This is a genomic window from Ahrensia marina (assembly GCF_042140245.1).
In the GTDB taxonomy this organism is placed as follows: Bacteria; Pseudomonadota; Alphaproteobacteria; order Rhizobiales; family MH13; genus MH13.
Genome location: NZ_CP159483.1, coordinates 57,672 through 169,260, shown reverse-complemented (window position 1 = coordinate 169,260; position 111,589 = coordinate 57,672). Strand labels below are relative to the sequence as shown.

The window sequence follows — 111,589 nt, the reverse complement described above, 5'->3', positions numbered from 1 at the left end:
GACATCAGCGCTGGCAAGGTCTTCTGGCAGTGCAGGTGGTGTGGCCGAGAGTTCTTTCTGGGCTTGGGCGTAACGAGATACATCCATGAAGCCGCGCACCGCATCGCCTGGGGTGCGAAAACGCGCGACATGGGCTTCATCCAGTGCTTTGAGGGCCCCGCCCTCGCGCTCCAGCCAAGAGACGAACACCGGTTTGGGCCGTGACTTGTCTTTTGTTTTGCGCTCCAGCAGCTCCGCCAGCTTGGCAGCGGCCTCATCGCCATCAGATACCTGGCTTGGGCTGTAGGCAATGAGCACGCCATCGTTCGTCGGATCATCGATCAGCGCTTCGATTACCGTGCCTTGATCTTCCATCGGCAGCGTTGCTTCAAGGTCGAGCGGCATGTCGCCTTGCCAGCGTAGCGGTGCATACGGCTTGATGGCAGCCAAGGCATCGTCGCTGAGATCGGCTAAAGATCCACCAAGGTCGAGTAGGCGATCAGCCGCCAAAATGCCAACGCCGCGATCATTGGTAACAATAGCCAGGCGCTTACCAGCTTCAGAGACGCGTTTCAGCCGTGCCAGAGCGCCAGCAGCATCAAAAAGCCCATCCAGATCGTTCACGCGCAAAAGTCCAGCGCGACGGATCACCGCGTCGTAAACAGCATCTTCTGTGGCAAGGATCCCTGAATGGGTGGAGATACGATCTGCGGTGACGCTGTGGCGCCCGGACTTCAAGATCACGACGGGTTTCACCTTGGCGGCAGCGCGTGCAGCTGAGAAAAAACGCCGCGGATTGCCCACTGTCTCAACGCAGACCAGGATGGCCCTGGTGCGCACATCATAGGCCAGATGATCAAGCAGATCGTCCAGATCGACATCGGACGCATCGCCGATGGACACGGCTTTGGAGAAGCCCACCTTGACCGCGTTGCCCCAATCAAGGACCGCATTCATAATCGCGCCGGACTGCGCGATGAGGCCCAGTGACCCTGCTTGTGGTGGCGAGGAGGCAAGGCTGGCATTGAGATTGCCCGCTGCAGCATAGACACCTTGGGAATCCGGTCCGAGTATCCGCATGGATGATCCACGCGCGGCCGCGCGCATGGCTCTTCGCAGAGCACCGCGATCACCTCCCTGACAGTTGGAGACGACGATCACACCGCGTACGCCTGAAAGCTTGGCCTCTGCAACCAGGCCGGGTACCGTGTCTGGCGGTGTTGCGATAACAGCCAAATCTGGCACGCTTGAAAGGTCGCCCAAAGAGGCAACGCAAGGCTGGCCAGCGATGTCGCTATGGCTGGGGTTGATAAAAGAAAGCGTCCGCTTGCCTGGATCCAGAAGCATGTTGTCCACGAACGCACGCCCAACGCTGCCAGGTTTGGGACTGGCGCCAATCAGGGCGATATGTTGCGGCGCAAAAAACGCATCAAGATTTTGAATCGACATCTGATTTTCCCAATTGGAGAATCAGGCGTTTCCCCTGGATCCATCCTAAATGCTGCACTGCGGCAATTCCATGACCTTGGCTACGATTGGGGTTTGACCGTATATCTACTGAAGAGTGTCAGCAGGCTGATCATCCATACGACCACGGGTCAAACTGTCGACATAGGCACGCAGTTTGACAAGCAGCGGATCGTCGCGGGTCCAGGTCGTCCCATAGGTTAAATTGAACGGGTAATCGATCGTGTCAGGGTTTTCGCCAGTTGCGTGCTGAAACATCGTTTCAAGCTTGTCGAGCCCCTTCATCAAGGCAGCTTCGCGACTTTCCGCGCCATCATAGCTTGCCGCTAGGGATTGAATCGCTGCGCTCGACTGTGCTGGCAGCGTAGCAACCAAGCTTTTGACCGCTTCACGCTCTGCAGTCCGCCGAACACCAGGGTCACCACTTTGATGAATGGCTGGCACATCGCCGGTCACCGCTTCGCCCAAGTCATGAACAATGGCCAACTTTAAGAGCGTCGCAATGTCATACCCTTCAAGATAGGGCTCCAAAGCGATGACCATGAGGGCCAGCCGCCAGCTGTGTTCAGCTGTGCTTTCCTGCTTTCCGGCATTGGTGAAACCGCTGCGAAGCGTGTCCTTCAAATCGCCTGAGCGACGCAAGAACTCAAAAATCCCTGCAATGGTGTCGTTATCAAGGTCCTGTGTCATCGATCCATTCCTGCGCTCGCATGCCAACCAGGGGCATAGCCTGCTGTTAACGCTGCGATCATTGGTGCTGGCGTCAGAAGGTGAGCGTGTGTTTCTGGTGATGTGTTCAATGGGGAACCATACCCATCGAATGTCCAAGGCAACAGACCTTGTGGGGCGACAGCAAGTGTTTCGCTGTGCAATTGCACCATGCTTCCAACGGGCAAGTCACCAATGTTTGCCAGTCGAGGCGTTGGGTCAAGGCGTGCCTTATGTAGCAAGCTGTCGATGGCCGCTGCTTTGGGCAGGTCAGTCCAACCCATTGTCGCCGCTAAACTCTTGAAAAGTGCAGTTTGAAAACGTTTTGCATCGCCACGGCGACATTCAAAGCAAGGACGGTGACCAGCTGACAGAGCTGTAACCTCATCAAGAAAGAAGAGCTCAGTGTAGCTGTTCCCCCAAACCTCACGCTGACGATTCTTGAAGCAGAGAGTGCAGCAGATCCACGCACGGCTTGCCCAGCTTCGCCTGCCAACGATTGCTTTGGTTTCAGGATCGTGGAAGCGGCCACCCCGATTGCCCATCATGTCGCCACGCGCCGACACAGTGTGCAGAGAGCCTTTGGGATGGACTCGGTTTTGTAAGGGCATGTCGTTGCTCCAATACCCAGTGTGGTGTCTCAAGGCAGGTGGACCCACTTGGGTTCAGCAATTTGTCATCGATAGGCCGGGTTCATGCGTAGGAGAGAACAAACGCAACCATCAATGTGAGGCCAATGTCATGCCAAAACAGCCTATCGAGCGCCAACTGTCACGCCGAAACCTGCTTGCATTGGGCGCTGGAGTGCTTGCTGCACCAGCATTTTTGTCTTTCGCCCAACCTGTAAACGCGATGACATCCATCAGCTTTTCTGACTGGCAGCCATGGACGTTTCGCGGCATTCCACCAACCTCTTTCGGTCTGTCTGGAACAAGCTTGAACATCAATGCCCAGCAATCATCGTCGGTTGTCTATGGCGTGGTGCCCAGATCAGGCCGAGGCGCTTCTTCGGCAAGTTGGCAATGGCAGGTGAGCCAGACCGTTGGCCCGACCAATTTGGCGGCACGTGGCGGCGATGATCGCGCAATCGCGCTCTACTTTGTATTTGTCGATGCGGACACAGCAGCACGTTTTGGCGACTCCACACCGTCCATGTCACGTCTTTTGGGCATGCGCGGTGGTCGGACACTGATTTATGTGTGGGGCGGCAATGCAGCGCGTGGAGCGGTGCTGGACAGCCCCTATCTACGTGGGCGCGGAAAAACGGTGGTGCTGCGCAGTGCAGGCACAGGCGGATGGACCAGTGAAAGGGTCGACTTGGCTGCTGATCATCAGCGCGCTTTCGGGCAAGCCAAACAGACACTTATTGCTGTTGGGGTATCATCGGATTCAGATGACACAGGCGCTGTCAACGCGGCGGGCTTGCGCAACCTCTCATTGAGTTAGCAATCGACAAGCTTCTCTTGCTTGGTTAGCTTGGCCCAGCACGTCGTGCGTCGGGGCAATAAACGAGAACCAAGGGGAGCATCATGCGCAAACTGTTTGAAGAGTTGGCATCCAACGAACCAAAGCCAAAACCAACGGGCGGAGGTCCACTTTCAGATGGGCCAAAGAAGCCAGATCCGGTGCCGACCGGTGGTGAAGGCAAGAAATAGCCGTTCCATACCTACAAAAAACCCGCCAGCTTTTCAGTTGGCGGGTTTTTGTTTTGAAGTGAAAGCGCTATCCAGCTTCAAACCCTTCAGGCAGATAAAGGTTTTCACCGTTGAGTTGATCGGTGCCGGTTCGTCCGCAAAGCGCCATGGTGGTATCGAACTCTTTGTGGATGATTTCTAGGGCGGTGGTCACGCCTTGCTGGCCCATGGCGCCGAGACCGTAGAGAAACGCCCGGCCAATATAGGTACCCTGTGCGCCCAGCGCGACAGCCTTCAGCACATCTTGGCCAGAGCGAATGCCGCCATCCATATGGACTTCAATGTCACCTTGCACGGCATCAACAATCACCGGCAGCATGCGTATGGACGAAAACGCCCCATCCAACTGACGTCCGCCATGGTTAGAGACAACGAGCGCGTCAGCGCCAGTTTTCACGGCCAGCTTGGCATCCTCCGGATCGAGAATGCCCTTCAAAATCAATGGGCCATCCCATTGGTTTTTCACCCATTCCACGTCATCCCAGGTGAGTGATTGGTCAAACTGGCTGGCAGTCCAGGCGGATAGCGAGGACATGTCCTCAACGCCGCTAACATGACCAACAATGTTGCGAAACTCTCGCCGTTTGGTGCCCAGCATGCCCATACACCAGCGTGGCTTGGTCGCCATATTGATCATGTTGGCCAGGGTGAGCTTTGGCGGTGCGGATAGGCCGTTGCGAATATCTTTATGCCGTTGGCCGAGTACCTGAAGATCGAGTGTGAGTACCAGCGCGGCGCAGCCAGCATCCTTCGCACGCTTGATGAGACGGGACATGAAATCACGGTCGCGCATCATGTAAAGCTGGAACCAGAACGGCTTGCTGGTGTTCTCTGCCACATCTTCGATGGAACAAATCGACATGGTGGAAAGCGTGAAAGGCACGCCAAATGCTTCGCATGCCTTGGCCGCCAGGATCTCGCCATCCGCATGTTGCATGCCGGTCAGTCCCGTGGGAGCGCAGGCAACCGGCATCGCTACGTCTTGACCAACCATTGTGCTGGCCGTCGAGCGTCCTTCCATGTTGACCGCCACTTTTTGGCGCAAGCGGATCAGCTCGAAGTCGTCTTCATTGTCGTCATAGGTTTGCTCGGTCCAAGACCCGGAGTCGGCATAGTCATAGAACATGCGCGGGACACGCCGTTCTGCAAGAATTTGCAGGTCGTGGATTGTGGTGATGGTCATAAGATCCCCCGATCAGAGCAAATGGGCTGGTCGCATCTAGCCAGCATTGGCGAGCCGTATGGTGCGTCGTAGTTTCGATGTTTCTTCGCGTGCATCAGCAGCGCTGAGATGTTGGCTGGCTTGGCTAACATGGTCGATATGCGCCTGTGAGGCACGGCGCGCGGCGTCAGCATCACCGGACAGGATCGCGTTGATAAGAGCCAGATGCTGGTCGAGCAGCGTCTTGCGCTCGCCGGATTGCTCGTAGAGCCGTTGGCGATTGTCGAACACATCATCAGCAAGCAGCGTGTAGCAGGCGCGCAGCACGTGCAGAAACACCAGATTATGAGCGGACTCCACAATCAACGTGTGCAGTTCCACGTCCAGTTTGGCTTCGCGGTCAGAGTCGTCACTGGCATGGGCTTCACGCATCGCTTCACCCAGCGTTTTGAGCATATCGCGATCTGATTGCGTTGCCCGTTCAGCTGCCATCGCCGCCATATCAGCCTCAACCAAACGGCGGAACTCCAGATAGTCGGCCATACCAAGAGGAGAGGCGCGCAGCAGTTTGGCGATCGGAGCAGAGAAGACATCACCGATCAAATCCGCGATGAACGTGCCCTCGCCATGGCGTGCAACAATCAGGCCTTCGGTCTCCAGATGGGATAGAGCATCGCGCAAAATAGGGCGTGAAACGTCCAGATCCTGTGCCAATTGCCGTTCAGCAGGAAGGCGGTCGCCAGGGCGCAGAACACCATCAAGAATGAGGCTGCGAAAGCGCTCGACCACCGCTTCGGCGGTTCGTTTGTGGACGATTGGCTGAAAGACCATGCCGTGCGCAAACCCTGTGTTGGTGGCTAACTTTTGCACACCCTTAGGGTAATCAGCGCGTACTGGTCAAATCAATTGGCCATCAGGCGTGTGTGTCACATGCTATTGCGATTCAAGAAACGCGATCAAATTGGCCACCTGCTCAGGCCGCAAGCGCTGCGCTGGCATGGCGCTGCGCTCACCAATGAAACGGGCCGGGTCGGCAATGTAATCGGCAACCAGTTGGCTGTTCCAGGCTTGGCCATTACGTGCCGCCAACGCGTCAGAATAGTTGTAACCGGAAACACTGGCAACAGGGCGGCCCAGTAAGCCATTGAGGTGCGGCCCCACTGCGTTGCTCGCACCTGGACCAACTTGATGGCAGGCCGAACAGCGATTGAAAACGTTCGCTCCAGCTTGGGCATCCTGCGCCTGGGCGCCAGGCACGCCCGTGCTTAACCACAGCAAGGCGGCAAAACAAGCGGCTGCGTAAGGCAGGACAGAAAGGGAGCGGCGCATGCGGACCTCTGCTCGCTCAGAACGAAACTCGGTCCTATGTTGGGCGTCAGCTATGGTTCGTCAACACGATCGACCAACAAACAGCGGTCATGGTGTATGCTTTTGTAGCAAGTGTGGACACTAGAGCGCAGTTGAGCGCGCTACTCGGCCGCAGCGCGGAGGTCCTGCTCAACGGGGTTGAGAACAGAATCCAACCCTTTGTCCCAATAGGGCGATTGGCCGTAAAGGCTTGCCATATAGTCGATGAACACACGAACTTTCGCAGGCAGGAAGCGGCGTGTTGGATAAACCGAGAACAGGCCCACACCACGTGATGCACGGTAACGCGGCAAGACAATCTGCAACTCACCTGACGAAAGTTCCGGGCCAACATCCCAGGTTGAGCGAAGGCTGATCCCGATACCTGCCAACACCGCCTCGCGAATGACCTCGCTTGAGTTGGTCATGATGGCAGACTGAGGTTTGATAGCCGTTCCTTCGCCAGAATTGTCTTCAAGTTTCCAGACATCTTGTGCCTGAGTAGCCAGCAATGTGTGCCGGTTTAGCTCATCGATAGACTGCGGAAGCCCATGTTTTTCAATGTATTTTGGCGAGGCGCAAAGAACACGATGAATAGGAGCTAGCTTGCGTGCCACCAGTGTTGAGTCGTTAAGCTCAGCGATCCTTAGGGCAACATCGAAGCCTTCACCGACCAAGTCCACAAAATCGTCCGACAAAACCAGTTGCAACGTCAGCTCTGGGTTTGCTGCCATGAAGGATGCCAGGTGTGGCGCGACGTGCATGCGACCGAAGCTGGTGGGGGCCGAAATTTTCAACACCCCCGATGCCATCGCTGAGCGACGGGTCACAAAACTTTCAGCTTCTTCTACGCTGGCGAGAATTGCGACCACGCGCTCATAGAAGCCCTTTCCGGCTTCGGTCAGCGCAATTTGTCGTGTGGTGCGTTGAAGCAAGCGGGTGCCGAGGCGATCTTCAAGGCGGCGTAAGCGCTTGGAGACCACTGCAGGGGACAGCGACATATCGCGCGCCGCAGCCGACATGCTACCGGCGGCCACCACGCGGGCGAAAATCTCCAGATCGAGGAAGTTGCTCATCTGCGTATGCCCATCCTACCTAAGTCGAGCCGCGAAGCGTGCCATCATTGCCACTCCAGAAGCTCTTTTGCGCCACAAAGACCATACTTGGCGGCGTTAATCGACCTGTCATTTGCATGCCCGGGTTGCCTTGGCAGTGTAGGCGTTGTGGCCGCACCAACATGCAATCTTTATTATATAAGTAGTTTCTACAATATTTTGCAAACATCGTCGAGAGGTAAAAAAACTTGACCACTCGGCCTCACTTGAGGCATGAAGCCTGGCAAAACAAAAAAACACTCAATCCATACCATTACGTGTTGAGAACCCTTTCGGATGCTAAGGTTCTCAAAAAATCTGGCCAGGAAACGTGGCCAAGCGGTGTTCGGACAAACAAAGCCGCGATGAGGAGGGGGCCATGGGGTTCATCGAAATGCCGCAACCAGATGCGGCTATCGTCGACAAGCGAGAGCAAATTGTTGCTGGGCTGCGCTCTATTGTGCCGGGCGAAGGTGTGATCACCGATCCCAAGCAACTGGTGCCTTACGAAACCGACGCTTTCACCGCTTACCGTCGCGTGCCGCTGGCTGTCGTTCTGCCTGAGACGACTGAACAAGTTTCTGCACTTATGCGCTTTTGCGGTGCTCATGGCGTGCCGGTCATTCCCCGCGGTGCTGGGACATCGCTGGCCGGCGGCGCGATCCCTCAGGAAGATGCTGTGGTGATCGGTCTGTCCAAGATGCGGTCCGTTGTTTCGATCAACTACGCCAATCGCACAGCCGTTGTGCAGGTGGGCATCACCAATCTTGCCGTGTCTGACGCGGTCACCAAGGATGGCTTCTTCTACGCGCCAGATCCATCCTCTCAGCTCGCCTGCACGATTGGCGGCAACATTGCGATGAACTCTGGCGGCGCCCACTGCCTAAAATATGGTGTGACGACCAACAATTTGCTCGGCCTGAAACTGGTCCTTATGGACGGTACTGTTGTCGAACTGGGCGGCGAGAGCTTCGATGGCCCGGGATACGATCTGGTTGGCCTGCTTTGCGGCTCTGAGGGCCAGCTTGGCATCATCACCGAAGCAACAGTGCGTTTGCTGCCCAAAGCCGAGGGTGCCCGTCCCGTTCTCTTCGGCTTTGAAACCGCGCTTGAAGCGGGTGCCTGCGTAGCGGACATCATTGCGCAGGGCATTGTGCCTGTGGCGATGGAGTTCATGGACAAACCTGCCATCGACATCTGCGAAGGCTTTGCCAAGGCTGGGTACCCGATGGATGTCGATGCGTTGCTCATCATCGAGGTCGAGGGTTCTGAAGCCGAGATGGATGCGATGCTGGCGCGTATCGTCAAGATCGCCCGCGAGCACAAAGTCAAGCGCATCAAAGAGAGCGAGTCTGCCATGGAAGCGGCTGCCATTTGGAAGGGTCGCAAGTCAGCCTTTGGCGCAACAGGTCGTATCGCCGACTATATCTGCATGGATGGCACCATCCCAACAGGGCAATTGCCGCGTGTGCTCGAAGGTATCGATAAGATCGTCAAAAGCTACGGCCTTCGCGTCGCCAATGTTTTTCATGCTGGCGACGGCAATTTGCACCCGCTCATTCTCTACAATGTCAACGATCCCGAAGAGCGCGACAAAGCTGAGCTTGCCGGCAATGATGTGCTGCGCTTGTGCGTAGAAGTTGGCGGCTGCCTGACCGGCGAGCACGGCGTTGGTATCGAGAAACGCGACCTCATGACCGACCAATTCAATGAAGCTGACCTACATCAGCAGATGCGCGTGCGCGCGGTGTTTGATCGTGACTGGCTGATGAACCCCGCCAAGGTTTTCCCGCTGGAAGGCCGTTTGGAATCGAGTGAGGCTGCCTGATGTCACTTGCAACCGAACAGGCCGTCGTTGACTTCGTTGCCGATGCCGTCAAGGCGGGCCGACCGCTGACCATTGAAGGTGGCGGAACGCGCAGCCCGGTGACCCGTCCGGTGCAGAGCGAAGACACTGTCAACCTGTCCGGCCTTACGGGCATCACGCTCTACGAACCGGCAGAAATGGTAATTGGTGCATGGGCAGGCACGCCTTTGGCTGAGATCGAAGCGGCACTGGCCGAGAAAAACCAGATCTTGTCCTTTGAGCCAGCGGACTATCGCACCGCGCTTGGCACAACGGGCGAGCCGACCATCGGCGGCGTAGTCGCAGGCAACATTTCCGGCCCCCGCCGCATCTTGGCCGGGGCGGCGCGCGACAATCTGATTGGCGTGCGCTTCGTCAATGGCCGTGGCGAGATCATCAAGAACGGTGGCCGGGTAATGAAGAACGTTACGGGCCTCGATTTGGTAAAGTTGCAAGCTGGTGCTTGGGGCACACTCGGCGTGCTGACCGAAGTGATCTTCAAGGTTACACCCCGTCCACCTGAAGGCCGAACACTTGTCGTCGAAGGACTGCCTAATCGTGATGGCATTGATCTGCTGGGTCGTGCCATGGGCACACCGTTTGAAGTGAATGGCGCAGCGCACCTGCCGGGCGTGGATGGCAAACCGGCCCGTACGCTGATGCGGCTGGAAGGCTTCCCTGATCAGCTCGACTATCGCATCCCTGAGCTGATGAAGGCGCTTGGGGTGTCAGGGTCGACGCTGACCGGCGACGATCATGCAGCGCTCTGGAAAGCGGTTCGCGATATCGCAGCTTTCCCAGCCAACAGTAACAGCGCTCTCTGGCGCATTTCCTGCCCGGCAATGTCTGGTCCCGATATCGCTGCTGCCATCACAGCTCATCGTCCAGCTGATGTGATCTACGATTGGTCTGGCGGGCTTGTATGGCTGCAAACTGGCATTGACCAGGACGCCGGTGCCGATGTCATCCGCACGGCCTGCGAGCCGCATTCAGGCGCCCACGCGACCTTGTTTCGTGCGCCACCCGCCATCAAGGCCAACGTTCCGGTGTTCAACCCGTTGGAGCCAGCGCACATGGCGCTCACCCGTTCGATCAAGGCGAGCCTTGATCCGCAGGGCCTGTTCAACCCAGGCGCCATGTACGCGGGGGTTTAGGGAAAACGATGCAAACCAACTTCACTGCTGAGCAGCTCGCCGATCCGCACGTCGCGCATTCTGAGAAGATTTTACGCACTTGCGTGCATTGCGGCTTTTGCACCGCCACGTGCCCGACCTATTCAATTCTCGGCGATGAATTGGATTCCCCTCGCGGTCGCATCTATCTGATGAAAAACATGCTGGAGAACGACCAGCCGGCGGACGAGAAAACCGTCAAACATATCGACCGTTGTCTCTCCTGCCTGTCCTGCATGACCACGTGCCCCTCTGGCGTGCACTATATGCATCTGGTCGATCATGCCCGCGCGCACATCGAAAACACCTACAAACGCCCCTGGCATGATCGTTTGATCCGCCACGTACTGGCCTTTGTGCTGCCACACCCCAATCGCTTCCGCGTTTCCTTGCTTGCCGCGCTTTTTGCCAAGCCCTTTGCGCCGATCATGACCAAGATGGGCGGCCCGTTTGCGCGTCTTGGCGCAATGCTTTCTTTGGCGCCTGGCAAAGTTCCGCCGCGCGGCCCTGAGCCCGGAACAAGTTTTGCCCCAGAGGTTGCACCCGCTGGGCGTGTGGCCATCTTGTCGGGCTGCGCCCAACCCGTGCTGAATCCTGGGATCAACCAGGCAACCATTGATCTGCTAACCCGCAAAAACATCGAGGTCGTTTTGCCATCTGGTGAGGGCTGCTGCGGTGCCTTGGTCCATCACATGGGCAAGGAGGAAAAGTCGCTGGCCGATGCTCGGCGCAATGTCGATGTCTGGATGCGCGAAGTTGAAGACCGGGGGCTGGATGCGATTATCATCACGGCGTCAGGCTGCGGCACCACGATCAAAGACTATGGCCATATGCTGCGCCTGGATGATGCATACGCTGAAAAAGCGGCAAAGATATCGGCCTTGGCTTGTGACATCACCGAATATCTAGAGCGCATTGATCTTGGTGCACCAACCCAAGTATCCGGTCTGACGCTGGCCTACCATTCGGCTTGTTCCATGCAGCACGGCCAGAAAATCACGACCACACCGAAGACGCTGCTCAAGGCGGCGGGGTTCACCGTCAAAGACGTCCCTCAGGGTCATCTCTGCTGCGGCTCTGCGGGCGTTTACAATATCATGCAGCCGCAGATCGCCCGGCAGTTGCGCGACAACAAGGTCGCCAACATTGAAAGCACCAACCCGGAGTTAATTGCCACCGGCAATATCGGTTGCATGACGCAGATTGGAACGGGCACAGACCTTCCAATTATCCACACGGTGCAACTGCTCAACTGGGCCTATGGCGGGCGAATGCCGGACGAACTGATCGAGCTGATGCGCGGCAGAGAGGTGAGTGATCACTTGCCTGAGCCGAGCTGGATGCAAGCCGCAGAGTAGTTTTTAGGAGGATGGATGCCCATCCGACTGTGGAGCATCATCGCAGATTGCGTACCAATCAGGCTTCTCTGAAACAAATTCGTGAAATTTGTTTTTGATGCCGATCGGCGTGTCCAACGCGTTCGCTGCGATTGGAAAACTGTCTTCTTCAGAGAGAATTTCGCCAAGTGATGTGCCGCACAGTCGGCAAAAGCTTCGCTCATATTTGTAGGGAGGGCCTGGCTGGTAAAGTGTCACATGCTGCTTGCCTTCAAGCCACCGCAAGCTTTCTTTCGTCACAAAAACAATAGCGCTTGAACCAACTTTACGGCAGCGGGTACAATGACACGTGCCCATCAAGGATGGCTCAGATAGCAGCTCGAACTTCACGGCTCCGCAACAACAGCTTCCTTGGATCATGCAATTTTTCCCTCTACCCGACTACGAGTTAATGAGAACAATAAGGGAACAAAAATGATGGTGCAATGTCTGAGTGGGAGACTCAGCTCAAGATTTTCAGCGCAAGGCCGAGGCAGGTTCAAACGGCACGCTGGCCAGCACCAAACATCCGCCTAACTCAGGCCCGAAGGGTGCTTGCGCATAGGTCAGCCAAGCGCCTTGCCCTTTCAGGCGTTCTGCAAACCCATCCCGTGTGCTGTGCGCCACAATGATGGTCTCCGGTAAACTGGAACGCACAAACGTGCCATCGGCGGCGACCACCGCTTCCATAATTGTGCGTTCAGAAGCCGTAGGCGGGAAAACAGCAATTAGCAGACCGTCTTCGCTGGCGTCGCCTTGGCTGGCCCACAGCACCATTGCCATTGCCGCAAAGGCAACGAGGACAAAACAGCCGATAAGGGTGCTGTTGGAAGGCATGACCTAGAGCGTTCTTTCGGTGGGCAGACGGTTACGAACCGGAGACGACTTCACAATCGCCGTGTTGGTTTCGGCCCGATCATGAAAGGGTTGCAGAATTCCATCAAGATCTTTCATCGCGCGAAAAGCCAGGCGGCAGACGAAGCAATCATCGCCCGTGACCGCGTCGCAGGATGTGAAACGTGGTTCATCACAAATCATCTTCTCAACGATGTGAAGGCTGCCAGGCCGAGGTTTGATGCGCACAATGGCGGCCAGTTCATACCCCAGCTCTGCAACGTCGATATCGACCGTGAAGTTGCGGATGATGCCAGTGTTTTCCATCCGCCGAATACGGTCTGTAACACTTGGGCCAGACATGCCAACGCGTGCCGCCAAGGTGGAAATGGATAGCCGACCATTCCGTTCCAGTTCGCCCAGTATCTTGCGATCAGTCTCGTCGATCTCTTTTAATATTTTAGCCATAGCACAAAATAGACCACCAAAGTTCAGGAGATCGACAAGCTTTGCCTTTGTATGTGGCGGTTCACAAGGGCATTGTTTTGATAGTGTGACGCTTTCCTTCGACCAACAAGGCCAGCGACGATGACACTTCAGAGACTTTCAGCCTTCAGCGATGGCAGCCTGGGTGGCAACCCAGCTGGCGTTGTGATCGCCGACCAACTACCAAGCCGCCAGCAGATGCAGAGCATTGCAGCCGATGTTGGTTACTCTGAAACTGTGTTTGCCGCACGCGAAGCTGACCGCATTTGGACAGTTCGTTATTTTTCGCCGGAATCTGAGGTGCCCTTTTGTGGCCATGCGACCATCGCTTTGGGTGCAGCACTGGCCGAGCGTTTCGGTGCCGGCACTCACACGCTCAATCTCAGTGAGGCCTCGATCACCGTTGAAGGCTCGGGGGACGATGGGCTGATGAGCGCTGCGCTTCAGTCTCCACCCACATGGAACAAGCCGGTCGATAAACCGGTACGGACAGAAGTGCTCGCTCTGTTCGGTTTTGCTGCCCACGATTTGGACGAGCGCTACCCCGTCGCGCGCATCCACGCTGGTGCCGATCATTTGCTTCTACCGCTGAAGGATCGCGCGACACTTGCTGCGATGACGTATGATTTGGACGCGGGCCGCACTTTCATGAACACCCATCAGTTTGTCACTGTGATGCTGGTCTGGGCGCAGGATGATCGCCTGTTCCACGTCCGCAACGCGTTTGCGTCAGGCGGTGTCTTGGAAGATCCTGCGACAGGCGCCGCCGCCGCGGCCTTCGCCGGTTACCTGCGAGACAACGGCCTTCTAGCTGCTGGCGATGTTGATGTGGTGCAGGGCGAAGATATGGGCTCGCGTTCACGTCTCAAAGCACAGTTCTCTCAGGAACCTGGCAGCTCCGTTCGGGTTTCAGGAACGGTCCGACCGATCACGTGAGATAGACTATAACGGTAACTCGGTCGTGTCTTTGATGTCTTCCATCACGAAACTGGCCGAGACATCGGAAATTGGAACGCGCTCGATGAGCCGCTGATAGAAGGCATCATAGGCGCGCACATTGGCGATCCGAACGCGCAGAATGTAATCCAAGTCGCCGGAAAGGCGATGTGCGCCGACAATCTCTGGAAGTTCCTGCACGGCTTTGTTGAAGGATTTGAGCCAGTCTGCATCGTGCCGGTTGGTGCGCACCAAAACAAACGTCATGAGATCCAGCCCAACGCTTTGCGGATCAACAAGTGCAACGCGCCCAGTAAGCACACCTGCGTCTTCCATGTTCTTGATCCGCCGCCAGCACGCATTGCGCGACAGATGCACCGCGTCGGCCAGCGAATCCATGCTCATCGATGCATCACGTTGCAACAATCGCAGGATACGGCGATCCATTTCGTCGAACTGGTAGCTCATAAAAGGGATGGTATCCCAAAATTGCGAGAAATCCAATTATCATTGGGATGATTGCCCAGCGTGCCTGTGTAACCTTTGGTGCTTCACATTAGCGAAGGCTCATCATGACGGATCATATCGATACACAGCCGCGTAGAAGCTTCTGGCGCGGGTTCGTTGACCATCCCGCCAGCGTCAACGAGACCTACTTTGAACACATGCGTTTTGCGGCCACTTTCGCGCTCACCCTTTTTGGGGCCGGCCTGGCTGCGCTGATCCATGCGATTATCCCGCCGCTGTTTGAGACCACCGCAAGCCGCCTCATCAAGAAAATGCACGCACGCATGGAAGCACGTCACTAAATCTATGTGCCGTCTTGCCGCCTATCTTGGACCAGCCATCGCGCTGGAGCAGATTGTCGTTGCGCCCACGCACTCGCTGCTGGAGCAAAGCCAGCATGCCAGCGAGGCCAAGCTGGCGGTCAACGGTGATGGTTTCGGTTTTGCGTGGTATGACCAGGCTCAGGAGCCAGGGCTTTATCGCGACGTTCTGCCGGCTTGGTCAGATGGCAATCTTCCCAGCCTCTGTAGGATGATCCGCTCTCGGCTTTTTCTTGCCCATGTCCGTGCCTCAACCGCGGGCGAGACATCACGGGTCAACTGCCATCCGTTTTCTCATCAGAGTTGGTCGTTCATGCACAACGGCCAGGTGCCTGACATCCAACGCATTCGCCGTCGTCTGGAAGCGATGCTGCCCGATGACCTCTATGCGCTGCGTCGTGGGACAACAAACTCAGAACTGATCTTCTTGTTGCTACTAACGTCCGGCCTTTCTGAAGACCCAGCCTCTGCGGTCAACAAGGTTCTGGATATCCTTATCGATCAAAGCCGCTACGGAGCAGGCAAGGATGCCGTGCGGTTGACCTGTGTTTTCAGCGATGGGCAGGCGATCTATGCGTTCCGGCACGCCAGCGATGATCGCGAGCCAACCCTTTATCTCCAGGCAGGCGAGGGCGGCGCATGGACACTCGCGTCCGAACCGCTGGATGGTGACGTGGCGCGCTGGGACTGCATAGAACCCGATGTTTTGGTTCGCCTTGAACCGGGCAGGTGCAGCGAAGTGAAGCTGAGCACTTGGTCATCGGTGGCGAGCCCTGGATCGCGGCAAGAGGCTGTTGCATAACGCCAGCATGGCAGAACCCGAAAAGACCTCACCCCTTCGCCCTGTGGATGATGAAGCCCGCGCCTTGGCACGAGCGCTCATGGAACGCGCCCCTTTTGCTGCCCTTTCCCATATAGAACCGGAGACCGGCCATCCGCTGGCAACGCGAACAGGCTTTGGGTTGGACAGTGATGGCGTGCCGCTGCTGTTGATGTCGGAGCTGTCAGCCCACTTCGCGGCCCTTACTGCTGATGGACGGTGCTCGCTATTGATTGGCGAGCCAGGCCAGATCAACAAGCCGGGTGGCGATCCACTTACCCATCCGCGCCTAACGCTCGTGGGGACAGCAGTTCTTGTCCTCCAATCCGGTCGCGATGCCGCGCGCACGGCGTACTTGGCCCGCAATCCCAAAGCCAAGCTCTATGTCGATTTTGGTGATTTTCACTTTTGGCGCATCACGCCTGAACGTGCTTTTCTCAATGGCGGGTTTAGCAAGGCCTACAATCTCAGCGCGTCTGACCTGACATAAAAAAGGCGGCCGGAAGGCCGCCTTTTCGATCCGTATTGCAACTATGTCTCGGATCTAGAGGACCACAACCCGTGCACCGATACGAACCCGTTCGTAAAGGTCGGTGACATCCTCGTTGCGCATGCGGATGCAACCCGACGACATAGCCTGCCCAATGGTCCAAGGCTGATTGGTCCCGTGGATGCGATAGAGTGTGTCGCGCCCGCCTTCGTAGAGATAGAGCGCACGGGCACCTAGCGGGTTGTCGATCCCACCTGGCATGCCATGGCGCCATTCTTCAAGCTCAGGCTGGCGCTCAATCATTGAGGCAGGCGGTGTCCAGCGTGGCCACTCGGCGCGTCGCTGAACCGTGGCTGTACCCGACCAACCAAACCCGGCCCGACCAACACCCACGCCGTAGCGCCGCGCTTGGCCATTGTCTTCGACCAGGTAGAGAAAGCGGTTATGCGGATCGACGATAATTGTGCCCACCGGATGATGGGTGTCGTAGCTCACCACCTGCGGCAGAAAGATCGGGTTGAGCTGATGGCTGGGCTCGACACTGGCTTGCTGAATGGCCTGGCGTTGGCCGGGGCGCGTCTGAAGCGTTGGCTGCGTGACGATGCGCCCGCTTAGGGACCGTTGATAGCGCTGTTGGCGAGCATGATGTTGCTGGCGTGCGTAGTTGGGTTGCAACTGAAGCAGCCAAGGTGACGAGCGTTCGTCGTGCAGCATCACGTAAGGCGATGCCCCATGATGGCTGACCGATTGCGCGTGAGCATCGTTCATCGTGACCCCAACCAACATGGTCAAGGCACCCAGGCCGAGCAAAGCCTTGCTTGTCCAAATCCCATAATCCATCGCAGACCGTCCTTACACCTGACAAAGAAGACGATTGCCGCGCACTGCGCCGCAAACTCTCTTCCAAAAGGCCAGAGAGCGCCGAGGGAATGGTGAATCAAAAAGAGAAAAACACCTTCAGATGCCCACAGAACTGGTATTGCTTTGTTCATGGTGAACGGCGCGCAAAAGGGCGTGGTAAACCGTGCGTTAGGCTGCAAGGTTAATCAGCCGTTGCCCACCACACGAACATTAGATGGATTGGGTGCAATGGAGCACCGGTAGCGCAAACGCCAGAAAGGGCGTTTCACCGAGGTTGGCCGACCTGCCTAACGCAGCCAGCTGTGCACGTCGGCCAGTACGGAGCGCAGCACCTGGTTCACATCATCCCTGCTCATGCCGGGCTGAATGCGCGGGTGATAAAGCATGTTCAACACATAGCGATCATGGAGCATGAAGCGTGTGTGTCGAGACTGATCGTTGAAGACGCTGGCAGTGAGGGTGGGATCATCATTCAGCGGGCCGAGACCCTGCAGTACCTCTTCCACTAGGCAACGATTGAACAGGAAATCGCCTTCGTCTGAAACAATCACGGCCTGCGCGCGGCTGATACCGCCGGTGCCGGTGAGCACCCGCACCATGCATCGTCCGCGCACTTGGGCGCGCGGCGAGTTGTAGATGTCATTGCGGATGACATCGGCATACTGCGCTCGGTCGACCACATACACAGTGAAGTTCGCTCGCCGCGGGTCATTTACAACCTGCAGATCCAATCCGCGCACGGCCTGGTTCACGGCGCTGACAAACCGCTCGACATCACGTCGTCTGTCAGCGCGTGCGCGATGATCGATATAGAGGCGAACGGGCTCAACAAACTTTTTGACAACACTCGCGCCACGACTGCTTGCTGCATATTCAAGACCAAACACTGTGCGAAAAAAACCATCAGCCAGTGCAGCGTCAGAAAAGCGGCTTTGTGCGAATGATGCTTGCGTGCCCATCAGCAGCGTCACACTCATCAGCATGGCGAACGCAGCAGCCCGAACTGACAGCAGCTGATTGGAAGAACGGAACAGCATAAGGCGCGATGAGCGTTTGGTTTGCGACACCCTTTCATGGCGCGTGCACGCGTTTTGGGCAAGCCTTGGCGGAGGTCTTGGTCTCCGTGCTGCCCCTAAGTGTATCACCGCATCTTCGCCAACCTCTTTTTAACGATCGCTCGTCTAGGTTGCGTGTCGGAGAGGCCGCGTAAAGGGTTGGGTACATGGCGCAAGCACAGCGCAAAGCATTTCGTATTGAAGCATCAATGAATGGGCAAACCGTCGGGACAGCGTCCGGTGGACAAGCCCTCTCGACTGGCCAAGACGCGTCGCCGTCCCTTGCCGGAGGGGATGCAGCGACAATCCTGCATGCGATTGCAGAGTTGAAGTCGATGATCGAGCCATCCGAGGAGCTGGATCAGGCGAAGATCGACAGTTTTCATAAAGAAATGGCCGAGGTGAAGCGCCTTGAGGCCGAAATGTCTGCAATCAGAGCTGCGATCCAACAGACCAAAACTGAGATTGCCACGCTGCACCAATCCGGTTTCCAGGGCAAAGAACTTGGCAAGGTGACCGATGAACTGGATGCCGTTGTCCAGGGGACGGAACAGGCGACCGAAGCAATCCTTGGCGCTGCTGAAACGATCGAAGATCGCGTTGGCAATCTCTCAGCCAAGCTGTCGGGCGATGACCAGGGTATGGCCAATGATGCGGCTGAGTCGGTGATGACAATCTTCGAGGCCTGCAACTTCCAGGATATTACCGGTCAACGCATTACTAAGGTTGTCAGGACCATGCGTTTCATTGAAGAGCGCATCGACTCCATGATGGAGATTTGGGGTGGCATGGAAAGCTTCGAAGAAGTTGCCACGCTGGATGTTGGTCCAAAAGGCGATGCTGCTCTGCTCAATGGCCCAGCCATGGAAGAAGATACCAACGTTGCCAGCCAAGACGATATCGACGCCCTGTTCGACTGATCTTTGATGGTCATGGCCGGATAAGTTCTGGCCATGACGTGATTGTTTCAGGTGTTCATTAAAGTCGAACAATGCGTCCTTTGCCGTTGCTCTATTGCAAAGGGTGATGAAGCCTTATCTTCCTTCTCAACGCGTCGGATGATCCTCATCTGCGGCGCACTGTTTTGAGGAGTTTGAACCATGAGCTTCCGCCCCGTTCTGCAAGAATCCAAAGCCGTTCCAACCATGGAAGGCGCTGGCGTGCATCTGCACCGCGCCTTTGGTTTTGGAGACACCGAGCTGTCCGACCCGTTTCTGCTGTTCGATGATTTCCGCAACGACATCCCGGAGCACTACGCCAAGGGTTTTCCGTGGCATCCGCATCGCGGCATCGAAACCATCACCTATGTGCTCGAAGGCGAGGTGGAACATGGCGACAGTCTGGGCAATCGCGGCACGCTGGGGGCAGGCTCGGTACAATGGATGACGGCCGGCTCCGGGATCATGCATCAGGAGATGCCACGCGGTAACGCCAAGGGTCAGATGCACGGGTTTCAGCTTTGGGCCAACTTGCCTTCCAGCTTGAAGATGACCACGCCGCGCTATCAAGACATCGCTGGCTCGGATGTTGAAGAGATCATCGATGATGATGGTACGCGCGTCAAAATCGTGATTGGCAATTTCTGGGGCAAGAAAGGCCCGGTCGATGGCATCGCCGCCGATCCGCTGTTCCTGGACATCTCCATGCCGCCCAACACGAAGAAGAGCTTTCCGGTGGAAACCTATGCGCGCACCTTCGCCTACATCTTTGGTGGGTCGGGCACGTTTCGTGATGCCTCCAACCCCATGGGTGTGAAGGTGGAAAAGGAATTTGCTGGCGAAGAGCTGAACATCCGCGATCTTTCAGGTGATCGCACGCTGGTGCATTTCGATTCAGGCAATGAGGTCGTTGCACGGTCGGGCCCTGAGGGCGTGCGCTTCCTGCTGGTGTCCGGCCAACCGCTCAAAGAACCGGTGGCGTGGCACGGCCCGATTGTCATGAACACCCGCGAAGAGCTGATGCAGGCCGTGCAGGACTTGCAAACGGGCAACTTCATCAAAGAGCAACCAGCGGCTTAGCGGTGACTGTTCTTTCGACACAGAACAGACAGCTCCGGGCTTGACCCCGAGCGTAACAGACAGTGATCATCGAAGCCCCGGACCAGCGCCGGGGCTTCATCTTTTTCTGAACGGCTCCCCATGATCCCTCAACGCTTCGCTCCCATCCTGTTCGGCTTCATTCTCTCCGGCCTCATGTCGCTGCTGGTTTCCGGCATTGCCACCTGGCGCGCGCTCGGCTTACCGCCAGAATTTGTTGCCGTTTGGATGGCAGCCTGGATCAACGCATGGATTGTCGCGTTTCCCGCTGTTTTGGTGGTGGCGCCTGTTACTCGGCGATTGGTGGCCAAGCTGGTGAAGGCACCCTGACAGATAAGGTGCTCTGACAGGAGTAGGTCAGGAGCGCGTCCTCAAACGGGTGGTGCGGCGATGAAAACTGAGAGACAACCAAGCCATGACCGATCAGACTGACGTCCCCCACCGCTGCTTCTGGGTTTCCGATGACCCGCTCTACGTCTCCTATCATGATGAGGAGTGGGGCAAGCATGTCACCAATGATCATCGCCTTTTTGAGAAAATCTGCCTTGAAGGGTTTCAGTCCGGCTTGTCCTGGCTGACCATCCTGAAAAAGCGCGAGAACTTTCGCGCCGCCTTTGATGGGTTCGACTTTGCCAAAATCGCTACCTACGGCGAGGCAGATGTGGAACGCCTTCTCGGTGATGCTGGCATTGTGCGCCACCAAGGCAAAATTCGCTCCACCATCAACAATGCTGGGCGAGCCTTGGAACTTGTTGAGGAGGCCGGATCATTGGCCGCGTTCTTCTGGCGTTACATCCCGCCATCTGATGAACGGCCGAAACGCAACACGTCGGAAGCTCTGCGCACCCTTGGCAAAACGCCAACATCCACGCAGCTTTCCAAAGACCTGAAAAAGCGCGGCTGGAGCTTTGTCGGTCCCACCACCTGCTATGCCTTCATGCAGGCTATGGGGCTGGTGAACGACCATGAGGAAGACTGCTTTCGCTATGCTGAGCAGGAAGCTGAGCGCGCGGCGTTCACTGTACCAAGGTGAACGGTCGTCTGCGCAAAGCGATTTTGCAGGCAGTCGCGGCTCTTGGCGCAAACAAAACCATTTGTCCCTCAGAAGTGGCGCGTGCTGCCTCGTCCGGCGGTGAAGCGTGGCGTGAGCTGATGCCAAAGGTTCGGGCAGAGGCACATCGCCTCCAAGCGGACGGTCTGATCGACGTCACGCAAAAGGGTAAGCCCGTCGATCCGTTAAGTGCCAAGGGGCCGATAAGGCTGGGTCTGCCACGCAAATCGTGAGGGCCGTTACCGTCGCACTGGGCGAGGGCATGGCAAACACGGCCAATGCTTGCATCGCACACCACACGCGTCTATCCCACGCGGGTTCCCCTTCATGGCAAGCCGCAGAATGTCTGACCCTCAAAACCAAAAGAAAAAGAAGCCGAAAAAACCTCAAAAGGTGAGAGCTCGTTTGCCTCGTGGTTTCGTCGACCGCGACGCTGGCGATATCCGCGCGCTTGATGAGATGATGGGCAGAATCCGTGAGGTGTATAAGCGCTACGGTTTCGACCCCGTCGAAACCCCTTTGTTTGAGTACACCGACACGCTTGGCAAGTTTCTGCCGGATACCGACCGACCCAATGAGGGCGTCTTTTCGGTGCAGGATGATGACGAACAATGGATGAGCCTGCGCTACGATCTTACCGCGCCGCTCGCCCGGTACGTCGCCGAAAACTATGACGCTCTGCCCAAGCCCTATCGCAGCTACCGGGCGGGCTATGTGTTCCGCAATGAGAAGCCAGGGCCGGGCCGTTTCCGCCAGTTCATGCAGTTCGATGCCGATAGTGTCGGCGCGCCAGGCGTCCAGGCGGACGCTGAAATGTGCATGATGATGGCTGACACGATGGAGGCTCTGGGTATCCCTCGCAGCCAATACGTTATCCGGGTCAACAATCGCAAAGTGCTCGATGGCGTTATGGAGTTGGTCGGCGTTAATGAAGAAGGTCAAAGACTTGCCGTCCTACGCGCCATCGATAAGCTGGATCGGGTGGGCGTCGAAGGCGTGGAACAGCTTTTGGGTCAGGGCCGCAAAGACGACAGCGGTGACTTCACCACGGGTGCTGGTCTTGTGAGCGAAGCGCGTGAGCGGCTGACGGGCTTGGTCAAGGAATACCGTTTGGCTGAGTTGGCCGACAGCTTGATCGACCGTGTCGGCATCAACCGTGAGCGCTCCGAAGAGATTATCGATGGGCTCAAGGAATACCTGCCCGTTGTTCTCTACAAGCAACTTGAGGCCGATGATCCGGATGTAAAGCGTCTGTCTGCGTCAGTTTCCTTGCCGCCCGAACAGGTGATCGAGCTCTTGCGGGCGCTTGGCTTGAAAGGCCCTGATCAACAGCCTTTCACCTACAACCGAGAAACCGACGAGCTTGAGCTAACAAACGAAGGGCGGGTCGATAAGCTCATTGGGTTGGTCGGCGACTCCAAGATTGGTCAAGAAGGCTTGGACGAGTTGCGCCAACTGGCCGCCATTCTGAGTGCCTGCGGCTATGAAGACCGTGTGCAGATTGCCGAATCAACAGTCCGTGGCCTCGAGTACTACACCGGCATGGTTTACGAAGCCGAGCTGCTCTTCCCCGTGACCAATGAGAAGGGCGAAGAGGTTGTCTTCGGCTCTGTGGGTGGCGGTGGGCGCTATGATGGTCTGGTTTCCCGCTTTCGCGGCGAGCCGGTGCCGGCGACAGGCTTTTCCATCGGCGTCTCGCGCTTGATGGCGGCGCTGAAAAACCTCGGCAAAATCTCCACCGAGACACCCCAAGGCCCGGTTGTGGTCTGTGTGATGGACCGCGATATTGATGCCCTGTCCGGCTACCAGAAGATGGTCCAAGAGCTGCGCCAGGCGGGGGTTCGTGCCGAGATGTTTCAGGGCAATCCCAAACAGTTCGGCAAACAGCTGCAATATGCTGACAGGCGCAACAGCCCGCTTTGCATTATTCAGGGCTCCAACGAACGCGAGCAGGGCATTGTGCAGATCAAAGACATGATCGAAGGCAAGCGCGAGGCGGCGGCGTTTGAGTCCAACGCCGACTACAAAGCCGCCCGTCCCGGCCAATATGAGGTGCCTGCTGATAGCCTTGTGGACGAGGTGAAAAAGCGCCTCGCTGAGCAAAAAGCAGACGCGTCATGAGTCGCCGTCAGATCATCGAACTTTTGGAAACCTCCGGCTACATGCCGGTGGAAACGCCAATCCTCCAGCCCGCCGATATCTTTCTCGATCTGGTGGGTGAGGATATCCGCACGCGCCTGTTTACCACCGAAGATCAGGCGGGTACCGAGCTTTGCCTGCGGCCCGAACTCACCATCCCCATCTGCCGCCATCACATGGAAACCGGCGAAGCCGAGCGACCAGCCAACTACGGTTATCTTGGCCCGGCGTTTCGCTTCCGGCCAGGTGAAAGTGGCGAGTTCAGTCAGGCAGGCATTGAAAGCATTGGGCGCGACGACACGCTTGCCGCCGACGCCGAAGTGATGGCGCTATCGGCTTCACTTGCCTCAGCCGGTGGACTCACCGATCCATCCATCACGCTGGGCGACTCCGCCATTTTCACGGCCTTTGTTGAGGGGCTGGGTTTCGCTCCGCGCGCGATCCGTCGCTTGCGTCGTGCGCTTGGCTCTCGCACTAGGGTCGAAGCTGCGCTGGCTGATGTCACAGCCACCGCTGACGATGACCAACCGGCTATGATGGCAGCTTTGGCGAGCGGCGATCCCGGTGAGACACGTGCTCTGGTCGAAGAGCTGATGAACTTGGCACGCATCCAACCCGTGGGTGGGCGCACATCCGCTGAAATCGCCGAACGGTTCATCGAAAAAGCAGCTCGCCAGTCTGCCGCGCCTATCAGCGAAGCAGCGATGACATGCCTGGAAGCGTTGATCCACTTGGAAGTACCTGCGCGCGAAGCAGCCAGCTTGCTCACCCGGCTGGCAAGTGTCGCATCGCTGCAGCTCGAGCCGATCATCGATCAATTCACTGCACGCCTTGATGCCTTCGAAGAGCGGAGCTTGCCTGTTTCCAGCATGACGTTCTGTGGCTGGTCTGGTGGCCGCCTCGACTACTACACAGGCTTCACATTCGAAATGCGTGGGTCAGAGGATCGCACCACGCCACCCGCTGTCTCCGGCGGGCGCTTTGATGGTTTGATGGAACGCTTGGGATCATCCAAAACCGTGCCCGCTGTTGGCGCAGCGCTCTGGCTTGATCGACTTCCCGAGGGAGGTGAAGCGTAGTGGTTGATACGTTGATCTTAGGGATACCGTCCAAAGGACGCCTGCAAGAGGCCACGATGACCTACTTCGAGCGGGCCGGACTTAAAATCGCCAAGAAGGGTGGCGCGCGTGACTACCGCGGCGTGATCAAAGGCTTGGACGACGTTGAGGTGGCGTTCCTGTCTGCCTCCGAGATCGCGGGAGAGCTGGCCGCTGGCACCGTGCACCTCGGTGTCACGGGGATGGATTTGGTTCACGAAAAAATCGCTGATCCCGACGCGACAACCGTTTCCGTTGCACCGCTCAACTTCGGGTTTGCCGATGTTGTGGTGGCTGTTCCCGACAGTTGGATTGATGTGCAAACAATGCACGATCTGGACGATGTGGCCGCCGGTTTCCGCGCCCGCCACGGTCGCCGCATGCGCCTGGCGACCAAATATGTGCGGCTGACGCGCAACTTCTTCCGCGCCCATGGCGTGGCTGATTATCGGATCGTAGAAAGCCTTGGCGCCACCGAAGGCGCTCCTGCATCAGGAGCCGCTGATCTTATCGTCGATATCACCACCACCGGCTCAACGCTCAGTGCAAACCATTTGCGTATCCTCTCTGACGGCGTGATCTTGAAGAGCGAGGCGACGCTTGTTGCCTCACGCCAGGCTGAGTGGGCGGGTAATGCTGCAGGCGCGCTGAAAGCCATGCTTTCACGCATCGCAGCGCAGGACCGTGCCGCTAGCATTTTTGAGGTGCGCACAGCCATCGGTGAGCAAACCAAAACGTTCCGCGAAGTGTCTGATCTTTTCGGGTGTACAGCCCCATTCGGCGCTGTGGCCGGTCAAGGCTCGCTGGTGCTGCATGTCGAGAAAGCCCGTATTTGGGAATTGACCGATTGGCTGCGCGCGCGCGGCGCAACGTCGATTACCATCGGCGAGTTGACCTACGTGCTCGATGGGTCTGCTGAAGCGTTTTCACCCGTCTTCGACGCGCTTGATATCAGCTAAAAAAATGGCCGTCCCCGGGGAGAGGACGGCCGAATGCCAAACCAGCGTATCGGGGAACGCATTGGCGAGGAGAAAGTGCGCTAGGGTGCCGACACCAGCTCGGGGGAACGCGTGTGACCCACACTCTCAAGGAAAAGTACGTAGGTTGATTGAAAGTGGATCAGCCAAAGCTGGAAAACATTTGCCGTTTTGCGTTTACCAATGATTGGAGCCGGGCGCGCCTTTGATGGGCCCGGTGATCCATGGCGTAACCCACCCACCGTAGAAGTTGCCCGGTTGTGGTGTGGCCTTGATCCCATCCACCAGACAACGGTCCATCGGGTGGCAGTAAAACGCCAAATGATCTTTGATCGCGGCAAACCGCTCTACAGGGGTGGGGTAGGTCCAGGCACTGGCGGCCAGTTTCTTGTCACCGCCGGTGACATCAAAGTAGCGCGCTGGGCCTTTCCATTCGCATACCGACCGTCTGGAGTTGGGCGTGAGCACATCCTCAGCAACATCCTCCGGCGGAATGTAGTAGGTCGGTGGATGGAAGGTTTCGAGCACGCGATACGCATTGCGAGTTGATGCGATGTCTTTGCCGCCCAGCGTGATCAAAATGGGATAGGGGACAGATTCTAGAAGAGGTGGGCGTGGATAGTCGCCGACATCCTCAATTGCGTGACGTGTTGTGGTTCCCTGAACGGGCAAGGTCTGTTTGGTCATACCCCAAATGTGGGGCGTCAAAACTGCTTAGCAAGTTGGGCGCAGCACCAGAATGCGTGCATCATGATCGGGATGGGTCACCCGATGGGGCTGAAGCGAGCAACGTTCAACACTGCGCTCCAGACCAGGTCGCTCGCTGGCCTGCGTCTCAATCTCCGTCCCACGGGCCTCTGCACCACCGACCAAGGCTACAACCAGCCCAGAGAGGACAAAGGCACCAGTAAGGGCAATGAGTGTGAGGCGGGACATCAGCTGAGGCCTTGTTTGGATCGGTCGGTTTAGTTCGTGGCTGGCGCGGTCATCGCAGCAAGAACATCTGCGCCAGTGACGACACTGTTTGTGCTTGCTTGCGCGCCCTGATCGAATGTTGCGACCAGAACGAAAGCAGCCAGAACAGTCATGCTGAAGACGGTGGTGAGGAACATGCGGGTCATCGGGTCGCTCCAGGGTTTATGGTTGCTCATTGGTTAACGTGATCCTGGTGTAGTACGTGCTGTCGTTGGCCACTGTGTTGACCATCACAGGAATGACGATGGGCAATCTTCGCCCCAGACACTGGACGAAAACCCCGCAATAGGCTTTCTTGTCGCCTTCCTAACTGGCCGTTCGGTCCAGAACGCGGCGCAGATGCGGTCATGCTGTGCACCTTCAGCGGCAAGAAGGTGATCTGAGGAGACAAACAACAATGCATGGGGCGAACATCTTCACCGAGAGCTTGGCTCTGGCTGGGCTGGACCCGGACTTGGCCACAGGGTTGTCCGACCTTGCGCGCGAGATGACGCTCTCAACCAATGAAGTTTTGTTCGTTGCCGGCGATCCCGGCGACTCCATGTACGCCATCTTAGAAGGCAGCTTGAAGGTGGCGGTGATTTCCGCTGAAGGTTCAGAGCAGTTGCTGGCCATTTTGGGCCCTGGCCACGTGGTGGGCGAAATGGCTTTGTTGGACGGAGAAGCGCGATCCGCCACCGTCCAGGCGATCAAGAAGTCAAAGGTAGCCAGGATAGACAAAGCCGATTTCGATCGTTTTTCCGACGCCAACCCCGCCGTGTATCGCCACATGCTCTCTTTGGTTTCGCAGCGTCTACGCCAAGCCAATGATGTTCTGGCCGCACGCTCTTTCTTGCCTTTGCCAGGCCGCGTTGCGGTCGCGCTGCTTCAGTTGGGAGAAACCTTCGGCAAAGAACTGCCCGATGATCGGCTGCTGGTCCACTACAAGGTGAGCCAAGCCGATCTGGCAGGTATGGTCGGTGCAGCGCGCGAGAATGTGTCCCGAATCCTCAACACCTGGAAGCGTGACGGGCTGATTTCGCGGATTTCAGGCTATTACTGCATCGAAAAGCCCAGTGAGCTTGAGCGCCTCAAGGCAATGTAAAGCCCGCTTGAGCGTAATCAGTTGAACGGGATGCGGATCTTGCCGGAGCCAGAATAGCTGGTGAAGGTACCTGAACCCAAACCGCCAACATCGCCATCAAAGCTGACAGACCAGCCATTGAGCAGCGTGGTGGTGACGCCAAGCGCGACACGAGCTGACAACAGGCCATCAAAATCTGGCAGGGTTGTATCGGTCTGGACCTCTGTTGAAAGGTCGTACTCACCGTGAAGGGAGGCATAGAAAGACCAAGAGCCGGTAGCATCGTCAGAAAACGCGTAACGCAGTCTTGGCCCAATCGAGAGGCGGCCTGAATCCACCACATTCGCCGCCACGCCGGTGCCATCGGACAGGTCATAGGCGTCCTGTCGTTCGTGGGCATAAAAAACCTTGGCATTCGGCTCAAAGAAAAAGCCGTCGGCAATCTCATACTGGCCAGTGGCGTTCACCGATATCATGGTTCGGGTCGCATCGGTCGAGCCAGTGGCCGTTCCAGACCGATTGTCATAATCAAGCCAGGCATGGGTCAGGAAACCGTCCAGAACAATGCTCTCAGCAAGCCGAACACCAACATACGCTCCCAGTGAAAGGCCGGCACCATCGAAGGCCCCATCATTGGTCTGAAAGGTGAAATCACCATTCTCATAGCCACCCAACAAACCAATCAGCACATCATCAGTTAGGAGATAATCGAAGCCGACAACGCCGTTCCAGGTGTCGCCGGAAAAGGCATCGCCGTCATAGTGGGTGAAGGTGCCACGTGCCCAAACGTTAAACCGTGGCGCGTCATTCAGACCCTGCGCCGTGGCAGGTTGAGGTGAGGACATGAAACCAAGCGCATGGGCAGCATCCTCCTCAGCACGGTCTGGGCTGGCAGACACCATCTCAATGGCACCCAAGGCACTGTCGGTTTCATACATCGCCAGACGTTGGGCCCGCCTGTCGCGTGCCGCGTGACCAATGCCGTGCAGGCTGACATAGGCCGAAAGCGACGAGCCGTTGCTGGCAAAGCTCGCCTGTGTGCCGTCACCGCCTGAAAAACGCTCAGCAATGGCATTGCCGACGCCTGTTGAAATGTTGTTGCCGGCCTGCTGAAACAGGATATTGGCCCCGGTGGTTTGTTGTGAACTTTGCTGTTCAGTGGCGGCGGCAATTTCTACTATGAAGGCACGTATCGTGTTGCCGCTTACCACGATACGGAACTGATAGCGCAGCCCATCAAAGCTGAAGACAAACGTACCATTGGCGTTGGCAGCAGGTATCTGCGTCCCAGACACATAAGGCGCGCCGTTAAACGTGGCATCGTGAACATTCGCGCCAAGGGAAAAGCTGGTCCCGGCGGTGAAGCCTTCGTCGCCACTGGTCAGCAAATTGTTGACCAAGAGGATTCCGTTGGGTGTTGAGATAGTGGCCGTTAGATCATAAACGGTACCGGCCTCAACCCCTCCGCAGGTGTTGGCGTCAAAATTGAGAAAAACAATGGCCGCTTGAAAATTGTCCGGGGTTCCATCATTTTCCTGATCTTGGTCATCAGGAAAATCAGGCGCGCCAGTGCAGACGAGCCCCTCCGGCGATGTCTGCGCCATGACCGGACCGCCGGTTGCTAAAACCATCGATAGTGACGCGAGCCACACTGCCATGATCGCGGTGCCAACGGTTCTGCGCACGGTCTTCTGCCCCACCAATGAATTTCCTTGCCCAACCCTATCGATGCGGATTGGTAGCACCCAACAACGAATCACAAAAACTCTTAGCAACAAAGGTTAACAGAAAGATCAAAAGTATAGAGGGGAAGATCTGCATGCGAGCAGGAGAGGTTTGCTCGTTGCCTTCGAACTGTTCGTGGGCTTCCCCAACGTCATGAATTTGTCGCGCGCGCTTGTTAGCGCCTTCTCCCACCACTCATATTGGGAGATAGACCATGACCCTACCGCTTTCGCGCGCCGCCGCGCTGGGCGCTGCTTTGGCCGCGACAACCATGCTGGCTGGCCCGGCTGCTGCTGACAGTGCCTTCAACCGCATCGCAACCTTCCCGGTGCTTGAAAATCTTCCAGCTGAGCGCGACGCAGACGGTGAAACGGTGGCCGAAATCATTGCCGCTTCTGACGATGGCATGACGTTGATCTACACCGACAGCGAACAAGAAGCGTTGGGTTTCATTGATATCACCTCGCCAGCCTCGCCCGTCGCAGCCGGTTTTGTCGTGCTGCCCGGCGAACCGACATCTGTGTCGGTATCGGGGAACATTGCGTTGGTCGCGGTGAATGAATCCCAAGACTATGTGAATGTTGCCGGTGACCTGATTGCTGTCGATATCGCGACGCAAGAGATCGTCGCCACATGCGCCTTGGGCGGCCAGCCTGACTCCATCGCAACGGGCGAGGGTTTTGTGGCCATCGCTATCGAGAACGAGCGTGATGAAGATCTCAATGACGGTGTTATCCCACAACTTCCTGCTGGCAATTTGACACTGGTTGATCTTGATGAAGGCGTTCCGGTCTGTGACACCCTTTCAACCGTTGATCTCACTGGGCTTGCCGATGTTGCGCCCTCTGACCCTGAGCCAGAGTTTGTCGCCATCAATGGCACCTCAGTGGTTATCACCATCCAAGAAAACAACCATCTGGTGGTGGTCGACCAGGCAACAGGCGAGGTAACGGCGAGCTTCTCAGCCGGTGCTGTCGATCTAACCATGATCGACACCGAAGAGGAGGGTGTCATCCGCCCTGTTGAAAGTGTTGCAGGTCTCGTTCGTGAACCCGACGCAGTGAAGTGGCTCGACGATGCGCATTTCGTCACCGCCAATGAAGGTGACTATGAAGGCGGATCGCGAGGCTTCACCATCTTCAACGTCGACGGAAGCATCATTTACGACAGCGGCTCTGATCTTGAGCACCTTGCCATGCGTCTCGGTCACTATCCTGAAGAGCGTTCAGGCAACAAGGGAGCCGAACCTGAGGGTATCGAAGTAGCAACCTTTGGCGACACGCCGATGGTCTTTGTTGGTATGGAGCGTGCCGGTCTTATAGCCGTCTACGATGCCACTGATCCGGCAGCGCCAGTCTATCAGCAAGCCATTCCGGCCGGCATTGGGCCGGAAGGTTTGCTGGCTATTCCAAGCCGCGATCTTTTCGTTGTCGCCAATGAGGCTGATCTGGTGGAAGATAATGGTGCCCGCTCGTCAGTGATGATCTACCGTTTGGATGATGGCGATGCTGCCTACCCGACCATTCAGTCTGCCGATGATAGGGGCGCGCCAATACCGTTTGCTGCGCTGTCCGGTTTGGCAGCTCACCCTAGTGATGCGTCAACCCTGTTCGCCGTCTCTGACTCCTTCCTGACAGAAGCAGCGATTTATCGGATCGATGCGTCCGAGATGCCTGGCACGATCACCGAGCGCTTGGTTGTCTCGATGGACGGCACCCCCGTTGAGAACCTTGACTTGGAGGGCGTTGCGGTGGCCGCCGACGGCGGATTCTGGCTGGCGTCTGAAGGTCATCGAGATCGCGATCGTCCGAACCAGATCATCAAAACCGATGCGACTGGCAGCGTTGAGGAGATGATCGCTCTGCCAGAGGCATTGATCGGTGGCTGGGAGCGTTTCGGCCTAGAAGGTGTCACCGTTGATGGTGATATGGTTTGGGTGGCCCAACAGCGCTCTTGGGGCGATGACGATGTCGGTCAGGTGAAGCTGATGGGCTACAACACGGCGACGGGTGACTGGTCCGCTGTTTCGTATCAGCTGGATGATCCCGAGCGCGGTTGGGTTGGCTTGTCGGAGATCACAGCTGTCGGGGATGGTCGCTTTTTGATTGTGGAACGTGACAATCAGATTGGTGCCAATGCCACCGTCAAACGCCTGTACGTCATCGATATGAACGGCGTTGAACCGACTATGACCGCTGCAGATGCGCCACTGGTCGAGAAAGTCCTGGTGCGCGATCTGATGGCCGATTTGGAAAACGCCAACGGCTATATTCTTGATAAAGTCGAAGGCTTCACCATCGCCGCTGACGGAACAGCCTACATCATCACTGACAATGATGGTGTCGATGACCACTCAGGCGAAACACAGTTCATCAACCTTGGGCAGCTCTCTTTTTAGAGCTAAGGGGCGAACCAACGAAAAAGGGCGGCCACTGGCCGCCCTTTCTGTATCCAGTCTGGGTTTCTCAGATCAGAAACGATAGCGCAGACCAACCAGACCCTGGGTTGAGTTGAGGTCGGTTGAACTGGTAACCGAACCGCCTGCGGCCGTTGACGTCAAATCAACATCCATGATGCTCTGATAGCGCACCATGCCTTCAAGCGTGAGATTGCTGGTGAGGTCATACCCAACACCACCGGCAAGCTGCCAGGCAAATTTGGTGTCGTCATCATCCATTACGACTGTGCCACCAGCACCATGGTCATTAAAGTTGACCTGCGCCATGCCGAGGCCAACGCCGGCGAAGGGCCGGAAAGCGCCTAGATTGGCGTCAACATAGGCGTTCACCATGCCCGTGAAGGCGGTAGTGTCACCAGTTGGCGACGCCAGCGAGGCTCCGAGCTGAGAATGACCTTCAACCTCGAAACTGGAGTAGCCCAGCTCGGCTTCAATGCGACCGCCAAAGCCTGGGAAAAACTCCATCTCGTAGCCAGCAAAAGCAGATCCGGTCAGATTCCAGTCTTCATAGGTGTTGGTAATTATCCCAGCACCAGGAGCTGTTGAGTTGAAGCTGGTGTCATCCACCCAGGCCGTACCACCGCGAACACCCACATAGGGGCCGAAGCGCGAAAAGCTGGTCTGCACACGCTCTTCCACGTAGGGAGCTGGGGCAGGTGTGTAGGTTTGTGGAATGTCTGCAGCGCGGGCTTGGCCAGCCAACAGGCCGCCAAGCGCGCCAACCGTCACGGTCAGCGCCAGAGCTACCGGGCGCCTGGTGCTCTGATTGAAAGATTGAAGATACGTCATACTAGGGTTCTCCCCACGCAAAGTGTTCAAGGGGCACACAGGTCCCGTCCGGGCCGTGAGCTGGGGAGGAAATGACGCTCAATTGCGCCCGATGTTCGCGCGCTCCGTGGCAGGTTGGTGGTGTTTGCGCGGCGAAAGAGTGACGGAAAAAAGGCAAGGTGCTCAACAGGTCGCAACCTATTGATTTTATTATACTAAGGCGCGGAGATCGCTTAAGGTTTTGGTAACCCTATGTGATGTCTTGGGCTGCATCAGAAGCTGTAGCGCGCGCCCAACAGTATTTGTGTTGAAGCCAGATCAAGGGTCGAAACTGGACCGGTTGAAGACACCAATTCCAGGTCTGTAACTTCTTGATAGCGCACCATTGCTTCAAGGGTCAGTTCGTTCGTGACATCAAAACCAACGCCCGCCATCACCTGCCAAGCCAGGCCGTTCTCGGTATCATCCATGACGCCGAGACTGCCGGTAACGCCGTGGTTGTCAATGCCAACCCGTGCAACGCCGATACCGCCGCCAATAAACGGTCGAAAGGCGCCAAGGTTGTAGTCGATGTAGAGATTGGCCATGGCCGTAAAGGCATCCGTTGAGCCAAAGGAATTGGCCGCCGTGATGTGTGTTCCGGCCACGGTGTGCGTATCAACATCCAGCTGGCTGTATCCAACTTCGGCTTCCACACGTGCGCCCGCACCAAAATAGAGGTCTGGCAGTTCAAAGCCTAAGAATAGCGATCCTGTAAGACCTGTTTCGTACTCGTTTTCGACCGTGCTTGGACCAGTGATGGTAAACTGGGTGTCGTCGGCCAAAACAGCGCCAGCGCGTCCACCAGCGTAAAATCCAGCTTCGCGGAACGCATCGTCAAAGCGCTCAATTACAGGCGCGTCTGGAAAATCCGAAAAGTCATCGGCAGAAATCGCTGCCGTTGCCCCAAAACCAGAAAAAACGGTGAGGGCCAGCAAGCCCCAGAAAAACCGACGCACCATGCGCTCGCACTCCACTGAAAGACAGGCGCGGACGAGGGCGCCTGACACGCAAACAATGGCGATCATGGTGAACGGTTAAGGTTAACAAGCGGTTGTTCCGAAGCGAAAGCGCAGGAACAGAGCAAACAGGAATGGCGGTTGTCACGAGCCACCTGCGAGTGACAGAGCCAAGAGCAATAGGCGGCTGCCTGGCGGTCGTTCGGAGCGCAGCGAGGAACGGAGCCAAGGGGATGCGCGGCTGTCACTCGGAAGGGCAAGGAACAGAGCCAAGAGCAATGAGCCGTTGTCTAGCGGTCGTGTCGCAGAGCACCAAGCGGTAGCGACTGAATGGCAGTCACGTGTCAGCAGAAGCGCTGGCTCGATGGACTCAGGTGCGCCGTTGCTGCTTTTTCCAAGGAGCATGAAAGGACATCTGCGATGACAGCCAAACAACGCGTGACAATCGATTATGTGGAGTTCACCTCACCGAATCTGGAGAAGAGCCAGGCGTTTTTCTCGCAGACTTTCGGGTGGGAGTATGTGGACTATGGACCTGATTACAAAGACATCCAGGGTGCCGGTCTAGGCGGGGGTATCGAGCGTGGCGATCTTCGTGCGCCGCTTATTGTTCTCAAAGCTGATGATTTGGACGCGATGCTGGAAGAAGTGCGCACGGCAGGCGCTGAGATCACCAAAGAGATTTTTGATTTTCCTGGTGGTCGTCGCTTCCAGTTCAAAGAGCCGGGCGGCACTGAAATGGCCGTTTGGAAAGAGGCGTAGACATCAAGGCTGCCCATTCCTGAGCTTAGTCGTGGACCGGCCCTAAGGCTGGGAGCGGACGTCATGCGCAAAGAACAAAAGGCGGGCATCGCTGCCCGCCTTCGTTGTTTCGTATCGAAAGGCTGATGCCTTCAGGCGTTTGCCTGAATTACATCATGCCGCCAGTCAGGCCCGCTTGACGGGCCTGACCACTCCAAATGATGGGCGCTTATTCGTAATCCTGGCTAACGCCAGTCTTACATCATGCCGCCCATGCCGCCCATGTCAGGCATTGCAGGTGCGCCGCCGCCATCTTTCTTTGGCAGCTCGGCGATCATCGCTTCAGTGGTGATCAGAAGGCCAGCAACCGAACCGGCGTCTTCCAGAGCGGTGCGAACCACTTTCACTGGGTCAACAATGCCCATTTCGACCATGTCGCCATACTCACCGGTCTGAGCGTTGAAGCCGTGAGCGGCTTTGTTCTCAGCGATGATGTTGCCAACAACCACAGAAGCTTCTTCACCGGCATTGTCAGCGATCTGGCGAGCCGGAGCCTGAAGAGCGCGACGCACAATGTTGATGCCTGCTTCCTGGTCAGCATTCTCGCCTTTGGAGTCGATGAAGCGAGACGCACGCAGCAAGGCGGTACCGCCACCAGGGACGATGCCTTCTTCCACAGCCGCACGGGTCGCGTTGAGGGCGTCATCGACGCGGTCTTTTTTCTCTTTCACTTCCACTTCGGTGGAACCGCCAACGCGGATCACAGCAACACCACCGGCCAGCTTCGCAAGACGCTCTTGGAGCTTCTCACGGTCGTAGTCGGATGTGGTTTCTTCGATCTGGGCTTTGATCTGGTTGACGCGAGCAGAGATTTCATCTTTGCCGCCAACACCATCAACGATGGTTGTTTCTTCCTTGGTGATGGCCACGCGCTTAGCAGTGCCCAGCATATCGAGGGAAACATTTTCCAGCTTGATGCCGAGGTCTTCAGAAATGACCTGACCACCGGTGAGGATGGCAATGTCTTCAAGCATCGCCTTACGACGATCGCCGAAGCCAGGTGCTTTCACAGCAGCAATCTTCAGGCCGCCACGCAGCTTGTTGACCACGAGGGTGGCAAGCGCTTCGCCTTCAACATCTTCAGCGATGATGAGCAGCGGACGAGACGACTGAACAACAGCTTCAAGAACCGGCAGCATAGCTTGCAGGTTGGAAAGCTTTTTCTCGTGAAGAAGGATGTACGGATCATCCAGATCAGCGGTCATTTTGTCTGGGTTGGTCACGAAGTATGGTGACAGGTAGCCACGATCGAACTGCATGCCTTCCACAACTTCCAGCTCGGTTTCAGCCGTTTTGGCTTCTTCAACCGTGATAACGCCTTCGTTGCCAACTTTCTGCATAGCTTGAGCGATCATGTCGCCAATTTCTTTTTCGCCGTTTGCAGAAATGGTGCCGACCTGAGCAACTTCCTCAGAGGTGTTGATCTTGGTGGCTTTGTTGACGAGGTCTTTAACGACTTCGGTCACGGCCATATCAATGCCGCGCTTCAGATCCATTGGGTTCATGCCAGCAGCAACAGCTTTGTGGCCTTCCTGAACGATGGACTGGGCCAGAACCGTTGCAGTCGTGGTGCCGTCACCAGCGATATCGTTGGTTTTGGAGGCAACTTCACGCAGCATCTGCGCGCCCATATTTTCGAACTTATCTTCCAGTTCGATTTCTTTAGCGACAGACACACCATCTTTGGTGATGCGCGGTGCGCCAAATGATTTGTCCAGAACAACGTTGCGGCCTTTCGGGCCGAGGGTCACCTTCACCGCATCGGCGAGGGTGTTCACACCGGTCAGCATACGCTCGCGTGCTGAACGGCCGAAGGATACTTCTTTAGCAGCCATGTTGAGATTCCTTGGTTTGCTTTGCGTTTTCAGGCGGTTGTTCCATCAGGAACAGAGCGAGAAACGCCAAAATAAAGAGAAAGAACGAAGCAGGGTGGCCGATTAGGCGATCACACCCATGATGTCGCTTTCCTTCATGATCAGCAGGTCTTCACCGTCGATCTTCACTTCGGTGCCGGACCATTTGCCGAACAGAACGCGGTCGCCAGCTTTGACGTCCAAAGCCTGAACTTTGCCAGCATCATCGCGTGCGCCAGGGCCTACAGAGACGATTTCGCCTTCCTGTGGTTTCTCTTTTGCGGTGTCGGGAATGATGATCCCTCCGGCAGTTTTCTCATCGGAATCGATGCGACGCACCACCACACGGTCATGCAAGGGACGGAATGCCATATGTCCTCATCCTTGGGTTAGCGCGGCCTTCTTGGGCCGCAGCGGTCTTGGTTGATCTAGCGGCGCTCCAAGAAGAGCACCTAAAACGCAAGTTAGCACTCTCCATGGGTGAGTGCTAACGCGCCGTGGAGATAAGGATGGCGTGGTGAGGTGTCAAGGATGGGCAAGCCGGATTGGACTCATTTTGTTTACCAAAGCCGGGATCAGCCGACCACGTGGTTAACAAGGGATTGCCGTTCAGCGGTTGTTCAAACAGCATCCACCACGGTGCCGGTGTCTTTCTCTTTGCGCATAACGATCCAGGTGCCGATCACAATCAATGCACTGCCCAAGACAAGGCGGATCCCTGGTACTTCTGCAAAAAACACAAACCCATAGAAGGCCGCCCATAAGAGGCTGGTGTATTCCATCGGACCGAGCTTGGCCGCGGGCGCATGTTTAAAGCCATACGTCATGAAGAGATGACCGATGGTGCCCAAGAACCCGATACCCAGAGCAAGCCACAACCAGTCGGACGTGAGCGGAACAAAGGGGCGGCCATCCATGGCAAAGCCAGCTATGGTCAGAGCCAAGAGTGGCAAGGCCAAAAGCGCTGAAAAGCCGCTTTGGAGCATGATCATCGTTGGCACAGGGTCACTGGCTGCATGCAAACGCGTCAAAACCAAAGCAGCAGCATAGGCAAAGGAGGCCACCGCCGCCGCTATGTAGCCGCTTAGCGCACCTGAAAATCCGTTGGCGAAAGCTGAAGAGGATATCACCCCAACGCCTGCCAAGCCGATCAGGATAGCAATCCAGGTTTTGCCATCCACCGGTTCCTTCAAGATCAGCCAGCCAAGCAATGCCAGATAGAGCGGTGCTGTGAAGGCGATCGCTGTCGCCTCGGCCAGCGGAATGACCGATAGCGCGTAGAAAAAGCAGGCCGCCACCAATGTCACCAGCATGGAGCGCTGAAAACTGCGCACCAAACTGCGCCACGTTGGTAGATCAACACGACCAGATACCAGAAGCCCCAGGAAGAGAACCGCTGCAACCAGCAGCCCAGCGCTGTAGCGCATCACCAAGATCTGTGGCGTCCCAAAAGTGCCTGCCATCAGTTTGATGCCCGCATCCATGAGAGTAAGGATCGCAATTGCGATCAACACCGATCCCATCGCACGACGCTGCATAGAGGCAAGCGCAAGCGGAGCAGGAGAGGCGGGGGAGGCCATCAGAACAGACTTTCAAACGGGTTTCGATTTGCCTCTTTGCTCGGCGCAAAGCTTGGCATAAGCTTTTTGACCAAACAGTCAAAGCTTCAAGGCTGAGAGAAGCTATAGAGCGCGCGAAACCAAGTCGCCACCCGGTTCGTGCCAAAAAGGGAGACCTGTCATGCTTGATCACTCCGATGCGACCCACCTGGCCGCGGGCACCACACCACTTTCCGCTCCCAATGATCTGGACGCGTTCTGGATGCCTTACAGTGCCAATCGGGCATTTAAGGCTGAGCCACGCATGATCACCGGAGCCAAAGACAATCACTATTTCACACCAGATGGCCGCTCAATTTTGGATGGGACAGCCGGCCTTTGGTGCTGCAATGCCGGTCATTGCCGCACACCCGTTGTTGAGGCGATCCAGACGCAAGCCGCCAGCCTTGACTTTGCGCCAACCTTCCAGTTCGGCCATCCCATCGCCTTTGAAGTTGCTTCTCGCATTGCCTCCGAAGCACCAGAGGGGTTGGACCATGTGTTCTTCGCCAATTCTGGCTCAGAGGGTGTTGATACTGCACTCAAAATCGCGTTGGCCTATCACAAGGTGAAAGGGCAGGGCGGGCGAACACGTTTGATTGGACGTGAGCGCGGGTATCACGGTTCAGGCTTTGGCGGCATCTCGGTTGGCGGCATCGTTAACAACCGCCGCTTCTACGGCGGGCTACTGGGCGGCGTTGATCATCTTCCGCACACCTACAATCGCGCAGAGCAAGCGTTCACCAAAGGCGAGCCTGAATGGGGCGCGCACCTGGCCGATGATCTGGAAAACATCGTCGCCCTTCATGGAGCCGATACAGTCGCCGCCGTGATCGTCGAGCCAATGGCTGGGTCTACCGGCGTTCTTCCTCCGCCCAAGGGGTATCTGAAGCGCCTGCGCGAGATCACATCCAAGCATGGCATTCTGCTCATTTTCGATGAGGTGATTTCAGCCTTTGGACGTCTGGGCACGGCCTTTGCCGCGCAACGTTATGGTGTGACGCCTGATATGATTGTTTTTGCCAAAGGCATCACATCAGGCACAGTGCCCATGGGCGGTGTCATCGCAAGCGCGGACATCTACAATGGCTTTATGGATAGCGCTGGCGAGGGCATGATCGAGCTTTTCCACGGCTACACCTATTCCGGTCACCCGCTGGCCTGTGCAGCAGCTTTGGCAACGCTGAACGTCTATCGCGACGAGGGCCTGTACGAAAACGCTGCCAAGCTGGAAGGCATGTTCGCCGACGCGGCGCATAGCTATCTTGCTGACCTGGATATTGTCGAAGACATTCGCACATGCGGCATTGTTACCGGCGTTGACATCACGCCTCTTGAAGGAAAGCCGACGGCCCGTGCTTTCGCTGCTATGCAGGATGCCTTCTACAACCAGGACATGATGATCCGGGTGACTGGCGATACCATCGCGCTCTCGCCGCCTCTAACCTTCGCAGAGTCTGACGTTGATCAGATGTTTGCAGGCTTAAAACGCACATTGCAGGCGGTCTCTTAACAAGAGCCGCCTCGGTCGTACCTGCCTATGCGCAATAGTGCGAAGTTAAAGCTCGGTTTTCCGCGCTTACGTTGACGGTGGTCAAGGCAATACGCGTGCAAGGCGCGCATAGGGCGTGCTCGGAACGACACCATGCGTAAAATCATTACCGTCATCATTCTGCTTGCCGCTGCTGGTGGGGGCTACTTTGCCTTTGCCAGTCGCCCAACACCTGTCGATGTGGCCGTCGTTTCACGTGGTGACATCGCCCATATTGTCTATGCCTCTGGCGTGGTGGAGGCGGCCGTGAGTGCCGATGTCACCTCCATTGTGGCGCAGCGCATCACCGGCCACTGCAATTGTGAAGGTGACACGGTTGCCGCTGGTGACGTGGTTGTTGAGCTTGATGACAGCGAAACCCGCGCTCGCCTTCGTGAGCTCGAAGCCCAGATTGGGCTGCTCAACCAGCAAGTGGAACGCGCAACCAATCTGCTCGAGCGCGGTGTTGGTTCGCGCGAAGCTTTTGATCGCGCCGTCAGCGAGTTGGCAGGTGCTGAGGCCGGTCTTGCAGCCCAGCGAGAGGTGCTCAGCCGCTATCGCATTACCGCGCCAATTGCTGGCCAGATTCTAAGGCTTGATGCTGATGTCGGTGAGGTGGCTCAGGCAGGCAATGTATTGTTCACGGTTGGTCAGCCGCGCCCTTTGGAAATCACCGCGGAGATCAACGAGGAAGATATCCCGTTGATTGAAGTTGGTCAGCGCGCCTTGCTGCGGTCCGATGCTTTTCCCGATGCTGTTCTCGAAGCCACACTCGATAGCATCACACCCAAAGGTGATAGCGTTCTGAAGACCTATCGCGTTCGGCTCGCTCTGCCCGATGACACGCCCCTGTTCATTGGTATGAGCGTTGATGTGAACCTCGTGATCGAGAACCGCGAAGACCGCCTGCTGGCACCGACCACTGCCTTCACCGACCAGCAAACGGTCTATGTGATCGACAATGGTGTGGTGCGTGAAACGCCGGTCGATATCGGGCTGCGTGGTATCACGATGATGGAGGTGATGGCTGGTTTGGATGAAAGCGCTCAGCTTGTCAGCCCTATCCCCGAAGGTCTGACCGATGGCGCCCGTGTGCGGGCGGCAGCTCCCTGATGGGCGGATGGCTGCTCCTGCTTGATCTTGCCGTAACGCATGTCGCGGCACGCGGGCGACAGACACTTGTTGCCATTGTCGGCGTTTCGCTTGGCGTCGGGTTCTCCATTGCAATGGCCGCACTCTTGCAAGGCAGTCAGGAAGACTTTGTCGATCAACTGATCAACGCCATCCCCAACGTGCAGATTTCTGATGAACGCCGCGATGCCCAACGCCAGCCAGCGCAGGATGTTTTCGCCGACGCGCAGATCGAAAGCCTGACCCCACGCGATGATCCGCGTGGCATCCGCAACCCAGTGGCAATGACCAGTGCGGTGCGTGCCGTCGTCGATGGCAACGTATCGGAAGCACTGCTGGTCCAAGGCGTGATCCGCTATGCAGGACGCGACACGGGGGTCTCGCTTTCAGGGGTCATTCCAGAAAACGAACTCACTGTCTCACAGATTGGCGATCATATGCGCCAGGGACTGCTCACCGATTTGAACAGCCGTGCTGACGCGGTGGTGCTTGGTGATGACTTGGTTCGCTCCATCAATGCAGAGTTGGGTGATCCGATAACTTTAGTTTCGCCATCTGGAGATGTGCATCGCTATCGTCTGGTTGGTATTTTCAACTCCGGCAACAACGCCGCTGACAACTCCACAGGTTACCTGCTGCTTTCAACGGCCCAGGTGTTTGCCGGTAGGCCCAATGCAGTCAACGACATTCGCATTGCGCTGAATGACCCTAACTCCGCGCCCTCCGTTGCAAGCTGGATTGAGGCTCAGTTCGGCTACAAAGCCGTCTCTTGGCAGGAGGCCAACCAAGCCATTTTGGAGAGCTTCATTGTCCGCGACGTGATCATGTACACTGTCGTTGCTGCCATTCTGCTCGTTGCAGGTTTTGGCATCTACAACATCATTTCCACCATCACGCATGAGAAGACGCGCGATATCGCCATCATGAAGTCGCTGGGCTTCTATGAAAAAGACATGCGCCGCCTGTTTGTGATGGAGGGGCTGGCGATGGGCATTGGTGGTTCCATTTTGGGCGCCATTCTTGGGGCTTTGCTCACGGTGGCCCTCGGGCAACTGGAGTTTGCGAATCCTGAGAGTGAAGACCCGATCACAATCCGCATGACCTTCTCTGCGGTGCACTACTCAATCGCCATCGGTATTGCCCTCGGCTCAGCGGTTTTCGCCGCCTACATGCCCGCGCGCAAAGCTTCCAGCCTCAACCCGGTGGACATCATTCGCGGCGCCACATGATGTACGGTTCAGATGACGGCTCTGCTTGAAGCGCAAAACGCAACCCGCATCCTGGATGAGGCGGTCAAGGTTACACTGGTTGACGATGTGTCTTTGTCAGTCGGTGAGGGCGAGTTTGTCGCGATCACTGGGCCATCGGGGTCTGGCAAATCATCTTTGCTTTACCTGCTTGGTCTGCTCGATTTGCCAACATCAGGCGACGTGCTCGTGAAGGGCCAAGCCACCCATGACATGACCAGCGACGAACGCGCGCGCATTCGGCTAGGCGAGCTAGGCTTCATTTTCCAGTTTCATTTTTTGCTGCCCGAGTTCACCGCCCGCGAGAACGTGATGCTACCCATGCGGCGCATCAACAAACTCTCTGCCAGTGCACAACATGATCGCGCAGGCGAACTGTTGGAGTCGCTCGGTTTGGAGGGGCACATCGACAAACGGCCCGACCAGCTGTCTGGCGGACAGCGGCAGCGTGTGGCTGTGGCCCGTGCTTTGGCCAATGATCCAGCTTTAATCTTGGCCGATGAACCCACAGGTTCATTGGACTCCAAAGCCACCGATCAAGTGTTCGCTATTCTGCGAGATCTTGTCGATACGTCCGGCCGCACCATCCTCGCTGTTACCCATGATATGGATCTGGCTGCGCAAATGGATCGGCGTATCCACCTTGTCGATGGTGCACTTGAGAGCGACGGCGTTTCAAATCGAAGCATCTAAGTCAGGTTAGGGCGCCAACCATGTACCGCAAATCTGTGGGCGAAGATGGTTCCTTGGCTTCTTCACGGCGATCAAATTAGGGCATAGTTCGAATCTGAGAAGGTTGGGGTGTGATTCGCGTGCCCTGGCCAAGCCTTTTGATCGTCTGGTGAAGTCTGCATGCGGCCCAGTGTTGCCCTGATCTACATTGCCATGGCGGTCATCTCCATAAGCGCGACCGCAATGCTGCATCGCCTGACGGCCTTACCACTTGAGTTGGCCGCCTTGTTTGGCGCGATCCTGTTCTTTGTCATGGCGGCTCTCGATCAAGCAATGTCGCGTGTGTCTGAGCGTAAGGCATTCCAGCGCCAGTTGGAGCTCAACGACCATGCGCTCCAGGATGCGTTCAACGAGATCGACATGATCCGCTCACGGCTGGTGGCGCTTGAAACTGACACCCAACAGATTGTGGATGCGGGCGTTGCGCCTGTGCATCAAGACATGCAGGTGATTGGAGCGCTGCTGGCGCAAGTTACCGAAACCGTTGCTGACACCGATCATCGCGTGGTGACTCTGGAGGAACAGGTGAGGACGGTCGCCAAGGCCTCACCGCGCAAGCGACCTGCCGCCCCCAAAGCGGAACACGTTGAGGATCAACCGGTCATATCCGAGGCCGACCAGAAACTGTCTGATGACAGGGAACGGCGAGCGCAAGAGGAGGCAGCGCGAAAGCGTGCCGAAGCTTTGGAGGAAGAGCGCTCTGAGGCTCTGTTAAAACGGGTCGCATCGGCAGTTGAAAATGAGCGTCTCGAAGTGGCGCTTCAATCCGTTGTTACTCTGCCTCAGCGCCGAGCCCGTGCTTATGCCACGATCTTCAATCTGAAGCTGGATGGCGCTGGCACCTTGGACGCGCGCCATGCGATCCCAGCGATTGAGGCCGTTGATGCAATCGCAGCGTTCGACAAGGCCGTTGTTGCGCGCGCCTTGGCTCTGGCGCACAAGTTCGCTGCGCGCGAATCCGCGTCCATTGTCTTCGTGCCTGTCACGGGCAGTTCGATTATGCAGTCACGTTTTGCGGACTGGTTGGTTCAAACCTTGACCAACAACCAAGAACTAGCCGGCCGTCTGGTGATTGAAATCGCACAGAAAGATGTCCGCGCCTTCAGTCCAATCGATTTTGATCTGGTCGGAACGCTTGCTGATCTTGGTTTTCGCATGAGCGTTACACAGCTCACCGATGCCCGGTCAGATCTCTTTGAGCTTTCCCGTCACGGGTTCCGCTATGCCAAGGCACCGGTGAGTCTGTTTTTGGGCAAAGATGCGCAGGCCAAGAGTGACATTCACCCCGAAGACTTGTCCGATCTTGCTGCGCGTAATGGCATGGATCTCATTGTGGATCAGGTTGAAAGCGAGTCTCAGGTTGTTGAGCTGCTCGATTGCAATCTCAAATACGGGCAGGGCAATCTGTTCGCCCGCCCGCGTATCGTTGATGTTGAGCCGCATCCGCTTTTGGACAAAGCCCCGGACAGCGATGATGACGACACCGCTAAGGGTGAACCTGTGAGCCAGGTGGATACCAACCAGGCGGCCAAACGTGCTGCCCATAACAAGCGACCGGCGCGCGCGCTCAGCCGCTCAGCCTAAGTCGGGCGCGGCTCAAAGGATTTTCATGACCATCTCTACCCTGCCTCTGAAAGGCCTTTCCCAGATTGCGTCCGATTACCAAGTACTGCTCTGCGATATCTGGGGGGTATTGCACAACGGTATTGCCGCTTGGCCCAACGCCGTGGACGCCCTGACCCAGGCCCGTACGACAGGCTTGAAAGTGATCCTGGTTTCCAACGCGCCTCGACCCAATGGAACAGTCCGTGAGCAGCTTGTCCGCCTCGGCATGCCGACCTCAGCTTACGACGATGTCGTCACATCAGGAGATGTCACGCGCAACCTGTTCATGACCACCTATCGTGATGCGAAGGTCAGCCATATCGGCCCGGAGAAAGACAAGCCACTTGTTGCAGGCTTGCCGGTTACGTTTACCAGTGATGACCAAGCTGAGGTCTGTCTCTGCTCCGGTTTGATTGATGATCAGACAGAAGAACCGGAAGACTATCGCGGGCAATTGGAAGCGCTGGCTAGCCGCAACATTCCGCTGATCTGCGCCAACCCTGACAAAGTCGTGGAAATGGGCGGTCGGTTGATCTACTGCGCCGGAGCGCTTGCCGACCTCTATCAAGAGCTGGGTGGTGAAACGATCATCCTCGGTAAACCACACGCCCCAATTTACCAGGCTGCGCTGGATGTAGCTGGCAATCCAGACCTTTCAAAAGTGCTTGGGCTTGGCGATTCCATGCGCACCGACATGCGCGGCGCAGCAGATCAGGGTATTGATTGCGTTTTCTTCACCGGAGGCATCCACGCCGGTGAATTCGGACCGAGCACGGCACCAAATGGCAAGAAAGTCGCTGCTTTTTTGGAACAAGCCCCCTATCCAGCCAAAGCTTGGATGGCGAGACTATCCTGGTAGTCACAAAAAAGCTCCGACGCGAAGCGACGGAGCTTTTGCAAGTTTCTTTGAGCAGTTGAGCTCAGCCAAAAAGCGCGTCAATCGCGTCCTGATCGACTTCTGGCCCATCACGCTGCGGGCCGTTCAAAATCTGCTCTTCCTTGCGAGCATCACGGGCTTTTTCCGCTTCGCTTAGCACAGCTTCACCGTCACTCTCAGGCAAGGTTTCGAGCAACCGATCAAATCGGCTCTCAAGGCGTTGAAGCGTTTCAACCACTTTGCCGATACGCTGGCCTGTGATGTCCTGAAATGTGCAGGCTTCAAAGATATCGATCATCTGCGTGTCGACCAGATCCTGGAACGCCTGTGGATCGGACCGATCAGCCGCCATGATGGATTCAGCGGACTCCATGATGCGATCTGTTGCTTTTTCGGTTTCTTCAACAACCGCATCCAGCTCATGGCCCGCTTCAGGCAGGTGATCGGCACGCAGCTTGTCGACACCCAGTGACGACAGCTCCATGCGCAGATCGTGAATGTCTTCAGCCGCTTCGCGAACTGCATCAGCAAAGCCATGCTCCAGAGAGCGCAACGTGCCTTCCAGCGAGTCGGTCATGACACGCGCGACGTCCAGTGCCCGCACCATATCCAGGCGCTTTGTGCCCGTTCCATTGTTCACGCAGGCGACCAGCGCCTCTGCTTGCTTTTCAACGATGGCGCTTACATCCAAAGCTTCATTTTTTTTCATAGCGCTTTCCCCTCTTTTGTCCGTCAGACGCAATGGTGCTGTCACGAAAAAAGCGGCCTTGATAAAAGGCCGCCTTTGTCATGTTCAGTCCAAAGCGACGATGTCGCCTTAGTCGCCGAAAACGGCGTCGATCTTGGATTTCAGCGTGGCCGCGTTAAACGGCTTCACGATGTAGTTGTTCACGCCAGCTTTTTTGGCGGCAACCACATTTTCCGTCTTTGATTCTGCAGTCACCATAATGAACGGCGTGCGTTGCAAAGACTCATTGGAGCGAACGGACTTCAACAGTTCGTAGCCTGTCATTGGCTCCATGTTCCAATCGGAGATCACCAGGCCGTACTTGCGAACCTTCATCTTCTCCAGGGCTTCTTGGCCGTCTTTGGCATCATCGATGTCAGAAAAACCAAGCTGCTTAAGAAGGTTGCGGATAATCCGCACCATGGTCTTGTAATCATCAACGACAAGAACCGGAATGGACGTGTCTACAGGCATACTCACTACTCCACTACAGCAACGCCGAAGCGCCACATGCGTCCCAAAATATTCTCTCGAGGCAGGCCCCATCGAGTGATGAGTAACCCCAAACCCGGAAAACACCTTACAGATCGCCTTTGAATCGTTCGTTAATGGCGGCAAATTTTGCCGCAATTGGCCGGTTGCCGTTACGTTCGTTGGCCAAAGGGCGTGCACAGATCGCTGCATAGCGCCAGGCCCACCATGAGGGCTAAGAGTATGGTGCATTGCAACAAATGGGTTGAGGAGCCTTCCTGTCGTGAACGCAGCTTTCCTAGAGCTTCAAGGCCACGCCTTCGAAGACCTATTCTTGGGTCAGTCCGAAACATACCGGCGCACTGTCTCGGCTTCTGACGTTGTGGGCTTCGCTGAAATTTCTGGCGATCGAAACCCTATCCACCTGTCTGAGCATTTTGCTGCGCGCACACCGTTCAAGTCGCGCATCGCTCATGGTCTTTACACAGCAAGCCTCATTTCAGCCGTTCTGGGCACACGTCTGCCTGGGCCGGGAGCGGTCTATCTTTCTCAGACGCTGAAGTTCATGGCACCGGTCCACATTGATGATGTGGTCGATGTGGTGGTGGAGGTCGTAGAACTGATCCCTGAAAAGAAACGCGCTCGCCTTTCCTGTGTTTGCAAGGTGGCGGATACGGTGGTTCTGGAAGGTGAGGCGTTGGTGATGGTACCAACGCGTGATCAACTTAAGCTTGCTTGATCCTGATATCGCACACCAGTAAAGCGGGCAGGCTCAATGAACAGAAGGCCCACCCGTGCTGCTTCTTCGCCAACCACAGACACCGCCTGACCCCGCCGTGCCGCGCGTGGTGATGATTGGCAACTTTGATGGCTTCCATCGCGGCCACCAAGCTGTGGCGCAGGCGGCTCTCAATGTTGCTGACAGCTCCAATGGCGTTGTGTGGCTGCTGACGTTTGACCCGCATCCGCGTGCCTTCTTTTCGCCGACCGGCGCGCACAATGCGCTTGCCAGTCCGGCGGTGGAGGCGCGCTTGGCAGCGGCTATTGGTCTCGCTGGCATTTACACCATGAACTTCGACAAAGCGCTTTCCAGCCAAACACCGCAAGCGTTTATCGCCGACAACATCGTTGCGCGCATGCAAGCTGACTGTGTGGTTGTTGGCCATGATTTTCGGTTTGGCCAAGGCCGGGCTGGAAGCGCTGAGACGCTGCGTGAACATGGCGGCTTTCGGGTTGTTGAGGTGGATGCATTCGCCGATGAGGGCGGACAGACTGTTTCTTCCACCCGTATCCGTAGCTTGCTTTCAAAGGGTCATTTGGCTGAGGCCAATGGCATTTTGGGCCATCGCTACTTCGTGATTGGCACCGTGGAACACGGAGAAAAGCGCGGGCGTGAGCTGGGATATCCCACGGCCAACATCGCACTTGATGCGGGCAGCGCTTTGGCGCACGGCATTTACGCAACAACGGTGAAGGTTGGTGAGACTGTTTATCCGTCCGTCGCCAGCTATGGTCGCCGCCCAACTTTTGGCGACAAGCCACCTCTTTTGGAGGTGCACCTGTTTGACTATTCCGGCGATCTTTATGGCCAACAGCTTGAGGTGGCCTTTCACAGCTATCTTCGCCCCGAACTCAAGTTCGATGGTGTGGATGCTCTGATTGCGCAGATGGACAAGGACAGCGAGATGGCCCGCGCGGCTCTTGCCTCCGCCCAGCCGCTTTCACAGCTCGATCAAGCCCTTGGTTTGGTTCATGCGAATGTCCTGGCTGCGTAAGCATGCAAAGCCAGCCTTTATTTAAAGACACGCACTTGGTATGAGCGCCCTATGGTTTGGAACATGACGATACGAATTATCGGCCCGGCTGCCCGTTAAGAGGACGTACTCCTCTGCGCGCAGTGCCGGGATTGTTTGCCTTGACCTTCGTGCCGAGCGGGATTGGCCCGCGACGGCACACCCCCCACATGCCTTGATGACGTGAGATCATGACCGAACCGTTTGATTATTCGCAGACCCTGTTTCTGCCGAAAACCGATTTTCCCATGCGCGCTGGCTTGCCGAAAAAAGAGCCGGAGATCCTAAAAAGCTGGGACGAGCAAAATCTCTACAAGAAGCTTCGCGAGGATTCAGTCGGTCGACCGCGCTACATCCTTCACGACGGCCCTCCCTATGCCAATGGGCATCTGCACATCGGCCACGCGCTGAACAAAACGCTGAAGGATATGGTCACCCGCTCCAAGCAGATGGCCGGCTATGACAGCAACTACGTGCCTGGCTGGGATTGTCACGGCCTGCCCATCGAGTGGCGGGTTGAGGAGGAGCTGCGCAAGAACGGCAAGAAGAAAGACGACCTGGACACAGTTTCTCTGCGGGCCATGTGCCGAGCTTTTGCCGACAAATGGGTCGGTGTGCAGGCCGAAGAGTTTCGCCGCCTGGGCGTCGAAGGCGATTTTGAGAACCCCTATCTCACCATGAGTTATGAAGCTGAGGCGACCATCGCCGAAGAGCTGATGAAGTTTGCTATGGACGGCCAACTTTATCGCGGCTCCAAGCCGATCATGTGGTCGGTGGTCGAGCGCACTGCCTTGGCCGAAGCTGAAGTTGAGTATCAGGATTATGAGTCCGACACGATCTGGGTGAAGTTCAAAGTGCTTCCTCGTGTCGACGCCGGTTTGCCCGCTTCTGATGGTTGGGTGTCAAACGCCAAACTAGTGAATTCGTATGTCCTGATATGGACAACGACACCCTGGACAATTCCTGGTAACCGCGCTGTTTGCTATTCGCCACGTGTTTCCTACAGTCTTTTCGAAGTCACAGCTGCCGAGAATGATTTCGGCCCCAAGCCCGGCGAGCAATTCATCGTCGCCGATGCTTTACTGGAAAGCGTGACCAGTCAGGCAAAAGTGCAGGCCAAAAAGGTCCAATCGGTCAATCAGGCAGAACTCGAAGGGATTGTGTTACAACATCCACTTCATGGCTTAGGTGGTGGTTACGAATTCAAGGCCCCCCTCATTAACGGTGACCACGTGACCGATGATGCTGGTACCGGCTTTGTCCATACCGCGCCCAGTCATGGCCGGGAAGACTTCGAAGCCTGGATGGATCACAGCCAGGCCCTCAAGGCGCGCGGCATCAACACCGACATCCCATTCCCTGTTGATGATGCTGGCTTCTACACCAAAGATGCGCCTGGATTTGGCCCGGATGCCGAGGGTGGTGCAGCGCGTGTCATCGACGACAAGGGTAAAAAAGGCGATGCCAACAAGCGTGTTATCGCAGCCCTGATTGAGAAAAACATGCTGTTCGCGCGCGGTCGCCTGAAGCACACCTACCCGCATTCCTGGCGCTCAAAGAAGCCGGTGATCTTCCGCAACACGCCGCAATGGTTCGTCTATATGGACGAGGATATTGACGGAAAGCAGGGCGACACGCTGCGCAAACGCGCGCTGAATGCCATCGACGCCACCACCTTCTACCCTCCCGCCGGTCAAACCCGTCTGCGCGGCATGATCGAGGGTCGCCCTGATTGGGTGCTCTCGCGCCAGCGTGCCTGGGGCGTGCCGATCAGCGTGTTCACCCACAAAGAGACCGGTGAGGTGTTGCGCGATCCACAGGTCAACGCCCGCATTGTCGAAGCCTTCCACGCCGAAGGCGCCGATGCCTGGTTCGTCGAAGGAGCCAAACAGCGCTTCCTCGGCAAAAACTATAATGCCGATGACTATGATCAGGTCAGCGATATCGTGGATGTCTGGTTCGATTCCGGTTCCACTCATGCTTATGTCATGGAGAAGCGCGAAGACCTGAAAACCCATCGCGAAATCGACGGTGGCACAGATCGCGTGATGTATCTGGAAGGCACAGATCAACATCGCGGGTGGTTCCATTCATCGCTTTTGGAAAGCTGCGGCACCCGTGGCCGCGCACCCTACGATGATGTGCTCACCCACGGCTTCACCATGGCCGAGGATGGCCGCAAAATGTCGAAGTCATTGAACAACCAGATGTTCCCGCAGGATATCATCAAACAGTACGGCGCCGACATTCTGCGCGGTTGGGTGGCGAGCGTTGATTTCGTTGAAGACCAGCGCATCGGGCCGGAAATCATCAAAACGGTTGTCGATAGCTACCGCAAGCTGCGCAACACGCTGCGTTGGTCGTTGGGGTCACTGGCGCATCATGATCGAGATCGCGATTTCATGGCCGCCGCCGATATGCCTGAGCTGGAGCGTTACATGCTGCACCGGCTGGCCGAACTTAATGAAACTGTGCGCACAGCCTATGACGGGTTTGACTTCCAGAAAGTGTTCCAGACACTTTTTACCTTTGCGACGGTAGACCTTTCAGCCTTCTATTTCGACATCCGAAAGGATGCGCTTTATTGCGATGCGCCGTCCAGCCTGCGACGCAGGGCCTGCCTGACGATGCTCGACATCACGCTGGACGCACTGACCAAATGGTTGGCACCACTGCTGCCCTTCACCATGGAGGAAGTATGGATGGCGCGGCATGGCGAAAAGGCAACGTCGGTCCATTTGCAACAATACCCCGATATCCCTAGCGAGTGGAAAGATGACCAGCTGGCTGCTCATTGGCGCACCATTCGTACAGTCCGCCGGGTTGTGACAGGGGCCCTGGAGATTGAGCGACGCGAAAAGCGTATCGGTTCTTCGCTCGAGGCTGCGCCTGCCATCTACATCGCAGATGCTGATCTGTTCGATCAGGTGAAGACGGTGGATTGGGCAGAGGTCGCTATCGCCAGCCAAGCCAGCGTGCATCAGGGCGATGCTCCTGAAGGGGCGTTCCACCTGGATGATGTTCACGGGGTTGGGGTTGTGCCTGGCAAGGCTGACGGCCAAAAATGTGCACGGTCTTGGAAAATCCTGCCGGAAGTTGGCAGCGATCCGGACTTCCCCGATGTTACACTGCGCGATGCCGATGCCCTGCGCGAGCTTGGGATTTCCAAAGCGGCATGATGAGACCTGCCATCCTCGGTAGTTTGATCGCTTTGACTGGTCTTGTTGTTGACCAAGTGGTGAAAACCTGGCTGCTCTTCGGCTTCGATCTCGGCCAGCAGGGTCGGGTTTTTATCACGCCGTTTTTCGACCTCGTACTGGTTTGGAATCGCGGTATTTCCTACGGCCTCTTTGCTGCCGACAGCCAGGCGCAGGTCTGGTTTCTGGTGGCCGTGAAGGCGGCCATTACCTTGGCCCTGATCATTTGGCTTGTCAGAAACGCCGATCGTCTAACCGCCATTGCGCTTGGCCTTTTGATTGGCGGTGCCATCGGCAACACCATTGATCGCGTGCTTTATGGGGCCGTGGTGGACTATGCCTCGCTTCATGCGCTTGGGTACTACTGGTACGTCTTTAACCTCGCCGATGTGTGGGTCGTTGCCGGTGTTGCGCTTCTGCTGTATGACGCGTTTCTTGTGGGGCGAAGTCAGAAGGTTTCAGGCGAAGCTTCATAATGATCTGCGCAGAGTTCAGTCGGGCTTTCTCTCGCCCCAATTGAGAGCTAAGCCCCGCCATGATCTCGACGAAAAGCGTGAGACAATAAAGGTTTGTGATGCGTTTCTTCTCCCCCGCCTTTGCTGCCAAGTTCGGCACACTTCTGGTTGCCAGTGCCGCGCTAGCTGGGTGCGCCAGCTATGGTTCGTTTGACGAGAACGAGCCGAGCCTTGAGCAAAGCGTTCTAGGCGGTCTGGTCGAGCCACTAGGTATCACTCGGGAAGAAGAGCCCATCGAATATTCCGCCCGTGCACCTCTCGTTGCGCCACCATCCACGGCTGCTCTGCCAGCGCCACAAAGTGGCTCTGTGGCTGCCGCTGATCCGAACTGGCCAACTGGCTCACGCGAGCGTATGGCGCAGGTTCTGCAAAGCGAGGATCAGACCCTCGTTTACACACCAGGCGTTGACGGGGTGGATATCGCTGCCACGCAAGCGTTGGCCCAACGGTCTCGCCAGGGGGTGCAGGAGAGCAATGCTGGGCTGGATCGCCCTTTGCTGCCTCATGAGCTGCAGCGCGAGGAAGATATTCAACTTGCCCGTACCCAGGCCAATGCGGCGCGTGACGCGGATGCCGCTGTCCGTGGTCGTCGTTTCTTGACGGACCCCCCTGTGGCGGCGCGTACGCCGTCTGCAGAAGCGCCCTATGGCGCCGATGCCGAAGCGCTTGCCGAGGCTGAAGAAGGCGGCTTCTCCTGGTGGCCGTTCTAACGGCTGAACCTTTCAGAACATCCACAATCATCACCAAGCTGTGACCGGTGCACCTCTTTCACACGGTGATCATCGACCCTACCTGCTGGCGAACCGCTTGCCCAGGAACTCGCTTGTTTGCATTCCACGCCTGGGTGTGATGAAGGAGATGGTGTTGATGGCTTCAGCACATGCTTATGCAGCGCGGGCGATCGCACCGCGACACGGGGGCATGCACCCAGTACCTTCTCGTTTGCACCTGTCTCTCCTGTTTTTAGGGGCCTTGCTCATGACTTTGCTCACCTCACCTTTTGGCCTCACGCCCAGCAATGCGGCTGGAAGCGAATTCACCTTTGCACCGGGCGCCAGCCAGTTTGAGCTTGCCAACGGCATGCAGGTGGTGGTGATCCCAGACCGCCGTGCACCCGTTGTCACGCATATGATCTGGTACAAGGTTGGTGCCGCCGATGAGCCGCGCGGACAATCAGGGATTGCTCATTTTCTGGAACACTTGATGTTCAAGGGCACCCCCCGCTTTCCTGATGATACCTATTCACAAACCATCTCGCGTCTTGGCGGCACGGAAAACGCTTTCACATCATACGACTACACCGCTTACTTCCAGCGCATCGCAGTTGAGCACCTGCCACTGATGATGGAAATGGAAGCTGATCGGATGAAGAACCTGGTTCTCACCGAAGACGTGGTCGCATCCGAGCGCAATGTGATCTTAGAAGAGCGCGCTTCTCGCGTTGACAACGATCCGACAGCTCTCCTGCGCGAAAGCTTCTCAGCGACACTTTTTCAAAACCATCCTTATGGCGATCCCATCATTGGGTGGCGTCACGAAATGGAAGATCTGTCGCGTGAAATGGCGCTAGATTTTTACGCCCGTTACTACACGCCGGAAAACGCGATCCTGGTCATCGCGGGAGATGTCGACGAAGAAACCGTCCGCCCGCTTGCCGAGCAGTTCTACGGTGTGCTTCCGGCACGTGAGGGTGCGGTCACGGATCGCCGTCGCCCTCTAGAGCCAGAACCAGTGGCTGAGCGGCGGATCGATATGCGTGACGAGCGTATCGCCCAGCCGGTGGTGCAGATTGCTTATCTGGCGCCCTCGTACACGCTTAGTGAAGACCCACGGCTAGCCCCAGCGCTCGACGTGCTCAGCCACTATCTTGGCGATGGCAGCACAAGCCGCCTCTATCGCCACTTTGTCATTGAGCAGCGCACGGCGGCGGCCATGGGCGCCTTCTATCAGGGCTCTGCTCTCGACCATGGCACGTTCTATTTGTTTGGCTATCCAGCCGAAGGTGTTGCGCTGGAAGACCTGGAAGCTGATTTGGTGGCCGAGCTGAACCGCTTCCTTGAAGAAGGCATCAGCGAGGAGGAGTTGGCCCGCGCCAAGCGTAACCTGGTGGCCCAAACCGTGTTTGCCCAAGACAGCCAATCGGCTTTGGCCCGTATCTTTGGCTCATCTTTGGCCGTTGGCGAAGACTTGGAAGATGTTCAGCAATGGCCGGCGCGCATCGGTTCTGTAACCGTGGATGATGTGATGGACGCCGCGCGGCTTGTGCTTCAACCGCAGCGCGCTGTGATCGGCTTTCAGCGACCAGCGGTCACGCCAGACACACAACCAGCTGCCGCTGCAACAGCAACGCCCGATGCCGATGGCTAAAGCCACCAAGACCTCCACCACAAAGACAAAAACGGCCAGCCTGCTGCTGGCTCTTACATTGGTGATCACCATGGCCCTCAGTTTGACCGAACCACAACGCGCCGAAGCCGCAGTGAATGTGCAGGAACGCACCAGTCCAGGTGGTATCGCCTATTGGTTGGTGGAAGATGACACCATCCCGTTGGTGGCCGCACGGTTTGTTTTTGAAGGTGCGGGCGCCGTTCAAGACCCTGAAGGCCGGGCGGGCACGGCCAACCTTCTCTCTGGCCTTCTTGATGAGGGTGCGGGCGAGTATGACAGCATCGCCTTTCAAACTTTGTTGGAAGACAATGCGATCCGCCTTGGCTTTGATGCCAGCCATGACAATTTCTCCGGCGAGCTGACCGTTCTTTCTGACACGATTGAGTTGGGCACCGAGCTGCTGGCACTCGCCTTGACACAGCCGCGGCTGGATGAGGATGCCATTGAACGAACGCGTGGTCAGATCATGGCGGGTTTGCGTCGTGATCTGAACGATCCAGAAAGCATCGCATCACGCCTGTCTTCTGAGACGTTTTTTGACGGCCATCCCTATGCGCGTCAGTCAAATGGTTCGTTGGAATCCGTTCCGGACATCACACGTGATGATCTTCTGGCACACCACACGGCGACGCTGGCACAAGACATCATTCGTGTTGCTATCGTTGGCGATATCTCCGCAGAGGCAGCAGACACCTTTGTCGATAACGCCTTTGGCGGTTTGCGTGCGCAGGCCGACCTGGCATCCATTCCCAATATGACCATCCCGACCGGCGTACAGACACAGGAAACGCAGGACGTTGCCCAAACGGTCATCCGCTTTGCTATCCCTGGTCTTGCCCGTGACGATGATGATTTTCTGACCGCCTTCGTCATGAACCATATTCTTGGCGGCGGCACATTTTCTTCGCGCATGTTCAAGGAAGTCCGCCAGGATCGTGGGCTCACCTACTCCGTTTTCACTTACCTTTCTGCGCGTGACCACGCACCGATTTTTGGTGGCGGTGCATCAACGCGGCCTGAGCGCGCGCAAGAAACCCTTGATGTGATGCGTGCGGTTATTGCCGAGTTCGTTGAAAACGGCCCGACGGAAGAAGAGCTGCAACAGGCCAAAGACTTCCTGATCGGCTCTTATCCGCTGCGTTTTGACAGTTCGCAGAAGATCGCCCAGCAGTTGGTCGGCATGCAGTTGGAGCGCATTCCAGCAAGCTACATGATTGAGCGCGCAGACCTGATCCGCGCAATTACGGTGGACGACATCCGTCGCGTGGCCGACCGCATCTTGAAGGCGCCGCTATCCCTTGTCATCGTTGGCCAGCCGCTGAGCTGATTCAACACCAACCACCAAGGGAGGGCATGTGCAGAACGTTCTTGCCCATCCATCGGACTCACCACCCAAAAACATCCGCCAGCTTCCTGACGGTGTGATCAATCGCATCGCCGCCGGTGAAGTGGTGGAGCGGCCCGCCAGCGTGGTCAAAGAGCTGGTCGAGAATGCGCTGGATGCCGGCGCAACATCGATCTCCATCACCCTTCAGGCAGGCGGTAAAGCAGCTATTCGTGTCACCGATGATGGCCACGGCATGGGGCCGGATGATCTCAAGCTCGCCATCGCCCGCCATGCCACATCGAAACTCTCTGACGATGATTTGGTGGATATCCGAACCCTCGGCTTTCGCGGTGAAGCGCTGCCATCCATTGGCGCGGTTGCTAAAATCACCATCACATCGCGAGCGCGAGGCACAGAGGATGCCTATCGCATTGCCGTGTCCGGCGGCGAGACCACCGATCCAACTCCAGCACCTCGGTCGGGCGGCACAGCGATCGATGTTGAAGATCTCTTTTTCTCTGTTCCGGCGCGGCTAAAATTTCTGAAGTCTGACCAGGCCGAGACAACCGCTGTTGCTGACACGATCCGCCGGTTGGCCTTGGCCGCCCCAAAAGTTGGGTTCCGTTTGCAGTCGGAGCGCCGCACCATCCTTGATTTGGCACCTGCGGATGAAAGCTTGGCGTTTACATCGGCGCTCGAACACCGCGCCGCCGACCTTTTTGGGCCAGATGCGCGCACGAACATGCGGCCACTGCATGCCACTCGCGAAGGCCTGTCGCTTGAAGGCATGGTGGGCTTGCCAACATGGCATCGCGCCACAACTCGCGACATCTATCTGATGGTCAATGACCGGCCTGTGCGTGATCGCTTGCTCACCGGTGCGATCCGCGCTGCCTATGCCGATTTGATGCCACGCGACCGATTTCCCGCTGTTGTGATCGCCATCGCCATCGATCCGTCTCGGGTCGATGTGAATGTCCACCCACAAAAATCTGATGTTCGATTTCAAAACCCGGGCCACATGCGTGGACTTATCATCACTGCCATCCGCGATGCTTTAGGTGAGGCGGGTTTGGCGGCATCCACCAGTCTTACTGATCAAGCGGTCCAAGCGTTCACACCACAAACGCCCTATGTGGCGCCAGCGCGGTCTGGCGGTTCCGGGTGGGAAGAGGCTGCAGCACACTACGATCCTGGGCCAGCGATCAGTGCATTAGAACGACCAGCAACGTTGGCTGGAATGGATGTGCCCTCTGGTCCTGAAACAGCACCGATCCAGCCAGAAACGTTCGAACCAGACCACCCGTTGGGCACTGCTCGCGCACAACTGCACGAAACATATATCCTCTCGGAAAGCCGAGATGGCATTGTGTTGGTTGATGCCCACGCTGCACATGAACGCCTGGTGTATGAACGGCTGAAAACAGGCCTGGAGCGTGATGGTATCGCAACCCAACCACTGCTTATCCCAGATGTGGTTGAGCTGCCTGCTGGCAATGCTTCAGCCATTCTTGCCGAGGCTGAGCAATTGGCGAAGCTTGGCTTGGTTCTTGAGCCATTCGGTACCAATGCCGTGTTGGTGCGCGAAACCCCGGCAATGCTGGGTGTTTGCGACGCATCAGGTTTGGTGAAAGACTTGGCTGAGGAGTTTGCCGAAGCTGGGTCATCAGTACGCCTTGAGAGCCGCCTGCATGCCGTGGCCTCCACCATGGCCTGCCATGGCTCGGTGCGCGCTGGACGTCGTTTGAAGGTGGATGAGATGAATGCATTGCTGCGCGAGATGGAGCAGGTGCCAGCTGCGGCGCAATGCAACCATGGCCGCCCGACATTCATTCGCATGGACAAAGCCCGGCTCGATAAGCTGTTTGATCGCTAGCCTTTGGCCGAGGCGCGACCCTTGTTGCGTCCGCGAAGCATCTTGCCTGTAGCTTTCACGGTGCCAGCGCTGCCGCGTGCCAAAAGCCATCCAATAAACGCGCCAAGTGCGGCCATAACACCACCAGCAATGGTGATGGGGATAGCAGGCTCAAAACGCTCCCGTGCGCCCTCAACCACGCGCAAATCCGGCTCGCGCAGCACCAGCCAGATACGCTCAAACGGCCCGGCATCTTCAATGGCGTCGGCCTGCCCTTTCAGCCGTTCATACCGTTCCAGTGTGCCGGAGATTTGTCGTCCGCGTTCATCCAGAAACGTATTATCGGTCTCGCGATACTGGTCCAGCGCTTGGTCACGTGAGAGGCCTGCGCGCTCGCTGGCAGCATCAAAGTCTTCAACCACGACTTGGAGTTCTGCAACAGCACCACCCAACGCCTGACGGTACTGCTGTGAGAACTCCGGCGCTTGGCTCATCGTGCCAGCGCCCAAAACAGCAAGAACAGCGGTGAAAAGACGTCCAATCATGGGGCACCACCATACCGCAAAAAGGAAAGCTGCGTCTCCCCCATTTGCCGAGTTTGCAAAACCTCAAAAGCGACAGGTGCGGTGAAATCAGCCTTCGCGCTCTCCTCCACAATCACAAGAGCATCAGGTGCAAGCCAGTTGCCATCGTGCAGAGCCGTCAACGCCCCTTCGCCGAGGCCTTTGCCATAGGGAGGGTCAAGAAAGGCAAGAGTCGCGCGGTCCATCTTACCACGCTCGCCAATCTTCGTGGCATCGCGTTTGAAGAGACGGGCACGTGCCGCTACGCCACAGGCCTGCATGTTCTCACGGATTAGCCCGCGCCCCTCAATGGAGTTATCGACGAAAAGAGCAAAGGCAGCGCCACGGGACAACGCCTCCAAACCGAGTGCACCGGTGCCAGCAAAAAGGTCAATGACAGTGGCACCATCCAAGCCCTGATCCTCAACAAACAGATCGTCATTGTGGGCCAAGATGTTGAACAGGGCCTCTCGAGCACGGTCCGTTGTGGGTCGAACAGTTTGGTTTGACGGCGCTTTCAGCGCGCGCCCTTTAAAGGCGCCTCCAACAATGCGCATGCCTATCTACCGCGTGTTTTCTGCGGGCCTCTGCCTCCTGTCCCCCGCTTGGGGCCAGATTTTTTGGCAACCCCAGGGCGTGTGACAAAACCTGGCTTTCCGCGCTTGGTGGCGTCGTTTCCGGGTTTGCCGCGCCCCTTTCGAAGCGGAGCATTGCCCGACGCACCGCGGCCTGTTTTTTCCGGCTTTTTTGGCCTTGCAGGCGTGTCGCGCCCAACAACCGGCGTGCGCATGGGGCCTTCAAAGTCTAGCCCTGCATCTTTAAACACTTTGCCGGAAAGCTGATCCTTCAGCACCCGTGTGCGCACCTCTTGCGCCGCGCCTGTTTCAAGTTCCCCCAGCTGAAACGGTCCATAGGAAATACGGATCAGCCGGTTCACCTGCAGGCCAAGCGCGCCCAGCACAACTTTGACTTCGCGGTTCTTGCCTTCGCGCAAGCCCACAGTCAGCCATTGATTATCGCCCTGTTGGCGCTCAACGACGATCTCCATCGGCCCGTAGTGGACGCCCTCTATCTCCATGCCCTTGCGCGCCTTGTTAAGCACATGCTCCGGCGCTTCTCCAAAGGCTCGCACCCGGTAGCGCCTCAGCCAGCCGGTGGAGGGCAGCTCCAATAGGCGTTTGAGTCCACCATCATTGGTCAGCAAAAGTAGACCTTCGGTGTTGAAATCAAGCCGTCCCACAGGATGGGCCGTTTTGAGTTCCTTCGGCAGAACGTCACGCAGCACCTTGCGCCCTTCTGGGTCGCGTGCAGCGGTGATAACCCCTTTGTCCTTGTGATAGAGCCAAAGCCGTGTGCGTTCGGCTTGCGGCAATGGTTCACCGTCCACCTCGATCCGATCTTTGTCGGTAACCGTGATGGCTGGCGTCCCAAGCAGTTTGCCATTGAGTTTCACGCGACCGTCGGCGATCCAAGCTTCTGCATCGCGACGCGAGCAAAGACCTGAGCGCGCGATGACCTTGGCAATCCGGTCACCTTTTGCTGGCGTGGTGTTGTGTGGGGGCTTTGACATGGCCACCTTTTGACGGGCAAGGCGCGCCTGTGGCAAGCCCTGACAATGACAAGTTCCGCCCCAAACCATTCTTCGCCGATGGACATTGCCTTGGCTGAAGCCGTTGCCGCCGCCCGCCGCGATGAGGTTCCCGTTGGTGCGGTGCTGGTGATGGATGGCCAGATTGTAGCTGCCGACGGCAACCGTACGCGTCAGCTTCTCGATCCCACCGCCCATGCTGAAATGCTGGTTATCCGCGAAGCGGCCCAGACGCTTGGTCAAGAACGTCTAACCGGCGCTGACCTTTATGTGACGCTTGAACCATGCGCTATGTGTGCAGCCGCCATAAGCCATGCTCGCATCCGCCGCGTGTACTTTGGGGCTACCGATCCCAAAATGGGGGCGGTTATCAACGGGCCGCATTTTTTTGACCAGCCCACCTGCCATCACGCACCAGAGGTCTATGATGGCATTGCCGCCAGCCAGGCCGAAGCCTTGCTGAAGACGTTCTTTGCAGGCAAGAGAGAACAGGCCGAGGCCAAACAGCTTATCAAGGACTAACGCGATGGTGTTTTCCAGCAACGACCGTGAAGCGCTTATCCGCTATGACACGCCGGAGTATCATGTGCTGCGACCTGGTGATTACGTGGTCTGTGCGGTGACGTTTGAGCGTATCCCCCTCACAGAGCTGAAATACTGGTCGGTCGCCCGTCAGGAAGCCTACAAAGATGCCACCGCCTCGCTGGAAGCTGAGCGCCGGGCGCCTCGAGCGTCCTAGTCAAATTCCACCAACACCATGTCGCGGCGCCATCGCTGAATGGCATGGTGCATCAGTGAGCGCAGATAGCCAGGGTCTTCAAACACAAGCTTGGCCGGTATTTGGGTTGCAGCCTTGTCCAGGTCTCGCAGTGAACCTGAATGACCCTGAAACCGCATACCGTCCTTCTCTGTTGTAACCAGCACCGCGTCGCGTTCCTTGGCGATGTTCACCAACTCACGTGCATCTTCGGTGGTGTAGGCGTGATGATCAGGATACGCCTTTTCCTTCACCACATTAAGGCCAGCCTCTTTGAGGCGTTCGAAGAACTTCGGCGGATGGCCGATGCCGCAGAAGGCATAGATCCGTTGATCAAACAAATGTTCAGGGATGTCCATCTCCAGGGTGGCCGACAGCACAGGCTTGCCGCGTTTGGCAGCCTGCCGCACAACACCATGCGCCCCGTTACCCTTGCCGATAACAATGATGAAATCGACATAGCGCAGCTGCGCTGCCACTGGCGCGCGTAGCGGGCCTGCTGGATGGCTCAGACCATTGCCAACGCCCATGCGGCCATCGACAACGGCAATGGTGAGGTTCTTGATGATAGACGGGTTTTGCAGGCCGTCGTCGAAAATGGTGCACGTTGCACCGATCTCTGCAGCACTGGCGATTGAGGTGAGACGGTCCGGGCCGACGAATGTTTCGCCGCGATGGGCCAGAAGCAGTGGCTCGTCGCCCACCTCATCTGCCAGATGACGATCTGGATCGACACGAAAACTCGTCGTTGCCAATGAACCTCCATAGCCGCGTGTCACAAAGGCTGGCTTGAGCCCAAGATCTTCAAGCACATCATAAACTGCCAGTGATGTTGGCGTCTTACCCGCGCCACCAGCGACGAAGTTCCCGATGCAAACCACAGGCAAGGCACCTGGCTCGCCTTCTTGTGCCATCCGCCCCGCGACCACCCGCCCATAGGCTAAGGAGGCAGGCACCAGCGCGAACTTTTTGAGCGTTGCGCCAAAGCTTTGCGGCTTGCGCGGGTCAGGCCACCAATAGGGCGGAGGGGTGAGGCTCATCGGCGCGCTTGCTCCAATGCGGCGGACACCGAAAACGCGGTGAGAAGGGGTTCGATGGCGTCCATCGTGGCGCTCAACGCGCCCTCAAACTCTTGTATGGCCTTGGTTGCTTGGTCGCAAAGCTTCTTGCGCTCTCGTTCATTCACCAACAGGCGTCCTACATTGCGGGCCAGCATCTCAGCGCTGTCCACTTCAATGGTAGCATCCGAAGAGTTGAGCGCGGTGTAGATTTCAGGGAAATTGTGCACATCCGGTCCGTGCAGAATTGCCGTGCCCAGCTTGGCCGGTTCAATTGGATTCTGCCCGCCATGGCGCACCAACGATCCGCCGATAAACGAGATCGGTGCCAGTCGGTAGTGCAGGCCCATCTCACCAATGGTGTCGGCGATGTAAATGTCGGTGTCGGCTTTGGGAAGATGACCTTCGCTTCGCAGCGTATGCGTCAGGTTCTCCGACTGGGCAAGACCGGCAACTTCTCGGCCACGTTCCGGGTGACGTGGCACAATAACCGTCAACAGGTCCGGCAAATGATGTTTCAGCGCCTTGTGAACCCGCAGCGCAATAGCTTCTTCTCCCGGGTGTGTGGAGGAGGCCAACCAGACCTTCCGCCCGCGAAGTGTCTGCTCGAGCAGTTTAAGTTGCGCTGGATTGTCCGCTGGGGCTGGCGTGTCGAACTTCAAATTGCCGGTCACGCGAACGCGCGGCGCACCAAGCACACGGTAGCGCTCTGCATCATCAACCGTTTGCGCCAAACAAAGGGTGACGTTGGAAAGCATCGCACTGATTAGTCCGCTTGCTCTGCGCCAACGAAAGAACGAACGCTCCGACATGCGCGCATTGACCAGAACATGGGGGATGTTCCGCTTGGCCAGCGCATGAAATGTTGCTGGCCAAAGCTCAGATTCCACAAAGATCGCAAGCTGCGGCTTCCACGTGTTGAGGAAACGGTTGACGAATGGTGCCAAGTCGAGCGGCGCATACTGGTGCAGGGTGCGCGGGCCAATCTGCTTGGCAGCCAATTGCGCGGAAGTCACCGTGCCGGTTGTCAAAACGACATAGGAACCCGTTTCTTCGATGCGCTTGATCAACGGTAGAATGGCAATCGTCTCACCAACACTTGCAGCGTGAACCCAAATCAGCGAGCCATTGGGCTTGCGCGATCCAGCGTAGCCAAAGCGTTCCTTGCGCCTTGGTAAGTCCTCTTTGCCCTTGCGCGCGCGCGCCAAGATCAATGATCCAGCAAGCGGCGAAACGATCGTGCCAGCGATGCGATAGCTGGCCAGGAGGCTCTCCGACAGCACATCAGCCATGGGAAAGCCTCTGCGTCTCAGCCGACGAAAAAGCTGGCTTGCCACCGATCTGTGCGTAGCTGTGCATTTCCAATGCCTGCAAACGCTCCTTGACCCGGGCACACCAATACGCGTCGTCAGGTTCGTCGTCATTTACATAGATCGGTTCGGTTGTGCCGATTGCGGCTTTGGTGAAGGGCAAGGCCACCGAGGCGCGGTCCCAGCTGGAAAGCGTGATGCGTGGATGGGTGAGATAAAGTGCCGGTACAATCGGCCTGCCTGTTTTGCGCGCAAGCTTGATAAGCCCAGGCGATACCTGACGAGCAACTTTGGGCACATCGGCTGTCAGCGACACGCTGTTGCCTTCGCCAAGCACTTTAACAAACTTCAAGAAGGCGCGTGCTCCGCCCTTTTGCTTGCCGCGTTTTTTGGGATCGCCTGCGCCGCGAATGGTTTTGATACCCAGTTTTTCAGCGGCAATGGCGTTCATCGTTCCGTCAGCACTGCGCGAGATCATCACGTGCATGTTCCAGTCTTCTGGCGAGGCCAATGCAATCATGAAGTGCTCACCGTGCCAGAACGTGAAAATCGCTGGCAGATGTTGAGCAAGGTCAGAGCGCTTGTGATCAAGGTCGGTGTCGATCTTGCGGGCCGTGCGATCAACCAGCCACAGGTAGCCAGCCAGCGTGTTGCCAGCCACCGATTGGACAAACCCGTTGCGGCCAAGCCGCTTGTACCAAGGCGCACTCATGACAGGCTCACACGCCGTGCGCTCGTCTTACGCTTCAGGATCGTCGTCGCCCGGCTCTAAAAGGCGGTGCATATGCACCACAAAGTAGCGCATATTGGCATTGTCGACGGTGGCTTGTGCTTTGCCACGCCAGGCCGTTTCGGCCTCGGCATTGCTTGGATAGATGCCAACAATGTCCAAATTGTCGACATCGATAAAGGTGTGCGAGTCGGGCAATTCAACCTCGCCCCCAAATACCAGATGCAGCAATTGTGGCTTGGAGTCGTCCGGTGTGCCGCTCATCGCGCCTAATCCTCTATCGTATGATGGGTGGGAAACATGGCGTTCTTACCTGACCGCACTGCCCCGTCAAGCAACGGCTGCTCAAGGATCGTTGTCTAAGCGCTAACGGGGCAGCATGCCTTGCAACGCATCGCACATTGCTCGTGTCCCGCACACAAGGGCAGGGTGGGTGATTGACGCGCCATTGTAATTTGGGGTCGCGCCATCGGCATGCAAGAGGTTGAGCCCAGCCTCCCGCACAATGATGTCGGCAGCGGCAATGTCCCAGTGTTTGGCATTGGGGCTTGCAACGCAGCCATCCAACTTACCTTGACCCACCTGCGCGATACGCAGGGCCAAAGAGGCAATTTTTGGGTGCTTACGAAACACGTGGGAGGTCTTGCTGGGTCCCGGAAATGCGAGCAATGCATCCTCCAGGCGATCTTTCTTCGTTGGCGAAAGCGTCGCGGAATCGCCCTTGGCGTTCTCGAAGTGGGCTCCTTTGCCCGCCTCAGCCACCATCAACTCGCCAAGTGCCGGATTAAACAGGACCCCCTGAACCGGTTCGCCCTGATCGATGAGTGCAATGGAAACCGCCCAATCATCGCTGCCGGCCATGAAACCGCGCGTACCGTCGATCGGGTCAACAATAAAAGTTGGTGCACCAGAAAGACGTGAGCCATCATCCTCAATCTCTTCCGACAGCCATCCAAAACCTGGGAAGGCTTTGCGCAGCTCTGTGTGCAGCATCGTGTCGATTGCTAGGTCCGCCTCGGTGACCGGCGAATTGCCAGGCTTGGTCCACGTTTTAGGGCTCTTGCCATAGTATCGCAGAGCGATCTCACCGGCCTCGCGCGCCGCATCGCAGATAACGCTAATAGGCGGCAATGTCGGGTCAGTTGAGGCTTCTGTCATGAGTACGCTTGGCTAAAGAAAAGACTGTTGCAGTGATGTAGCTGATCACAGTGCCCAATCAAGGTGAATTGGGGCAAAGCTGTTTGCCATTCGCTAACCCTTTCGCAACGCACACTTTTTTTACCTCGTTACTTAAGCCTGCTCCAACGGCGCTGCGCTATACCTTCGCCATAGCCCAAAACGGGCAGCCCATTTGGGCCGTCAGACGGAGCAACCGTCGGCATCAGTTTCAGGCCTGGTGATCAGGCCAACAGGAAGGCGAAAGGCATCATCATGTCGGTAAGGACAAACCGCTCGGCCAACGGGCAGACCATCCGCCCTGATGGTGCCCCTTTTGAGTTTGCACCCGATCTTCGGGTTGATGGATGCCGCGATGCCGTGCCATTGCGTTCCTCCATGCCGCAGCGCGGTCGCTTGGATATGGGCGATCGCAGTGTCGTTGTCACCGCACGGCTTGGTGCAGCAATGATCCTCCAGCGCATTCCGTTGAATGCGTACAATGGCGTGGCTGCGCAACTCACTGTTTCCGGTGATGACACGACGGTAAGCGTCGTTCTGCGCCATGATGATCCAGCCTACGCTATCATTTTGGAAAGCGATTTGCCGCTTGATGATGCGGTGGCGGTTTGGCGCTCGTGGGCAGACAAGCTCTCGGTTCCGTTGCTTCTCAGTGAACCTCACGGGGAAGACAGCGTGGTGCGCGCGATGTTGGGTGCAGTTGTTTTGCGTTCCACCCAGCCGCGCCGCACCAACACGCTGACGCGCCGTCGTCCACGCTACTCCAAGCGTCGCGGTCGCCGTTAAAACAGCACGTCCAAAAGCAGTCCGGCCGAAATCAACACGCCAACAAAGGTATTGGACTTAAACCGCGTCAGGCAACCTTCTTTGTCGTTGAGATCGAGCGTCACCACTTGCCAGGCCATCTGAGCAGCGGCGAAGCCAAGGCCGAAAAAAGCTGTGAACCCCGCACCAACAGCCAGCATGGCGTAGCCGATCAATGCCACCGTCAGCGCATAGCAGAGCGCGATAAACGGTGGTGCGTTGTTACCCAGCGCTTGGGCGGAGGATCCGACACCCGCCAGGGCGTCATCCTCCAAATCCTGAAAGGCGTAGATCGTGTCGTAGCCGATGATCCAGATCACGCACGCGAGATAAAGCGCCGCCATTGGTGGGTCGAGGCTTTGCGTTTGAGCCGCCCAGCCGACCAAGGCGCCCCAAGAAAAAACCAGCCCAAGTACCGCCTGTGGCCAGTTCGTCACCCGCTTAGCGAAGGGGTAAAAGCCAACGAGCACAAGGGATGCGATGCCAACGCCGATCGTGAAAAGATTGAAGGTGATGAGGATAAGGAAGCCAGCGGCCAGCAACATCACCAGAAAAAATGCGGCATTGCGTGCGCTCACCTCACCAGAGGGAATAGGACGTTCAGCCGTTCGGCCGACCTTGGCGTCGATATCCTGGTCGGCGATATCGTTCAGCGTACAACCCGCCCCGCGCATGATGATTGCGCCAAGCGTAAACAGGATCAAATGCAACCATTGAACCGAGTTTTCCAAAGCAATGGATGCGAGCAGTGACGAAAACACGCAGGGCCACAGCAAGAGTTGCCAGCCCACTGGGCGTTCCAGCCGCATCAGCCGCCCATAGGGCCGCGCCCAGCTGGGCAAGAGGCGCAGCGACCAATGATGCTTAATCGCATCTGGTGTGATCGGGGCAAAGTCGTTGGGAGCGGTCATGCGCGGGCATTCACCATGGGCAAGGCGGTCAAAGGCTTCACAGCTATCCCCTCGCCAAGGCGAGTGCAACTTGCTAAACAGCCGCAACCACGCGTAACGAGTGCGGCTTGTGGTTATGTATGCGGTGATAGCGTGATGCGTTTTTTGACCAAATCCAATCGATCTTTAGTGCGCAGTGCATCAGTTCTGGGCGTTGCTTTGGCTCTTTCTGCTTGCAGTGGGGGCATGGATGGTTTGACGGGCCTTATGGGCGGTGGAAACCAACAGGCGCAAGTTCGCCCCACCACAGCAACAAGTTTTGGCGGTGTGCCGGTTGAGCAATTGCGCGCCGATCAGCTTTGCCCGTCTATCGTGGTTCGCGATGGCACGGAGACACTGCGGCTTTATGCTGGTGAGGAACGCACGGCGAGCAATGTGCGCTACCAAAGTCAGATTTTGCAGACGGTTGTGGAATGCACCCCAGGTGCTGGGCAGTTTGGCCTAACCATAGGGATTGCTGGGCGTTCCATCATCGGCCCGCAAGGCGCTCCTGCGACGCTGGATCTGCCGGTTCGCATCGTCGTCTTCAACACGATTACCGATGAGGTGATTTCCAGCGAAGTCGTGCGCACGCAGGCGATTATCGAGCCTACGGAAGTCTCAGCCACCTTTACGCTGGTCAACCGCGCTTTCTTTGTACCAGCGCCGCAGCGCCAGGCTGACTATCAGGTGATCATCGGCTTTGACGAGGCGGGAAGCTAAAGCGCTTCGCCCTCCCAAGCGGCGAGCGCCTGGATCGTTTCAGCCAAATCAGCGTGACGGTTCACGGTGGTCAATGCCCCGGCTTGCATCAAAACCTCAGCGTGGCCGGGCCATGTGTGGTCACCACCAACAAAGCCGATAACAGTCATTCCGGCTGCCACGGCTGCTTTCACGCCTGAAGCGGAATCCTCAACAACCAAACAGGCTTTGGGATCAACATTGAAGGTTTGCGCAGCAACCTGAAACACGTTCGGGTCTGGCTTAGATGCCTTGTTGCCCACCTCCCCAGCAGAAAAGATGTGGGGTGCAAAGCGTTCAAAAAGCCCGACATCGCTCAGATAGCGCTGCAGATAGTCGGAGGCTGAGTTCGAGCAAATGCAGCGCGGGCCTTCCACCATATCCAGCATTTCTTCCACGCCAGGTACCGCTGTCATTTGAGTATCGGCGAGTTCCAAAAAAGCCTCAGAAAGTTTTTCCTGAAAGTCTGCGTCAAGCTTACGCTCCAGCTCTTCCTCAATAGCTTCTTGGATCGCATGGTGGGTCATGCCTGCAAAATGTTCGGCAAAGCCCAGCGGCTCCATTTCAAAGCCTTCGCGTTTGTAAGCGGCAGCTTCCACGCGTGCCGCAATCATTTCTGAGTTGATCAGAACACCATCACAGTCGAAGATGATTAGCTCGTACACGAGGGGAACGCTCCAGCAGTTGTCGTGGGAAGTCTTTTCAGGAAGGGCCCGGCGCTAGCAGGGATTGGATAAAGATGAAAGGGCGAACATGAAGGGCGCACGCCCAACTGCCGCGCAAAATGTGCGAGGCCAACTGCTTGGGCATCAAGTCAGCACCAAGGCTGCTGTGCCGACCAGCGCCAAGGCTATTGGCGTGGAAGTGGACGCTCTTTTGCACCCACTGCAACAAGGACAACGTGGCAAACAGTTTGTCTCTCCTGCCCTTTTGGCGGCTTGGCCAGAGATTGTGGGTGAGCGTTTGGCAGGGCTTTGCATGCCAGTTCAGATGAAAGCTCAACCCAAATCGCGCTCGCGCCATAAAAAGACGGGTGATGATGGAGCCGTGCTTGAGGTGCGAGCTGATCCGTCTATCCAAATCGACCTCGACTACGGACAAGTCTTAATACTGGAACGCATCAACGGCTTTTTCGGCTACCAGGCCGTGAGCAAGTTGCGCGTGACCGCCAAGGCATCATTGGCGCCCACATCACCTCCCAAGCCTATGCAGCAACCTCGGTTGCCATCGGCTGAAGAAAGGAGCGCTGTAAGCGAGGCAACCGCGCGCGTCGAAAACCCGGCTCTGCGCGCAGCTTTACAAAGTCTTGGTGCTTCGGTCATCGCCGCTAACCGCAAGCGCCGTTAAAGACGTCAATGCCCACGCGATTGTGATGCCCCTTTTTGGCCATGGATGGCTGTCACGGCGGATCATGACTTGTCGCGCTGCGGTAGAACACCGTAAGAGCCAACCCAACCGATGATCCGCATAAGGGCCCCACGATGATCAATCGCCTCAAAACCGACCGCCGCACGCTTCTGAAGAACTCCGCACTTCTAACAGTGGCTGGTGGCGTTCTGGCCGCGTGTAACGATAGTGCCGATGGCTCTGCTGGCGCCTCTGGCCGCAGCACACCGTCGGGTGGAGACGGCTCTGTTGATCTCGATGCTTTGATGACCGCAACCGATGGTCTGCCAGACATTGGTCTTGGTGACCCCGAAGCACCGGTGGTGATGGTCGACTATTCCTCGATGACATGCCCGCATTGTGCGCGCTTCCATACAGCCTCTCTGCCCTCGATCAAGGCCGACTATATCGACGCTGGAAACGTCTATTACATTTTCCGCGAGTTCCCGTTGGATGCCCGTGCCCGTGCAGCGTCTATGCTGGCACGCTGTGCCGATGACGCGCTCTACCATGACGTTGTCGACATTCTCTTTGAACGTCAGCGCGAGTGGGCGACGGCGGCAAATCCCGCCGATGCACTGTTTTCTATCGTTGCCCAGGCCGGTTATACCCAAGAGACCTTCAATGCCTGCTTGACGAATCGCGATCTGGAAACGGCTATAGTCGCTGGTGCAGAGCGTGGCGCGGAAGAGTTCGGCGTTGCCTCCACACCGACGATCTTTATCAATGGTGCGAGATTCCCCGGTGCCCGTAGTCCAGAAGAGTACGCCGAGATCATCGACCCGCTCATCAGTTAGCGGTGGAATGCGCCTTGCTGCCAAAAGGTGGCAGGCGCGCGTATCGCAGGGCGGCGCCCGCCCATGAAGTTCACTAAGCTCCGTATTGCTGGGTTCAAAACCTTTGTTGAGCCCACCGATCTTATCATTGAAGACGGGCTGACCGGCGTTGTCGGCCCCAATGGCTGTGGCAAGTCCAATCTTGTTGAAGCCATGCGCTGGGTGATGGGCGAAAGCTCTTACAAGGCCATGCGTGCCAGCGGCATGGAAGAGGTCATCTTCTCCGGTTCTGGCAAGCGACCGGCGCGCAACAGCGCTGAAGTGAAGCTGTTCCTCGACAACGCCATGCGCCGCGCGCCAGCAGCTTTCAACGAACATGAAAATCTTGAAGTCTCACGGAAGATCGAGCGCGAAAAAGGCTCCAATTACCGGGTGAACGGTCGTGAGGCCCGCGCGCGAGACGTCCAGCTCATGTTTGCGGATGCCGCATCGGGCGCCCGCTCGCCGTCCATGGTGCGCCAGGGTCAGATTGGTGAGATCATTTCCGCCAAGCCCGTGCAGCGCCGGGCGCTTCTGGAAGAGGCTGCCGGTATCTCTGGCTTGCACACGCGCCGCCATGAGGCCGAACTACGCCTCAAAGCTGCCGAAGCCAACATTGAGCGGCTTGATGACGTGGTCGGTGAGCTGGACCGCCAGCTCGATGTGCTTCGCCGTCAGGCGCGTCAGGCCGCACGGTTCCGCGATGTCGCTGCCAAAACGCGAACGGCTGAGGCTGGTGTGTTTGCGTTAAAATGGGCTGCGGCCAATCAAGCAGCCAACGATGCCGCGCAGGCACTGCGAGAGGCAAAAGAGCTGCTTCAAAAAGCTGACGAAGCCCAGTTGGTCGCATCGACAGCCCAGGCTAGTGCTGCGGCGAGCGTGCCGGATGCTCGCACCAAAGCTGCCGAAGCCAATGCTGCGCTTAGTCGTGTTGTTCGGGCGCGTGATGAATTGGCGCTGGAAGAAAAGCAAAGCGCCGAGCGTCTTGAAAGCGCTCGAGCGCAGCTCGCAACGTTGGACGCTGATATCGCTCGTGAAGCTGGGCTTTCCGATGATCACGCCGCTGAGCGGGTGGCACTGGAAAAAGAACTTGCCGTCATCGGTGAGGCGGAGGCTGCATCAACGAAGCAAGTTCCAGCCACTGAAGCAGCTGCCCAAGCGGCTGAAACCGCGCTCGCTGAAGCCCTGGCGGCCAGCAATGCAGCGCGTGATGCTCTGTCCCAAGCGCGCGCTGAACGCGAGGCTCAGGCACGCATCCTGGAAACGGCCCGCCGCGAGGTGGCGCAGGTGGAAGCGCAGCATAGTCGCGCTCAGTCCGCTTTGACCGAATTACAGGCCAAGACCTCCGCTGCTGAAGCACTGGAAGCCACGCGTGCGAAGGTTGAGACTTTGAAGGCAGCGCGCGACAGCGCGAGTGAGAAAGTCGCTTCCAGTGAGACAGCTCGCACCAACGCGTTGGCGGCAGTTGCTGCGGCTGAAACACCACTGCGAGAGCGTGAGAAGCAACTCTCGACGCTTCAAGCCGAGATCGCCGCGTTGGAGAAGCTGGTTGGTACCACCCATAGCACCTCACCGGACCTGTTTCCCTCCATCATGGATGGTATTGAGGTTACGCCAGGTTTTGAGGCCGCGTTGGGCGCAGCTCTGGGCGAGGCGCTAGAAGCCGCGTCTGATCCAGCAGCGCCGCAGTTCTGGACCGACGTAAGCGCCAAAGAAGACGATCCGAAACTCCCCGATGGCATTGATGCGCTAAGCGATCATGTGAAGGCCCCAGCCGTTTTGGCGCGCGGTTTGGCCCAGATCGGCTTGGTGAAAGACGGTGAGGGTGCAGCCCTTCAGGGCTCATTGGCTTCTGGCCAAATACTGGTGAGCAAAGCCGGCACCGTGTGGCGCTGGGATGGGTTCGTGCGCAAAGCTGATGCGCCGTCCGCTGCTGCAGTGAAATTGGCCGAGCGCAACCGGCTGTCGGGCCTTTTGACCGATTTGAAGACGCTGGAAAGCGAAGTGACCGCACTATCGCTGGCCCATATGGCCTCGCTTACCGCCATGCAAGAAGCGGATGCAGCGTGGAACACCCATCGCGGTGATGAAGTGGCCGCCCGCAAGAGCTATGATGAGGCCGCAAGCGGCTTGATGGCCCTGGAACGTGAGGCCGAGCGCGAAGGTGCTAGGATTTCTAGCGCGCAGGCCGAGATCACCCGCTTGGGTGAGGCTTTGGGTGAAGCTCAAGAGAAGATGAAGGCAGCTGAAACAGCAAGCCAGTCAACCAGTGCTTTGACAGCGCTGGAAGCCAAGCTTTCTGAGGCATCAGAAAGTGAAGGTTTGGCCCGGCGTGCCCGAGATGAGGCTGTCGCCGCGCTTGATCAATTGCGTCGCGAGCTTGCCGACCACACCCGACGCCGTGAGACGACCACTCGATCTATTGAAGCTTGGCAGCGCCGCGCTGATGCGGCGGCCAGCCATGCGCAAACGTTGGCGCAACGGCGCTCTGACCTTGTCGCGACGTTGGAGAAACTGGATGGTGAGCCGGGCCGCTTGGTGGAAAAGCGCCGCGCTTTGGCCGGAACGCTGGCGACAGCCGAAGAAGCCCGCAGCAAGGCCACAGATGCCTTGGCCCGTGTGGAAACAGCGCAGCGAGAGGCTGATGGCAAAGCCCGAGAGATCAAAGAGGCTTACTTTGCGGCGCGTGAGGCCCATGGCCGCGCTGAAGAACGCAAAGCAGCTGCCGATGAACGCCGATCAGCCCTTGAGGCCAGCATTGTAGAGGCTGTGGACGCAGCGCCTCATCAGCTGATGGGGATGGCTGGCTTTGAGCCTGGCACCCAGCCACCCGCGCTTGAGGTTCTGGAACGCCAGCTTGCAGAGCTCAAAGAGGCGCGCCAACGGCTCGGTGCGGTTAACCTGGCCGCTGAGCAAGAAGCTGAAGAGGTTGCTGAACGCCGCGATACACTGGCGCTGGAACGTGATGATGTGGCTGAGGCCATCACGAAGCTTCGTGGCACGATTTCGACCCTCAACCGTGAAGGCCGCGTGAAGCTGCTCGAAGCCTTCGACCGTGTGAACGAGCAGTTTCAGGAGCTTTTCACCAAGCTCTTCGGTGGTGGTGAAGCGGAACTGACCCTGATTGATGCCGATGACCCATTAGACGCCGGTCTCGATATCATCGCCAAGCCACCAGGGAAGAAGCCGCAATCGATCACACTGTTGTCGGGCGGTGAGCAGGCTTTGACGGCGATGGCGCTGATCTTTGCGGTGTTCCTGTCCAACCCTGCACCGATCTGTATTCTTGATGAGGTTGATGCGCCATTGGACGACGCCAATGTGGAGCGTTTCTGCGATTTGCTGGACTCCATGGCATCACGCACATCCACTCGCTTCCTGGTTGTTACGCACAACCCCATCACCATGAGCCGTATGCACCGTCTCTTCGGTGTGACGATGGCAGAACGCGGTGTTAGCCAGATCGTTTCGGTTGCCCTAGCCGAGGCTGAGGCAATGGTTGAAGCTGAGAGTGCTGCCTAAGGCCGTAAAAAGAACTATATATCAGCATCTTAGGATGTGTGAGTAAGCATCGCTGACGCGGTTGACACCCCATAGGGTGGGCACTATGGTCCCGGCGATTTTCAAACCCTGCTGTGTGAAGTCATTCGGGCCGTTGGGTAAGAGCAATCATCGCTGCCATTTTATCGAACAAAGAGCGTCCTTAGAGCGTTTTCACGACAACCAGCGTCCTTATCCATTGGAGAGCCGTTTTGGCTGAAGGGTCCGATCCCGACAGAGCATCGCGCACTGGCAGAGCGGATCTCGACGAGGTTCGCAAACGCTTGGATGCGCTGGACGATAAGCTGGACGCGCACCGACCTGATCCGGTCGATGAACGTGCGGCGAAGATGGAGCGGTCAAATTATGCGATGGCTGTTCGGGTGTCCTCGGACTTCATTGCAGCGATCTTTGTCGGTGGGGCCTTGGGTTGGTTCCTCAATTCTGTGGCAGGTACGTCGCCCTTTGGGTTGATAGTTCTGCTTTTGTTGGGGTTTGCAGCGGGCGTTCTAAACGTCATGAGAACGCTGGGTCTCGTCGCAATGCCAAAAGGCATGCCAGCGCCGCCATCGGCGCGGCGACGTGACACAGAGGAAAATGGGCGCGAAGGCGGCTAAAGCCAGCGCCAAACACGGGTGGGATTGCTCCTGCGCGTGCGATTGAAACAGCAAATGGATGACGACCGGCGTGCCGGTTTAGGAGCAGATCACAGTGGCGAACGATCCCATCAAGCAATTTGAGATTTCAACGATCGTTCCCATTGAAATCGCAGGCATCGATTTCTCGTTCACCAACTCCTCGCTCTTCATGCTGGCCACAACAGGCGCTGTCGCCGCGTTTCTGGTGCTTTCCACCACAGGCCGTGGCCTTGTCCCAGGCCGTTGGCAAGCTGCCGCAGAAATGAGCTATGAGTTTGTCGCAAGTATGTTGCGAGATGCGGCGGGTACGCAGGGAATGAGATTTTTCCCACTCGTCTTCTCGCTGTTCATGTTTGTGCTCTTTGCCAACCTCTTTGGCATGTTCCCCTACTTCTTTACGGTAACCAGCCACATCATCGTAACGTTTGCTCTGGCGATGTTGGTTATCGGAACGGTCATTGTTTATGGCTTCATGAAGCACGGGTTTGGCTTCCTGAAATTGTTCGTGCCTGAGGGCATTCCCGGCGCCCTGGTGCCACTGGTGGTGATGATTGAGGTTATTTCGTTCCTCTCGCGCCCCATTTCTTTGTCCGTGCGTTTGTTCGCCAACATGCTGGCCGGACACATCACCCTTAAAGTGTTCGCAGGCTTTGTTGTTTCGCTCACTGGCCTTGGCGCTATCGGCATTGGCGGGGCGATCTTGCCACTGTTGATGACCATTGCCATGACGGCTTTGGAGTTCCTCGTTTCGTTCCTTCAGGCATATGTGTTTGCGGTGCTCACCTGCATGTACCTCAACGATGCCCTTCACCCGTCTCACTAATTCACCCATCCAGACGACCCTCGGTCGTCAGGTCTAACGCCTTCGTTCATTCCAAAGGAGTTCAATCATGGAAGCAGAAGCAGCAAAATTCATCGGCGCTGGTATCGCATGTCTCGGCATGGGCGGCGCCGCGATCGGCCTCGGTTCGATCTTCGGCAACTACCTGTCGGGCGCCCTGCGCAACCCGTCAGCCGCTGATGGCCAGTTTGGCCGTCTTATCTTCGGCTTCGCCGTGACTGAAGCGCTCGGCATCTTCTCGTTGCTGGTTGCGCTTCTTCTCCTGTTCGCCGTTTAAGCCGACAGAACACAGGCCGCCGCGCTCTGTGTGCGCGGTCGCCAACTGGGAATGAACGCATCTGATCGGCATCTGTGATAAAACAGGTGCCGATCAGACTGCACAAAACCCAACACCTTGCCTCTTTCACGCGATAAGGACGTTGTGTCCGTTATTGCACAGGATAGTTGACCGATGGCCACGACAGACGATGCCCTGCACGCAGCCGGTGAAGCCGCCGCCGAACATGGTGGTGTATTCCCGCCCTTTGATACATCCACATTTGCCTCTCAGCTTCTGTGGTTGGTGATTGCATTCGGCCTCGTCTACTACGTCATCTCCAAAATCGCTGGTCCTCGCATTTCTGGCATTTTGGAAGACCGTCACGATCGCATCGCCAGCGATCTTGCTGAAGCTGAAAGGCTAAAGCGCGAGACCGATGAGGCGATGGAAACCTATGAAAAAGCGCTGACCGATGCCCGTGCGCGCGCTCAATCGCTTGCCAGTGAGACACGCGATAAGCTGACGGCTGAAACAACAGCCAAACGGCAAGCCTCTGAAGAAGCCTTGAGCTCCAAATTGGCTGAAGCTGAAACACGCATCGAGACAATCAAAGCAGAGGCCTTGGGCCAAGTGGACAGCATCGCAACCGATGCCGTGTCCGCGATTATGGAAAAGCTTGCGCCCAAAGCGCCAACAGCTGCAGCTGTGACCAAAGCGGTTGCTGCTAGCGCCGAGAGCTGAGGAAGACAGGTATGGACTCTTCATTTTGGGCCCTCGTCGCCCTCATCCTTTTCCTGGCACTGATCGTCTATCTCAAAGTGCCTGGCATGATCACGAAGGCGCTGGACGCGCGGGCTGAAAAAGTGCGCAGCGAGCTGGAAGAAGCACGCCGGTTGCGTGAGGAAGCCCAAGCTGTCCTGGCGGACTTCCGTCGCAAGACCCAAAGCGCCGACGAGGAAGCAGATGCCATCATCGCGCAGGCAAAATCTGAAGCCGAGCGCATGACGGCCGAAACCGAAGAAGCGCTGGAAGAGATGATCGCTCGCCGTACGGCCGCTGCTGAGAGCCGCATCGCGCAGGCAGAAGCACAAGCGCTCGGTGAAGTGCGCGCTCGCGCCACCGACATCGCGATTGCTGCCTCGGAAAAACTGCTGGCAGACCAAGCCAAGGGGCAAACAGCTGCTGATCTGATCGATAGCGCGATTGCCGATGTGAAGGCGCGCATCAATTAAGCCAAGATCTGACGGGCTAACCGAGCACGTTTCCCGGAAAGGACCACAAGCAAGCGACCTACTTGCTTGGTACGATCAGCACGCTCGCACTCTGCCGTGGCGCATTGCGCCAGCCGACAGCCAGCGTGGTATTCGCCAAGACCCCTATAAGGTCTGGCTGTCGGAAATCATGCTGCAACAGACAACGGTTGCCGCAGTTCTTCCTTACTTCCAAAATTTTACAGCGCGCTGGCCAACCGTCAGCGACTTAGCTTTGGCGAGCGATGATGATGTTCGCGCTGCTTGGGCCGGACTTGGCTACTACCGGCGCGCTGCCAACCTTCACGCTTGTGCCAAAGTGATCGCAGACCAGGGTGGCCGTTTTCCCCAGACCGCCGCCGCGCTGAAGGATTTGCCAGGCATCGGTGACTACACCAGCGCCGCCATCGCTTCCATCGCATTTTGTGAGCCTGTCGCCGTGGTCGACGGCAATGTGGAGCGTGTTGTTACGCGGCTTTTTCGCCTTGATACGGTGTTGCCGAAGGTGAAGCGCGAGGTGACCGACAAGGTGAGAGCCATGGTGCCGGATGACCGGCCCGGAGACTTTGCTCAAGCAACAATGGACCTTGGCGCCACCATCTGTACGCCGAAGACCCCTGCTTGCGCGCTCTGTCCATGGAACGAGAGCTGCGCTGCCCACCATGCTGGTGATATGGAGGCCTATCCTGTCAAAGCACCCAAAAAGGCAAAGCCGCGCCGTCAGGGCGCGGCTCTCGTGGTGGTGCGATCCGATGGAGCCGTCTGGTGCGAGCAAAGGCCACCAACCGGTCTGCTGCCGGGCATGACTCAGGTGCCAACCAGCGAATGGTCAGCCGACGCACCCAAGCCGTACAAAGATGCTGAGCAGCTTGGCAGCGTAGAGCATGTGTTCACGCACTTTGCCCTGAGCTTGCAGGTGTACCGGCGTGACAGCGACAAACCGCCGACCAGCCAAGGGTGGTGGTCAACGCCAGAGCGGGTGCGCGAGGAAGCCTGGCCGACGGTTATGGTGAAGGTGCTGAAAGCAGTGATACCAGAGATCGCGTCCAGCATTCGGCCCAAAAAACGCTAGCAAAGACGGGCTAAACGGCCTTCTTGCGGATTTCCGCGCGGTAGTCATCAATCAATACAAGGTTGCCATCGCGTTTGGTGTGCCAGAATGTCCAGCCATTGCAGGCCTGCTGGTCTTCAACCAGCGCACCAACCTTGTGAATTGACCCCTCATGATCACCGCTTGCCAGTGTGCCATCAGCGCGAACGAGCGCGGAATGACGCCCGCGTCCGTCCACCAGTTCTTCACCTGGCATGATGTAGCCGGCTTCGAGAAGGGCATTGAAGGGCACGCGTGGCTGGGCCCGCTTGCCTTGCAGCATGGATTGAGCTGCATCTGGCACCGGTTCGACGGCTTCAATGCGCGCACGCGCGGCATCTGCATAGGCATGCTCGCGCTCAAACCCGATAAAGTCACGCCCCAGCTTCTTCGCGACGGCGCCGGTGGTGCCGGTGCCAAAGAAAGGATCAAGCACGAGATCTCCAGGTTTCGTCGAAGCAAGCAGAACTCGCGCTAGCAAGGCTTCTGGTTTCTGCGTGGGATGCACCTTGTTGCCATCATCATCTTTCAGCCGTTCACCGCCCGTACAGATCGGCAACGTCCAGTCCGATCGCATCTGGACATCATCATTGGCTGCTTTCAGCGCGTCATAGTTGAAGGTGTACTTCTTCCCAGCTTCGGAGCGCGCCGCCCAAATTAGAGTTTCATGAGCGTTGGCGAACCGGCGGCCTTTGAAATTGGGCATCGGATTTGTCTTACGCCAAACCACGTCGTTAAGCACCCAATAGCCGAGGTCTTGAAGGCTCGCGCCGACACGAAAGATGTTGTGGTAGCTGCCTATCACCCACAGTGTCCCGTTGGGCTTTAGAATGCGTCGCGCTGCCAGAAGCCAGGCGCTGGTGAAAGCGTCGTAGGCAGCGAAGCTGTCAAATTGATCCCAAGCATCGTCAACAGCATCGACATCGCTCTGGTCTGGGCGCTGGAGCGCACCCTGAAGCTGAAGATTGTAGGGTGGGTCAGCAAAGATGACATCGACGCTGCCGGCAGGCAGCTTTTCCATCAGCGCGATGGAGTCACCGACTGTCACCTGGTTGCGATAGGTCGCAAGCGCCTGATCATCGAGAGAAATGTGGGGGGAATGGGAGGCGCGATGACGCTGCGCCTCCATACGCAATACTGACATGACCCAACCTGTACGCAACACCTAAACAAGTGCCGCGATCATGCCGCGTTAAGGTAAAGGGGGGGTTGAGAAAGGGTTGTCAAATCGTGAAGGAGATCAAGTGACAGAGCTGTCGTTCCGAAAGGAACGGAGCGGTCAAACTGGAAGATATTTTTGATCAGGCGGTGGTTTCAAAGAGAAACAGTTTCGTGACCAAGTCGATCTGCGCCTAGTCAGCGGGTGGCTGGTACATCGCGAAAACCTCAGCCTCGGTCAGCTCTTTGGTCTTTTGGACAAAACTGTAGAAGGGCGGCTTGCGATCGACAAACACTTGCAGCGTGAGACGCAGTTGCGATTGATCGTCAAGCAATCCGGCTGAGATCTGATACTCGTCGCTTTCCATAATGTGGTAAAACAGAATGGACCCACATTTGTTGCAAAAACCGCGCTCAGCCCAGTCTGATGAGCGAATGCGGCTTATGCTGTCCTCGCCTTCGAAGCGAACGTGGTGGCACGGGAGTTCCATAAATGGCCCGGCCGACCAGCGTCGGCACATATCACAGTGACAAGCGGCGACTTCACGTGTGTTCGACTCGGCAAAAATTTTGACGGCGCCACACAAACACTTTCCTGTAACGGATTCACTTTCAGGCATAGACCAGCGTCCTTGGAGCGTTGGTAGTCAGTGAGCTTTCATTGTCTCACAACACGGCTAACACTAAGGCCTGGATGCCGGGCGAGCGCTGACGTGCATCAACGCTTCGCGCACGGGCGCAAAGGTTCGCCGATGCAAAGGGCAGGGTCCGTGCTCGGCCAAAGCATCACGGTGACGTTCGGTAGCATAGCCCTTGTGCGTGGCAAAACCATAGGCGGGGTAAAGCCGATCGGCGGAGACCATCATCGCATCGCGGGCCACTTTAGCGCAGATCGATGCTGCCGCAATAGAGAGAGAGCGTCCGTCCCCTTTGATAATCGCTGTCGCAGCACAGGGGAGCCCAGGTGGTTCATCTTTGCCATCCACCAGCGCAAAGCTTGGCGGTTCCGGCAGCCCGAGCACGGCCAGGCGCATGGCCTCTAACGACGCTTTTCTGATGTTACGCGCATCGATACTAGCAGCCGAGACGCTGGCAATGCTGACATTTGCGATCTGGCAAAGCTCGTCAAAAAGCTGATCGCGCAATCGTTCGGTGATCTGTTTGGAATCGTTGAGCCCAGCCAAGCTCGGAGGCAGGGCCAGGCCGCTAGGGGCTTCATACCAAAAGGGCAAAACAACAGCGGCAGCAACCACCGGCCCAGCAAGTGGGCCGCGCCCTGCTTCATCCACGCCGCACACACGTTGGAAGCCAAGCTGGTGCGCTTGCTCCTCAAAGTGACCATCCGGACCCGTGTGCTTGGCTTTGGCGAAGGCACCGGATTGGGCTCCATAGACGGCGCCGCGAGAGCGTTTGGCCACTGATTCCCTCCTCAAATTCCCAACATGCAGCCATCTGGCATGCCGAGGGCGGTGAACACAAAGCTTTCAACCTTGGGTTTTCAAGCCCGTCTTACCTCTCTATAGGCAAGCGGCGTGGTTAACACGCCAAGCCCGTATCAATCGGGGACAAATACTCAGGGGACTAGAAAGGATACCGCAATGGGACTTTTTTCGTTTGTGCGCGATGCGGGCAAAAAACTGTTCGGGGGAGGCGATGATCCCGCCGAAGCCATTCAAAAAGAAGTGGCTGATCTCGGCCTCGAAGGCGATGTGGAAGTAACAGTTGAAGGCGACAAAGTCGTCATCGCTGGCTCCGCACCAAGCCAGGAACTGCGCGAGAAGATCATTCTTGCCGCTGGTAACGTGGAAGGCATCGCGTCGGTTGAGGACAACATTCAACCGGAAGACACATCTGACGCTGCCGATTTCCACACGGTGGAAAAAGGCGACACGCTTTGGGCAGTCTCGCAGAAAGCCTATGGCGACGGTTCGAAGTACATGAAGATTTTCGAAGCCAACAAGCCAATGCTCTCCGATCCGGACAAAATCTATCCAGGTCAGGTTCTGCGTATTCCTGCAGACAGCTAGGCTTTAAGCTGACACTGAAAAGCGGGCGCCAGCGCCAGGGTCGAGACCCTAGCTGGCGCCCGTTTGCGTTTCTGGCGAACTGGTTTCTTGGCCAAACAAGTCCAGTTGCGCGCGGGTTGCTGCATGACCCAGAAACCGATCACAGCGTAGGTTTGGCTTCTTCGTACGCATACCCAGCCGCTCTGTCACCAGCTTGAACCGCTTAGCAAGCACCTGCGCAAACGGCCCGGTTCCTTCCATGCGCTTGCCCCAGCGCGCATCATAGTCGGCGCCACCGCGCATAGACCGCAGCACCGAGAGCACATGCCGGTATCGGCCAGGATAATGTTCGACCAGCCAGCTCTTGAAGATATCTCGTACTTCCAGCGGCATGCGCAGCAAAATGTAAGTGGCCCCGGTCGCACCTGCTTTGTGAGCAGCCTGCAAAATAGCCTCAAGCTCATGGTCATTGAGCGCTGGTATCATTGGTGACGCGCCGACTGATGTTGGAACACCTGCAGCGCTCAGCGCCTCAATGGCCGCCAGCCTGCGTGTGGGTGTGGAGGCACGGGGCTCCATGGCCCGGGCCAATCGCTTATCAAGTGTGGTGATGGAAAGGCTCACATGCACCAGCTTCTCTTTGGCCATCAGCTCCAGAATGTCGATATCGCGCGCCACCATCGCCGATTTTGTGGTGATCAGAACGGGATGTTTCAGTTCGGCCAAGACCTCAAGAATGCCGCGCATGATCTGCTGGGTCTTCTCAATCGGCTGGTAGGGGTCCGTGTTGGTGCCAATCGCAATGGGCTTTGCCTTATAGCCAGGCTTCATCAGCTCTGCGCGCAACAGTTTGGCGGCATTGGGTTTAGCAAACAGCTTTGTTTCAAAGTCCAGGCCGGGCGAGAGGCCCATATAGGCATGGGTTGGCCGGGCGAAGCAGTAGATGCAGCCATGCTCGCAGCCGCGATACGGATTGATGGAGCGGTCGAAAGGGATATCGGGCGAGGTATTGCGCGTGATGATATGGCGTGCCGCTTCCAGCGCAATCTCAGTCTTGAGCGGCGGTAAGTCGGCCAGTAAGTCCCAACCATCGTCCATATCCACCCGTGCCAATGGTTCAAATCTGCCGCTTGCATTGGTGTTGGCCGCTCGCCCACGTCTCACCTTCGGCTGCTTGTGATCCTGTTCCATGCGCAACAATCCATGCTTTGTGCCGCCTTGCGTCGTCAGCTGCGACCATAACGCAGGAATGAGAACAAAAAAAGAACAAATCTATGCCAACGGCTCAGTGGTAACCGAAAAGCCTGGAAAACCTCGCCAAATGTGGCAGGTGCATGCTAACGAAAGCGCCATGCTTAGCGTCATCATCCGCACACATAACGGCGAAAACGTTCTTCTGGATGTGCTGCGCCCGCTTGTCGCTGCCGCTGCGGAAGGTGTCGTGCGCGATGTGGTGTTTCTCGATATCGGGTCAAATGACGGCACACCGCAGATCGCGGATGCTGCCGGCGCCACGTTTTTGCTTGCCAAAAACACATCCAATCAAACCACAGAAGCACTGAAAGCGGCTCATCGTGGCCAATGGATGATGTTGCTGGATCAGACCACTGTGCTTTCGCCTGGCTGGCTGGATGAAACACTGTCGTTCGTTGAGCGTCAGGAACGCGTGAAAACAGCGCGCGGCAGGCTGTCGGCTGTCTACAGGCCAGAGCACGAGCCAGAAGCGGGCAGTGCTGATGTGCGCCGCCGCATGGTTATTCTGGCTGCCAATCGGTTGATGTCATTGGCAAAGCTGTCGCAGGGCATTGTTATGCGTCGTGCCGACTTTACAGGCGCAAGGCCTCCGATAATCGATTGGACCGCACCAGATCCATCCGTTCGCTTGCCGAACTTGTTGCGTTTGCGTTCTCGCACACATCTGGCGCAGCCGATGGAGCCGCTTGAAAAGGCTGAAGCCGCCGAGCACGAGCAGGGTGCGTTATCCCGCGCCGCGCTTTAAGTGCTCGTCCAGTCGCGGCATAATCTCGACGAAGTTGCAGGGCATGTGACGATAGTCCAGTTGGTACTGCAAAATACCATCCCAGCCGTCTTTGCACGCGCCAGGTGATCCCGGCAGGCAGAAAACGAAAGTTGTGCCGATAAGCCCTGCTGTCGCGCGCGATTGCAGCGATGAGGTGCCGATTTTCTCAAAGCTGATCTGATGAAACAGGGTTGAAAACCCATCCATGCGTTTCTCAAACAGAGGCTCGATGGCGTCCGGCGTGACATCGCGTCCTGTAAACCCGGTTCCCCCGGTGGTGATCACAATATCCACATCATCGCGCGCAACCCAGGTCTGCACCTGATCGGCGATGGCTGGGGCGTCATCTTTGACGATGGCGCGATCGGCCAAAGCATGGCCTGCTTTTTCCAGTCGACCGACCAGGACATCGCCGGACTTATCATCTTCTAGCACACGCGTATCAGAGACGGTAAGAACAGCAATGTTCAGCGGTATGAAACGGCGGCTTTCGTCGATACGGCTCATAAAGCGCCATGCTCCTCGATCAGCGATTGCAATTGCAGCAAATCCTGCCAGGCAAGACGTTTGTTGGCCGGGTTGCGCAACAACGCCGCTGGGTGAAGCGTAGGTACCGCAGGTATGGATAGGTCGCCTTGGGCATAGGTCAAAACCTGCCCGCGCGTTTTCATAATGCCCTGAATTCCGAAGAGGCCTGACAGTGCGGAGCCGCCCAGCGACATCATCACTTTCGGGGCGACCAGCTCGATCTGACGGCGGATAAACGGCTCGCACATCGCCCGCTCGTCAGGCGTTGGCGTGCGATTGCCCGGTGGGCGCCAGTAAATCACATTGCCGATATAAACCTTGGTTCGGTCCAGGCCGATGGCAGCCAGCATCTTGTCGAGAAGCTGGCCAGAGCGCCCAACAAAGGGCAAGCCCTGTGCATCCTCATCGCGCCCTGGTGCCTCGCCGATCAGCATGATTTTGGCTTCTGGATTGCCATCGGCAAAGACCAGCCGACGGGCGGTTTTCTTCAAACCGCAACCTTCAAACCCCTCTAGGGCTTGGCGCAAAGCATCTAAGGTCTGCGCCTCAGCGGCCAGCGTTTTGGCCTGTTCCAAGCCATGATGTGGCTCCGCCGCGTGAACCTGCGGAGCTTGGGGATGCGGCGCCACCGGCTGCGCTGGTAAGGGGGCTGGATGAACGGCCGCCTTCGGCGTGGGTTCAGCTTGGGCAAATCGATCCACGGGTGCATCACCCAGCGTCGCATCGACGCCTGCAGCTTCATAGAATTCCAGCAATTCCTTCAGCGCTTGACCTTGCATGGTTTGGTGACGCGACCTTTGAGCGAGTTGACCTAGCGCCCTTATATCGGAACAAAGGGCAGGCGCACAGACTGTGCGGCGCAGCATATCGGACATCGGGCATAGCGGGATTTATGAGATGACAACAGAACGCGAAAGCATGGAGTTTGATGTTGTCATTGTGGGCGCTGGTCCTGCTGGGCTGGCCGCTGCCATTCGGTTGAAGCAGGCGGACGCCGACTGCAACGTTGTGGTGTTGGAAAAAGGTGCTGAGGTTGGCGCGCATATTCTATCGGGTGCTGTGGTTGACCCCATAGGCTTGGATACCCTGCTACCTGATTGGCGTGAGGACGCCGATCATCCACTCAAAACGCAGGTTACCGAAGACCGCTTCCACTATCTGGGGCCGGGTGGTGGCGTGCGCTTGCCCAATTTTGCCATGCCGCCGCTGATGGGCAATCACGGCAACTACATCGTCTCGCTGGGCAATGTCTGTCGTTGGTTGGCGGAAAAAGCTGAAGGCTTAGGTGTTGAGATCTATCCGGGGTTTGCTGCCGCTGAACTGCTAATCAACGACGCAGGCGCGGTCTATGGCGTCGCCACCGGTGATATGGGCGTTGGCCGCGATGGAGAACCGACCGGCAATTACACGCCAGGTATGGAGCTGCATGGCAAATATGTGCTGCTCGGCGAAGGTGTGCGTGGGTCGCTATCGAAACAGGCGATTGATCGCTTTGATTTGGCCAACAACGCTGACCATCAGAAGTACGGCCTTGGCCTGAAGGAGCTCTGGGAAGTGAAGCCAGAGAACCACCATCCAGGCCGTGTTGAACACTCCTTCGGTTGGCCATTGGACAACAGCACCGGCGGTGGGTCGTTCCTCTACCACTTGGAAGACAATCAGGTGGCAGTCGGCTTTGTGCTGCACCTCAACTACACCAATCCTCATTTGTCACCGTTCGAAGAGTTCCAGCGCTTCAAGACCCACCCGATGATCGCTCCGACCTTTGAAGGCGGGCGCCGTCTTGCCTATGGCGCGCGAGCCATCTCGGAAGGCGGCTATCAGTCTGTGCCCAAACTCGTATTTCCAGGTGGCGCGCTGCTTGGCTGTGCTGCAGGTTTCGTCAACGTGCCGCGGATCAAGGGCTCTCACAACGCGGTACTGTCCGGCATACAGGCTGCAGACGCCGTCAGTGATGCGCTGAAAGCGGGACGTTCTGGTGACACGCTGGATAGCTATGAGGCTGGCTGGCGATCCAGCGCCATCGGACGCGATCTCAATCCGGTGCGTAATGTGAAGCCGCTTTGGAGCCGCTATGGCACCCGCATTGGCGTCATGCTGGGTGGGCTTGATATGTGGATGGCCAGCAAGCTTGGCGTCTCGCTTTTTGGCACGCTGGGTCATGGCAAAGCCGATTATGAGACCACAGCAACAGAGGTTTCCGCCAAGCCGATTGATTATCCCAAGCCCGATGGCAAGCTGACCTTTGATCAACTTCTCATCGGTGTTCCTCTCAAACACCAACCATGAAGAAGATCAGCCGATCCATCTCAAAGTGCTTGATGATCGTTTGCAGCACGCCTCTGAACTTGGCCAATATGGTGGCCCATCAGCGCGCTATTGCCCTGCAGGGGTCTATGAGTGGGTCGATGATGGAGAGGGCGACAAGCGCTTCCAGATCAACGCGCAGAACTGCGTTCATTGCAAAACCTGCGATATCAAAGACCCCAACCAGAACATCGTCTGGACCGTGCCCGAAGGTTCAGGTGGGCCAAACTATCCCAACATGTAGATGGATGAACCTGCCACCAAACGGGTCTTTTTGGCCGGTGCGACCGGCACAATAGGGCAGGCTGTTGCCAAGGTGTTGGTGGCACAGGGCCACGACGTTGTGTGCTTGGTGCGCCAACGCGAAGGGTTAGAGGTCTTGTTGCCCGGCGTTACCTTGCGGTTTGGGGACGTCACCGACGAGGCATCTGTTGCAAGGGATGGCTTCAAAGACGAGCGGTTTGACGCTGTGATCTCCTGTCTGGCCTCACGCTCGGGCGCGCCAAAAGATGCGTGGGCCATCGATCACCAGGCCAACCTCAACCTTCTGAACGTGGCCAAAAAGGCAGAGGTTGCGCAGTTCGTTCTGCTTTCGGCCATCTGTGTGCAAAAGCCGTTGTTGGCGTTCCAGCACGCCAAGCTGGCGTTTGAGGCAGCGCTCATCGATGCTGATCTTACCTATTCTATTGTTCGACCAACAGCCTTCTTCAAATCTCTGTCTGGCCAATTGGATCGGGTGAAGGCAGGCAAACCATTCCTGGTTTTTGGCGATGGAAAGCTTACCGCCTGCAAACCGATCAGCGATGATGATCTTGCTGAATTTATTGTTGGGTGTTTGTGGGACCCTGCACGCCAAAACGCGCTTCTGCCCATTGGCGGCCCTGGCGAGGCGATAACACCGCTTGATCAAGGCAAAGCCTTGTTTGCTGCTGTTGAAAAAGAGCCGACAATCAAACACGTACCGGTCGCGCTTATCAGCACCATCATTGCGGTGCTTTCAGGTCTAGGAAAGCTTGTTCCCAGCCTTGCCGAGAAAGCAGAGCTGGCGCGCATCGGTCGTTACTACGCGACGGAATCGATGCTGGTTTGGGATGCCGAGTACGGCCGATATGACGCGGATGCGACACCATCCTATGGTACCGACACACTGGCTGATTTCTATGGCAAACTTGCGCGCGGCGAGGCTACGATCGAGCGTGGCGACCATGCGGTGTTCTGAACGCTTGTGAAGCTGCCGGGAAAAAGCCATGGTTGCTGGACACATATGCGAAGCAAATCACCTCGCGCGCCGTGAAACGCCTGCGTAAAATGGGCCGCCGAAAAGGGACCTTATGTTGAAATCCGCCGCATCCACATGCCTTGGCGCACTCTTCGCCATCGGACTTCATGCAGCCGTGCAGGCTGACACCGTCGCGCAGCAAACGCATCAAGCCGATGCGCTTGCACCACCCGTCGCGGCGCTGACAGCTCCATCTCTCTCCGGGCTTTATCTGGCAGCGACGCTGGCTGAAACCGAGCGCGACATTCCCTCAGCGGCTGACTTTTATCGTCAGGCCTATGAGCTGGAACCAACCTCTGAGCGTTTCTTGCACAGCGCTTTCACGATGGAACTTGCCGACGGTCGCATGACAGGCGCCTTGGATTTGGCCGCCATTCTGGCAGCATCCGGTGACACCGGCATGGCCCGTTTGACATTGGCCTTGGATGCCGTGCGCCAACGCTCGTACCGCGCGGCGATACGCGAGTTAGCGACCTACCAGACCGATGGCTTTGGTGATCTGGTTTCGGTTCTGGTTGGCGCCTGGGTGCAGCACGCAAATGGCGACACCGATGAGGCCTTGGCGCAGCTTGATGCGCTTGATGGCCCGGCCTGGGTGGAGCTTTACGGCGCCTACCATGCTGGCCTTATCCGCTTGGCATCTGGTGATCTTGAAGGTGCGTTGCGTGATATGGAGCGTGCCTATTCGACTGATGCGGGCGCTCTGCGTTTGGTTCAAGGCTATGCCCAAGCTCTGGTCGCCAATGATCAGGCCGAACAGGCTGAAGAGGTGCTAACCTCCTTCCTGGAGCTTGCGCCGCTGAACGCCGTTATCCTCGCCGACCTGGAAGCCCTTCAAGCTGGTCAGCCGATGGGGCATCGGATCACCACACCGCAACAGGGTATCGCTGAAGTGGCATACGGCCTTGGCCTTGCCCTTGGCCAAGATGGTGCTGAAGAAGTCGGAGCCATCTATCTGAACCTGGCGCTCTTTGTGCATCCAGAGCACGATCTGGGCCGCTTCGGCCTGGCGCGGGTTTACGAGTCACTTGAACTCTGGGAGCGGGCGGTGGAGTCCTATGAGGGCATGGGCAACGCCCATCCGCTCAAACGCACCGCTGAAATTCGCTTGGGCGTTTTGCTTGACCAGTTGGAACGTCCCGATGAAGCCGATGCGCACCTCGAAGCGCTGATTGAGTCTGATCCCACCGATCTGGAAGCCATCAACACATTTGGCACTGTGCTTAGGTTCCGTCGCGATTTTGAGCGCGCAGCTGAGGTCTATTCCAGCGGCATTGAAACAATCACCGATCACCGCCGTGAGCATTGGCGGTTGTTCTACCAGCGCGCTATTGCCTATGAGCGCACAGATCGCTGGACTCAAGCCGAGGCTGATTTTCTCACAGCGCTTGATCTCTTCCCCGATCAGCCTGACGTGATGAACTATCTGGCCTACACCTGGGTTGACCGCGGCGAGCATTTGGACCGCTCAGTTGAGATGCTTGAACGCGCTGTCGAGATGCGCCCTGAATCAGGCTACATCGTCGACTCCCTTGGGTGGGTGTATTTCCGCCTTGGCCGCTTTGAAGATGCGGTTGAGCAGCTTGAGCGTGCGGTGACGTTGGATCCATCTCAGGCCGTTATTCACGATCATCTTGGCGATGCCTATTGGATGGTTGGCCGGCGTTTGGAAGCGCGGTTCCAATGGAGCCATGCGCGCGATCTGGACGACTCCGACGAGGTCGATGAAGAGGCGATCCAGCGCAAGCTTCAACGTGGCCTCACCCGCGAAGAGGTCGAGTCGGTTGGCACGTGGCCTGAAGGCTATGAAATCCCCACTCTGCGCTAGCGCTTGCCATCATGCTGGCACGTGCGAAGCTCAATCTCGCGCTGCACGTCACCGGGCAGCGAGCGGACGGCTACCATCTGCTGGATTCTCTGGTGGCATTTGCCGACGTCGGCGATGAGATTACGACCGGGCCAGGCGAAGACGATCGCCTGACGGTGGACGGCCCCTTCGCTGAAGGCGCTCCACCACTTGCGGCCAATACGCTTGGCCATGCGCTGGCCCTTGTCCGCGGTTGGGGAGAAGCAACAGCTCCGGTCGGTATTCATCTCACCAAAAACCTGCCTATCGCATCCGGCATTGGTGGCGGATCGGCAGACGCAGCCGGGCTCATCACACTGCTTACCAAGGGACGGGTGCTTTCTGGTCAAGAGATGGCCGATTGCTTGGCATTGGGCGCTGATGTGCCCATGTGCTTGGCCGCGACCCCCGCGATTATCGGAGGCATTGGCGAAGACAACAGGCCGGTTTCTTTGCCATCGGCGCATGTCGTGCTGGCAAATCCCGGTATTGGCGTCTCAACACCGGCTGTCTTCAAAGCGCTTGACCAGAAAACCAATCCTCCGATGCCTGATTGGCCCGAACCACAGTCCTTTGGTGATTTGATCAGCTACTTGCGTTCAACACGCAATGACCTCATGGCACCAGCCATCAACATTGCACCAGCAGTGGAAGCGTGCCTTGACGCGCTAGCAGGTGCACCTTTCGCCCGCATGTCAGGGTCTGGCGCGACATGTTTTGCGCTGTTCGACACGACATATGATGCAGAAAGACTGGCCACCAGAGTTCAGGCGGCGCATCCCGATTGGTGGGTGAGGACAGGCGCTTTGACTTAGCGCCAGCCGCCGTACCGACCTTTGTAGAAAATGTGCAGGCCGACGCGATCCAGCCGGATCATGCGCGGTGCCCAGCGCGGGCGCACATAGGTGGCGTGGTAGTGGGTCGAACTCTTCGATCGTCTCGATCAAATCCCGCCCTTCAAGCACCTGGCGTGACACGTCTTCAGCCACTTCCCAAGCCGCACGCTCGGTGATGCGCTCCGGCACACCATCGCAGGCAAAGGAGAACTGGCATCGATTGCGCCAATGCTGGTTCTGATAGACCACACCACAGATCGTGTCCGGGAACTCATCATGGTTCACCCGGTTCATAATCACCTGGGCAACCGCAACTTGGCCGCGACGTGGCTCACCGCGCGCTTCGAAATAGACGCCTTCGGCCAGGCACTCGAACTGCCGATCATTGTTCAAAAACGCTGAGATCTGACGCTGGCCTTCGGTTGCTGCAAGCGCAGATGCTGCTGAAGAGGGTGCAACCATCGCCATAGCGTAGTCGCTGCCAACAGAAGCACTGTTCTCGGCTTCCAGATCGGCTGGTGCATCAGCAACCATCATCGTCGGGTCGGGCGCGATCATACCGATGTAGCCCCCAAACCCATCAGTTGGCAGGCTGGCTACATCCACTTGCGCGAAGGGGTGCTGATCAAACAGCGAAACAGGTGTGCGACGTGATTCCAACAGCGCGTGGACGGCAGGCGTCATCATTCTGTTTGCCCGCGTGTCACGCGCAACCAGTGGATCTGTACCGTCGGGAATGGAGCCGGTGATTAGATCGTCATCACTGATGGACGGCGCGATAGCTGCACGTTGCACACCATCACCAGCCAATTGACCAATGCCAGCATGGGCAAAGTCCGCGCCTCTTTGATCGTCCAAATGCAGCGTTGCTTCATGAATGGAGCCAGCAGGCGAGGCCATGAGAAAGGTCTGCCAACGCTCTGCGCCCGGACCGTCCAGTCCGAGCAGATGCGCCGCATCCAGGTGGCCGGTCGAAGAAGGCTGCGAAAAAGCAACAAAGGAGCCAAGCAGCGCCAATGCCGTTGTCTTGGCAAGCGCGTGACGGCGCATCTTGGACAAGGATTTGGAAAGCCTCTTAAGAGGCGTTTGCGTTTGCTCTGTATCATCTGATGATGGTCCACGACGGACCGTCAATGTCAGCTTTTCAGGCAAACGGTGTTTGGCGACAGGCTCAACACCAGACATGGATTCGCAACTCCTACGCAAAACCCCAACCGAAGCACGGCACACATGTGCGGCGTTCAACCCATCGCCATACCGTTGCTCAAATGTGGTGAGCTCCCATTCGCCACACCTGAACAGTTTCGGTGATAGAGCGTTAACCTTGCAAAGCGGTAAAGCGCTGAAGGCAAAAGCGTTTTGAGTTGGGACAGTTGGGTTAAGGCCGGTTAATCCGCCTTAAGAGGAGCCTAAGAATGGCTCACCTTTCGCTGGTTGGCAGGTGGTGCGGACATTCTGTCTTTGCCGAGCAATCATGGCGCCAGAAGGGGTAAGATGCGGCAACAAAAAGCCGCGAGCCCGGCGGGCCCGCGACTTTATTCTATAGGGTCGAAAAAAGAGCCCAAGGTTTTGACCTAGAGGCCCAGTTGCGCCTTCATACCACCGATAAAGGTTTCATCGTCCAGCGCTTTGCGATTGGCGATATACTCCACGGCGTCCGCGCCGGCCGTGTATCGTAGGGTTGCCGTGCCATCAGTGGCCGCTTTCCAAATGACATCAGCCACAACACTGGCATCCGAGCCGGCCTCCGCAATGGTTTCGAAGGCGGCAAAGAGCTTTCGAATGAGCTCCTGATACTCGGTGAGGCCTTCATCGTTTTGGAAGTCGAACGAGCGTCCGCCGAAGTCGGTGTTGATCATGCCCGGCTCCACGATCTTCATCCGCACGCCGAAGGATTCCAGTTCGTAGTGCAGTGCTTCGGAGATGCCCTCAACAGCAAACTTGGTGCCATGATAGAGCGTGCCAAGCGGGAAGGTGATCTTGCCGCCCATCGATGAGATATTGATGATGGTGCCCGACTTGGCTTGCCGCATATGGGGCAACACCGCCTTTGTGGTGGCCAGCAGGCCTATCACATTGGTGTCGAACTGGCGGCGAATGCCATCCATGTCAAAGGCCTCCAACGGGCCATAGGCACCATAGCCGGCATTGTTGACCAGAACGTCGATGGCGCCAAACCGATCCAGCCCGGCATTGACCGCTGCATCGATGGAGGCTTGGTCGGTCACATCGAGTTTGGTGACCAGCACATTGTCGAGTGACGTTAGTTCGGTTTCATTGTCCGGCGAGCGCATGGTGGCGATCACATTCCAGTCCTGGGCCCGGAAGTGTTTGGCGGTGGCTTTGCCGATGCCACTCGATGCGCCGGTGATGAGGATTGTCTTGGTCATGGTGTGCTCCTGTTTGCGATGGAGCCAGGGTAGGAGCTGCGCGTGCGCCGTACCTGCCAATTCCTATAGAGTTTCTGCCTATTTCTCCGAAGATCTGGAATTGTGCTTTTCTACTCTGTTGAGCTGTGGCATCGCTTAAGCACGGCAATAGAACGCACAAATTATGAAAAGATCAATTTTATCAGACATATATGAGTTCGTCGCGCAGCGCCCGACCGAGCAAGGCCTCTATTTTTGTGACGCGCCGCACATCGTTGTTGTGTATGATCATACGTCGATGACACTGCAAAAGCAGATCTATCGACCCATCTTTTGCCTGGTTCTACAGGGCAAGAAAGAGGTTGCATTGGGAGAGCGCAGAGTGGCGATGCGTACAGGCGACGCGCTCATAGTCAGTCACGATCTTCCGGTTACGACGCAGATATTGGAGGCCTCGCAAGAAAAACCCTATATCGCCATTGTCATCGAACTGGACATGACCCTTGTGCGCAGCCTTTATGATGAGGTGAGTGAGGCGATGCCAGAAAAATCCCCAGCCAACAGCGTGGCTGTTGGGAGGGCCGATGATGAGCTGATAGATGCGATGCATCGTTTGCTCGCGTTGCACACCGACCCTTTGCAAGCAAAGGTGCTGGAGCCTCTTATTCGGCGCGAAATTCACTTCCGCCTACTGATGGCTGACAATGGAGGCATGCTGAGAGAGCTGCTGCGGATTGATAGCCATGCGGGCCGAATCGCCAGGGCGATCAGACGGATTCAAGATGATTTTCGCGAACCGCTGACCATCCCCGACCTTGCCAACCTGTCAGCTATGAGCGTTTCGACCTTTCATGAGCACTTCAAAGCGGTCACCGGCAACAGCCCGCTGCAATACCAAAAGGCGATCCGGCTGATCGAGGCGCGCCGGTTGCTCGGCGAGACGGATCGCTCGGTGTCCAGTGTCGCCTTTGATGTAGGCTATGAAAGCCCCACCCAATTTAGCCGGGAGTATGCGCGCAAGTTCGGTGTGTCTCCGCGCGAGGAGCGCAAACACGCGTTTGCTGTTTAGGTTTTGAGCTTTTCACTTGCTGCTAAGACCGCACCAAACGGGCCATTGGCACCTTGAATGGCGCTTGATGAGAGTTTTGATGCGCCATAGCTGCCAAACTTGCGCGTGATGGCATCGCGCACCAAACGTTCGGCTTGGCCTGCACGGTCAGGCGCATCACCGGTGAGCAATGCATCCACCAAACCATCCACGCCTTCACCGGTTCGCGCTGACACCAAACACACGCTCGGACCATCACCCTTATGCGCGGCAAGACCCAGCGCCCCTTCGACATCGGCGCGGGCACGACGGGCGAGAGGTCCTGTATCCGCTTTGGTGACGGCGATGACGTCTGGCCATTCCATGATGCCAGCTTTCATGAATTGCAGTGCATCCCCGGAGCCAGGCTGAACACACAGCAAGCTTCTGTCCGCAATCAGTGCCACATCAGCATCTGACTGACCGATACCGACGGTTTCCACCAGCACCACATCGAACAGAGCGCGCAAAAGCATAGCTGCGGCAATGGCATGGTCAGATAGGCCACCCAGTCGGTTCCGAGCTGCCAGCGAGCGCACGAATAGCTTTCTATCTTCCGGGTCAAGCGACAGGCGTGTGCGGTCGCCGAGAAGCGCGCCACCGGTTGATTGCGAGGATGGATCGACTGCAATCACCGCCACCGATTTATCGGCAGCACGAATGCGCTCGATCAGCGCTTGAGTGAGAGTGCTCTTGCCGACGCCTGGTGGCCCAGTCAGCCCGATGACAATCCCTTGCGGCTCAGCGTAAGCCGCATCCAACAAATCAGCATCGTCAAGGGTAAGCTCAAGGCGATCCAGCCGCGAAAGCGCGCGTGCTATCGCGCGCTTGCCACCAGATTTTAGCTCCTCAAGAAGCACCAGGCCCGTCAGATTGCTTCACACGCAGAGCCGCTTGGGCAGCTGCCAATCGCGCAATCGGCACGCGGAAGGGTGAACACGAAACATAGTCCAGTCCAATGGTTTCGCAGAAGCCGATAGAGGCAGGATCGCCGCCATGCTCACCGCAAATGCCCATTTTCATGTCCACACTGACAGCTTTGCCGCGTTCGGTGGCGATCTTCACCAACTCGCCAACGCCATCCTGATCGAGCGTCACGAACGGATCTTTTTCCATCACGCCAAGGCGCTCATAGGTGCCTAGGAACTGCCCGGCATCATCGCGTGAGATACCAAACGTGGTTTGCGTCAGATCGTTTGTGCCAAAGGAGAAAAATTGCGCTGATTGGGCAATGTCTCCAGCGCGTAAGGCAGCGCGTGGCAGCTCAATCATCGTGCCGACGGTGTAAGGGATCGTGACGCCTTTTTCGGCCATCACCGCGTCAGCCACAGCGACGATCTCTTTCTTTACGAAATCAAGTTCGGCTTTGGTGGCGACCAAAGGCACCATGACCTCCGGTTCAACCAAGCTGCCAGTTGCGTTGCCCGCCTCAACAGCAGCCTCAAAAATAGCCCGCGCCTGCATGCGTGCAATTTCCGGGTACGAAATCGCAAGGCGACAGCCACGATGGCCCAGCATTGGGTTGAACTCGTGCAGTTCTTGCGTGCGCTCACGCAACAGGTCGGCGTCTACGCCAATGTCGGCGGCAACCGCTTCCATCTCTTCGTCGGTGCGTGGCAAAAACTCATGCAGCGGCGGGTCGAGCAGGCGGATCGTTACCGGCAGGCCTGCCATGATTTCAAACAGTTGCTTGAAATCGCCGCGTTGCATCGGCAGCAGCTTGTCGAGTGCCTTCTGACGGTCTGCCGGATCATCGGCAAGGATCATCTGGCGAACCGAAACAATCCGATCACCGTCAAAGAACATATGCTCAGTGCGGCAAAGCCCGATGCCTTCCGCGCCGTATTTACGCGCTGTCTCAGCGTCTGCTGGCGTCTCAGCGTTTGTGCGCACCGTCATTCGGCGCGTGGCATCAGCCCATTCCATGACCGCAGAAAACTCGCCGGTCAGTTCAGGCTCTTGCATGGTCACGGCGCCGAGCATCACTTCGCCGGATGCCCCATCGATGGTGATGACGTCGCCAGCCTTCAACTTGGTGGGGCCTGCGGCGATCATGCCGGTGTCGTTGTTGATGCGCAGGGCGCCTGCACCCGACACACAAGGTGTGCCCATGCCGCGCGCCACAACAGCCGCATGGCTGGTCATGCCGCCACGGGCGGTCAAAATACCTTTGGCCGCATGCATGCCGTGAATGTCTTCCGGGCTGGTTTCGACACGCACCAAAATACAATCGCGCCCAGCCGCTGCGGCTTCCTCGGCGGCAGCCGATGTCAGCACGATCTCACCGGTTGCCGCGCCGGGTGAAGCTGGAAGACCACGCGCGATAATCTGCCGTTCAGCGTTCTCATCGATGGTTGGGTGTAGCAGCTGGTCGATGGCCGCTGGGTCAAGGCGCATCAGGGCTTCATCAGAGGTGATAAGCCCTTCTGACACCATGTCGACGGCGATCTTCATGGCCGCCTTGGTGGTGCGTTTGCCACTACGGGTCTGTAGCATCCAGAGCGTACCGTCTTCGACGGTGAATTCCATGTCCTGCATATCGTGATAGTGCGCTTCGAGCGCATCGCAATATTTGGTGAACTCATCGAACGCCGCTGGCATTGCCTCTTCAAGCGAGGGTGAAGAAACACCTGCCTCCTCACGGGCTTTTCTGGTTAGTGGCTGCGGGGTGCGGATGCCTGCCACAACATCCTCGCCTTGAGCGTTGATGAGGTACTCACCGTAGAGCGACTTTTCGCCAGTTGAAGGATTGCGAGTAAAAGCAACGCCAGTGGCCGAGCGCTCGCCCATATTGCCGAATACCATGGCCTGCACGTTTACTGCCGTACCCCACGTTTCGGGGTAGTCGTGCAGCATACGGTAGGTGATGGCGCGGGGCACCATCCAGCTTTTGAACACCGCACCAACCGAGCCGTAGAGTTGATCAAACGGGTCCTGAGGAAAAGCCTCGCCAGCTTCTTCTTCGATGATTGCTTTGAACTGAGCAATCAGCCCGCGCCAGTCTTCCGCCGTCAGGTCGGTATCAAGCTCCACGCCGCGTTTGTCTTTGGCCGCGCCAAGCGCGTCTTCAAACAGCTCATGGTCAACACCCATCACCACGTCGCCATACATTTGAATGAACCGGCGATAGCTGTCGCACGCAAAGCGTTCGTCCCCAGACAAGCGTGCCAGGGCTTCCACTGTTACATCGTTGAGGCCAAGGTTCAGCACCGTGTCCATCATGCCGGGCATCGATACCCGCGCGCCGGAGCGCACTGACAGCAAAAGCGGATTGTCGGTAGAGCCGAACGTTTTGCCCGTTATCGCGGCAACTTTGGCCAAAGCGTTATCGATCTGCTCGGTTAGCCCGTCCGGGTAGGTCCGTTCATGGGCATAGAAGTGCGTGCAGACTTCGGTTGTGATGGTGAACCCTGGTGGTACAGGAAGACCAATACGGCTCATTTCAGCCAGATTGGCCCCTTTGCCACCGAGCAGATTGCGCATGGTGGCATCGCCGTCGGCACCGCCGCCGCCAAACGAATAGACCCAGTGATGCGCTGTTTCAGGTTGAGCGGCAGCGGATGCGATGGATGCGTTCATGATGACGATGCGTCCCTTGGCGGGCAGTGATCAGGAGTGTGCGGTGCAATAACAGGCCCTATGCCCTAGCGCCACCGGGCAGCCGGGTCCATGGTCCATTGGATGGAACGGTTAAGGCGCCTTGGGTTTTGCCCAGCAAAAAAGGCTTACGTCACCCGGTCTATACAGAACGCCACCGCATCCAACAGGGCTTCTTTCTGGTCGCTGGCAGGCAGACCATCGAGCGCATCCACGGCGACTGCGCCATAGTGCTGGGCACGGCTGATTGTATCGGCTAGCCCCTGGCGATCACGCACCAAGGCAATCCCGCGCTCAAGATCACCTTCATTTTGATCACCAGCGACAATCACGCGATCCCAAAAGGCTTTCTCCTCACCTTCGGAGCGGCGATAGGCGAGGATCACTGGCAGCGTGACTTTGCGCTCGCGGAAGTCATCGCCAATGTCCTTGCCAAGGTCTTTGGCCGAGCCACCATAATCCAGAGCATCGTCGACCAGTTGGAACGCAAGCCCCAAATTCATGCCATAGGAGCGCAATGCGGCCCGCTCGATCTCTCCCAGACCTTGAATTGTCTGTCCTGCAACGATCGGCCCAACCTCACAAGCTGCTGAGAACAAAGCTGCCGTTTTGGCGCGGATGACCTGCAGATAGTCGTCTTCGGTCGTGTTGGTGTTTTTCGCCGTGGTCAGCTGAAGCACTTCGCCCTCGGCAATGATCGCAGAGGCCTTGGAAAGCACATCCAGCGCATCCATCGAGCCGACTTCCACCATCATCTGGAAGGCCTGGCCGAGCAGAAAGTCACCGACCAGAACGCTCGCCTGATTGCCCCATACCATGCGAGCGGCCGGTTTGCCCCGGCGCATGTCGCTTTCATCCACCACATCATCGTGCAGCAGCGTGGCTGTGTGCATAAACTCCACACTCGCAGCGAGCTTGACGTGACCATTGCCCTGATAGCCGAACATTTCCGCGCACAGCAGCGTAAGGATCGGGCGCAGGCGCTTGCCGCCAGAATCAATAAGGTGTTTGGCGACCTCTGGGATCATCGTCACGTCAGACCCGGTGCGCGACAGGATCATTGTGTTGACGCCTTTCATCGAGGGCCCAGAAAGCGCCATCACCCGATCCAGCGTCGCGCGAGCGCCCGCACTGTTTTGTTGATCCTGCTCCAGCGGGACGACAACACCCATCACGCACATACCTTTTGATTTGGCCAAAGGGCCGAAAGAGAAGGGGAGGGTCGCGGTTTTGAAACCAAGCCTCCCGGTTGCTTGCGCCGTGCAAAGCACAGGAACGCGCGCTTGAACAGTCCGGCAAACGGTCACGCTCTGGGTCCATTGTCCTGCAGAACGTGGCCAAGGGCTTGTTTTGGCCCTCAAATGCGGTCAGGTGAGAGGAACCTTGAGAGGACGACCGATGATCGAACTTTTCCGGACCAACGACATGGTGTTGATCTCCGCGACTGAAGCGGTTTTGAAGGAGTTTGACATCATCTACTTCATCGCCGACGAGCATATGTCGATCCTGGAAGGCTCCATCGGTGTTCTGCCACGTCGTGTGATGGTGGATGCCGATAGCAAGGCTCAAGCCGAACGCGTGCTCACCGAAGCTGGCATTATGCCGGTTTGAAGAGGTCAGGCGCGCAGTGAGCGACTTTTCAACCACCACCGATGCGTTTCTTGGCGGTCAGGTCATGCTGGTTCAACCGGCTGTTGATGCTCATCGCTCCGGCTCAGATGCAGTGTTCCTTGCAGCCACGCTTAATGGCGCCACCGGCGCCATTCTTGATATGGGTGCTGGTGCGGGCACGGTTGGCCTCATGGCAGCTTACGCCAACCCGGAGGCACATATCACCTTGGCTGAACAGGATCAGCAGATGCTGGCGTGTTGCGCAAAATCGCTGGAGCGCAATCCAAGTTTGGCTGCGCGTACCAAGGTGCTGGAAGTGGATTTGCTGGCTTCTGAACCCCAGCGCATTGCCTGCGGCCTAGAGAGGGCCTCTTTTGATCACGTGCTCTCCAACCCACCGTATCGCAAGGCCGGGCACGTACGGGTCAATCCTGCCAAGCAAGCAGCTCATGTGGTCAGCGATGATGATCTGGATGCTTGGATGCGCACAGCCGCCAGCGTTCTGAAACCCGGCGGATCGCTAACGCTGATCTTTGCCGCTGATGGGCTGTCTGACCTTATGGTAGCTTTGAAAGGTCGGTTTGGCGCCATCACCATTCTCGGCCTTCACCCAAGTGAAGGTTTGCCAGCAGAGCGGGTCTTGGTGCGTGCGATTAAAGGGCGCAAAACCCCGGTTCGTTTGCTGCCAGGTCTGGTGCTCCATCGCGAAGATGGCAAGTATACGTGCCAAGCCCGATCAATTCTTGAAGGTCATTCCGCCATTGCGCTTGGTGGCTAGGCTCTTGCGCAGCCTGACCAAAGGCCCCATGTCGGCGTGAGAGTTCTTGCACAGAAAGTCCGTCATGTTCCGCCGTTACCTGCCCAAATCGCTTCGCTCCAAGACACCCCATGTGCCTGTTCTGCGTCTAACCGGCGTGATTGGCGGTGAAAATGGTAGGTTTTCGCGTGGATTGACGCTGGCAGCTGCCGCCGGACCGCTGAAAAAGCTATTCTCCTTCGACGGGCCTGTGGTTGCGATCTCTATCAACTCGCCTGGAGGGTCACCTGTTCAATCCCGGCTCATTCATGATCGCATCCGCAAACTGGCGGCGGAAAAAGAAAAAGAAGTTGTCGTCTTCGTTGAGGATGTTGGTGCTTCTGGTGGCTATATGCTGGCGTGCGCGGGCGATGAAATCCTCTGCGATGAAAGCTCTATTCTCGGCTCAATAGGCGTGATTTCGGCAGGTTTCGGTCTGGACCGCGTGATCGAGCGCTGGGGCATTGAGCGCCGCGTTTACACCGCTGGCGAGAAGAAGCTGGCGCTTGACCCCTTCAGCCCGGAAAAATCCGATGACATCAAACGCCTGAAAGCCATTCAAAAAGACATCCATGATGGCTTTGTTGGCTTGGTGAAAACCCGTCGCGAGGGGCGTATTGATCCAGAGAACGCCAGCCTCTTCACCGGGGAGTTCTGGGCCGGTGGTAAAGCAGTTGAACTGGGTCTTGCCGATCGTATCGAAAATCTCGATCAGGCCATGAAAGATCGCTTTGGCGACAAGGTGAAGTTGGTCGGCATTCCCATGCAAAAGCGCGGTTTTTTCAGCCTGTTTCGCAGCCAATCATCATTGCTCAGTACTGACCCATCTGTTTTGGCCGACGGCTTGGTAGATGGTTTGCTCTCACGCGTTGAGGAGCGTGTGCATTGGCAGAGATTTGGCCTCTAGGCAGTTCAGGGAGGAGACACAATGCCGACTTTGCTCACAAGTGCCGCTATCTTTGTAGGCGGGCTGGTGTTGTTTCGTATGGCACGGCGTGAATGGCGACGCGTGAACAACACCATGCAAGCTCAACGGTCTGCTCCGCGTGAACGCAAAGACGCCCAGCGGCTTGAGAAAGATGAAGCAACAGGGACTTACCGGCCAGCCGACGACTGAAGCTTGACCCAAAACACCTGGCTGCCTACGAGATTGTTCATCCTTTTGACTTTGTTCGCAGGCGCCGATGTCTTCCCACAATGATCCCAAACGCTCCTTTCAGGGGCTGATTTTGACACTGCAACAGTTCTGGGCTGACCAGGGCTGCGCGATACTCCAGCCCTACGACATGGAAATGGGGGCAGGCACGTTCCATCCGGCCACAACACTGCGTTCTCTTGGTCCAAAGCCCTGGAAGGCCGCCTATGTACAGCCTTCGCGGCGCCCCAAGGATGGTCGGTACGGCGAGAACCCCAACCGTCTGCAGCACTTCTACCAATACCAGGTGATCCTCAAGCCATCGCCGCCTGATCTGCAGGACCTTTATCTGCGCTCTTTGGCGGTCGTTGGCTTGGAAGCCTCGACCCACGACATCCGTTTCGTTGAAGATGATTGGGAAAGCCCAACGCTTGGCGCCTGGGGCCTAGGCTGGGAATGCTGGTGCGATGGTATGGAGATCTCGCAGTTCACCTACTTCCAGCAAGTTTGCGGTTTTGATTGCTCGCCTGTTTCAGGCGAACTGACCTATGGCCTTGAGCGCATCGCCATGTACCTGCAAGGCGTTGAGAACGTTTATGATCTCAATTTCAACGGCCAAGAGGGCGATGAAAAGGTCACCTACGGCGATGTGTTTTTGCAGGCTGAGGAAGAGTATTCGCGCCACAACTTCGAAGCTGCCGATACCGCTGTGCTTTTTCGACACTTTGAGGATGCCGAACGCGCCTGCCGCCAACTTCTTGAAGCGGGCAGACCAGACGCAGAAGGCCCCAACACAATCGTGCTGCCAGCCTATGATCAATGCATCAAAGCCAGCCACATTTTCAATTTGCTCGACGCACGCGGTGTGATCTCCGTTACAGAACGCCAGTCTTACATTCTTAAAGTGCGCGAACTGGCCAAGGCCTGTGGGGCCGCATGGCTGAACACCCGCGCCGGTGGCGCTGCTGCCACCGACAAGGCCGCCTAAACCAAGGTCGCTTCAACAAGGAACAGCCCTATGGAATGGATCATTTTCGCGCTCATCATCGCCGTTGTTGGCTATGCGATTGTCATCTACAACGCACTGGTGAAAAGCAGACAAATGGTCCGCGAGGGCTGGTCTGGTATTTCGGTCCAGCTTCAGCGTCGCTCCGATCTCATCCCCAACCTGCTGGAAACCGTAAAAGGTTACATGGGGCATGAAAAAGAGGTTCTGGAGAACGTCACAGCACTGCGGGCCCGGGCGCAAGCTGTTGGGGATGATCACCCCGCCGAGCGCGCAGGCGTGGAGAGCCTTTTGGGCGCCGCCTTGGGCAAGCTGATCGCGGTCGCCGAGGCCTATCCGGACCTTAAAGCCTCCGCCAACTTTCAAGAGTTCCAAGAGGCCTTGGAAGAAACCGAAGACAAGCTGCAATTGGCACGGCGCTACTACAATGGCGCAGTGCGCGGCTTCAACACGCAGGTCGAGCAGTTCCCGTCGAACCTGGTGGCCAACAATTTTGGTTTCCAGCAGGCGGAGTATTTCGAGCTGGAAGACCCGGCAGATCGGGCTGCGCCACAAGTCTCGTTCAGCTAGTGGAGGGCGCATGATGACGCGCTTTCTTGCCTTTCTTCTTCTTGCCATCGCTTGGGTCGTCTCTCCGGCACATGCCCGCGAAGAAATCCTGACCTACGAGACACTGGTCGATGTGGAGATCGACGGTGATTTCATCGTCACCGAACGCATCACCGTGCGCGCCGAAGGCTTTGAAATCCGTCGGGGTATTTTCCGAGACTTTCCAACCGTGCGCCGTCTTCCATCGGGCCTTGTGGATCGCACCACGTTCGAGGTGATGTCCGTCACCCGTGACGGCGCGGACGAGCCGCACCATCAGGAACCTATCGAGGGCGGCACGCGGCTCTATATCGGCAGCGCCGATGTATGGATTTCGCCAGGTGTCTACACCTATGAGATTACCTATCGCTCGCGCCACCAGATGGGGTTCTTTGAGGATTTCGACGAGGTCTATTGGAACGCCACAGGCAATTTTTGGTCGTTTCCGATCGAGCGTGCGGTTGCGACCATTCAGTTGCCACCAGGTGCAAGCATCCTCAACACGGCATCCTTCACCGGACGGTTTGGATCGACCAAGAACAATGCGCGGGTGAGCACTGTCGGCCCGACGACAGTTCGCTTTGAGACCACCAGCACGCTGGCTGCCCGTGAAGGGCTAACGGTGGCTGTCTCCTTTGAAAAAGGGTTGATTGAAGAACCGTCAGGTGGCGCGCTCCAGTTCAAAGCCTTGCGCGACAATTTTGGCATCGCGTCCGTCCTCATCGGCGCGATTTTGGTGTTCGTGTACTTGTTCTCCAGCTGGATGAAGGTGGGGCGCGACCCTGATCGCGGTGTTGTTTTTCCACGCTTTGAACCACCACGTGGACTGTCGCCAGCTGCTATTAGCTGGGTTTACTTCCGCGGACACAAAGGCGGTAGCGCGGGCAAGAGTTTCATGGCTGCCTTAGTGTCGCTTGGCACGCGCGGCAAGCTGACGATTGATGAGCAGGACAGCAAGGTCACCGTACGCCGCAAGGACGAGCCGGGTGCCCCTTCGGATGGCGAGCTTCCACCAGGCGAGCGCGCTTTGATGCGGGGTCTGCTCGGATCCAACGATGCGCTCACTTTCAATCGGGCGAATGCCCGCAGATTGATGGGTGCCACCACCAGCTTTCGTGCCAGCATCAGCCAGGAGTTTGGCGGCAAGTACTTCAAGCACAATCCAGGCTACACGATCCTTGGTGTGGTGATCGCCGTGATCAGCCTCTTCCTGTTCCTGGTGCTCTTCCCGGGAACAGAAGTGCTGGTTGTTGGCGTTATCTTCCACTTTCTTGGCGGCGCCATTGTTGGCCTCACACTCACCAAAGCCTACGCACGGTTCACCGGGCGCGCGCCGCAGATCCATGGCTTTGTCGCCTTTGCCTTTTCGGTAACAGCGCTTGGCGTGATCGCCATCTTGATGTTCATTTTTCACACATCACCCGCCAGCCAGTTCGCATCTGGCTGGGCTTTGCAGCTGACGATGCTGGTCGCCTTCGCAATGGGCGCCACCATTGCCATGTTTGCGATTTTGATGTTCGCGCCGACGCCTGAAGGTCAGAAACTGATGGAGGAGATTGAAGGTTTCCGCCTCTATCTCTCCGTGGCTGAGGCCGAGCGCATGAACATGGTCGATGCACCAGACTTTTCGCTGGAACTGTTCGAGCGCTTTCTGCCCTATGCCATTGCGCTCGGCGTGGAAAAGCCTTGGTCGGAGGCCCTGGAGTCACATTTGGCCAAGATGGCGCCAACTGACCGGCCATCCTATCGACCAGGCTACTACCATGGGTCGAGCTTCAACCCTGGATCGATCGCCGCGTCGACAACAGCCATCGCGTCAACGATTGGCGCAGCCTATGCATCCTCTATGCCCAAATCCTCTGGCTCTTCCGGCGGTGGTGGTGGGTCATCGGGTGGTGGCGGCGGCGGCGGAGGTGGCGGCGGCTGGTAGAGATCGCGCAAGGAGACAGACAAGGAGACCGAAATGGCCAAACTGCTTGAACAAGCGCCTGTTTTGCTGGCCAAAGATTTGGAGGCATCAATAGCGTATTGGCGCGATGCCTTGGGTTTCAAACTGCGCCCTTATGGCGATCCGAAACCCACCTTTGCCATCGGTCGCCGCGATACCTGTTTCGTGATGCTGTCCCAGGCCCCAGACGATCATGAGATCGTGCCGCATTGGAAAGTGGTCGACAAAATGTGGAACGCGTACTTCTGGGTCGATGATGCCAAAGCATTCTATGAGGAATGTGTGGCGAACGGCGCAAAGATCGACTACACGCTGTGCCAACAACCCTACAACGTTCTCGAATTCGGCATTCAGGACCTGGATGGCCATGACATCGCGTTTGGCCAAGACCTCGAACAGTAGGTCTTAGTGGACCTGAATTCGCCGTCAGCCCCTTAAGCGATCTCTCTATGCCCGACCTGTTGCTTGAACTGTTTTCTGAAGAAATCCCTGCGCGCATGCAGACCCGTGCGGCAGAAGACCTTCGAAAAGGCATCACCAACCGATTGGTGGATGCTGGGCTTGTCTATGAGGGAGCCAAAGCGTTCGTCACGCCGCGCCGCTTGGCACTGCATGTGGCTGGTGTTCCCACCCGTTCGCCCGATGTGAACGAGGAAAAGAAGGGTCCACGTGTTGGCGCGCCGGAGAAGGCGATTGAAGGCTTTTTGCGGGGTGCTGGGCTTGCCTCGATTGACGAGGCAGAAACGGTCGAAGACCCGAAGAAAGGGGCCTTCTACCTCGCTAAGATTGTCAAGCCTGGGCGCGCTGCCGAAGACATCATCGCCGAGGCGGTGAAAGAGGTTGTGGAGACTTTCCCCTGGCCGAAATCGATGCGTTGGGGCTCGGGGCCTTTGCGGTGGGTGCGCCCGCTGCACTCCATCCTCTGCACCTTTGGGCCGGAAACCGAAGACCCTGTTGTGATACCTATTGAGGTTGGCGGCATCACAGCGTCGAACACCACCGAGGGGCATCGCTTCCACGCGCCAGATCGTTTTGCCGTGCGCCGGCTCGACGACTACCAGACCAAGCTGGAAGCCGCCAAAGTTGTGCTCGACACCGAGCGGCGCAAAGCCATCATCGAGACCGAGGCAAAGAACCTTGCCTTTGCGCAAGGTCTGGAATTGGTTGAAGACCCCGGCCTGCTGGACGAGGTGGCCGGATTGGTCGAATGGCCGGTCGTCATGATGGGTTCGTTCGATGAGGCGTTTTTGCAGATCCCCGATGCGGTGATCCGCGCCACCATCCGCGCCAACCAAAAATGCTTCGTGCTGCGCGATCCTTCCACGGGCGACCTCGCCAATAAGTTCCTGCTTACCTCTAACATCGTGCCCGATGATGGTGGTGCAGCCGTGGTTGAAGGCAATGAGCGGGTCATCGCCGCACGCCTCTCCGACGCGCTCTATTTCTGGCAGACCGATCAGGCCAATTTGCCGGACTTGCATGCACTGGAAGAGAGTGCGGATAAGCTGGGTCTGGACCTTTCGAAGCCATTGGATCAGCGCAGTGCACGTTTGGATGCTCTGAATGTGGTGTTCCATGCCAAGCTTGGCACGCAAGGCGAGCGCATCGCCCGCATCGCGGCGCTTTCGCGCACCGTCGCTGAGATCATCGACGCTGATCCTGATCTGGCGGAACACGCTGCCAAGCTTGCAAAGGCTGATCTTCAAACTGAGGTGGTCGGCGAGTTCCCGGAACTTCAGGGTTTCATGGGCGCGCGCTACGCTGCGCTTCAGGGCGAAGACCCATCTGTCGTTGCGGCGATTGAGGATCACTATAAACCGCAAGGCCCATCAAACTCCGTGCCGGCCGATCTGGTCGCCGTCTCCGTCGCGCTTGCCGATAAGCTCGACACGCTCTGCGGCTTCTGGGCCATCGACGAGAAGCCAACTGGCTCGAAAGACCCTTATGCGCTGCGACGCGCGGCCTTGGGTGTCGTGCGGTTGGTGCGTGAGAATGGGTTGGAGATCAGCGTTCGCCTGCTTTTAGCCCTACATACCCCAGCACTTGTTAGTGCTTTGAGTGAGTTGGCGATCCAGCATCGAATAGAAAAAGATAGCGATCTTCCGATCGAACAACTCGTCGAGAAAGTCGAACAAGCTGATGAATTGGTACTCGGAATTCAAGCAGTAGGTGCATCGTTAGCATCAACGGCATACAATTCGATCATTGATGCTGAAACCGGTCTGATGGCTTTCATCATCGACCGCCTCAAGGTCGCACTCCGCGACGAAGGCATCGGTCATGATGTGGTCGATGCTTCTGCATCAGCTGGGCAGGGGGACATCCTTCGCACGGTTCAGGCCGCCGATGCCCTCTCCAAACTGCTTGAATCCGATGATGGCCAAAATCTTCTGGCGGGCTATCGCCGTGCCGCCAACATTCTGGCTGCCGAAGAGAGAAAGGACACCAGGGTTGCCGAAAGTATCGATGCATCTTTGTTTGAGCAGGCCGAAGAGGGCGTGTTGAATGACGCTTTGTCCACAACGGCGACAACCTCGCATCAGGCCATCGAGAAGGGCGACTTCGAAGCGGCGATGCACGCTCTCGCAACCCTGCGCGGACCCATTGATGCATTCTTCGACGCCGTGCTGGTGAACGCTGAGGACGAGGCCGTGCGCGCCAACCGGTTAGCGCTTCTGGAAGGCGTGCGCCGTGAAATCGGCGCTGTGGCTGATCTGTCAAAGATCGAGGGCTGATCCCACAATCGTCATGGGCGGATAAAGTCCGGGACGCTGAAAGCGATCCAGGACCTCAATGGTCAAGTGGCGCGAGGCCCCGGCTGACCTTCGGTGTCCGGGGCTTGGTGCAATCTCACCCCAGCTCCACGCGTACGTCCTGGACCTCTTTCAAAAGGTCAGGGCGGAAGGCGAGCAGGTGATCAACCAGGTTCACCGGATCTTTGGCCAGCGGATGCAGGTCGATGGAAATCGTATTGCCCTCGCGTTTCCACGCCTTCACCATGGGTGCTTTCCAAAACGGCACATCGTCCTGTTCGGTGACCACGGTCTCCGGCGCGGCACGAAGCTCTACATGCAGCGTGTGCAAGCGCAGTGTTCTAAGAGCGCGCTGCTGGTGACGCACGCTCTTGATCGCAGCCCATGGGATAATGCCCAGCCGCTCAAAATAGAGGCCACGGGAGTCTGCACCCATCCGCACGACACCCTTTTCGATCAGCGGATAGAAATAGAGCGAAACAACAAGCCCAATGGGCACCATGATCAGGAAAACGAACTGACCCTGGACAAAAAAGGCCAGAACGCCGAGCGCCGCCAGCACGATCCCACCATAGGCCATCATATCGCCAGTACCTGACAGGTAGTTCACGCCCAAAGAGCGCGGTGTTGGCGAGTGGGCACTAAAGGGATCGCTCATGTGCTTAGAAGATTTCCGTGTCGGTGATCGTCAGGCCAAAGCCCTCCAAACCAACATAGGTGCGTTTTTGGCTCGACAACAGCCGTATCGATGTCAGCCCCAAATCCCGCAAGATCTGTGCGCCAAGGCCGATCTCGCGCCATTGGTTGGCCCGCAGGCTTGCGGTCTGGTGATCATCATCGATGTCTTGGGTTGAGCGGGCATGGCGGGCGCTGGTTGGTGCAACACCCACCGAGCCTTCGCGAAGATAAACAATCACCCCGCGACCCTCTTTGGCCAACCGCTCCATGATCTCATCCAGACGACCATGCGTGCCAAAAACATCCTCACTGACCTGCTCCAAATGCAGGCGCACCGGAACATCCTGCGCACCGTCGACATTGCCGTAGACCACGGCAAGATGCTGCATGGCATCGAAGGGTACTTCATAGCTGTAGGCCCGTGCCGGCCCATGACGGGTATCGATGTCAGCCTCGTCAACACGATTGACCAGCCGCTCTGACTTCTGTCGCCAAGCAATGAGGTCTGCAACGGAGAGCGAGACCAGATTATACTCTTTGGCAAAGGCAGAGACTTCTGGGCCCCGCTTCACCGTACCGTCATCATTGACCAATTCGGCCAGTACGCCCACCGGCTGAAGCCCAGCCAGCTTGCAGAGATCGACGCACGCTTCGGTGTGCCCGGAACGCACAAGCACACCCCCTTCGCGGGCGATGAGCGGAAAGACATGGCCAGGGCGAACGAAATCGTCAGCGCCGACATTGCCATTGGCCAGCGCGCGCACCGTGTTGGTACGCTCTTCAGCTGAAATGCCCGTGGTGAGGCCGTGTTTGACATCGACTGAGATCGTGAAGGCAGTCGCCAGCGGGGCGTCGTTGGCCGAGACCATCGGGTCGAGGCGCAACCGTTTGGCGCTGGCTGGTGGCATGGGCGCACAGACAATGCCGGAGGTGTGGCGTACGATGAAGGCCATAGCTTCTGGTGTGCAGTGCTCGGCCGCAACGAACAGATCGCCCTCGTTTTCGCGGTCATCATCATCGGTGACGACCAGCATCGCGCCTTGCTTGAAAGCGTCGATAGCGGCCTGCACATGGCTTAAATCACGATCCAAAATCAGGTTCCTACCTGTCCACGGTGTCTTAAAAAATGATCGGCCAGCACCAAAGCCATCATGGCTTCGCCAACGGGTACGGCGCGGATGCCGACGCAGGGGTCGTGCCGACCTTTGGTCATCACATCAACTTCGTCACCCTCGCGTGTCACGCTTTGGCGCGGTGTGAGAATTGAGGAGGTCGGTTTAACGGCAAAGCGCACCACAACTGGTTCGCCACTGGAAATACCGCCAAGCACACCACCGGCTTTGTTAGAAAGGAAAACGGGCTTTCCATCGTCTCCCATGCGCATCTCATCAGCGTTCTCTTCGCCGGTGATCGCTGCCGCTTCGAACCCGTTGCCAATCTCCACGCCTTTGACAGCGTTGATGCTCATCATGGCCGCGGCCAAATCGCCATCAAGTTTGCCGTAAACCGGCGCGCCGAGCCCGGCTGGCACATTCTCAGCGACCACTTCGATCACGGCACCGACCGATGAACCTTGCTTACGGATGCCGTCGAGATAGTCCGCCCAGCGTTTAGCCGTCCCAGCATCAGGGCAGAAGAACGGGTTTTGACCCACCTGGTCCCAATCCCAATTGTCTCGATCCACCTTGTGGGGGCCCATCTGCACCAACGCGCCGCGTATCGTCATGCCCGCCACAACCTTGCGGGCGATGGCACCGGCGGCCACCCGCGCTGCTGTTTCACGGGCTGAAGAGCGCCCGCCACCGCGATAGTCGCGGATGCCGTATTTGGCGTCATAGGTGTAGTCGGCATGGCCAGGACGGTAGCGGGTCTTGATCTCGCTATAGTCTTTTGAACGTTGATCGGTGTTCTCGATCATCAGGCCAATGGGCGTGCCGGTTGTCTTCTGAACGCCGTCTTCGTCGACCATCACGCCGGACAAGATTTTCACCTGATCGGGTTCGCGCCGCTGCGTGGTGTATTTGCTTTGACCGGGCTTGCGACGATCCAGATCACCTTGGATATCGGCTTCGGTGAGTGGGATCAGCGGCGGGCAACCATCCACCACACAGCCCAGCGCCGGGCCGTGGCTTTCACCGAAGCTGGTGAAGCGAAACAAATGTCCAAAACTGTTGTGAGACATGGAAGCCCAAATATCAGTGTCGTGCGTTGGTGCTACACCGGGCCATGGGGGTCGTCAAACAAAGCGAGCAAGACGATCTGTCTCACCATAGCCGACAATCGCCTCGCGAGGCGGCGTGGCGTCTTAGAGCCAGAACCCCTGGCCGTCCTGTATCAGGTAGATTTTGTCCTGCGGGACATCCAACCTTGGGATCTCCTCGCTCTCAAGATCAAACAGCAGTCCACGCACAGCGCGCGACACACCGCCATGGGAGACGGCGACCGTTGGCCGGTCTAAGCTCTCAAGCCAAGGGCGCATGCGCTGTGAGAGCATTTGATAGCTCTCACCACCGGGTGGCACAAAGCCCCATTTGTCAGCCTCGCGCTCGGTGACGGATTGCTGGTCGAGAGCCTGTAGCTCATCGAACGTCTTACCTTCCCACTGGCCGAAGGTGATCTCCCTTAGCCGATCATCCCGGGTAAACCCTGTCTCAGGATCAAGATCGAGGCCCTGACGGACCAGGCCCATCGTGCGGATACAACGACCGAGCGGTGAGGCAACAAAGGTGAAGTCCTTTAGCTCAAAGGCTTCATCGTCAAAGACGCCTTTCAGGCGCCGCCCGTTACGTGTGGCCTGCCACGTGCCGGTCTCGTTGATCGGAATATCTTGTCCGCCCTGAAGCCGACCTTCCTTGTTCCAGTCGGTTTGGCCATGGCGGATGAAGATGAGGGGATGAGAAAGTTGGATCACGCGCGTTCGATATCAGTCTTTGACGACAGAAATATCTGGCGCATCCACAGCCTTCATGCCGACGACATGATAACCGGAATCCACATGGTGCACTTCACCGGTCACACCGCGTGAGAGGGGCGAAAGCAAGTACACCGCCGCGTCGCCAACCTCGTCGATGGAGACGGTCTTTTTCAGCGGCGAGTTGTACTCGTTCCACTTCAGAATATAGCGAAAATCGCCAATGCCAGAGGCGGCGAGGGTCTTGATGGGCCCGGCTGATAGCGCGTTCACACGAATGCCTTGGCCTCCCAGATCAACAGCAAGGTAACGCACGGACGCTTCAAGAGCGGCCTTGGCAACACCCATCACATTGTAATGCGGCATCACACGCTCAGCGCCATAATAGGTGAGGGTGATGGCTGATCCACCATCGCTCATCAGTTTTTCAGCGCGCTGCATAAGGGCGGTGAAAGAGTAAACGGAGATGTTCATCGAGCGATCAAAGTTTTCCGCGCTCGTATCGACATAGCGTCCAGTCAGTTCGTCCTTGTCGGAAAACGCAATGGCATGGACCAGAAAGTCCAACTTGCCCCATTTTGATTCGACCGCTGCCATCACCGCGTCCATCGATGCTGGGTCTGTCACATCGCAATGGCCGAACACTTCGCCGCCCAGCTCCTGTGCAAGTGGTTCCACGCGCTTTTTCAACGCTTCTCCTTGGTAGGTAAAGCCAAGCTCTGCGCCATGTTCACGGCACGCTTTGGCAATACCCCAAGCGATGGAGCGATTGTTGGCAAGGCCAAGGATAAGGCCGCGTTTGCCTTCCATTATGGGACCAGACACGAAGGATAACCCTCTGATTGAAAAGGTGGAAGAATGGGTGCGGAAACGCCGATCTGGCGGTGCGGCGGTTCTTACCCTAGGACGTGTGTAAGGAAAAGCCCTGCCAGGTGAGCACGCGCTGGGCAATGAAGGAGAGAGCGGCCATGCTTGCCGAAACTGCCAAGGACTTGTCGCGCCTGTTGGGTGATCAAGCGGTGATCACGGATCCTGAAGCGCAGGAACCTTTTTTGCACGAATGGCGCGATCGCTATGTCGGCAAAGCGGCAGCCATCGTTCAGCCACGTACCATTGGGGAGGTGTGCCAAACGCTGCGATTTGCCAACGAGAACCGCATCGCCGTGGTGCCGCAAGGGGGGAACACAGGGCTGGTCGGTGGGCAGACACCAGACCAATCAGGCAGCGCGATTGTGCTGTCTTTGGCCAAGCTCAATCAGATTCGAGAGGTTGATCCGGTTGGGGGCGTCATCACAGTTGATTCAGGTGTTGTGCTGCAAACTCTTCAGGATGCCGCGGTCAAAGCGGGTCGTCTCTTCCCCCTGTCTTTGGGTGCGGAAGGCTCGTGCATGATTGGTGGCAACCTCTCCACAAATGCAGGTGGGACGGGCGTTTTGGCCTATGGCAACACACGCGATTTGGTGCTCGGGTTGGAAGTTGCGCTGCCTGATGGGCGGCTCTGGAATGGCCTCTCTAAGCTGCGCAAAGACAACACCGGTTATGATCTGAAACATCTCTTCATCGGCGCTGAAGGCACACTTGGTGTCATCACCGGGGCAAGCTTGAAACTCTTCCCCAAGCCGAAGGGCATGCGCACCGCAATGATCGGATTGGCGTCACCGTATGAAGCGTTGAAGCTGTTTTCACTGATGCAAGACATGGCTGGGCCATCGCTCACAGGTTTTGAAATCATGCCACGCATTGGCATCGAGTTTCTCACCCGCAACATGGATGGCATGCGCGATCCGCTGGAACATGAGCACGCCTGGTACGTGCTCGCCGAGATATCCTCAGGCCGTGGTGACGATGACGCTGAGGGCCTTTTGATGCAATCAATGGAAACATCGTTTGAAGAAGGGCTTGTGGAAGACGCAGCCATTGCGCAGTCGCTGGACCAGGCCAACGCGTTTTGGGCGATGCGTCATGGTCTCTCCGAAGCGCAAAAACCGGAAGGCGGGTCCATCAAGCATGATGTCTCAGTGCCGGTGGCCAGCGTCGCTGATTTTCTTGATGAGGCGATGGCGGCCGTTGTGGAGATGGTGCCCGGATGCCGCCCTGTACCGTTTGGCCATCTGGGCGATGGCAACATCCACTTCAACGTGTCGCAGCCTGTTGGCGCAGACCGCGCAGAATATCTCACCAACTACGAGACGATGAATGAGCGCGTGCACGCCATTGTCACGGCCTATGGCGGTTCCATCTCTGCCGAACACGGCATCGGTCAAGCCAAACGGGATCTTTTGCCCGGTGTGAAAGATCCTGTCGCTCTGGCGCTGATGCGGACGCTGAAAGACGCCATTGACCCCAATGGGATTATGAACCCGGGTAAAGTCTTACAGGACTAGCAACCAATCCACCGTCATTGCCCGGTCAAGCCCGGCCATCACGGACAAATCAAAACAGATCCATCTGCGGATCGGGTTTCGGTGGTTCCACTGGCATCGGCGCGACTTCGTCCAGGAGCTGCGGGCCATCCACGCCAGCGCGATTTACAACCTTGTCCACCGGCCAAAGCTTCCACGCGTTC

Annotated in this window: 113 protein-coding genes and 1 pseudogene (2 of these 114 only partly in view); 64 read left to right on the top strand and 50 right to left on the bottom strand. The window is 57.2% G+C overall.

Translation table 11 applies throughout. The features are described from left to right. Both ABWH92_RS00865 and ABWH92_RS00860 read right to left on the bottom strand, forming a co-directional pair. Nucleotides 1-1,428: the 5' portion of a bifunctional acetate--CoA ligase family protein/GNAT family N-acetyltransferase gene (locus ABWH92_RS00865; RefSeq protein WP_375571277.1), read on the bottom strand. It extends 1,317 nt beyond the left edge of the window; 1,428 of the gene's 2,745 nt are visible here — the first part of the coding sequence; the start codon lies at nt 1,426-1,428; its stop codon lies beyond the left edge, outside the window. A 105-nt stretch (nt 1,429-1,533) separates the two neighbouring features. Next, nucleotides 1,534-2,136 (bottom strand): HD family hydrolase, encoded by a 603-nt coding sequence (locus ABWH92_RS00860; RefSeq protein WP_375571275.1) that lies wholly within the window; start codon nt 2,134-2,136, stop codon nt 1,534-1,536. A gap of 759 nt (nt 2,137-2,895) precedes the next feature. Here ABWH92_RS00860 and ABWH92_RS00855 point away from each other — a divergent pair. Together ABWH92_RS00855 and ABWH92_RS00850 are read left to right on the top strand one after the other, a co-directional pair. After that, nucleotides 2,896-3,600: a DUF3047 domain-containing protein gene (locus ABWH92_RS00855; RefSeq protein ID WP_375571273.1), complete on the top strand. Its 705-nt coding sequence runs from the start codon at nt 2,896-2,898 to the stop codon at nt 3,598-3,600. A gap of 83 nt (nt 3,601-3,683) precedes the next feature. Further along, nucleotides 3,684-3,809, top strand: a complete 126-nt coding sequence (locus ABWH92_RS00850) for a hypothetical protein (RefSeq protein ID WP_375571271.1) — start codon at nt 3,684-3,686, stop codon at nt 3,807-3,809. Nucleotides 3,810-3,876: 67 nt separating this feature from the next. Here ABWH92_RS00850 and ABWH92_RS00845 read toward each other — a convergent pair whose 3' ends face one another. The 4 genes from ABWH92_RS00845 to ABWH92_RS00830 form a co-directional block, all read right to left on the bottom strand. Continuing rightward, nucleotides 3,877-5,031: an L-lactate dehydrogenase gene (locus ABWH92_RS00845; protein ID WP_375571269.1), complete on the bottom strand. Its 1,155-nt coding sequence runs from the start codon at nt 5,029-5,031 to the stop codon at nt 3,877-3,879. Nucleotides 5,032-5,067: 36 nt separating this feature from the next. Further along, nucleotides 5,068-5,841 carry a FadR/GntR family transcriptional regulator gene (locus tag ABWH92_RS00840; protein ID WP_375571267.1) on the bottom strand — a complete coding sequence of 258 codons (774 nt, stop codon included), beginning with the start codon at nt 5,839-5,841 and terminating at the stop codon, nt 5,068-5,070. Nucleotides 5,842-5,943: 102 nt separating this feature from the next. Continuing rightward, nucleotides 5,944-6,339, bottom strand: a complete 396-nt coding sequence (locus tag ABWH92_RS00835; RefSeq protein ID WP_375571265.1) for a c-type cytochrome — start codon at nt 6,337-6,339, stop codon at nt 5,944-5,946. Between the two features lie 140 nt (nt 6,340-6,479). After that, entirely contained in the window at nt 6,480-7,433 is a 954-nt protein-coding gene (locus tag ABWH92_RS00830) for a LysR family transcriptional regulator (protein WP_375571263.1), read from the bottom strand. 397 nt (nt 7,434-7,830) lie between these two features. On the opposite strand from ABWH92_RS00830, the gene ABWH92_RS00825 reads away from it, so the two are divergent. The 3 genes from ABWH92_RS00825 to glcF are packed head-to-tail and all read left to right on the top strand — an operon-like array spanning nt 7,831 to nt 11,827. Beyond that, nucleotides 7,831-9,279 (top strand): FAD-binding oxidoreductase, encoded by a 1,449-nt coding sequence (locus ABWH92_RS00825; RefSeq protein WP_375571261.1) that lies wholly within the window; start codon nt 7,831-7,833, stop codon nt 9,277-9,279. Continuing rightward, nucleotides 9,279-10,451 carry a glycolate oxidase subunit GlcE gene (gene glcE, locus ABWH92_RS00820; protein ID WP_375571259.1) on the top strand — a complete coding sequence of 391 codons (1,173 nt, stop codon included), beginning with the start codon at nt 9,279-9,281 and terminating at the stop codon, nt 10,449-10,451. The genes ABWH92_RS00825 and glcE overlap by 1 nt, the downstream gene beginning before the upstream one ends. Before the next feature lie 8 nt (nt 10,452-10,459). Continuing rightward, nucleotides 10,460-11,827: a glycolate oxidase subunit GlcF gene (glcF, locus tag ABWH92_RS00815; protein ID WP_375571257.1), complete on the top strand. Its 1,368-nt coding sequence runs from the start codon at nt 10,460-10,462 to the stop codon at nt 11,825-11,827. Between the two features lie 3 nt (nt 11,828-11,830). Here glcF and ABWH92_RS00810 read toward each other — a convergent pair whose 3' ends face one another. The 3 genes from ABWH92_RS00810 to ABWH92_RS00800 all read right to left on the bottom strand — a co-directional run bounded on the left by ABWH92_RS00810 (nt 11,831) and on the right by ABWH92_RS00800 (nt 13,147). After that, nucleotides 11,831-12,163 carry a GFA family protein gene (locus ABWH92_RS00810; RefSeq protein WP_375574300.1) on the bottom strand — a complete coding sequence of 111 codons (333 nt, stop codon included), beginning with the start codon at nt 12,161-12,163 and terminating at the stop codon, nt 11,831-11,833. 159 nt (nt 12,164-12,322) lie between these two features. After that, nucleotides 12,323-12,682 (bottom strand): hypothetical protein, encoded by a 360-nt coding sequence (locus ABWH92_RS00805; protein ID WP_375571255.1) that lies wholly within the window; start codon nt 12,680-12,682, stop codon nt 12,323-12,325. 3 nt (nt 12,683-12,685) lie between these two features. After that, a complete protein-coding gene (locus ABWH92_RS00800) occupies nt 12,686-13,147 on the bottom strand; it encodes an Lrp/AsnC family transcriptional regulator (protein ID WP_375571253.1) in 462 nt (153 codons plus the stop codon). A gap of 120 nt (nt 13,148-13,267) precedes the next feature. Between ABWH92_RS00800 and ABWH92_RS00795 the strand changes: the two genes are divergently transcribed. Next, the gene (locus ABWH92_RS00795; protein WP_375571251.1) at nt 13,268-14,101 is read left to right on the top strand and encodes a PhzF family phenazine biosynthesis protein; all 834 of its coding nucleotides are present in this window, start codon (nt 13,268-13,270) and stop codon (nt 14,099-14,101) included. A gap of 6 nt (nt 14,102-14,107) precedes the next feature. Here the strand turns inward: ABWH92_RS00795 and ABWH92_RS00790 are convergent, their stop codons facing one another. Further along, nucleotides 14,108-14,569 (bottom strand): Lrp/AsnC family transcriptional regulator, encoded by a 462-nt coding sequence (locus tag ABWH92_RS00790; RefSeq protein ID WP_375571249.1) that lies wholly within the window; start codon nt 14,567-14,569, stop codon nt 14,108-14,110. A 104-nt stretch (nt 14,570-14,673) separates the two neighbouring features. Here ABWH92_RS00790 and ABWH92_RS00785 point away from each other — a divergent pair, with 104 nt between their 5' ends. Genes ABWH92_RS00785 through ABWH92_RS00775 form a run of 3 tightly spaced genes read left to right on the top strand, consistent with a single transcriptional unit; the run spans nt 14,674 to nt 16,238 of the window. After that, a complete protein-coding gene (locus tag ABWH92_RS00785) occupies nt 14,674-14,910 on the top strand; it encodes a DUF6356 family protein (protein ID WP_375571247.1) in 237 nt (78 codons plus the stop codon). Nucleotides 14,911-14,914: 4 nt separating this feature from the next. Continuing rightward, nucleotides 14,915-15,730 carry a class II glutamine amidotransferase gene (locus ABWH92_RS00780; RefSeq protein ID WP_375571245.1) on the top strand — a complete coding sequence of 272 codons (816 nt, stop codon included), beginning with the start codon at nt 14,915-14,917 and terminating at the stop codon, nt 15,728-15,730. Nucleotides 15,731-15,737: 7 nt separating this feature from the next. Next, complete coding sequence (locus ABWH92_RS00775; RefSeq protein WP_375571243.1) at nt 15,738-16,238, top strand: HugZ family protein; 501 nt, start codon at nt 15,738-15,740, stop codon at nt 16,236-16,238. Nucleotides 16,239-16,292: 54 nt separating this feature from the next. On the opposite strand, the gene ABWH92_RS00770 is transcribed toward ABWH92_RS00775, so the two are convergent. Beyond that, nucleotides 16,293-17,078 (bottom strand): L,D-transpeptidase, encoded by a 786-nt coding sequence (locus ABWH92_RS00770; protein WP_375571241.1) that lies wholly within the window; start codon nt 17,076-17,078, stop codon nt 16,293-16,295. A 308-nt stretch (nt 17,079-17,386) separates the two neighbouring features. Then, a complete protein-coding gene (locus tag ABWH92_RS00765; protein WP_375571239.1) occupies nt 17,387-18,136 on the bottom strand; it encodes a DUF2927 domain-containing protein in 750 nt (249 codons plus the stop codon). A 185-nt stretch (nt 18,137-18,321) separates the two neighbouring features. Here ABWH92_RS00765 and ABWH92_RS00760 point away from each other — a divergent pair, with 185 nt between their 5' ends. The 8 genes from ABWH92_RS00760 (at nt 18,322) to hisG (ending at nt 25,436) form a co-directional block, all read left to right on the top strand. Next, complete coding sequence (locus tag ABWH92_RS00760; RefSeq protein ID WP_375571237.1) at nt 18,322-19,074, top strand: protein phosphatase CheZ; 753 nt, start codon at nt 18,322-18,324, stop codon at nt 19,072-19,074. A 180-nt stretch (nt 19,075-19,254) separates the two neighbouring features. Next, complete coding sequence (locus tag ABWH92_RS00755; protein ID WP_375571235.1) at nt 19,255-20,172, top strand: pirin family protein; 918 nt, start codon at nt 19,255-19,257, stop codon at nt 20,170-20,172. A gap of 120 nt (nt 20,173-20,292) precedes the next feature. Further along, complete coding sequence (locus ABWH92_RS00750; RefSeq protein ID WP_375571233.1) at nt 20,293-20,520, top strand: DUF2798 domain-containing protein; 228 nt, start codon at nt 20,293-20,295, stop codon at nt 20,518-20,520. 85 nt (nt 20,521-20,605) lie between these two features. Then, complete coding sequence (locus ABWH92_RS00745) at nt 20,606-21,223, top strand: DNA-3-methyladenine glycosylase I (protein ID WP_375571231.1); 618 nt, start codon at nt 20,606-20,608, stop codon at nt 21,221-21,223. After that, nucleotides 21,220-21,474, top strand: coding sequence for a DUF3253 domain-containing protein (locus ABWH92_RS00740; protein ID WP_375571229.1), 255 nt, complete (start codon nt 21,220-21,222; stop codon nt 21,472-21,474). The genes ABWH92_RS00745 and ABWH92_RS00740 overlap by 4 nt, the downstream gene beginning before the upstream one ends. Before the next feature lie 109 nt (nt 21,475-21,583). Then, complete coding sequence (locus ABWH92_RS00735) at nt 21,584-23,362, top strand: histidine--tRNA ligase (RefSeq protein ID WP_375571227.1); 1,779 nt, start codon at nt 21,584-21,586, stop codon at nt 23,360-23,362. Further along, on the top strand, nt 23,359-24,459 hold the full coding sequence (locus ABWH92_RS00730; protein ID WP_375571225.1) for an ATP phosphoribosyltransferase regulatory subunit: 1,101 nt from the start codon (nt 23,359-23,361) through the stop codon (nt 24,457-24,459). The genes ABWH92_RS00735 and ABWH92_RS00730 overlap by 4 nt, the downstream gene beginning before the upstream one ends. Further along, on the top strand, nt 24,459-25,436 hold the full coding sequence (gene hisG / locus ABWH92_RS00725) for an ATP phosphoribosyltransferase (RefSeq protein ID WP_375571223.1): 978 nt from the start codon (nt 24,459-24,461) through the stop codon (nt 25,434-25,436). Before ABWH92_RS00730 ends, hisG begins: the two co-directional genes overlap by 1 nt. Nucleotides 25,437-25,631: 195 nt before the next feature. Here hisG and ABWH92_RS00720 read toward each other — a convergent pair whose 3' ends face one another. From ABWH92_RS00720 to ABWH92_RS00710, 3 genes are read right to left on the bottom strand one after another with little or no spacing between them, the layout of a single operon-like run. Beyond that, a complete protein-coding gene (locus ABWH92_RS00720) occupies nt 25,632-26,141 on the bottom strand; it encodes a DUF427 domain-containing protein (RefSeq protein ID WP_375571221.1) in 510 nt (169 codons plus the stop codon). 27 nt (nt 26,142-26,168) lie between these two features. Next, nucleotides 26,169-26,390 (bottom strand): hypothetical protein, encoded by a 222-nt coding sequence (locus ABWH92_RS00715; protein WP_375571219.1) that lies wholly within the window; start codon nt 26,388-26,390, stop codon nt 26,169-26,171. A 29-nt stretch (nt 26,391-26,419) separates the two neighbouring features. Then, on the bottom strand, nt 26,420-26,605 hold the full coding sequence (locus tag ABWH92_RS00710) for a hypothetical protein (protein WP_375571217.1): 186 nt from the start codon (nt 26,603-26,605) through the stop codon (nt 26,420-26,422). Nucleotides 26,606-26,826: 221 nt separating this feature from the next. Here ABWH92_RS00710 and ABWH92_RS00705 point away from each other — a divergent pair, with 221 nt between their 5' ends. After that, nucleotides 26,827-27,513 carry a Crp/Fnr family transcriptional regulator gene (locus tag ABWH92_RS00705; protein WP_375571215.1) on the top strand — a complete coding sequence of 229 codons (687 nt, stop codon included), beginning with the start codon at nt 26,827-26,829 and terminating at the stop codon, nt 27,511-27,513. 17 nt (nt 27,514-27,530) lie between these two features. Here the strand turns inward: ABWH92_RS00705 and ABWH92_RS00700 are convergent, their stop codons facing one another. Continuing rightward, nucleotides 27,531-29,192 carry an autotransporter outer membrane beta-barrel domain-containing protein gene (locus ABWH92_RS00700; protein WP_375571213.1) on the bottom strand — a complete coding sequence of 554 codons (1,662 nt, stop codon included), beginning with the start codon at nt 29,190-29,192 and terminating at the stop codon, nt 27,531-27,533. A gap of 239 nt (nt 29,193-29,431) precedes the next feature. Between ABWH92_RS00700 and ABWH92_RS00695 the strand changes: the two genes are divergently transcribed. Further along, on the top strand, nt 29,432-31,615 hold the full coding sequence (locus ABWH92_RS00695; protein ID WP_375571211.1) for an esterase-like activity of phytase family protein: 2,184 nt from the start codon (nt 29,432-29,434) through the stop codon (nt 31,613-31,615). 72 nt (nt 31,616-31,687) lie between these two features. On the opposite strand, the gene ABWH92_RS00690 is transcribed toward ABWH92_RS00695, so the two are convergent. Together ABWH92_RS00690 and ABWH92_RS00685 are read right to left on the bottom strand one after the other, a co-directional pair. Next, on the bottom strand, nt 31,688-32,464 hold the full coding sequence (locus tag ABWH92_RS00690; RefSeq protein ID WP_375571209.1) for an outer membrane protein: 777 nt from the start codon (nt 32,462-32,464) through the stop codon (nt 31,688-31,690). A gap of 251 nt (nt 32,465-32,715) precedes the next feature. After that, entirely contained in the window at nt 32,716-33,510 is a 795-nt protein-coding gene (locus ABWH92_RS00685) for an outer membrane protein (protein ID WP_375571207.1), read from the bottom strand. A 351-nt stretch (nt 33,511-33,861) separates the two neighbouring features. Here ABWH92_RS00685 and ABWH92_RS00680 point away from each other — a divergent pair, with 351 nt between their 5' ends. Then, nucleotides 33,862-34,203, top strand: a complete 342-nt coding sequence (locus ABWH92_RS00680; protein WP_375571205.1) for a VOC family protein — start codon at nt 33,862-33,864, stop codon at nt 34,201-34,203. A 236-nt stretch (nt 34,204-34,439) separates the two neighbouring features. Here the strand turns inward: ABWH92_RS00680 and groL are convergent, their stop codons facing one another. From groL to ABWH92_RS00665, 3 genes are all read right to left on the bottom strand, one after another. Beyond that, nucleotides 34,440-36,077, bottom strand: a complete 1,638-nt coding sequence (groL, locus tag ABWH92_RS00675) for a chaperonin GroEL (protein ID WP_375571203.1) — start codon at nt 36,075-36,077, stop codon at nt 34,440-34,442. 102 nt (nt 36,078-36,179) lie between these two features. Then, nucleotides 36,180-36,467: a co-chaperone GroES gene (gene groES / locus ABWH92_RS00670; protein WP_375571201.1), complete on the bottom strand. Its 288-nt coding sequence runs from the start codon at nt 36,465-36,467 to the stop codon at nt 36,180-36,182. Nucleotides 36,468-36,715: 248 nt separating this feature from the next. Continuing rightward, the gene (locus ABWH92_RS00665; RefSeq protein WP_375571199.1) at nt 36,716-37,675 is read right to left on the bottom strand and encodes a DMT family transporter; all 960 of its coding nucleotides are present in this window, start codon (nt 37,673-37,675) and stop codon (nt 36,716-36,718) included. Between the two features lie 160 nt (nt 37,676-37,835). Here ABWH92_RS00665 and ABWH92_RS00660 point away from each other — a divergent pair, with 160 nt between their 5' ends. From ABWH92_RS00660 to ABWH92_RS00635, 6 genes are all read left to right on the top strand, one after another. After that, a complete protein-coding gene (locus ABWH92_RS00660; RefSeq protein WP_375571197.1) occupies nt 37,836-39,206 on the top strand; it encodes an aspartate aminotransferase family protein in 1,371 nt (456 codons plus the stop codon). A gap of 132 nt (nt 39,207-39,338) precedes the next feature. Continuing rightward, nucleotides 39,339-40,337: an efflux RND transporter periplasmic adaptor subunit gene (locus ABWH92_RS00655; RefSeq protein ID WP_375571195.1), complete on the top strand. Its 999-nt coding sequence runs from the start codon at nt 39,339-39,341 to the stop codon at nt 40,335-40,337. After that, nucleotides 40,337-41,584 carry an ABC transporter permease gene (locus tag ABWH92_RS00650; RefSeq protein ID WP_375571193.1) on the top strand — a complete coding sequence of 416 codons (1,248 nt, stop codon included), beginning with the start codon at nt 40,337-40,339 and terminating at the stop codon, nt 41,582-41,584. Before ABWH92_RS00655 ends, ABWH92_RS00650 begins: the two co-directional genes overlap by 1 nt. A gap of 12 nt (nt 41,585-41,596) precedes the next feature. Continuing rightward, on the top strand, nt 41,597-42,295 hold the full coding sequence (locus tag ABWH92_RS00645) for an ABC transporter ATP-binding protein (protein WP_375571191.1): 699 nt from the start codon (nt 41,597-41,599) through the stop codon (nt 42,293-42,295). 159 nt (nt 42,296-42,454) lie between these two features. Then, nucleotides 42,455-43,918 carry an EAL domain-containing protein gene (locus ABWH92_RS00640; protein ID WP_375571189.1) on the top strand — a complete coding sequence of 488 codons (1,464 nt, stop codon included), beginning with the start codon at nt 42,455-42,457 and terminating at the stop codon, nt 43,916-43,918. 25 nt (nt 43,919-43,943) lie between these two features. Then, nucleotides 43,944-44,798: a TIGR01459 family HAD-type hydrolase gene (locus ABWH92_RS00635; RefSeq protein WP_375571187.1), complete on the top strand. Its 855-nt coding sequence runs from the start codon at nt 43,944-43,946 to the stop codon at nt 44,796-44,798. 61 nt (nt 44,799-44,859) lie between these two features. Here the strand turns inward: ABWH92_RS00635 and ABWH92_RS00630 are convergent, their stop codons facing one another. After that, the gene (locus tag ABWH92_RS00630) at nt 44,860-45,525 is read right to left on the bottom strand and encodes a protein phosphatase CheZ (protein ID WP_375571185.1); all 666 of its coding nucleotides are present in this window, start codon (nt 45,523-45,525) and stop codon (nt 44,860-44,862) included. 108 nt (nt 45,526-45,633) lie between these two features. Next, nucleotides 45,634-46,017, bottom strand: a complete 384-nt coding sequence (locus ABWH92_RS00625) for a response regulator (RefSeq protein WP_375571183.1) — start codon at nt 46,015-46,017, stop codon at nt 45,634-45,636. Between the two features lie 280 nt (nt 46,018-46,297). Here ABWH92_RS00625 and ABWH92_RS00620 point away from each other — a divergent pair, with 280 nt between their 5' ends. The 8 genes from ABWH92_RS00620 to mutL all read left to right on the top strand — a co-directional run bounded on the left by ABWH92_RS00620 (nt 46,298) and on the right by mutL (nt 57,110). Further along, complete coding sequence (locus tag ABWH92_RS00620) at nt 46,298-46,753, top strand: MaoC family dehydratase (protein ID WP_375571181.1); 456 nt, start codon at nt 46,298-46,300, stop codon at nt 46,751-46,753. 55 nt (nt 46,754-46,808) lie between these two features. Continuing rightward, entirely contained in the window at nt 46,809-47,789 is a 981-nt protein-coding gene (locus ABWH92_RS00615) for a bifunctional riboflavin kinase/FAD synthetase (protein ID WP_375571179.1), read from the top strand. Nucleotides 47,790-47,998: 209 nt separating this feature from the next. Further along, nucleotides 47,999-50,986 carry an isoleucine--tRNA ligase gene (gene ileS / locus ABWH92_RS00610; RefSeq protein ID WP_375571177.1) on the top strand — a complete coding sequence of 996 codons (2,988 nt, stop codon included), beginning with the start codon at nt 47,999-48,001 and terminating at the stop codon, nt 50,984-50,986. After that, nucleotides 50,986-51,480 carry a signal peptidase II gene (lspA, locus tag ABWH92_RS00605; protein WP_375574299.1) on the top strand — a complete coding sequence of 165 codons (495 nt, stop codon included), beginning with the start codon at nt 50,986-50,988 and terminating at the stop codon, nt 51,478-51,480. The genes ileS and lspA overlap by 1 nt, the downstream gene beginning before the upstream one ends. 98 nt (nt 51,481-51,578) lie before the next feature. Then, the gene (locus ABWH92_RS00600; RefSeq protein ID WP_375571175.1) at nt 51,579-52,229 is read left to right on the top strand and encodes a hypothetical protein; all 651 of its coding nucleotides are present in this window, start codon (nt 51,579-51,581) and stop codon (nt 52,227-52,229) included. A gap of 268 nt (nt 52,230-52,497) precedes the next feature. Beyond that, complete coding sequence (locus ABWH92_RS00595; protein ID WP_375571173.1) at nt 52,498-53,886, top strand: M16 family metallopeptidase; 1,389 nt, start codon at nt 52,498-52,500, stop codon at nt 53,884-53,886. Next, a complete protein-coding gene (locus ABWH92_RS00590) occupies nt 53,879-55,234 on the top strand; it encodes a M16 family metallopeptidase (RefSeq protein WP_375571171.1) in 1,356 nt (451 codons plus the stop codon). The genes ABWH92_RS00595 and ABWH92_RS00590 overlap by 8 nt, the downstream gene beginning before the upstream one ends. Before the next feature lie 28 nt (nt 55,235-55,262). Continuing rightward, nucleotides 55,263-57,110: a DNA mismatch repair endonuclease MutL gene (gene mutL, locus ABWH92_RS00585; RefSeq protein WP_375571169.1), complete on the top strand. Its 1,848-nt coding sequence runs from the start codon at nt 55,263-55,265 to the stop codon at nt 57,108-57,110. Here the strand turns inward: mutL and ABWH92_RS00580 are convergent. The 3 genes from ABWH92_RS00580 to ABWH92_RS00570 are packed head-to-tail and all read right to left on the bottom strand — an operon-like array spanning nt 57,107 to nt 59,222. Beyond that, entirely contained in the window at nt 57,107-57,634 is a 528-nt protein-coding gene (locus tag ABWH92_RS00580; RefSeq protein ID WP_375571167.1) for a DUF2937 family protein, read from the bottom strand. The two genes, mutL and ABWH92_RS00580, sit on opposite strands and share 4 nt — an antisense overlap. Then, a complete protein-coding gene (gene rsmD / locus ABWH92_RS00575) occupies nt 57,631-58,209 on the bottom strand; it encodes a 16S rRNA (guanine(966)-N(2))-methyltransferase RsmD (RefSeq protein WP_375571165.1) in 579 nt (192 codons plus the stop codon). Before rsmD ends, ABWH92_RS00580 begins: the two co-directional genes overlap by 4 nt. Before the next feature lie 2 nt (nt 58,210-58,211). After that, nucleotides 58,212-59,222 carry a pseudouridine synthase gene (locus ABWH92_RS00570; protein ID WP_375571163.1) on the bottom strand — a complete coding sequence of 337 codons (1,011 nt, stop codon included), beginning with the start codon at nt 59,220-59,222 and terminating at the stop codon, nt 58,212-58,214. A 45-nt stretch (nt 59,223-59,267) separates the two neighbouring features. On the opposite strand from ABWH92_RS00570, the gene ABWH92_RS00565 reads away from it, so the two are divergent. Then, entirely contained in the window at nt 59,268-59,762 is a 495-nt protein-coding gene (locus ABWH92_RS00565; protein ID WP_375571161.1) for a nucleoside deaminase, read from the top strand. A gap of 4 nt (nt 59,763-59,766) precedes the next feature. After that, a complete protein-coding gene (locus ABWH92_RS00560; RefSeq protein WP_375571159.1) occupies nt 59,767-59,979 on the top strand; it encodes a DUF2093 domain-containing protein in 213 nt (70 codons plus the stop codon). On the opposite strand, the gene lpxK is transcribed toward ABWH92_RS00560, so the two are convergent. The 5 genes from lpxK to ABWH92_RS00535 form a co-directional block, all read right to left on the bottom strand. After that, nucleotides 59,976-61,037 carry a tetraacyldisaccharide 4'-kinase gene (gene lpxK / locus ABWH92_RS00555; protein WP_375571157.1) on the bottom strand — a complete coding sequence of 354 codons (1,062 nt, stop codon included), beginning with the start codon at nt 61,035-61,037 and terminating at the stop codon, nt 59,976-59,978. The genes ABWH92_RS00560 and lpxK overlap by 4 nt on opposite strands. Then, complete coding sequence (locus tag ABWH92_RS00550; protein WP_375571155.1) at nt 61,034-62,347, bottom strand: 3-deoxy-D-manno-octulosonic acid transferase; 1,314 nt, start codon at nt 62,345-62,347, stop codon at nt 61,034-61,036. The genes lpxK and ABWH92_RS00550 overlap by 4 nt, the downstream gene beginning before the upstream one ends. Then, nucleotides 62,340-63,077: a lysophospholipid acyltransferase family protein gene (locus ABWH92_RS00545; protein ID WP_375571154.1), complete on the bottom strand. Its 738-nt coding sequence runs from the start codon at nt 63,075-63,077 to the stop codon at nt 62,340-62,342. Before ABWH92_RS00545 ends, ABWH92_RS00550 begins: the two co-directional genes overlap by 8 nt. 27 nt (nt 63,078-63,104) lie before the next feature. Then, complete coding sequence (locus tag ABWH92_RS00540) at nt 63,105-63,359, bottom strand: DUF4170 domain-containing protein (protein WP_375571152.1); 255 nt, start codon at nt 63,357-63,359, stop codon at nt 63,105-63,107. A gap of 102 nt (nt 63,360-63,461) precedes the next feature. Continuing rightward, nucleotides 63,462-64,253 carry a 3'(2'),5'-bisphosphate nucleotidase CysQ gene (locus ABWH92_RS00535; protein WP_375571150.1) on the bottom strand — a complete coding sequence of 264 codons (792 nt, stop codon included), beginning with the start codon at nt 64,251-64,253 and terminating at the stop codon, nt 63,462-63,464. 273 nt (nt 64,254-64,526) lie between these two features. On the opposite strand from ABWH92_RS00535, the gene ABWH92_RS00530 reads away from it, so the two are divergent. Continuing rightward, the gene (locus ABWH92_RS00530) at nt 64,527-65,057 is read left to right on the top strand and encodes a DUF6101 family protein (RefSeq protein ID WP_375571148.1); all 531 of its coding nucleotides are present in this window, start codon (nt 64,527-64,529) and stop codon (nt 65,055-65,057) included. Here the strand turns inward: ABWH92_RS00530 and ubiA are convergent. After that, nucleotides 65,054-65,986: a 4-hydroxybenzoate octaprenyltransferase gene (gene ubiA / locus ABWH92_RS00525; RefSeq protein WP_375571147.1), complete on the bottom strand. Its 933-nt coding sequence runs from the start codon at nt 65,984-65,986 to the stop codon at nt 65,054-65,056. The two genes, ABWH92_RS00530 and ubiA, sit on opposite strands and share 4 nt — an antisense overlap. A gap of 225 nt (nt 65,987-66,211) precedes the next feature. Here ubiA and ABWH92_RS00520 point away from each other — a divergent pair, with 225 nt between their 5' ends. After that, nucleotides 66,212-66,727: a hypothetical protein gene (locus ABWH92_RS00520; protein ID WP_375571145.1), complete on the top strand. Its 516-nt coding sequence runs from the start codon at nt 66,212-66,214 to the stop codon at nt 66,725-66,727. On the opposite strand, the gene ABWH92_RS00515 is transcribed toward ABWH92_RS00520, so the two are convergent. Next, nucleotides 66,724-67,410, bottom strand: a complete 687-nt coding sequence (locus ABWH92_RS00515) for an HAD family hydrolase (RefSeq protein ID WP_375571143.1) — start codon at nt 67,408-67,410, stop codon at nt 66,724-66,726. The genes ABWH92_RS00520 and ABWH92_RS00515 overlap by 4 nt on opposite strands. A gap of 88 nt (nt 67,411-67,498) precedes the next feature. Between ABWH92_RS00515 and ABWH92_RS00510 the strand changes: the two genes are divergently transcribed. From ABWH92_RS00510 to mutY, 9 genes are all read left to right on the top strand, one after another. After that, nucleotides 67,499-68,092 (top strand): DUF721 domain-containing protein, encoded by a 594-nt coding sequence (locus tag ABWH92_RS00510; RefSeq protein ID WP_375571141.1) that lies wholly within the window; start codon nt 67,499-67,501, stop codon nt 68,090-68,092. A 134-nt stretch (nt 68,093-68,226) separates the two neighbouring features. Continuing rightward, nucleotides 68,227-68,928, top strand: a complete 702-nt coding sequence (locus ABWH92_RS00505) for a DsbA family protein (protein WP_375571139.1) — start codon at nt 68,227-68,229, stop codon at nt 68,926-68,928. Nucleotides 68,929-68,991: 63 nt separating this feature from the next. Next, nucleotides 68,992-72,468, top strand: coding sequence for a chromosome segregation protein SMC (smc, locus tag ABWH92_RS00500; RefSeq protein WP_375571137.1), 3,477 nt, complete (start codon nt 68,992-68,994; stop codon nt 72,466-72,468). A gap of 230 nt (nt 72,469-72,698) precedes the next feature. Continuing rightward, nucleotides 72,699-73,103 (top strand): AtpZ/AtpI family protein, encoded by a 405-nt coding sequence (locus ABWH92_RS00495; RefSeq protein WP_375571135.1) that lies wholly within the window; start codon nt 72,699-72,701, stop codon nt 73,101-73,103. 94 nt (nt 73,104-73,197) lie between these two features. After that, on the top strand, nt 73,198-73,947 hold the full coding sequence (locus ABWH92_RS00490; RefSeq protein ID WP_375571133.1) for a F0F1 ATP synthase subunit A: 750 nt from the start codon (nt 73,198-73,200) through the stop codon (nt 73,945-73,947). Between the two features lie 67 nt (nt 73,948-74,014). Continuing rightward, on the top strand, nt 74,015-74,242 hold the full coding sequence (locus tag ABWH92_RS00485) for a F0F1 ATP synthase subunit C (protein WP_109766595.1): 228 nt from the start codon (nt 74,015-74,017) through the stop codon (nt 74,240-74,242). 174 nt (nt 74,243-74,416) lie between these two features. Next, nucleotides 74,417-74,965: a F0F1 ATP synthase subunit B gene (locus ABWH92_RS00480; protein WP_375571131.1), complete on the top strand. Its 549-nt coding sequence runs from the start codon at nt 74,417-74,419 to the stop codon at nt 74,963-74,965. 11 nt (nt 74,966-74,976) lie between these two features. Next, complete coding sequence (locus ABWH92_RS00475) at nt 74,977-75,456, top strand: ATP F0F1 synthase subunit B (protein ID WP_375571129.1); 480 nt, start codon at nt 74,977-74,979, stop codon at nt 75,454-75,456. After that, entirely contained in the window at nt 75,452-76,546 is a 1,095-nt protein-coding gene (mutY, locus tag ABWH92_RS00470; protein WP_375574298.1) for an A/G-specific adenine glycosylase, read from the top strand. The genes ABWH92_RS00475 and mutY overlap by 5 nt, the downstream gene beginning before the upstream one ends. 10 nt (nt 76,547-76,556) lie before the next feature. Here mutY and ABWH92_RS00465 read toward each other — a convergent pair whose 3' ends face one another. The 3 genes from ABWH92_RS00465 to ABWH92_RS00455 all read right to left on the bottom strand — a co-directional run bounded on the left by ABWH92_RS00465 (nt 76,557) and on the right by ABWH92_RS00455 (nt 79,140). Beyond that, nucleotides 76,557-77,708, bottom strand: coding sequence for a site-specific DNA-methyltransferase (locus ABWH92_RS00465; protein WP_375571128.1), 1,152 nt, complete (start codon nt 77,706-77,708; stop codon nt 76,557-76,559). 208 nt (nt 77,709-77,916) lie between these two features. Beyond that, nucleotides 77,917-78,342 (bottom strand): GFA family protein, encoded by a 426-nt coding sequence (locus ABWH92_RS00460; RefSeq protein ID WP_375571126.1) that lies wholly within the window; start codon nt 78,340-78,342, stop codon nt 77,917-77,919. Nucleotides 78,343-78,405: 63 nt separating this feature from the next. Next, complete coding sequence (locus tag ABWH92_RS00455; RefSeq protein ID WP_375571124.1) at nt 78,406-79,140, bottom strand: ribonuclease HII; 735 nt, start codon at nt 79,138-79,140, stop codon at nt 78,406-78,408. A 180-nt stretch (nt 79,141-79,320) separates the two neighbouring features. Here ABWH92_RS00455 and lysM point away from each other — a divergent pair, with 180 nt between their 5' ends. Then, on the top strand, nt 79,321-79,749 hold the full coding sequence (gene lysM / locus ABWH92_RS00450; RefSeq protein WP_375571122.1) for a peptidoglycan-binding protein LysM: 429 nt from the start codon (nt 79,321-79,323) through the stop codon (nt 79,747-79,749). 48 nt (nt 79,750-79,797) lie between these two features. Here lysM and ABWH92_RS00445 read toward each other — a convergent pair whose 3' ends face one another. After that, nucleotides 79,798-80,919 carry a PA0069 family radical SAM protein gene (locus ABWH92_RS00445; protein WP_375571121.1) on the bottom strand — a complete coding sequence of 374 codons (1,122 nt, stop codon included), beginning with the start codon at nt 80,917-80,919 and terminating at the stop codon, nt 79,798-79,800. A gap of 160 nt (nt 80,920-81,079) precedes the next feature. On the opposite strand from ABWH92_RS00445, the gene ABWH92_RS00440 reads away from it, so the two are divergent. Continuing rightward, nucleotides 81,080-81,727, top strand: a complete 648-nt coding sequence (locus tag ABWH92_RS00440; protein ID WP_375571119.1) for a glycosyltransferase — start codon at nt 81,080-81,082, stop codon at nt 81,725-81,727. Here ABWH92_RS00440 and moaB read toward each other — a convergent pair. Beyond that, nucleotides 81,707-82,255, bottom strand: a complete 549-nt coding sequence (moaB, locus tag ABWH92_RS00435) for a molybdenum cofactor biosynthesis protein B (RefSeq protein ID WP_375571117.1) — start codon at nt 82,253-82,255, stop codon at nt 81,707-81,709. The genes ABWH92_RS00440 and moaB overlap by 21 nt on opposite strands. After that, on the bottom strand, nt 82,252-83,055 hold the full coding sequence (locus ABWH92_RS00430; protein ID WP_375571116.1) for a uracil-DNA glycosylase family protein: 804 nt from the start codon (nt 83,053-83,055) through the stop codon (nt 82,252-82,254). The genes moaB and ABWH92_RS00430 overlap by 4 nt, the downstream gene beginning before the upstream one ends. A gap of 118 nt (nt 83,056-83,173) precedes the next feature. On the opposite strand from ABWH92_RS00430, the pseudogene ABWH92_RS00425 reads away from it, so the two are divergent. From ABWH92_RS00425 to ABWH92_RS00410, 4 genes and pseudogenes are all read left to right on the top strand, one after another. After that, nucleotides 83,174-84,827: pseudogene (locus tag ABWH92_RS00425) on the top strand (electron transfer flavoprotein-ubiquinone oxidoreductase). 30 nt (nt 84,828-84,857) lie between these two features. Further along, complete coding sequence (locus tag ABWH92_RS00420) at nt 84,858-85,802, top strand: NAD(P)H-binding protein (RefSeq protein ID WP_375574297.1); 945 nt, start codon at nt 84,858-84,860, stop codon at nt 85,800-85,802. A gap of 112 nt (nt 85,803-85,914) precedes the next feature. Further along, entirely contained in the window at nt 85,915-87,690 is a 1,776-nt protein-coding gene (locus tag ABWH92_RS00415) for a tetratricopeptide repeat protein (protein ID WP_375571114.1), read from the top strand. An 11-nt stretch (nt 87,691-87,701) separates the two neighbouring features. After that, nucleotides 87,702-88,523, top strand: a complete 822-nt coding sequence (locus ABWH92_RS00410) for a 4-(cytidine 5'-diphospho)-2-C-methyl-D-erythritol kinase (protein WP_375571112.1) — start codon at nt 87,702-87,704, stop codon at nt 88,521-88,523. Here ABWH92_RS00410 and ABWH92_RS00405 read toward each other — a convergent pair. Together ABWH92_RS00405 and ABWH92_RS00400 are read right to left on the bottom strand one after the other, a co-directional pair. Beyond that, nucleotides 88,404-89,729, bottom strand: a complete 1,326-nt coding sequence (locus tag ABWH92_RS00405) for a cell wall hydrolase (RefSeq protein ID WP_375571110.1) — start codon at nt 89,727-89,729, stop codon at nt 88,404-88,406. The two genes, ABWH92_RS00410 and ABWH92_RS00405, sit on opposite strands and share 120 nt — an antisense overlap. A 389-nt stretch (nt 89,730-90,118) precedes the next feature. Beyond that, nucleotides 90,119-90,934, bottom strand: a complete 816-nt coding sequence (locus tag ABWH92_RS00400) for an SDR family oxidoreductase (protein WP_375571108.1) — start codon at nt 90,932-90,934, stop codon at nt 90,119-90,121. Nucleotides 90,935-91,097: 163 nt separating this feature from the next. Here ABWH92_RS00400 and ABWH92_RS00395 point away from each other — a divergent pair, with 163 nt between their 5' ends. Next, nucleotides 91,098-91,982 (top strand): AraC family transcriptional regulator N-terminal domain-containing protein, encoded by an 885-nt coding sequence (locus ABWH92_RS00395; protein WP_375571106.1) that lies wholly within the window; start codon nt 91,098-91,100, stop codon nt 91,980-91,982. Here ABWH92_RS00395 and ABWH92_RS00390 read toward each other — a convergent pair. From ABWH92_RS00390 to ABWH92_RS00380, 3 genes are all read right to left on the bottom strand, one after another. After that, on the bottom strand, nt 91,979-92,860 hold the full coding sequence (locus tag ABWH92_RS00390) for an ArgK/MeaB family GTPase (RefSeq protein WP_375571104.1): 882 nt from the start codon (nt 92,858-92,860) through the stop codon (nt 91,979-91,981). The genes ABWH92_RS00395 and ABWH92_RS00390 overlap by 4 nt on opposite strands. After that, complete coding sequence (ppdK, locus tag ABWH92_RS00385; protein ID WP_375571102.1) at nt 92,850-95,579, bottom strand: pyruvate, phosphate dikinase; 2,730 nt, start codon at nt 95,577-95,579, stop codon at nt 92,850-92,852. The genes ABWH92_RS00390 and ppdK overlap by 11 nt, the downstream gene beginning before the upstream one ends. A 146-nt stretch (nt 95,580-95,725) precedes the next feature. Then, a complete protein-coding gene (locus ABWH92_RS00380; protein ID WP_375574296.1) occupies nt 95,726-96,697 on the bottom strand; it encodes a polyprenyl synthetase family protein in 972 nt (323 codons plus the stop codon). 298 nt (nt 96,698-96,995) lie between these two features. Here ABWH92_RS00380 and ABWH92_RS00375 point away from each other — a divergent pair, with 298 nt between their 5' ends. The 9 genes from ABWH92_RS00375 to glyS all read left to right on the top strand — a co-directional run bounded on the left by ABWH92_RS00375 (nt 96,996) and on the right by glyS (nt 105,416). Then, nucleotides 96,996-97,208: a DUF2007 domain-containing protein gene (locus ABWH92_RS00375; protein ID WP_375571100.1), complete on the top strand. Its 213-nt coding sequence runs from the start codon at nt 96,996-96,998 to the stop codon at nt 97,206-97,208. A gap of 16 nt (nt 97,209-97,224) precedes the next feature. Then, nucleotides 97,225-97,986, top strand: a complete 762-nt coding sequence (locus ABWH92_RS00370; RefSeq protein WP_375571098.1) for a tRNA1(Val) (adenine(37)-N6)-methyltransferase — start codon at nt 97,225-97,227, stop codon at nt 97,984-97,986. 64 nt (nt 97,987-98,050) lie between these two features. Beyond that, nucleotides 98,051-98,911 carry a S49 family peptidase gene (locus tag ABWH92_RS00365; RefSeq protein ID WP_375571096.1) on the top strand — a complete coding sequence of 287 codons (861 nt, stop codon included), beginning with the start codon at nt 98,051-98,053 and terminating at the stop codon, nt 98,909-98,911. A 21-nt stretch (nt 98,912-98,932) separates the two neighbouring features. Further along, nucleotides 98,933-99,121 (top strand): hypothetical protein, encoded by a 189-nt coding sequence (locus tag ABWH92_RS00360; RefSeq protein WP_375571095.1) that lies wholly within the window; start codon nt 98,933-98,935, stop codon nt 99,119-99,121. 67 nt (nt 99,122-99,188) lie between these two features. After that, nucleotides 99,189-100,127, top strand: a complete 939-nt coding sequence (locus ABWH92_RS00355) for a glycine--tRNA ligase subunit alpha (protein WP_375571093.1) — start codon at nt 99,189-99,191, stop codon at nt 100,125-100,127. Nucleotides 100,128-100,157: 30 nt separating this feature from the next. After that, nucleotides 100,158-100,715, top strand: a complete 558-nt coding sequence (locus ABWH92_RS00350) for a LemA family protein (protein WP_375571091.1) — start codon at nt 100,158-100,160, stop codon at nt 100,713-100,715. Nucleotides 100,716-100,725: 10 nt separating this feature from the next. After that, nucleotides 100,726-102,663 (top strand): DUF2207 domain-containing protein, encoded by a 1,938-nt coding sequence (locus tag ABWH92_RS00345; protein ID WP_375571089.1) that lies wholly within the window; start codon nt 100,726-100,728, stop codon nt 102,661-102,663. 33 nt (nt 102,664-102,696) lie between these two features. Further along, the gene (locus ABWH92_RS00340) at nt 102,697-103,083 is read left to right on the top strand and encodes a VOC family protein (protein ID WP_375571088.1); all 387 of its coding nucleotides are present in this window, start codon (nt 102,697-102,699) and stop codon (nt 103,081-103,083) included. A gap of 47 nt (nt 103,084-103,130) precedes the next feature. After that, nucleotides 103,131-105,416 (top strand): glycine--tRNA ligase subunit beta, encoded by a 2,286-nt coding sequence (gene glyS, locus ABWH92_RS00335; protein WP_375571086.1) that lies wholly within the window; start codon nt 103,131-103,133, stop codon nt 105,414-105,416. A 115-nt stretch (nt 105,417-105,531) separates the two neighbouring features. Here the strand turns inward: glyS and ABWH92_RS00330 are convergent, their stop codons facing one another. From ABWH92_RS00330 to fabI, 5 genes are all read right to left on the bottom strand, one after another. Then, a complete protein-coding gene (locus ABWH92_RS00330; RefSeq protein WP_375571084.1) occupies nt 105,532-106,092 on the bottom strand; it encodes a hypothetical protein in 561 nt (186 codons plus the stop codon). 4 nt (nt 106,093-106,096) lie between these two features. Beyond that, on the bottom strand, nt 106,097-107,203 hold the full coding sequence (gene ribB, locus ABWH92_RS00325; RefSeq protein WP_375571082.1) for a 3,4-dihydroxy-2-butanone-4-phosphate synthase: 1,107 nt from the start codon (nt 107,201-107,203) through the stop codon (nt 106,097-106,099). A gap of 2 nt (nt 107,204-107,205) precedes the next feature. Continuing rightward, a complete protein-coding gene (gene aroC / locus ABWH92_RS00320; protein ID WP_375571080.1) occupies nt 107,206-108,294 on the bottom strand; it encodes a chorismate synthase in 1,089 nt (362 codons plus the stop codon). A 123-nt stretch (nt 108,295-108,417) separates the two neighbouring features. Beyond that, nucleotides 108,418-109,023: a histidine phosphatase family protein gene (locus tag ABWH92_RS00315; protein WP_375571079.1), complete on the bottom strand. Its 606-nt coding sequence runs from the start codon at nt 109,021-109,023 to the stop codon at nt 108,418-108,420. Between the two features lie 12 nt (nt 109,024-109,035). Further along, nucleotides 109,036-109,833: an enoyl-ACP reductase FabI gene (gene fabI / locus ABWH92_RS00310; protein WP_375574295.1), complete on the bottom strand. Its 798-nt coding sequence runs from the start codon at nt 109,831-109,833 to the stop codon at nt 109,036-109,038. 158 nt (nt 109,834-109,991) lie between these two features. Here fabI and ABWH92_RS00305 point away from each other — a divergent pair, with 158 nt between their 5' ends. Beyond that, nucleotides 109,992-111,407 (top strand): FAD-binding oxidoreductase, encoded by a 1,416-nt coding sequence (locus ABWH92_RS00305; protein WP_375571077.1) that lies wholly within the window; start codon nt 109,992-109,994, stop codon nt 111,405-111,407. Nucleotides 111,408-111,456: 49 nt separating this feature from the next. On the opposite strand, the gene ABWH92_RS00300 is transcribed toward ABWH92_RS00305, so the two are convergent. Continuing rightward, nucleotides 111,457-111,589, bottom strand: the 3' portion of a protein-coding gene (locus ABWH92_RS00300; RefSeq protein ID WP_375571075.1) for an SOS response-associated peptidase. Its footprint extends 593 nt past the window's final position; 133 of the gene's 726 nt are visible here — the last part of the coding sequence; the start codon falls outside the window, past its right edge; its stop codon occupies nt 111,457-111,459.

What these genes read in the sequence shown, in the direction of transcription:
- ABWH92_RS00745 (WP_375571231.1), top strand. Translation starts at nt 20,606, where the DNA reads ATGACCGATCAGACTGACGTCCCCCACCGCTGCTTCTGGGTTTCCGAT.
- moaB (WP_375571117.1), bottom strand. Translation starts at nt 82,255, where the DNA reads ATGAGCCGTATCGACGAAAGCCGCCGTTTCATACCGCTGAACATTGCT.
- ABWH92_RS00350 (WP_375571091.1), top strand. Translation starts at nt 100,158, where the DNA reads ATGGAATGGATCATTTTCGCGCTCATCATCGCCGTTGTTGGCTATGCG.
- ABWH92_RS00665 (WP_375571199.1), bottom strand. Translation starts at nt 37,675, where the DNA reads ATGGCCTCCCCCGCCTCTCCTGCTCCGCTTGCGCTTGCCTCTATGCAG.
- ABWH92_RS00535 (WP_375571150.1), bottom strand. Translation starts at nt 64,253, where the DNA reads ATGACAGAAGCCTCAACTGACCCGACATTGCCGCCTATTAGCGTTATC.
- ABWH92_RS00735 (WP_375571227.1), top strand. Translation starts at nt 21,584, where the DNA reads ATGTCTGACCCTCAAAACCAAAAGAAAAAGAAGCCGAAAAAACCTCAA.
- ABWH92_RS00475 (WP_375571129.1), top strand. Translation starts at nt 74,977, where the DNA reads ATGGACTCTTCATTTTGGGCCCTCGTCGCCCTCATCCTTTTCCTGGCA.
- ABWH92_RS00340 (WP_375571088.1), top strand. Translation starts at nt 102,697, where the DNA reads ATGGCCAAACTGCTTGAACAAGCGCCTGTTTTGCTGGCCAAAGATTTG.
- ABWH92_RS00680 (WP_375571205.1), top strand. Translation starts at nt 33,862, where the DNA reads ATGACAGCCAAACAACGCGTGACAATCGATTATGTGGAGTTCACCTCA.
- ABWH92_RS00345 (WP_375571089.1), top strand. Translation starts at nt 100,726, where the DNA reads ATGATGACGCGCTTTCTTGCCTTTCTTCTTCTTGCCATCGCTTGGGTC.
- ABWH92_RS00460 (WP_375571126.1), bottom strand. Translation starts at nt 78,342, where the DNA reads ATGCCTGAAAGTGAATCCGTTACAGGAAAGTGTTTGTGTGGCGCCGTC.
- ABWH92_RS00850 (WP_375571271.1), top strand. Translation starts at nt 3,684, where the DNA reads ATGCGCAAACTGTTTGAAGAGTTGGCATCCAACGAACCAAAGCCAAAA.
- ABWH92_RS00750 (WP_375571233.1), top strand. Translation starts at nt 20,293, where the DNA reads ATGATCCCTCAACGCTTCGCTCCCATCCTGTTCGGCTTCATTCTCTCC.
- ABWH92_RS00485 (WP_109766595.1), top strand. Translation starts at nt 74,015, where the DNA reads ATGGAAGCAGAAGCAGCAAAATTCATCGGCGCTGGTATCGCATGTCTC.
- ABWH92_RS00595 (WP_375571173.1), top strand. Translation starts at nt 52,498, where the DNA reads ATGACTTTGCTCACCTCACCTTTTGGCCTCACGCCCAGCAATGCGGCT.
- groL (WP_375571203.1), bottom strand. Translation starts at nt 36,077, where the DNA reads ATGGCTGCTAAAGAAGTATCCTTCGGCCGTTCAGCACGCGAGCGTATG.
- ABWH92_RS00685 (WP_375571207.1), bottom strand. Translation starts at nt 33,510, where the DNA reads ATGATCGCCATTGTTTGCGTGTCAGGCGCCCTCGTCCGCGCCTGTCTT.
- ABWH92_RS00480 (WP_375571131.1), top strand. Translation starts at nt 74,417, where the DNA reads ATGGCCACGACAGACGATGCCCTGCACGCAGCCGGTGAAGCCGCCGCC.
- ABWH92_RS00845 (WP_375571269.1), bottom strand. Translation starts at nt 5,031, where the DNA reads ATGACCATCACCACAATCCACGACCTGCAAATTCTTGCAGAACGGCGT.
- ABWH92_RS00760 (WP_375571237.1), top strand. Translation starts at nt 18,322, where the DNA reads ATGGCGCAAGCACAGCGCAAAGCATTTCGTATTGAAGCATCAATGAAT.
- ABWH92_RS00570 (WP_375571163.1), bottom strand. Translation starts at nt 59,222, where the DNA reads ATGTCAAAGCCCCCACACAACACCACGCCAGCAAAAGGTGACCGGATT.
- ABWH92_RS00330 (WP_375571084.1), bottom strand. Translation starts at nt 106,092, where the DNA reads ATGAGCGATCCCTTTAGTGCCCACTCGCCAACACCGCGCTCTTTGGGC.
- ABWH92_RS00380 (WP_375574296.1), bottom strand. Translation starts at nt 96,697, where the DNA reads ATGGCGCTTTCTGGGCCCTCGATGAAAGGCGTCAACACAATGATCCTG.
- smc (WP_375571137.1), top strand. Translation starts at nt 68,992, where the DNA reads ATGAAGTTCACTAAGCTCCGTATTGCTGGGTTCAAAACCTTTGTTGAG.
- ABWH92_RS00630 (WP_375571185.1), bottom strand. Translation starts at nt 45,525, where the DNA reads ATGAAAAAAAATGAAGCTTTGGATGTAAGCGCCATCGTTGAAAAGCAA.
- lpxK (WP_375571157.1), bottom strand. Translation starts at nt 61,037, where the DNA reads ATGAGCCTCACCCCTCCGCCCTATTGGTGGCCTGACCCGCGCAAGCCG.
- ABWH92_RS00505 (WP_375571139.1), top strand. Translation starts at nt 68,227, where the DNA reads ATGATCAATCGCCTCAAAACCGACCGCCGCACGCTTCTGAAGAACTCC.
- ABWH92_RS00705 (WP_375571215.1), top strand. Translation starts at nt 26,827, where the DNA reads ATGCATGGGGCGAACATCTTCACCGAGAGCTTGGCTCTGGCTGGGCTG.
- ABWH92_RS00645 (WP_375571191.1), top strand. Translation starts at nt 41,597, where the DNA reads ATGACGGCTCTGCTTGAAGCGCAAAACGCAACCCGCATCCTGGATGAG.
- ABWH92_RS00825 (WP_375571261.1), top strand. Translation starts at nt 7,831, where the DNA reads ATGGGGTTCATCGAAATGCCGCAACCAGATGCGGCTATCGTCGACAAG.
- ABWH92_RS00565 (WP_375571161.1), top strand. Translation starts at nt 59,268, where the DNA reads ATGACAAGTTCCGCCCCAAACCATTCTTCGCCGATGGACATTGCCTTG.
- ABWH92_RS00580 (WP_375571167.1), bottom strand. Translation starts at nt 57,634, where the DNA reads ATGATTGGACGTCTTTTCACCGCTGTTCTTGCTGTTTTGGGCGCTGGC.
- ABWH92_RS00520 (WP_375571145.1), top strand. Translation starts at nt 66,212, where the DNA reads ATGGATGGTTTGACGGGCCTTATGGGCGGTGGAAACCAACAGGCGCAA.
- ABWH92_RS00810 (WP_375574300.1), bottom strand. Translation starts at nt 12,163, where the DNA reads ATGGGCACGTGTCATTGTACCCGCTGCCGTAAAGTTGGTTCAAGCGCT.
- ABWH92_RS00765 (WP_375571239.1), bottom strand. Translation starts at nt 18,136, where the DNA reads ATGCTGTTCCGTTCTTCCAATCAGCTGCTGTCAGTTCGGGCTGCTGCG.
- rsmD (WP_375571165.1), bottom strand. Translation starts at nt 58,209, where the DNA reads ATGCGCATTGTTGGAGGCGCCTTTAAAGGGCGCGCGCTGAAAGCGCCG.
- ABWH92_RS00755 (WP_375571235.1), top strand. Translation starts at nt 19,255, where the DNA reads ATGAGCTTCCGCCCCGTTCTGCAAGAATCCAAAGCCGTTCCAACCATG.
- ABWH92_RS00405 (WP_375571110.1), bottom strand. Translation starts at nt 89,729, where the DNA reads ATGTCTGGTGTTGAGCCTGTCGCCAAACACCGTTTGCCTGAAAAGCTG.
- ABWH92_RS00540 (WP_375571152.1), bottom strand. Translation starts at nt 63,359, where the DNA reads ATGAGCGGCACACCGGACGACTCCAAGCCACAATTGCTGCATCTGGTA.
- ABWH92_RS00360 (WP_375571095.1), top strand. Translation starts at nt 98,933, where the DNA reads ATGCCGACTTTGCTCACAAGTGCCGCTATCTTTGTAGGCGGGCTGGTG.
- lysM (WP_375571122.1), top strand. Translation starts at nt 79,321, where the DNA reads ATGGGACTTTTTTCGTTTGTGCGCGATGCGGGCAAAAAACTGTTCGGG.
- ABWH92_RS00550 (WP_375571155.1), bottom strand. Translation starts at nt 62,347, where the DNA reads ATGGCTGATGTGCTGTCGGAGAGCCTCCTGGCCAGCTATCGCATCGCT.
- ABWH92_RS00640 (WP_375571189.1), top strand. Translation starts at nt 42,455, where the DNA reads ATGCGGCCCAGTGTTGCCCTGATCTACATTGCCATGGCGGTCATCTCC.
- ABWH92_RS00590 (WP_375571171.1), top strand. Translation starts at nt 53,879, where the DNA reads ATGGCTAAAGCCACCAAGACCTCCACCACAAAGACAAAAACGGCCAGC.
- ABWH92_RS00600 (WP_375571175.1), top strand. Translation starts at nt 51,579, where the DNA reads ATGCGTTTCTTCTCCCCCGCCTTTGCTGCCAAGTTCGGCACACTTCTG.
- ABWH92_RS00410 (WP_375571112.1), top strand. Translation starts at nt 87,702, where the DNA reads ATGCTGGCACGTGCGAAGCTCAATCTCGCGCTGCACGTCACCGGGCAG.
- ABWH92_RS00395 (WP_375571106.1), top strand. Translation starts at nt 91,098, where the DNA reads ATGAAAAGATCAATTTTATCAGACATATATGAGTTCGTCGCGCAGCGC.
- ABWH92_RS00710 (WP_375571217.1), bottom strand. Translation starts at nt 26,605, where the DNA reads ATGAGCAACCATAAACCCTGGAGCGACCCGATGACCCGCATGTTCCTC.
- ABWH92_RS00430 (WP_375571116.1), bottom strand. Translation starts at nt 83,055, where the DNA reads ATGCAAGGTCAAGCGCTGAAGGAATTGCTGGAATTCTATGAAGCTGCA.
- groES (WP_375571201.1), bottom strand. Translation starts at nt 36,467, where the DNA reads ATGGCATTCCGTCCCTTGCATGACCGTGTGGTGGTGCGTCGCATCGAT.
- ABWH92_RS00365 (WP_375571096.1), top strand. Translation starts at nt 98,051, where the DNA reads ATGTTCCGCCGTTACCTGCCCAAATCGCTTCGCTCCAAGACACCCCAT.
- ABWH92_RS00805 (WP_375571255.1), bottom strand. Translation starts at nt 12,682, where the DNA reads ATGCCTTCCAACAGCACCCTTATCGGCTGTTTTGTCCTCGTTGCCTTT.
- ubiA (WP_375571147.1), bottom strand. Translation starts at nt 65,986, where the DNA reads ATGACCGCTCCCAACGACTTTGCCCCGATCACACCAGATGCGATTAAG.
- ABWH92_RS00625 (WP_375571183.1), bottom strand. Translation starts at nt 46,017, where the DNA reads ATGCCTGTAGACACGTCCATTCCGGTTCTTGTCGTTGATGATTACAAG.
- ABWH92_RS00855 (WP_375571273.1), top strand. Translation starts at nt 2,896, where the DNA reads ATGCCAAAACAGCCTATCGAGCGCCAACTGTCACGCCGAAACCTGCTT.
- ABWH92_RS00510 (WP_375571141.1), top strand. Translation starts at nt 67,499, where the DNA reads ATGAAGGGCGCACGCCCAACTGCCGCGCAAAATGTGCGAGGCCAACTG.
- lspA (WP_375574299.1), top strand. Translation starts at nt 50,986, where the DNA reads ATGAGACCTGCCATCCTCGGTAGTTTGATCGCTTTGACTGGTCTTGTT.
- ABWH92_RS00800 (WP_375571253.1), bottom strand. Translation starts at nt 13,147, where the DNA reads ATGGCTAAAATATTAAAAGAGATCGACGAGACTGATCGCAAGATACTG.
- ABWH92_RS00785 (WP_375571247.1), top strand. Translation starts at nt 14,674, where the DNA reads ATGACGGATCATATCGATACACAGCCGCGTAGAAGCTTCTGGCGCGGG.
- ABWH92_RS00650 (WP_375571193.1), top strand. Translation starts at nt 40,337, where the DNA reads ATGGGCGGATGGCTGCTCCTGCTTGATCTTGCCGTAACGCATGTCGCG.
- ABWH92_RS00660 (WP_375571197.1), top strand. Translation starts at nt 37,836, where the DNA reads ATGCTTGATCACTCCGATGCGACCCACCTGGCCGCGGGCACCACACCA.
- ABWH92_RS00635 (WP_375571187.1), top strand. Translation starts at nt 43,944, where the DNA reads ATGACCATCTCTACCCTGCCTCTGAAAGGCCTTTCCCAGATTGCGTCC.
- ABWH92_RS00730 (WP_375571225.1), top strand. Translation starts at nt 23,359, where the DNA reads ATGAGTCGCCGTCAGATCATCGAACTTTTGGAAACCTCCGGCTACATG.
- glcE (WP_375571259.1), top strand. Translation starts at nt 9,279, where the DNA reads ATGTCACTTGCAACCGAACAGGCCGTCGTTGACTTCGTTGCCGATGCC.
- ABWH92_RS00720 (WP_375571221.1), bottom strand. Translation starts at nt 26,141, where the DNA reads ATGACCAAACAGACCTTGCCCGTTCAGGGAACCACAACACGTCACGCA.
- fabI (WP_375574295.1), bottom strand. Translation starts at nt 109,833, where the DNA reads ATGGAAGGCAAACGCGGCCTTATCCTTGGCCTTGCCAACAATCGCTCC.
- ABWH92_RS00305 (WP_375571077.1), top strand. Translation starts at nt 109,992, where the DNA reads ATGCTTGCCGAAACTGCCAAGGACTTGTCGCGCCTGTTGGGTGATCAA.
- ABWH92_RS00795 (WP_375571251.1), top strand. Translation starts at nt 13,268, where the DNA reads ATGACACTTCAGAGACTTTCAGCCTTCAGCGATGGCAGCCTGGGTGGC.
- ppdK (WP_375571102.1), bottom strand. Translation starts at nt 95,579, where the DNA reads ATGAACGCATCCATCGCATCCGCTGCCGCTCAACCTGAAACAGCGCAT.
- aroC (WP_375571080.1), bottom strand. Translation starts at nt 108,294, where the DNA reads ATGTCTCACAACAGTTTTGGACATTTGTTTCGCTTCACCAGCTTCGGT.
- glyS (WP_375571086.1), top strand. Translation starts at nt 103,131, where the DNA reads ATGCCCGACCTGTTGCTTGAACTGTTTTCTGAAGAAATCCCTGCGCGC.
- ABWH92_RS00690 (WP_375571209.1), bottom strand. Translation starts at nt 32,464, where the DNA reads ATGACGTATCTTCAATCTTTCAATCAGAGCACCAGGCGCCCGGTAGCT.
- ileS (WP_375571177.1), top strand. Translation starts at nt 47,999, where the DNA reads ATGACCGAACCGTTTGATTATTCGCAGACCCTGTTTCTGCCGAAAACC.
- ABWH92_RS00835 (WP_375571265.1), bottom strand. Translation starts at nt 6,339, where the DNA reads ATGCGCCGCTCCCTTTCTGTCCTGCCTTACGCAGCCGCTTGTTTTGCC.
- ABWH92_RS00790 (WP_375571249.1), bottom strand. Translation starts at nt 14,569, where the DNA reads ATGAGCTACCAGTTCGACGAAATGGATCGCCGTATCCTGCGATTGTTG.
- ABWH92_RS00415 (WP_375571114.1), top strand. Translation starts at nt 85,915, where the DNA reads ATGTTGAAATCCGCCGCATCCACATGCCTTGGCGCACTCTTCGCCATC.
- ABWH92_RS00840 (WP_375571267.1), bottom strand. Translation starts at nt 5,841, where the DNA reads ATGGTCTTTCAGCCAATCGTCCACAAACGAACCGCCGAAGCGGTGGTC.
- ABWH92_RS00400 (WP_375571108.1), bottom strand. Translation starts at nt 90,934, where the DNA reads ATGACCAAGACAATCCTCATCACCGGCGCATCGAGTGGCATCGGCAAA.
- ABWH92_RS00830 (WP_375571263.1), bottom strand. Translation starts at nt 7,433, where the DNA reads ATGAGCAACTTCCTCGATCTGGAGATTTTCGCCCGCGTGGTGGCCGCC.
- glcF (WP_375571257.1), top strand. Translation starts at nt 10,460, where the DNA reads ATGCAAACCAACTTCACTGCTGAGCAGCTCGCCGATCCGCACGTCGCG.
- ABWH92_RS00530 (WP_375571148.1), top strand. Translation starts at nt 64,527, where the DNA reads ATGTCGGTAAGGACAAACCGCTCGGCCAACGGGCAGACCATCCGCCCT.
- ABWH92_RS00860 (WP_375571275.1), bottom strand. Translation starts at nt 2,136, where the DNA reads ATGACACAGGACCTTGATAACGACACCATTGCAGGGATTTTTGAGTTC.
- ABWH92_RS00440 (WP_375571119.1), top strand. Translation starts at nt 81,080, where the DNA reads ATGCTTAGCGTCATCATCCGCACACATAACGGCGAAAACGTTCTTCTG.
- ABWH92_RS00560 (WP_375571159.1), top strand. Translation starts at nt 59,767, where the DNA reads ATGGTGTTTTCCAGCAACGACCGTGAAGCGCTTATCCGCTATGACACG.
- ABWH92_RS00715 (WP_375571219.1), bottom strand. Translation starts at nt 26,390, where the DNA reads ATGTCCCGCCTCACACTCATTGCCCTTACTGGTGCCTTTGTCCTCTCT.
- ABWH92_RS00375 (WP_375571100.1), top strand. Translation starts at nt 96,996, where the DNA reads ATGATCGAACTTTTCCGGACCAACGACATGGTGTTGATCTCCGCGACT.
- ABWH92_RS00775 (WP_375571243.1), top strand. Translation starts at nt 15,738, where the DNA reads ATGGCAGAACCCGAAAAGACCTCACCCCTTCGCCCTGTGGATGATGAA.
- ABWH92_RS00695 (WP_375571211.1), top strand. Translation starts at nt 29,432, where the DNA reads ATGACCCTACCGCTTTCGCGCGCCGCCGCGCTGGGCGCTGCTTTGGCC.
- ABWH92_RS00355 (WP_375571093.1), top strand. Translation starts at nt 99,189, where the DNA reads ATGTCTTCCCACAATGATCCCAAACGCTCCTTTCAGGGGCTGATTTTG.
- ABWH92_RS00545 (WP_375571154.1), bottom strand. Translation starts at nt 63,077, where the DNA reads ATGAGTGCGCCTTGGTACAAGCGGCTTGGCCGCAACGGGTTTGTCCAA.
- ABWH92_RS00655 (WP_375571195.1), top strand. Translation starts at nt 39,339, where the DNA reads ATGCGTAAAATCATTACCGTCATCATTCTGCTTGCCGCTGCTGGTGGG.
- ABWH92_RS00780 (WP_375571245.1), top strand. Translation starts at nt 14,915, where the DNA reads ATGTGCCGTCTTGCCGCCTATCTTGGACCAGCCATCGCGCTGGAGCAG.
- ABWH92_RS00465 (WP_375571128.1), bottom strand. Translation starts at nt 77,708, where the DNA reads ATGTCAGTATTGCGTATGGAGGCGCAGCGTCATCGCGCCTCCCATTCC.
- ABWH92_RS00770 (WP_375571241.1), bottom strand. Translation starts at nt 17,078, where the DNA reads ATGGATTATGGGATTTGGACAAGCAAGGCTTTGCTCGGCCTGGGTGCC.
- ABWH92_RS00445 (WP_375571121.1), bottom strand. Translation starts at nt 80,919, where the DNA reads ATGGAACAGGATCACAAGCAGCCGAAGGTGAGACGTGGGCGAGCGGCC.